Raw genomic sequence first — 112292 nt, 5'->3', positions numbered from 1 at the left:
CGAACATGACCGCCCTGCCCGCGACGACCGCGGCGCCCCGGACCTCCACGGACGCGTCCGGCACGCCGGTGTCGGACCGCAGCACGACGTCGGGGTCGAGGACCGTGACGAGCGCGTCGAGGTCACCGCGCCGCGCCGCCCCGAAGAACGCGTCGACCACCTCGCGCTGGCGGTCGAGGTCCGGGTCCGGGGTCGGCACGTCGGCGCCGCGCACCCGGCGCCGCGCCCGGCTCGCGAGCTGCCGGGCGGTGGCGGGTGCGCGGCCCACAAGTGGGCCGATCTCGTCGAACGACAGGTCGAACATGTCGTGCATGACGAACGCCAGCCGTTCCGCGGGCTTCAGCGTGTCGAGCACGACCTGCAGCGCGAGGCCGACCGAGTCCGCCAGCAGCGCCTCGTCCTCGGGTGTCGGACCGTCCGGGGCGCTGACGATGGGGTCGGGCACGTGCACCCCGAGCGGTTGTTCACGCCGGGAGCTGCGCGAGCGCAGCACGTTCAGGCACACCCGCACGACGATCGTGTTCAGCCAGGCGTCGACGTTGCGCACCTGGCTGTTGTCCGCCTGGCTGAAGCGCAGCCACGCCTCCTGGACGGCGTCGTCTGCCTCGGCGAGGGAACCGAGCATCCGGTAAGCCACGGCCCGGAGGCGGGGCCGGTTCTCCTCGAAACGATCCACCAGCCCGTCGGGCTCGCTCATCGGTCACATTCCTCCGCCGCCGCGTGTCATACAGGTGACACTGATCCGCTCGACGTGACAAGGAGAGATCATGGCAGCCCCGATCGCCGCCGGCCGCTTCCCGCGGCAGCGGCACGCCGCGCCCGCTGAAGTTCCGCATGTCGTTCTCCTGGTCGAGACACAGAAACTCCCGCGATTTCCCCGGCGGTCCACCGCTAAACCTGGTTAGCGGTTTTCTTTTCCAACGCACACGGCATTCTGTCCAATTCGGACCAGTCGCGATACCGGCCGTCCCGGGCCGCTCGGCTTGACAGTCAAACCAGTGGGTGGTTAGTTCTTGAAATGCCCACCTGGGGGCAAAGGTGGCTGTTCTGGGGCTGTTTGTTCGTCGTTTTTGTTCGCCGGTTTGATCCGGCGCTGCCTTTTGGGTGGCGTCGTCGTCGAGACTCGTCCCGTCGTCGCTTCGGAAGAAACAACGATATGACCAACGCAGAACTCGTCGCGACCGCGCGTCGCACGCCGCCCGACGCCGCCGGGCGGCCCAACGCCGATCACGCCATGGTCGAGTTCCGGGCGCTGGGCCCGGTGGAGGCAGTGGTCGCGGGCAGGCTGGTGGATCCGGGCACCCCCAAGCAACGCGCGTTGCTCGCGTTGCTGCTGAGCCGGGTCGGCAGGCCGGTGTCGGTCGACGTCATGCTGGAGGAGCTGTGGGCGGGGAACCCACCGCCGTCGGCGACGACCTCGCTCCAGGCCTACGTCGCGAACCTGCGCCGGGTGCTGGAACCGGAACGGCAGCCGCGCACACCCGCCCGGGTGCTGCGCACCGTGGGCCGCGGCTACCTGCTGGAGAGCGACGTCGTCGAGGTCGACGTCACGCGGTTCGACGAGTGCGCGAAGGCCGGGTGGCAGGCGTGGGACCGCGGTGACGCCCAGCGCGCGCTGGCCGAGTTCGAGGCGGGGCTGGCGTTGTGGCGCGGGCAGGCCTATGCCGACGTCGCCGACGCGCCGTACGTGGAGCCGGAGGTGGCGCGGCTCGAGGAGTTGCGATTATCGGTCGCCGAACGGCGGTGCGCGGCGTTGCTCGCGGTGGGCGCCCACGAGGTCGCGGTGGCCGAATTGGAGGCTTTTGTCCAGGCACACCCGTTACGCGAATACTGCTGCGAGTTGCTGAGCCGGGCGCTGTACCGCGCGGGCAGGCAGGCGGACGCGCTGGCGGTGCTGCGCACGAACAAGAAGCGACTCGCCGAAGAATTGGGCATAGCGCCCAAACCGGCATTGCAATGTCTCGAACAGGAAATCCTGAACCAGGCGCCGGGCCTCGACCGGCAGCCCGCGCCGCCCACCGCGACCACCACGCCACCGGCGACCACGCCGCCCGCGGTCGCGCACCAGGCGCCCGCACCCGTGCCGGCGCCGCGGCGGCCCGCCGACGACGAGGTCCTCGTCGGCCGCGAGACACCGTTGCGGCAACTGGGTGAGGCGCTGGCGGCGGCGGCAGGCGGGCGCGGCCAGGTGGTGGCGGTGTCGGGGGAGCCGGGCATCGGCAAGACCAGCCTGCTGCGCCGGTTCGCGAGCACCGCACCGGTGCCGGTGGTGTGGGGCACGTGCCCGGAACACGTCGCGGCGCCGCCGTTGTGGCCGTGGGAACAGGTGCTGCGCGCGGTCGGCCACCACTGCCCGGACACCGCCGTGCCCGGCCCGGTCGCGCGATTATCGGCAGGCGACACCCGCCTCCTGGGGGACGACGACGCGACGCTGCGGGATTTCGAGGCGGTGGTCCAGTACCTGACCGACGCGTCGCGCGGCACGCCGCTCGTGGTGGTGCTGGACCACCTGCACCGCGCCGACCAGACGTCGCTGCGGCTGCTGGCCCACCTGGCCGGGTCGGTGTCGGCGGGACGGCTGCTGGTGGTCGCGTCCTACCGCTCCGGTGAGGCGGCGACGGTCGCCGAGACGTCGGCCGCGCTCGCGCGGGCAGGCATGACCCGGATCGAGCTGACCGGACTGAGCATCCCGGAGACGCGGGCGCTGGCGGCGGGCATCCTGGGCCGCGAGGTCAGCGACGCCACCGCGGCGGGGCTGCGCGCCCGCACCGAGGGCAACCCGTTCTTCCTGCGCGAGCTGGTCAAACACGTCGCGGGACGGCAGCACCTGGACCACCCGGAGACCACCCCCGTCCCGGCCCCGGTCCGCGACGTCGTGCTCGAGCTCGTCGCCCAGCTGCCCGAGGCCGCGACCGAGGTGCTCGCGGTGGCCGCCGTCGCGGGCCGCTACTTCGCGATCGACGTGGTCGCCGAAGCCGCCTCGGTCGAGATCGAGAAGGCGCTGGACGTGCTGGACACCGCGGTGGAGGCCGGCCTGGTGAAGGAGGACCAGCGCAGGCTCGGCTGGTTCCGCTTCACCCACGCGCTGACCGCGGAGGCGCTCCGCGAGACCACCGGCCGCCTGCGCCGGGTCCGGCTGCACCGCAAGATCGGCGCGGCGGCGATGCGGGCGTGGCGCAGGAACGCCGAGCGGATGACCCACATCGCGACCACCAGCCCGGCGGTGCCCCGGCCCCCGGCGGGCACGGCACCGCCCGCGGCCCCCACCACCCCGTAGCCGCACCGGGTGCCGCCGACCGCGCGGCGGCACCCGGTCGAGGTGCGCTCATGCCGGCTGGATGCCGGCCACCAGGTTGAACGAACCGGTGAGCAGGTTGAGCGAGACCAGGCCGACGACGTCGGCGACGGCCCGGTCGGTCCACCCGTGGCCGCGGAGCTCCGCCACGTCGTCGGCGGTGATCGTGGCCGGTTCGGCCAGGACACGCACCGCGAACGTGAGCAGCGCCGCCTCCCGGGGATCGGTCGCGGTCGCCTCGCGGGCCAGCGCGATGTCGGTGTCGGAGAGCCCCGCGGCCCGCGCGGCGGCGGTGTGCGCCGCCATGCAGGTGCCGCAGCCGATCCAGCCCTGGGCCGCGAGGGAGACCTTCTCGCTGAGCTGCCGGGGCAGCTTCACCCGCTGCACCGCGCGGGACAGGTCGAGGTAGCCCTGCAGGAGCGCGGGGGAGTGGGCCATGGTGGCGACCATGTCCCCGGCCGAGCCGTGCCTGCCGATGATCCCCTCGAGCAGCTCCCGCGACTTCTCCGGCGCCTGGTCCGGGGTGAGCGGTGCGATGGCGCGCATCGTCCGTCCTCCTCACGCGGCCGTCGCGGCAGCGGCGGCCCGGTCGCGGGCCCGTCGTCCGCGCAGCGTCACGCCCGCCAGCAGCGCGCCCGCGACGGCGATGGCGGCGGCGCCTGCGAACGCCGCGGACAGGCCGTCGGTCAGCGGCGCGGTGTCGCCGGTCCGGCCCGCGCCGAACGCGCCGGCCACGGCGGTCATCGCCGCGAGGCCGAGTGCGGAGCCGACCTGGTAGCTGGTGTTGACGATGCCGGACGCCAGCCCGCCCTCCTCGGGCCGCGCGCTCGAGATCGCGGTGCCCAGCGACGGGATGAACGCGAGCGCCATCCCGGCGGCGGTGACGAGCGACGCGGGGAGCACGTCGATCCAGAACGTGCCCGCCGGGCGGACGAACGACAGCCACCCCAGGCCGGTCGCCAGCACCACGAGCCCGGCGACGACCATCGCCTTGGCGCCGAACCGGGCGGCGAGCCGCGGCGCGACCACGATCATGATCAGCATGATGACCGTGGTCATCGGCAGCAGCGCGGAGCCGCTCGCGAACGCCCCGAGGCCGAGCACCTGCTGCAGGTAGAGGTTCAGGAAGAACCACATGGGGATCCAGGCCGCGCCCAGCAGCAGCTGCGCGAGGTTCGCGGCGGCCAGGTCCGGGGTGCGGAAGATGCCGAGCCGCACCAGCGGGTCGCGGCGCCTGGCCTGCAGTGCCACGAACGCGCCCAGCAGCACGACCGCGACGACCAGGCCGGTGACGGTGGTCGCCGAGCCCCAGCCGGCCTCGGGCGCCCGCACGATCGCGAACACGGCCGCGGCGAGGCCCGCGGTCACCGTCAGCGCGCCGAGCAGGTCGACCGAACCGCGGCGCACCGCGCCCGCGGGCATCAGCGCCGGCACGGCGGCGAGCACGACCAGCGCGATCGGGACGTTGACGTAGAAGACCCAGGGCCAGCTGACGTACTCGGTGATGACGCCGCCGAGGAACACGCCCGCCGTGCCGCCCGCCGGTGCCGCCGCGCCGTAGAGGGCCAGCGCCTTCGCCAGTTCCCTCGGCGTGCCACCGAACAGCACCATCAACAGGGTCAGTGCCGACGGCGCGATCAGCGCGGCGCCGGCGCCCTGCACGGCCCGTCCGGTCAGCTCGACCCAGGCCGTGCCCGCGGCACCCGCGACGACGGAACCCGCCAGCAGCACCGCCCAGCCCGCCGCGAAGACGCGCTTGGCGCCCAGGAGGTCCGACAGCCTGCCGCCGAGCAGCAGCAGCCCGCCGAACGCGATGACGTAGGCGTTGAAGACCCAGGACAGGTTCTCCTGGGAGAAGCCGAGCTCGGCCTGGATGCGCGGCAGCGCGACGCCGATGATCGACGTGTCCATGATGACCACGAACTGGGCGGTCGCGATCAGTGCGAGCGCCCACCACCTGCGTGAATCGGGGGTTCCCATGACTACTCCATACCGGTAGGGGGTATCCGTGGGACGGGACAGTACGTGGCTGTCCGTGATTCGCCAAGGGATCCGGTGGTGACGTGCGTCTCCCGCTCACGGGTTGACGGATATACCCCCCATGGGTATATGTTCTGGGTGTCGACGGGATACCCGCCAGGGGTATCCCGGGGGTGAGGAGAAGGACATGCGGGGATACACCAGCGGCAAGGACGGCTACCTGACGCGGCTGCGCCGGGTCGAGGGGCAGATCCGCGGTCTGCAGCGGATGGTCGAGAACGACGAGTACTGCATCGACGTCCTCACGCAGATCTCCGCCGCCACCAAGGCGCTGCAGGCGGTGTCCCTCGGCCTGCTCGACGAGCACCTCAAGCACTGCGTGGCGGAGGCGGTCGCCGAGGGCGGCGAGACCGCGGACGCCAAGGTCCGTGAGGCGAGCGACGCGATCGCCCGCCTGGTCCGTTCCTGAACCACCGAAAGGAAATCCGTGATGATCGAGAACACCTACACCGTGACCGGCATGACCTGCGACCACTGCGTGCGGTCGGTGACCGAGGAGGTCAGCGCGCTCGACGGGGTGACCGGCGTTTCGGTGGACCTGTCCACCGGGCGCGTGACGGTCGCCAGTGACGAGGAAGTCGGCGTGGCCGAGGTGCGCGCCGCCGTCGAAGAGGCCGGATACCAGCTCACCGCGTAGCGCGGGAGCCCAGTACACACGGAACGGACAAGGATCTGTCATGAACACTGCGGGAAAGCTCTCCGCCTACGGTGTGGCGCTCGCCCTGGTCGCCGGTGGCGCCTGGGCGATCGGCTCCGCTGTCGGTCCCCTGGACGAGAAGAACGCGGCGCCCGCCAAGGACGCCGGCCACGGGGACGCTCACAGCGGCACTGTCGCGGAGACCGGGCAGGCCGCGTCGTCGGCACTGCCCGCCGGGCTGGCGTCGTCGCGGGGCGGGTACACGTTCACGCCCGCCGCCACCACCCTGGCGAAGGGCCCGAACACCTTCTCCTTCCGGGTCACGGGCCCGGACGGCAAGCCGGTCACCCGGTTCGACGTCGAGCACGAGAAGCGGATGCACCTGATCGTGGTGCGCCGGGACACGGCCGGCTTCCAGCACGTGCACCCGACGATGGCGGCGGACGGCACGTGGTCGGTGCCGCTGACGCTCGACGACCCGGGCAGCTACCGCGCCTTCGCCGACTTCGCGCCGACCGGCGGCGAGGCGACCACGCTCGGCGTCGACCTGGCCGTGCCCGGCGACTTCCGGCCTGCGGAGCACGCCGCGTCCCGGGTGTCCACGGTGGACGGTTATCAGGTGACGCTCGACGGTGACCTCACGCCCGGCAGGACCGCCGAGCTGACGCTGACCGTCAGCAAGGACGGCAAGCCCGTCACCGACCTGCAGCCCTACCTCGGCGCCTACGGCCACCTGGTGGCGTTGCGCGTCGGCGACCTCGCCTACCTGCACGTCCACCCGGACGGCGAACCCGGCGACGGCAGGACCGAACCCGGTCCGACCGTCACGTTCTACGCGGAGGTCCCCTCGGCCGGCGCGTACCGGCTGTTCCTGGACTTCCAGCACGGCGACACGGTCCGCACGGCCGAGTTCACGCTCGCCACCGACGGGCACGCGCTGCCGCGGCCCGCCCCGGCGCCCGCCGGGAGCGGCGGGCACGCCGACGAGCACGCCGGCGATGACGCCGACGGCCACGGCCACAACTGATCTCGCGAAGGAGGGCACACCCATGACCGCGGAAGCACCACAGCGGACCCGCGAGATCGAACTGGCCATCGGCGGCATGACCTGCGCGTCGTGCGCGAACCGGATCGAGCGCAAGCTCAACAAGCTCGACGGCGTCACCGCGACGGTCAACTACGCCACCGAGAAGGCGAAGGTCGTCTTCCCCGACGACGTCGACACCACCGCGCTCGTCGCGCAGGTCGAGGCGGCCGGCTACACGGCCGAGCTGCCCCGGCCGCCGCGCGGGGAGACCGCCGAGGAGTCCGAAGAGGACCCCACGCGTCCCCTGCGGCAGCGGCTGATCGGCTCCGCGCTGCTGTCGGTGCCGGTGATCGCGCTGGCGATGATCCCGGCGATCCAGTTCGAGTACTGGCAGTGGATCTCGCTGACGCTGGCCGCGCCGGTGATCGTGTGGGCGGCGTGGCCGTTCCACCGGGCGGCGTGGCAGAACCTGCGGCACGGCGCCGCGACCATGGACACGCTCATCTCGATGGGCACCCTGGCCGCGTTCGCGTGGACGGTCTACGCGCTGCTGTGGGGCACCGCCGGGATCCCGGGAATGAAGCACCCGTTCGAGTTCACCATCGAGCGGATGGCCGGCGACGGCAACATCTACCTCGAGGTCGCGGCCGGCGTCACCACGTTCATCCTCGCGGGCCGGTACTTCGAGGCGCGCGCCAAGCGCCGCGCGGGTTCCGCGTTGCGGGCGCTGCTCGAACTGGGCGCCAAGGACGTGACGGTCCTGCGTGACGGCAGGGAGGAGCGCGTCGCGATCGAGACCCTGGTCGTCGGCGACCGGTTCGTCGTCCGGCCCGGCGAGAAGATCGCCACGGACGGTGTGGTCGAGGACGGCAGCTCCGCGGTCGACGCGAGCATGCTCACCGGCGAGTCCGTCCCCGTCGAGGTCGGGCCCGGCGACACCGTCGTCGGCGCCACGGTCAACGCGGGCGGCAGGCTCGTGGTGCGGGCCACCCGCGTCGGGTCGGACACCCAGCTCGCGCAGATGGCGCGGCTGGTGGCGGACGCGCAGACCGGCAAGGCGCAGGTCCAGCGGCTCGCCGACCGCATCTCCGGGGTGTTCGTCCCGATCGTCATCGCCCTGGCGCTCGGCACCCTGGCGTTCTGGCTCGGCGCGGGCGGCACCCCGGCGGCCGCGTTCACCGCGGCGGTGGCGGTGCTGATCATCGCCTGCCCGTGCGCCCTGGGCCTGGCCACGCCGACCGCGCTGCTCGTCGGCACCGGCCGGGGCGCCCAGCTCGGCATCCTGATCAAGGGGCCGGAGGTGCTGGAGTCCACGCGTCGCGTCGACACGGTGGTGCTGGACAAGACCGGCACCGTCACCGAGGGCCGGATGTCCCTGGTCGACGTGCACGTGACCGACGATGTCGACGACGCCGAGGTGCTGCGGCTGGCGGGTGCGCTGGAGAAGGCGTCGGAGCACCCCATCGCCGCCGCCATCGCCCGTGCCGCCGAGGACAAGGTCGGCGAGCTGCCGGCGGTCGAGGGCTTCACCAACGTGGCAGGCCTCGGCGTGCAGGGGGTGGTCGACGGGCACGCGGTCGTCGTGGGACGCACGGCGCTGCTCGAGGACTGGGCGCTGCACCTGTCCCCGGCGCTGGCCGCCGCGAAGGCCGAGGCGGAACGGCAGGGCAGGACGGCCGTGGTCGTCGGCTGGGACGGGCAGGCACGTGGCGTGCTGGTCGTCGCGGACACCGTCAAGCCGACCTCGGCCGAGGCGATCGCGGGCCTGCGGCAGCTCGGGCTGACGCCGGTGCTGCTGACCGGCGACAACGAGGCCGCGGCACGCGCGGTCGCGGCGGAGGTCGGTATCGACGAGGTGATCGCCGAGGTCCTGCCCACGGACAAGGCCGACGTGGTCACGCGGCTGCGGTCGGAGGGCAAGGTCGTCGCCATGGTCGGCGACGGGGTCAACGACGCCGCCGCCCTCGCCACGGCCGACCTCGGCCTGGCCATGGGCACCGGCACGGACGTCGCGATCGAGGCGAGCGACCTGACCCTGGTCCGCGGCGACCTGCGCGCAGCGGTCGACGCGATCCGGTTGTCCCGCCGCACCCTCGCCACGATCAAGGGCAACCTGTTCTGGGCGTTCGGCTACAACGTGGCGGCACTGCCGCTGGCCGCGGCGGGCCTGCTCAACCCGATGATCGCCGGCGCCGCGATGGCGTTCAGCTCGGTGTTCGTCGTGGGCAACAGCCTGCGCCTGCGCGGCTTCCGCAGTTCGGTCAGCTGACCCCGCATCCCTTCGCGGCCCCAGCCGGATCCACCGGCTGGGGCCGCGGTGGTCGCGCCGCCGCACCCGCGCAGGTGGACCGCGCTCGTCCTGCTGTGCCTGGCGCAGCTGATGCTGATCGTGGACATCACGGTCGTGCAGGTGGCGCTGCCCAGCATCGGCGAGGAACTCGGGCGGGGACGGGAGGCGCTGACGTGGGTGTCACCGCCTACACGCTGGTGTTCGGCGGGCTGATGGTGTTCGGCGGCAGGCTCGCCGACGCGTTCGGCGCCCGCCGGGTGCTGCTGGCGGGGCTGGCGCTGTTCACCGTCGCGTCGCTGGTGTGCGGGCTCGCCGCGAGCGGTGGGCTGCTGATCGCGGCCCGGGCGGCGCAGGGCGCCGGTGCGGCGCTGATGTCCCCGGCCGCGCTGTCGATCATCACGACCACGTTCCACGGCGCCGAGCGCAACCGGGCGCTGGGGGTGTGGGCGGCGATCGGGGGTACCGGCGCCGCGGTCGGTGTGCTCGTCTCCGGCCTGCTGACCGCGGGGCCGGGCTGGGAGTGGGTGTTCTTCGTGAACGTGCCCGTCGGTGTCCTGGTCGCGGCCGCCGTGCCGGGTCGCGTCCCCGCTGACCGGGTGGGGGAGCGGCAGCGGGTCGACGTCCCGGGCGCGCTGCTGGTCACGCTCGCCACCGGGCTGCTCATCCACGGCCTGGTCAACGCCGGTGACGGCGGCTGGGGCGGGGTGGGCACGCTGGTGCCGGCCGCCGCCGCGGTGGCCGGGTACGTGGTGTTCGTCGTGGTCGAGTCACGTGTCCGCGTGCCACTGATGCGACCGAGCACGCTGGCGCGGCGGCCGGTGGTGTCCGGCGCGTTCCTGATGGTGGTCGCGACCGGGCTGCTGCTCGGGCTGTTCTTCCTGACCTCGCTGTACTTCCAGCACGTGCGCGGGTTCAGCCCGCTGAAGACCGGGCTGATCTTCCTGCCCGTCGCGATCGCCATCACCGTCGGCGCGCAGGTGGCCGCGCACCTGATCAGCAGGGTCGGCGGCCGTCCCATCGCGACCGCGAGCCTCCTGCTCACCGCCGTCGGCGCGCTCCTGCTCAGCGGGATCTCCCCGGACGGCAACGTCTACACCGAGGTGCTGCCGGGCTTCCTGCTCGCCGCGCTCGGCATCGGGCCCGCGTTCGTCACCGCGACCACCACGACGCTGGCGAACGTCCCGCACGGCGAGGCGGGCGTGGCGTCCGGTGTGGTCAACACCTGCCACGAGCTCGGCGGCAGCATCGGCGTCGCCGTGGTGTCCACGGTGGCCGCCGCCGGCCTGGCGTCCACATCGGACGTCGACGGGTTCGCGGGCGCGTACCTGGTGTGCGGGATCGCCGCCGCGGTGGCCGCGCTCGTCGCCGTCGTCCTCGTGCCGGCGGGCAGGCCCCGCGCGGTGACGGGCCACGGACACTGACCGCCGCCCGGCCGCGACAATGTGCGGTGGACAGCAGTGCCGAGGGAAGGGACCACCGTGTCCGACGTGCAGCACCGCCGCCGCGCGGACGCCGAGCGCAACATCGCGACCATCATCGACGTGGCGAGCGGCCTGTTCGGCCGGGGCCAGTCACCGTCGATGGCCGAGGTCGCGGCCGCCGCGGGCGTGCGCAGGGCCACCCTGTACGGGCACTTCCCGTCCCGCGAGGAACTGGTCGACGCCGTCATCGCGCACGCGATCACCCACACCGACGAGACCCTGACCGCCCTGGACCTCGACCGCGACCCGGCCGACGTGGCGCTGGAGCGGCTCGTGCGCACGTCGTGGCCGATCCTGGACCGGTTCCGGCGCCTGCGCACGGCCGCGCTGGCGGAGCTGGGCGCCGAACGCCTGCGCCGCCACCACGACCGCACGCTGCACCACGTCAACCAGCTGATCCGCCGCGGCCAGGACGACGGCCTGTTCCGCACGGACCTGCCCCTCCACTGGCTGGTGACCACCTTCTACGCGGTCCTGCACGCCGCCGCCGACGAGGCCGACGCAGGCCGGGTCGCCCCGTCGGACGCCCCGGACCTGCTCGCCACGACCGTGCTGGCGCTGATGACCCGGCAGCCCGGTCACCCACCGGAGGAGCCGTGAGGCCCCGCGGTGCGTCAGGCCGGTGCCGGCTTGCCGCGGTTGACGGGGAACCGCGCGCCGCTCAGCCCCGGCGGTGACGGTTCGGGGGTGATCGTCGCCGGTGGGAAGGGGGCGGTCACGGTCGTGCTGAACGTGTCGGTGGCCGGGTTCGACATCGAGAAGTACGGCGTGAACGTCTGGCCGGCCGCCGCGGTGCCGATGTAGTCGCCGACGAAGAAGCCGCGTGCGTTCGGCGCCTGGCGCATGTCGAAGGACGTCGGCGTCACGCGTTCCTCGCTCCACGTCGCGCCGCCGTCGGCGGAGCGCAGCACCCACACGTCGGTGTCGAGCGACGTGCTCGCCGTCGTGTCGTTGCGGAAGTCGTAGTGGGTGACGGCGATGTTGCCCGCGTCGTCCACCTCGATGGCGGGGGTGAACGCCTGGGTCGCGGCGACCGCGTTGATCCGGACCGCCTGCGACCAGGTGCGGCCGCCGTCCGCCGACTTCGAGAACGCGATCTGGTCCCGTTGGAAGCCGTTCCACCGCGCGTCCTGCCAGACCGCGTACACCTCGTCGTGGCCGGGCCGCTCGTCGGTCGCGATCGACGGGATGATGTCGCCGGTGCGCACGTCGGCGCCGTCGCGCGGGTCGCGCACCCCGACGGTGCCGAGCCGGTCCACCACGATCTCCCCGCTCCACGTCGCGCCGTCGTCGGCCGAGCGCAGCACCGAGATCGTGCCGCCCTGCCTGCCCGTGGCGTTGTCGTTGCGGAACACGGTCATGATGTTGACGAGGTCACCCTGGCCGGTGACCGAGATCTGGTTGCCGATCGTCTGGTCGTTCTGCCCGGGGTCGAAGATGTTCCGCGCCGGCTCCCACGTCGCGCCACCGTCGGTGGTGCGCGTGAAGTAGGTCGGCCCGCGGAACGCAGCGGCGGTCAGGAACGACACCCCGCCCGCCCGCTCGTTGGGGAAGACGAGCCGGTCCCACACCGCGTAGACGTTGTCCGCGTCGTGCGGGTCGGCGGTCATCGAGTTCTTGTCGTTGAACACGTGCGGGTTGGTGTCCTTGATGAGCTCCTTCGGCGGGCCCCACGTGGCGCCGCCGTCGGTGGACTCGCTGACGAGCATCGCGTTGTCCAGGTTGCGGGTGTCGTTGAACGACAGGCTCATCTGGTAGGCGTGCCCGTCCGCGCCGAAGGTGACCCACGGGTCGGTCGCGCGCTCGTAGTCGCCGGCACTGCCCGCGGCGGCACCCGCGCAGCGCGAGAACAGCGGCAGCGCACCGACCCCCAGCTGGGTCCACGAGGCGCCACCGTCACGCGAGACGCTCGTCCCGAGCCCGTTCGCACCGCCGGTCGAGATGCGGTCCTGCTGGTAGACACCGATCAGCCGCCGCGCGTCGAGCGGGTCCACGTCGATCCACGGCTCCACCTCGGTGTTCCGGAACGTCGTGCCGCTCTGCGGAGCCCCGTTGCAGCCGACGGGGAAGGCACTGGCACCGCTGGCCTGACTCAACGGCCCGACGACGGCCACAGCGGGCTGAACGCTCACCGCCACCACGAGCACACCGACAGCGGTCACGGTCAATGCTGGATGTCGGGACATGCGAAACCACCTTCCTGTGCCCCGTTGAGACTGTCGGCCCCCGGAAGCCCGACGTTGCGCCCGCGGCGGGTGGTAACCACTCGACCACGCGCGTGGCGACAGCGGTCTCGGCGCGGTCCGTGCGTTCCAGACTTTCCAGACTTCCCCGATCGCCTGGCTCTGACGCTGCGTCCATGGTGCGCTACCCAGCGAAACCGACGACGAGGAGGAGCTTGATGAGGAGAAAGGTAGCCGCGCTGGTGACCGGCGTGCTGATGGCTGCCGGGTTGTCGATGGTCACCGCGGCCCCCGCGCAGGCGGCCCCGTGCGGTGGCACCTACACGATCGTCGTGGGCGGGTTCAACGACCCGACGTCGAGCATCTTCACCGGCAACGTCAGCCAGCGGGTCGGCTACTCCGCCGCGCTCAGCGGCCAGAGCGCGCGGGAGGGCGTCAACGAACTCAACCGGCTGATCCGCGACCAGCGGCGGCTGTGCCCCTGGCAGCACGCCAAGGCCATCGGGTTCTCCGAGGGCGCCGCGGTCGTGCACATCTGGGTCACCGAGAACTGGCAGACGTTCGGCAACGTGAACGCCGTCCTGATCGCCGACCCCAAACGGGCCGCGGGCCCGGGTGCCGCCGGTCTCGCCGGGCAGTTCTACGCCGGCATCGTCGGCCCACCGCTCGCGGGCGCCGACGCCTTCTTCGGCAACGTGCCGACGGTGACCATCTGCACCGACGACGTGATCTGCGACAGCACGGCGGCTTCCGGCTGGCTCGGGTACCCGCGCAACCACATGAACTACAGCTTCAACGTCGACGACTACTCCGACAACGGCAACGGGCAGTGGTTCAACGGCATCTTCATCCCGCGGTGACGGTGCGCGGCGAGGGGCGCGATCCCGGTGGAACGCGCCCCTCGCCGGTCACGACGACGCCGGAGCGCGGCGGTCCGCGGCGTTCTGGGTCACCCGCTCCACGGCATCGGACAGCGGACCGGCGACGACTCCCGCCGCCGCACCCCACAGAAACGTCGTGACCAGGTCGACGCCGGTGCCCCAGGACTTGTCGATGTACCAGGCGGCCAGCCCGCTCCACACCGCGAGCACAGCGGCCACGAAAAGCAACCAGCGGTCGGTGTTGCGGGTTCGCCGCACTATCTCGTCCGGTGTGGATCCCAGCATCGCCCGGACCCGGTCGAAGACGGCGACGCCGGCGGCGGGGACGGTCGGGACGAGAGTGACGCCGATCGTCCGCACGCGGGAGCCCGTCGACGTGGTCCCGGAGGGTGCGGGGAGCCGCAGGGCGATCCGCCGCGCCTGCTCGAGCGTGCGGTCGAGATCGGCTGCCACCAGGTCCCTGCCCGACGCGGCCTTGCCCAGGGCCTCGATCACCTCGTCCGCGAGAGCGCGGGATTCGGCGAACCAGATCTGCTGCCACGTCCGGTACTCCGGCAGGTCGGCGCGGCGCGCGTCGAGCGCGGCAGCCAACTGCAGGACGGTCGGCAGAAGTGCCAGCGCCGCCTGGGTGGCCTCGGCATCGGCCAGGAACCCCGGCACGGATCGGAGCTCGAGTTCGTTCGTGCCACCGGGGGACAGGAGCTCGTCCGCGTGTTCGAGCAACACGGGCGCGTGGGAAGACGCGTTCGCCCGCTGTTCGTCCACAGTGGTCGACAGACGCTTGAGGACACCCGGCGCACGTGTTCGCCAGGCGGCGATCGCGTCCTCGGCGGCGGTGACGTCCTTGGTGATCGACTCGACGGTGAGCACGTCGTCGTCCGCGGGGTGGGCGAAGAACCCGAGCAGACCCGGATGACGTTTCTGGACGTCGGCCGCTCGCTCGGCCAGCGCGTCGGCTTCCCGCTCGGCGCTCGGCCCGAGCACGTGGCCCACCGGGGGGAAGTCGCGTTTGACGGTGGCGTCGGCCCTGCGGCCTGCCATCGTCACGGCTTTCGCCTTGGTGATGAGCCGGCTGATCGGCCGGCGGTTGATGAGGTAACCGCGCTGGACCAGACCGGCGACGAGACCGAGCAGGGTGATCACCACGGCCCACACCCAGCCCGCGGCGGTGGTCACGGTGATCGTGACGTCCGAGCCGCCCAGCTCGATCGCGCCCGTGTAGGTGCCGTACGCGGGAGGCGGCGCGTCGCTGGTGATCTCCAGTTCCGTCGCGTCGCGGCCGTCGCACCGCGCGGTCGCCGTGGTGCTGTCCGATCCGGACTGGAGCACGACCGGCGCGCTCCAGTCACCGGGGCAGGTGCTTGCCGCGATCGGCACGGACAGCCGCACCGGTCGTTGCGGCACGACCGGCACGTCGACGGGCCCGCTGAGACCCAGCGACCTGGTCGTGACCTCCCCGGTCGGGGAGCCGGCAGCGAAACTGACGGCGGCGTGCCGCGCGGACCCGGCCGGGTCGGTCACGAGCGTGACCACACCGGACGCCTCATCGGGTACGTCGCGCTCGACCGTCAGGGCGACCGGGACGGAACCGTACCCGTCGACCTTGGCGGTGAACGGGCCGTTGCCGCTCTTGCCGCCGACCTCGAACGTCACGGGCCGCCTGGTGCCCGCCCACGCGACCGTGCCGTCCAACGTCACCTCGGCCGCCGTCGCCGAGTGGTTGACCAGCAGGAACTCGCCCGTGCCGTTGACCACCGCGATCTCGCCCGGCTCGATCACCACCTCGGCGCCCTCCGCACCGGCGACCGGCGCCGAGCCGAACAACACGACCGCGGCGGCGACGACACCACCGGCCCGGGACCACCAGGTGCGCATACGCTGCTCCCCGCACTCGTTCATGCACGGGGAGTCGCGGAAACCGGCCCATCCGTAACATCGCGTCACCTCGACGGGCCGGCGTGGGCGGCCGCCAGCGCCGTGGCGCGGTCACGGGTCACCGGCACGGATGGTTGACTGGGGATCATGCTGGTCGGTGCGTACGAGGTCGCGGTGTTCGAGGCGGCCAGGGGGCGGTTGGAGGCGATCGCGTACCGGCTGCTCGGGTCGGCGAGCGACGCCGAGGACGCCGTGCAGGACACGTTCCTGCGCTGGCAGGCCGCCGACCGGTCGGTCATCGAGACGCCCGAGGCGTGGTTGACGAAGGTGCTCACCAACATCTGCCTCAACCGGCTCACCTCGGCGCGGGCCCGGCGTGAGACGTACGTCGGCCAGTGGCTGCCCGAACCGGTGTTCGCCGGGGACCGGATGCTCGGGCCGTCCGACACGGTGGAGCAGCGGGAGTCGGTGTCGATCGCGATGCTCACGGTGATGGAGCGGCTGTCGGCGAAGGAACGGGTCGTGTACGTGCTGCGCGAGGCGTTCGGCTACGCGCACGGCGAGATCGCCGAGGTGTTGGACCTCACCGAGGCGAACTGCCAGCAGATCTACCGGCGTGCCAAGCAGCACCTGGCCGCCGACCGGCGCCGGGTGGCGGTCGACGCCGCCGCGGCCCGCAAGATCGTCGAGGAGTTCCTCGCCGCCGCGCTCAGCGGGAAGACCGACTCACTGGTGCGGATGCTGACCGACGACGCCGTCAGCATCGGCGACGGTGGCGGCGTGGTGTTCTCGGTGCCGCGCCCGATCACCGGCGCGCTGCGGGTGGCGAGGTTCCTGCGCACGCTGTTCACGCCCACCGAGGCCAAGTGGGACATGATCGGCGGGCGCCCCGACCTGTACGCCGAGGTCGTCAACGGTGCGCCCGCGCTGGTGATGGCGGTCGGCGACCGGGTCGCCGGGGTGTTCACGCTCGACGTGACCGTCGACGGCATCGCGGCCGTCCACGCCCAGGCGAACCCCGGCAAGCTCGACCGCGCCACGCGCCGGTGGGCCCTGTCCGGCCACGGCGCACCGCTCACCGGGGACTGGTGACGCGGGTCACAGCTCGCCGCTGTCAGGTTTCGCTCCGCTGCCCGGTTCAGGAGGCACCACACGCCAACCGGACAGGAGCGAGACCATGAAGCACCGCATCGTCGTCCTCGGGGCCGGATACGCCGGGGCCAACGCCGCCGGGCGCCTGGCCAAGCGGCTGCACCCCGCAGGCACCGAGATCACCCTCGTCAACGCCGACGCCGAGTTCGTCGAGCGCGTCCGCATGCACCAGCTCGCGACCGGCCAGGACCTCAAGCCCCGCCCGCTGGCCGACGTCTTCGCGGGCACGGGCGTGCTGGTGCGGCAGGCGCGGGTCACCGGCGTCGACGCAGAACGCAAGACCGTCGACGTCGTCGGCGAGGACGGCCCCGCCGAGATCGCCTACGACACGCTCGTCTACGCCCTCGGCAGCACCGCGGCCGACCACGGCGTTCCCGGCGTCGCCGAGCACGCTCACCACCTCGCGGTCAAGCAGTCCGCGCTGCGGCTGCGCGCACGGCTGGCCGACCTCGCCGCGGGCGCGACCGTGCTCGTCGTCGGCGGTGGCCTCACCGGCATCGAAGCCGTCACCGAGATCGCCGAAGCCCGGCCGGACCTCGACGTCGCGCTGGCGGCCCGCGCCGGGCTCGGCGACTGGCTGAGCGAGAAGGCCCGGCGCCACCTGCGCAAGGCCGTCGACCGGCTCGGCATCACCGTGCACGAGCACACCGCCATCGCGCGCGTCGAACCGGCCGGCGCGGTCACCACCGACGGCCGCGTGCTCCCGGCGCAGGTGACCGTCTGGACGGCGGGCTTCGCCGTCCACCCCATCGCCGCGGCCACGACGCTCGCGGTGTCCGCGACGGGCCAGATCGTCGTCGACGACACCATGCGGTCGGTGTCGCACCCGGACGTGTACGCCGTCGGTGACGCCGCGTGCGCACGGGGCGTGCACGGCACCCCGCTGCGCATGTCCTGCGCCTCGGGCGTCCCCACGGCCCACTTCGCGGCCGACGCCATCGCCGCCCGCCTGACCGGGCGCCCGGTCCCGCCGAACAAGATCGGCTACTCGGGCCAGTGCATCAGCCTGGGCCGCGGCGACGCCATCGTGCAGTGGGTGACCCCCGACGACCAGCCAAAACCGTCCGCGGTCACCGGCAGGACGGCCGCGCGGATCAAGGAGATGATCTGCAAGACCGCGGCCTGGAGCGTCTCCCACCCGACCGCGATGCTCCCGGTCCGCCGCCGCCACGCGATCCCCGCCGAAGACACCGCCGCGGTGTGACACCCGATCGCGGCCGGCCCCAGCAGTTCACCATGACCCGCGGCGACCGGACCCGCCCCCGGCATCCGAAGTGGACGGCCGGGGGCGGGTCCGCGAGCAGCGGTCAGAGGTTGCGCAGCTGGGTGGCGAGCTCGTCCTTGCTCATGGCGGAGGCACCGGAGATCCCGGCGTTGCGTGCCTGCTGCTGGAGCTCCCGGCTGGTCGCCTCGCCGGGCTGGTCGCCGAGGTGCTTGGCGCGGCTCGTCGCGAACGCCGCGCCCAGTTCGGTGCGGCGCCGCTCGTCGAGCCGGTCACGCATCTTCGGCAGCACGGTCGACTCCTCCTCCTGCACGTGGTGGCGGACCGCCTCGCTCAGCTCGCCGAGCAGCCGGTCGTACTCCGGCGACTCCGGGTCCGCCCCGGTGAGCCGGACGAGCATCTCCTCCGCCTGGGCGTGCTCCTGCTGGCTGTGGGCGACCTCCTCGTCCTCGCCGGCCTCCTTCTTGGCGACCGGGTACACCTCGGACTCCTCGGCCCTGCTGTGCGCGGTCAGCATCGCGGCGAGGACCGGGGTCAGGAGCGGGCGCTTGTCCCGGTGCTGCTTGAGCTCGTCGAACAACCGTTCCACCTCGCGGTGGTCCTGCATGATCAGATCCACGACGTCGCCGGTCACGGCAACCTCCCTCGTCGGCTCAACGGGCCCGCTGAATACCCGCGACGTCCGCGTTCATGCCGGGGTGCGAAACCGGGGTGAACCCGGGTTTCGACCGCCGCGACCCGGGTAGCCGGGGGTGCACGAAGATCGCGCGCGGAGGAGCCGGGCATGGGTGTCGGGGAGTGGATCCGGTCGTGGCCGGTCTACCGGCAGCTGACCGGCGCCGACCGGCTCGGGCGGGGCGCCGCCGCGAAGTCCCCGAAGACCACCGCGCGCACCGCGCGGACGGCCACCGCCGATCGCGTCACCGGGTCGGTATGTCCGTTCTGCGCCGTGGGTTGCGCGCAGCACGTGTACGTCCGGGACGAACAGGTCGTGCAGATCGAGGGGAACCCCGACTCGCCGGTGTCGCGGGGGCGGCTGTGCCCGAAGGGCTCGGCGAGCAAGCAGCTCGTCACCGGCCCGCAGCGGGTGGAACACGTCCTCTACCGCGCCCCCTACGCGACCGACTGGCAGCGGATCGACCTGGACACGGCCATGGCGATGGTGGCCGACCGGGTGCTCGAGGCGCGCCGCAAGGGCTGGCAGGACCACGACGAGCACGGCAACCCGCTGCGCCGCACCATGGGCATCGCCGGGCTCGGCGGCGCCACCCTGGACAACGAAGAGAACTACCTCATCAAGAAGCTCTTCACGGCGATGGGCGCGGTGCAGATCGAGAACCAGGCCCGCATTTGACACTCCGCCACGGTTCCCGGTCTGGGAGCCTCCTTCGGTCGCGGTGGCGCGACGGACTACCAGCAGGACCTCGTGAACGCGGACTGCGTCGTGATCATGGGGTCGAACATGGCCGAGGCGCACCCGGTCGGCTTCCAGTGGGTCATGGAGGCCAAGGCACGCGGCGCCGAGGTGATCCACGTCGACCCGCGGTTCACGCGCACGAGCGCGCTCGCCGACCTGCACGTGCCGCTGCGCGCGGGCTCGGACATCGCGTTCCTCGGCGGGGTGATCCGCCACATCCTGGAGAACGACCTGGACTTCCGGGAGTACGTCACCGCCTACACCAACGCGTCGTTCCTGGTCGACGAGCGGTTCGCCGACACGGAGGACCTCGACGGCCTGTTCAGCGGGTACGACCCGGCGAGCGGCTCCTACGACATGGCGACCTGGTACTACGAGAGCCACGCGCCGGACGGCGCGGACGGGTCGCGGCACAAGGAGCAGTCCTCCGCCTACCAGCACGGCTCCGGTGGCCCGGTGCTGGAGACCGGCGCCGCCGAGATCGCCAACGACCCGACGCTGACCCACCCCCGCTGCGTCTTCCAGATCCTGAAGCGGCACTTCGCGAGGTACACGCCGCAGGTCGTCGCCGAGATCTGCGGTGTGCCGGAGGAACGGTTCCTGCGGGTGTGCGAGGCGTGGACGTCGAACTCGGGCCGGGAGCGGACGGCGGCGCTCATCTACAGCGTCGGCTGGACCCAGCACACCACCGGCCCGCAGAACATCCGCGCGGGTGCGATCATCCAGCTGCTGCTCGGCAACATCGGCCGGCCCGGCGGCGGGCTGTACGCGCTGCGCGGGCACGCGAACATCCAGGGCTCGACCGACATCCCGACGCTGTTCAACCTGCTGCCGGGCTACCTGCCGATGCCCGACACGTCGCACGAGTCGCTGGCCACCTACCTCGAGAGCATCCAGGGCACCTGCCAGAAGGGGTTCTGGTACAACGCCGACGCCTACTTCGTGTCCCTGCTGAAGGAGTTCTTCGGCGACAAGGCGACGCCGGAGAACGACTTCTGCTTCGGCCACCTGCCCCGCATCGACGGCGACCACGGCACCTACCGGACCGCCATGGACATGGTCGACGGCAAGGTCTCCGGGTACTTCCTGCTCGGGCAGAACCCGGCGGTCGGCTCGGCGCACGGCAAGCTGCAGCGCCGCGGCATGGCCAACCTGGACTGGCTCGTGGTGCGCGACCTCGCCATGATCGAGAGCGCCACGTTCTGGAAGGACGCACCCGAGGTGGAGACCGGCGAGATCACGCCGGAGACCTGCCGCACCGAGGTGTTCTTCTTCCCGGCGGCCGCGCACGTGGAGAAGGCGGGCACGTTCACCCAGACCCAGCGGATGCTGCAGTGGCGGGACAAGGCCGTCGAACCACGCGGTGACCAGCGCTCCGAGCTGTGGTTCTTCTACCACCTCGGCCGGATGCTCAAGGAGCGGCTGGCCGGGTCGGCCGACGAGCGGGACCGGCCGCTGCAGGACCTCGCGTGGGACTACGCCATGGACGGCGACGAGCCGTCGCCGGCGGACGTGCTGCGGCGCGTCAACGGCATCGACCTGACGACCGGCCGCGCGCTGAACGCCTACACCGAGCTGAAGGCCGACGGCACCACGTCCGCGGGTTGCTGGATCTACACCGGGGTCTACGCGGACGAGGTGAACCAGGCCGCCCGCCGCAAGCCGCACGACGAACAGGGCCCGTACGAACCGGAATGGGGCTGGACGTGGCCCGCGAACCGGCGCGTCCTCTACAACCGCGCGTCCGCCGACCCGGACGGGAAACCGTGGAGCGAGCGGAAGAAGCTCGTCTGGTGGGACGCCGAGCGCGGCGAGTGGACCGGCCACGACGTGCCGGACTTCGAGAAGACCAAGCCACCGGACTACCGCCCGCCCGAGGGCGCGGTCGGGCCGGACGCGATCCACGGCGACGACCCGTTCATCATGCAGGCCGACGGCAAGGCGTGGCTGTTCGCGCCGAGCGGCCTCGCGGACGGCCCCCTGCCGACGCACTACGAGCCGCACGAGTCGCCGGTGCGCAACCGCCTGTACGGCCAGCAGGGCAACCCGGTGCGGAAGGTGTACGGCAGGCCCGACAACCCGGCGAACCCGTCGCCCCCGGAGGCGCACACCGACGTGTTCCCGTACGTGTTCACGGCGGCCCGGCTGACCGAGCACCACACGGCGGGCGGCATGAGCAGGCAGCTGCCGTACCTGGCGGAGTTGCAGCCGGCGCTGTTCGTCGAGGTCTCCCCGGAGCTGGCGGCCGAACGCGGGCTCGCGCACCTGGGCTGGGCGCACGTGGTCACCAGCAGGTCCGCCGTGGACGCGCGCGTGATCGTCACCGACCGGATGGCGCCGCTGCGGCTGGCCGACCGGGTCGTGCACCAGGTGTGGATGCCCTACCACTGGGGGCAGACCGGGCTCGTCCGCGGCGACGTCGTCAACGACCTGATCGGCGTGTTCACCGACCCGAACGTGTTCATCCAGGAGAGCAAGGTGCTGACCTGCGACGTCCGGCCCGGGCGCAGGCCGACCGGGCCCGCGCTGCTCGCCTACCTCGACGACTACCGGCGGCGCGCGGGCGGTGACCAGGAGACCGGGACGCGCATCGCGACGGCGAAGAGCGCCGAGCACACCGAGGAGCCGACATGACGCGCAAGCACAGCTGGTCCGGCCCGCTCGCCGACCCGGCGGCCGACGCGGGCCACACCGACCACCCCGAGCGGGTCGGCTTCTTCACCGACACGTCCGTCTGCATCGGCTGCAAGGCCTGCGAGGTGGCGTGCAAGGAGTGGAACGGCGTCCCGGACGACGGGTTCGACCTGCTCGGCATGTCCTTCGACAACACCGGGATGCTCGGCGCGAACTCGTGGCGGCACGTCGCGTTCGTCGAGCAGCCGAGGCGGCTCGGCGGCCAGGACGCGGGCGTCGGCGGGCTGCCGACCGGGCCGTCGCGGGTCGCGGAGACCACCGACGTGGTCGGCTCGGCGCTGCGGGACGCGCCGCGTGGCGGCGGTGGGCTGGGCACGGAGTCCGTCGACCTCGGGTTCCCGTCGTTCGACCTGCCTGGCGCGGGGACGGGCGAGGAGGGCCGCACCGACTTCCGCTGGCTGATGAGCTCGGACGTGTGCAAGCACTGCACCCACGCAGGCTGCCTGGACGTGTGCCCGACCGGCGCGCTGTTCCGCACCGAGTTCGGGTCGGTCGTGGTGCAGCAGGACATCTGCAACGGCTGCGGCTACTGCGTCTCCGCCTGCCCGTACGGCGTGATCGACCGGCGCGAGGACGACGGCAGGGCCTGGAAGTGCACGCTCTGCTACGACCGCCTCGGCGAGGGCCTGGAACCCGCGTGCGCCAAGGCGTGTCCCACCGACTCCATCCAGTTCGGCCCGCTCGACGAGCTGCGGGAGCGGGCACGGGCGCGGGTCGAGCAGCTCACCGCGGACGGCGTGCCCGAGGCCCGCCTGTACGGTGCGGACCCGGACGACGGGGTCGGCGGCGACGGCGCGTTCTTCCTGCTGCTCGACGACCCCGAGGTGTACGGGCTGCCGCCGGACCCGGTGGTGCCGACCCGCGACGCCGGGTCCATGTGGCGGCACGCGGCCGTGGCGGCCGCCGCGTTCCTCGCCGCGGGTGTCTCGGCGTTCCTCGGAAGGGGCAGGGGATGAAGCGCGGGACCGGGCACCGCGCGGCGCGGAGCGACACCGGCGCGGCGGGCAGGCGGGCGCGCGTGTTCTCCCGCCGCGGCGCGGACGGCGCCCGGGAGCAGGCGGTGGTGCCCAAGGCCGAGTTCCGCACCTACTACGACCGGCCGGTGCTCAAACCGCCGGTGTGGGAGTGGAAGATCCCGGCCTACCTGTTCACCGGCGGGCTCTCCGCGGGCGCTGCCGTGCTCGGCGCGGGCGCCGACCTGACCGGGCGGCCGTCGCTGCGCCGCGCGAGCCGCGCCGGCGCGCTGGGTGCCCTGGGCGTCAGCATGTACCTCCTCGTCGCCGACCTGGGCCGCCCGGAGCGGTTCCTGCACATGCTGCGCGTCGCGAAGCCGACGTCGCCGATGAGTGTGGGCACGTGGCTCCTCGTCGCCTACGGCCCCGGCGCCGGGCTCGCGGGGGTGGCCGAGCTGCTGCCCGCGCGGCTGCGCGGGACGTGGCCCGGGCGGGTGCTGCGGTGGGCGGCGCGGCCGGCCGGGTTGTCGGCCGCGGCCATCGCGCCCGGGGTCGCGTCCTACACGGCGGTGCTGCTGTCCCACACCGCGGTGCCCGCGTGGCACGAGGCGCACCGGCAGCTGCCGTACGTGTTCACCGGGTCGGCGGCCGCGAGCGGCGGCGGGCTGGGCATGCTGTGCGCGCCGGTCGCGGAGGCGGGACCCGCCCGCGTGCTCGCCGCGCTCGGTGCGGCCGCGGAGGTGGTGGCGGCCAAGAAGGTCGACCGGGAGCTGGGGTTCGTCGGCGAGGCGTACACGACGGGACGCGCGCACCGGCTGCGTTCGTGGGCGGAACGGCTGACCGTGGCCGGGGCCGTCGGCGCGCTGACCGTGGCGCGGCGCGGCAGGCTCGGCGCGGTCGCGTCGGGGCTCGCGCTGCTCGCCGGTAGCGCGCTGCAGCGGTTCGGGGTGTTCGAGGCCGGGGTGGCGTCGACGAAGGACCCCCGGTACGTGGTGGTGCCGCAGCGGCAGCGGCTGAACGGGGACTGAGCAGGCGCCGGGCGTCAGCGCAGCGTGCGGGTGCCGTCCCCGTGGCGCCGCGTGACGCCCGCCGAGTCGAGTTTTTCCAGCAGTGGCACGGCGACCCGCCGGGTGGTGCCGAGCGCGCGGCGTGCGTCGCTCACCGTGAACGGCGGCGACAGCGTCGCGAGCACCTCGGCCGCGCGGGCCGGTGCGTCGTGCGCGAGGACGACGGACCCGGTGAGCCGCACGAGCCTGCCCGCCCGTTCCGCGGCGGCCAGCTCCCGGGGACCGAGACCGAGCGCGGCGAGGTCGTCGGAGTCCGGTGCCACGAACGGGGTGTCGGCGAACCGGCGCTCCAGTTCGGACACCGCCCGGGAAACGTGGTCCGGCAACGCGTGCCGCGCACCGGTGCCGATCAGTCCGTTGTGGACGGAGAGGTCGGTGGCGCCGATCGCCGCCAGCAGCACCGGCTCCGGCACGCCGAGGGCCTGGCGGAGCGCGTCGACCGGCATGCCCGCGGCGACCGGGTGGGCGGCCGCCCACGCGGTGACGTGTCCGGCGATCCGGCGCGGCAGCTCCTCGTGCAGCTCCGGGTCGACCAGCCACTCACCACAGTGGACACCGGTCGGCGCCCAGCCGAGCACGCGGAGTCCCGCGGCGCGGACCGTGCCGTGCGCGCGGAGGTGCGCGGCGGCCGGATCGGTGAGGTCGGCCGCCCGCCGCCGGGCGGCGCCGCGCCCGGCGAGCCGAGGCGGGAGCGGGTCCAGCACCTCGGCGCCCGCCGGGATCCGGTGCTCGCCGGGGTCGCGCAGCAGGCCGGTGTCCCCGGCACGCAACGGGAGCGCGGTGCGCAGCGTGAGCCGTGCGGTGTCCGTCCCGAGTGGACGCACGCGGCACGGCACGGCCGCGGCGCCGACGTGCAGCACCAGCTCGCGGTGGAGATCGCCTGCCTCGTCGCCACGCAGCCGCACGTCGACCTCGGTGGTCGTGCGCCACGCCGCCGGGGTCAGCAGGGCGTCGCCGCGCCGGACCTCGTCCCGGTCCACGCCACGCAGGTTCACCGCCACCCGCGCCACCGCGGCCACCGTGTCGTGCGGCTGCCCCAGTGCCTGCAGGCCGCGTACGGTCACCCGCCGCCCGCCCAGCTCCAGCTCGTCGCCCACTCGCAGCGTGCCGGCGGCGAGCGTGCCGGTCACGACCGTCCCGGCGCCCCGGATCGTGAACGCCCGGTCCACCCACAACCGCACGTCCGCGCCGGTGTCCGGGCGGGGCAGCCCGGCGGCCGTGGCCAGCAGCGCCCGGCGCAGCTCCGGGAGGCCCGCGCCGGTGCGTGCGCTGACCGCGACCGCCCGGATGCCGGCGAGGCTGGTGCCCGCGAGCCGGTCGCGGGCCAGTGCGGTGGCGGCCGCCGGGTCGGCGCGGTCGGCCTTGGTGACCACGAGCAGGCCGTGCCGCACGCCGAACGCGTCGAGCGCCGCGAGGTGCTCGCCCGACTGCGCCTGCCAGCCCTCGTCCGCGGCCACGACGAACATGACCGCCGGGACGGGCCCGGTGCCCGCGAGCATGGTGGGCACGAACCGTTCGTGCCCCGGCACGTCGACGAACGCGAGCACCTCGCCCGCGACCGCCGTCCACACGAACCCGAGGTCGACGGTCAGCCCCCGGCGCCGCTCCTCGGCCAGCCGGTCCGGTTCCATCCCGGTCAGCGCGCGCACGAGCGTGGACTTGCCGTGGTCGACGTGCCCCGCGGTGGCGATCACGTGCACCGCGCCACCACCGCCGCCAGCAGGTCGTCGTCCTCGGGCGGCACGGTCCGCAGGTCCAGCAGGCAGCGCCCGCGCTCGACCCGGCCCACGACCGGCGGGTCGGCGGCACGCAGCCGCGCCGCGAAGCTCGCGGGCAGGCTCAGCGCCGCGCTCGGCAGCTCGACGCCGGGCGCGCCACCACCCCCGACGACGGCGGCCGACGCCACGACCGCCACCTCCACCCCCCGGCCGACGAGGTCCGCCGCGAGCCGTTCGGCCCTGGCCCGCACCACCGCGGGGTCGGCGTCGAGTGCCTGCCGCACCGGCGGCGCCGGCCCGCGCAGGGTCGCCTCCAGCGCGGCGAGCGTCAGCTTGTCCACCCGCAGCGCCCGTGCCGCCGGGTGCCTGCGCAGCCGTTCGACCAGCTCCGCGCTGCCCAGCAGCAGCCCGGCCTGCGGGCCGCCGAGCAGCTTGTCGCCGCTGGCCGTCACCAGGGCCGCGCCGTCCCGCAGCGCGCTCGCCGCGTCGGGTTCGTCCGGCAGCAGCGGGTGCGGCCGCAGCAACCCGGAGCCGATGTCGGCGACCACCGGCACGCCCAGCTCCGCCAGCTCGGCGACCGGCGCGCCCGCGGTGAACCCGGTGACGAGGAAGTTCGACGGGTGGACCTTCAGCACGAACCCGGTCTCGGGGCCGATCGCGGCGGCGTAATCGGCGACCGTGGTGCGGTTGGTCGTGCCGACCTCCCGCAGCCGCGCACCGGTCGCGGTGAGCAGGTCGGGGATGCGGAACCCGTCGCCGATCTCCACCAGCTCGCCCCGGCTGAGCACGATCTCCCGCCCCTGCGCCAACGCGAGCGCGCACAGCAGCAGCGCGGCCGCGTTGTTGTTGACCACGTGCACGGCCTCGGCGGCCGGCACGGCGTCGGCCAGCGCGGCCAGCGCGCCCCGGCCCCGGCGGGCCCGCTGCCCGGTGGCGAGGTCGAACTCCACGTCGGTGCCGGCGCCCGCGGCACGCACCGCGTCGAGCGCGGCCCGTGACAGCGGCGCGCGGCCGAGGTTGGTGTGCACGACGACACCGGTCGCGTTGACCACCGGCCGCAGCGACGACGCCGTGGCAGGCAGGTCCGCCAGCACCTCGTCGACCACCGCGGCCGGGTCGAGGTCACCGCTCCTGACCCGCTGCTGCGCGGCGGTCACCGCGTCCTTCACGAGCGCGGGGCCGAGCGTGCGTGCCGCCCGCGCGATGCGCGGTTCGGCGAGCAGCACGTCGGTGCGGGGGACGAGCCTGCGGGGATCAGGCATCGCCCGTCCCGCGGCGGAGGCGAACGGGAATCGAACCCGCCAGCGACAGCGCGTGCCGCTCAACGGTTTTGAAGACCGCGCCGGTCACCAGGCCGGAAGCGCCTCCCCGGGACATGTGGTCATCCTCGCAGAGCGGCTCCCGGCACGCACCGCCAGGATGGTGCCCATGGCCTACCGACTCACCCAGTACGCGCACGGCGGCGGCTGCGCGTGCAAGATCCCGCCCGGCGAGCTGGAGGCGGTGGTGCGCGGCCTGCGTCCCGCGCGGCCGGCCGACGACCTGCTGGTGGGCCTCGACGACGGCGACGACGCGGCCGCCGTGCGCATCGACGGCGACCGCGCGCTCATCGCCACCACCGACTTCTTCACCCCGGTCGTGGACGACGCCTACGACTGGGGCCGGATCGCCGCCGTGAACGCGCTGTCCGACGTCTACGCCATGGGCGGCACCCCGGTGGTCGCGCTGAACCTGCTGGCGTGGCCGAGGGAGACGCTGCCGTTCGAGCTGGCGGCCGAGGTGCTGCGCGGCGGCATGGACGTGTGCGCCGCGGCGGGCTGCCACCTCGCGGGCGGGCACAGCGTGGACGACCCGGAACCGAAGTACGGCCTCGCCGTCACCGGCATGGCCCACCCGGACCGCCTGCTGCGCAACGACGCGGGCCGTGCCGGCATGCCGCTGTCGATCACCAAACCGCTCGGGCTCGGCGTGCTCAACGCCCGCCACAAGGCCACGGGGGAGCGGTTCGAGGAGGCGATCGACGTGATGACCACGCTCAACGCGACCGCGTCCGCCGCCGCGGTCGCCGCGGGCATCACGTGCGCCACCGACGTCACCGGCTTCGGCCTGCTCGGCCACCTGCACAAGCTGGCGCGCGCGAGCGGGGTCACCGCGGTGCTCGACGCGGCGGCCGTGCCGTTCCTCGACGGCGCGCACGAGGCCCTGCGCGACGGCTTCGTCCCCGGCGGCTCCCGCCGCAACCTCGACTGGGTCCGCCCGCACCTCGACGCGGGCGGCGTGGACGAGGACACCGCGCTGCTCCTCGCCGACGCGCAGACCTCCGGCGGGCTGCTGCTGGCGGGGGAGATCTCGGGCGCCCCGGTGATCGGCGAGCTCGTGCCCCGCACCGGCACCACCACGATCGTCGTGCGCTGACGAAGGGGTCCCGCAGCACCCCAGGCCCGCCCACACGAGCGGACCGTTTCCGCGCGCGCCGGGATTGTCGGTGTCCCGTGGGACGATGGAAACCGGGGGCCGGAGGCCGGGCCCCTCATCGGGTCGCGCCCGGGGCCGGTGGCAGGGACAGGTCCGCCGACGTCGCCCGCCCGGGCGTCCCCGCGGGCGACCGCACGGTCGCGTGTGCGATGACCCCGCGGCGCACGAGCACCTCCTTGTGGATGGCCCACGCGACCCCCTGCTGCAACCCGCACAGGATCAGCGGCAGCAGCCTGGTGAACGCCGCCCGCGTACTCCGCCAGGCAGAACTGCGCGTTCTGCCCGCCCAGCACCGCGAACTCCGGATCCGCCACCGCGTCCACCACGGCCGCGACCTTCGGGGCGGTCGGCGGCGCCTCCACATCACCGACGTCATGCCCGGGTCAGCCCTCGTCCTCCACGGTGAGCAGGTTGTTCTCCCGGACGGCCGCGATCGACAGGGTCTTGTAGCCGTTCTCGTCGAACAGCACGGTCATCCGGTCCGGTTCGGTGGAGATCACCACGCCGTGCCCCCACTCCGCGTGGTGCACCGAGCTGTCGCGGGGGAACTCGCCGGACGCGGGCCGCAGGGGCTTCGCGGTCCCGGCCTCGCAGGTGTCGCAGTTGCCGCACGGCTCGTCGAGCTCCTCCCCGAAGTAGCCGAGGAGGTACTGGCGGCGGCAGCCGGTCGTCTCGGCGTAGCCCCGCAGCATGTCCAGGCGGGACCGCACGAGCCGGTGGTGGTGCTCCGCCGACTCCAGGGCCGCCTCGGTCGCCTGCTCCGGCGTCCGCCGCGGATCGGCGTAGGTGAGCCGTCCTTCGGTGTCGGCGGTGAGCACGTCCGCCTGTTCCAGGAGGTTGATCGCGCGGGTGCGCCGTGCCGGGACGGCGTCCACCCGGTCGGCGAGGTCGGCGGGCCGCACCGGTTCGCCCGCCTCCCGCACGGCCCGCGCGACGGCTTCGACGGTGTCCCGCGGTGGCTTGCCGCCGGTGAGGAAGTTCTGCAGCGCCAGGTCCTCCGGCCGGTAGAACAGCGTCGCGGTCGCGGGTGCGCCGTCCCGGCCCGCCCGGCCGATCTGCTGGTAGTAAGAGTCGAGCGAGTCCTGCACCGACGCGTGCACGACGAACCGCACGTCCGGCTTGTCGATGCCCATGCCGAACGCCGAGGTCGCCACCACCACGTCGAGTTCGTCGGCGAGGAAGCTCTGGTGCACGCGGTCGCGTTCGCCCGCGGCGAGGCCCGCGTGGTAGACGGCCACGCGCACCCCCGGCCCGGCCAGCTCCTCGGCGTACCGCTCCGCGTCCCGGCGGCTCGCCGTGTAGACGAGGCCGCGCCGGGTCTCCGGGTCGGCGGTCAGCGCGACGATCCGGGCGACGACGGCCGAACGCTTGCCCGCGTCGTCGGTGCACCGCTCGACGGCGAGGTGGAGGTTGGGCCGGTCGAAGCTCGTGACCACCTCCCGGTGGTCGCGCAGCCCGAGGCGGTCGGCGATGTCGCGGCGCACCGGCAGCGAGGCGGTGGCGGTGAGCGCGACGACGGGCGGGTGCCCGAGCTGTTCGACCACCGGGGCGAGGCGCAGGTAGTCGGGCCGGAAGTCGTGGCCCCACGCCGACACGCAGTGCGCCTCGTCGACGACGAACAGGGAGACGCCGAGGCCGGCCAGGTCGGCGACGAGGTCGTCGCCGGCGAGCTGCTCGGGGGACAGGAAGACGTACTCCGCGCGGCCGTCGCGGAGGGTCTCCCACGCCGCGCGGCGTTCCGCAGCGCTCTGCGTCGAGTTCAGCGCGACCGCGTCCGGCGCGCGGCTCTCCTCGATGCCGTCGATCTGGTCGTGCTGCAGGGCGATCAGCGGGGAGACCACGACCGTCGGGCCGGGGAGGAGCACCGCGGGCACCTGGTAGATCGCGGACTTGCCCGCCCCGGTCGGCAGCACGGCCAGCACGTCGTGGCCCGCCAGGACGTGCTCCATCGCCTCGACCTGTTCGTCCCGCAGGCGCGCCCAGCCGAACCGTTCCTCGGCGACACGCCGGATGTCGTCGTTGCGCGGCACCCCCGTCACCGCGCCGCCGCCAGGGACAGGCTCTCGCCGCGCTGCAGCAGCCGGACCTCGGTCGCGGGTTCGCGGTCCCGCACCTCGGCGAGGAAGTTCGACACCGGCGAGGCGAACACGCCGTAGTCGTCGTGGTGGATGGGCACGACGCGGTCCGGGCGGAGCAACTCCACCGCGTCCGCGCCCTGCTTGTGGTCCATGGACAGCAGCACACCCAGCACCCGGGTCCCGCCGAGGTGCAGCAGCGCCACGTCGAGCCGGGGGAAGCGGTCGCGGATCAGCGCCAGGTCCCGGTGGTACACGGTGTCGCCGGAGACGTAGACCCGCAGCGGCGTGGCGCCGGGCCCGGCCTGGTACTCGAGCACGTTGCCGTTCACCGCCGGGAGGACCACGTTCAGCGGGCCCGCTGTGTGCCGGGCGGGCACCGCGGTCACCCGCAGGGTCGCGTCCCCGTCGGTGAACGTCTCCGTGCCCCACGTCCGCAACGCCGCGCAGGAGCGGAACCCGCCGCGCGTCAGGCTTTTCGCCGCGTGCGCGGTGGTGACGATCGGCAGGTCCCGGTCCAGCTCACGCCGCGCGACCCGGTCGAAGTGGTCGCCGTGCAGGTGGGACAACACGACCGCGGTCAACGGCGGCAGGTCGGCAGGCTGCGCGGCGGGCTCCGTGCGCCGCCGCGAGAACAACCCCTGGCCGAAGTACGACCACTGCCCCTGGTGCAGGAAGTTCGGGTCGGTCAGCACGGTGAACCCGCCCAGCCTGACCAGCGTGGTGGCGGTCCCGATGAAGGACACCGAGTCACCGGTGGTGTTCAGTCGCATGCCCCGGTGTACCCACCGGCGTGGGCGGTACACGACCGGCCGCACACGGGCCGCGTTCAGCCAAGCGCTGTGGACACCGTCGGGAGGACATCGGCGATGTTGCGGTGGTGGACGTGCGCGGCGTGCTCGGTGACGAAATCGCGGAGCGGGATGGCACGGGTGCCGTAGCGGTTGTGAAAGCGGGCGCGGAGGTGGTGGGAGGCCCGGGACAGCAGATCGCTGACGGAGCTGGTGCTTGTCCGGAGGAACCGGGTCGGCTCAGTGCCGGCTACCCAGAGTTCAGGGCGGCGGCCGGACTGGTCGAGGGCGAGGTGGACGAGGTCGGCGGTCAGAGTGCGTTTGCGCATCATGTCGCCGCCGGACCAGAGCGCGACCTTGAACTCGGCGACTCGGCGGTTCGTTTCCAGGTCGAAGGGGCGGGTCTTGTCGTTGCCGGGGCCGAGCGAGGGCCGGTTCGAGATGACTTCGCCTGGTTCGAGGATCTTGGGGAGCACGAGGGCGATGACGGTCGCGTGGATGACGTCGCTGACCCGGCCGACGTCACGGCGCACGATCAGTGCGGCGGTGAGTAGTTCCTCGGTGAGCCCGGCGGCGCGGGTCACGGCAGGCGCGGTGGAGCTGTCGGTCTCGACCAGGTCGCGTTCGAGGCGGTCGACGCCCGTGGTGAACGGGGCGTGGCGCAGGAACGCGACCAGCGCCGCGAACGCTTCCCCGGCTTGCTCGATGCTGACCGCCGAACTCGGTGCAGGCGGGTTCGACGGCCGCGGCTCCAGGCGGCCGTGTGCCCGGTCCGGAACGTTGCTGGTCGGGAAGCCGAGCTTGGCGAACTGGGCGCGTGCCATGTGCGAGGTGAAAGTCGCGCGACTCACTCCAAGCACAGCCTCGAGGGCCTGCTTCACCGGGAAACGCACGCCGCCGACCTCGACCCAGTGAACCTGTACAGGTTCCGGTTCTCGACCCAGCAATCGGCCGGTCACCGTATCGGCGTCGACCTCGAAATGATCGCCATTCAACGTCAATCGCACTGACCCCAACACCTCTCCGTGGATCCTCGGCCCACGAGGGGAATCGGCATCGACTCGATCTCGTTTCACGGGCTCGGTGTCGGACCGTTCGGCGTGGCGCGCTGGTCAGCGGGCCGACCAGCGTTGCGCGGCGGTGCCGTTGCACTGGTAGAGCTGCACGAGCGTGCCGTTCGCGGTGCCGCCCGCCGCCACGTCGACGCACTTGCCGGAGCCGGCGCCGACGATCGTGCCGTCGGCGTTGACCGTGAAGCGCTGGGCGGGTGTGCCGTTGCACGTCCAGATCTGGATCTTGGTGCCGTTCGCGGTGCCGTTGCCGTTGACGTCGAGGCAGCGGTCGCCGTAGACGCGCAGTTCACCGGCCGCGGTGCGGGTCCACCGCTGGTTCACCCCGCCGTGGCAGTCCCACAGGTGGACCTGCGCGCCGGGGGCGGTGCTCGCGCCCGAGACGTCCAGGCAGCGGTTCGACTGGGGGTTCACCCACGACGCGGCCGTCCCGACGGGCGGCACGGCCGGGGCGAGGCTGCCCGGCACCGACTGCAGCGCCGAGTACCAGCGGGCGCCCATCTTGTCGTACCCGGTGGCGTTGGGGTGCACGCCATCGGCCAGGTCGGCGGTCGTGATCGCCGAGTGCATGTCGACCAGGTGCGTCATCGGGCCCTTCTGCGCCACGATCCCCGGGATCGCCGCGTTGTACGCCGCCACCCGCGCCTCCAGCGTCGGGTTGGTCTCCGGGGTGATCTGCGCGACGAACAGCTCCACCATCGGCGCGTTCGCCCGGATCTTGTCGATCAACGCGGACAGGCGGGCGGGCGCGTTCGCCACGTCGTGGTTCTGGTTCATGTCGTTCGTGCCGATGTGCAACAGGATCGTGCGCGGCGACGTCGCGGCCAGCCACGCCACGACGTTCGCGTCCAGCTGGTCGATCCGCCAGCCCGAATGCCCCTCGTGGTCGTGGTCGCCGAGCTGCGCGGGCCCGTTGAACCCCGAACCCACGAAGTCGACCGTGTACCCGCCCGCCGCCATCCGCTGCCACAGGTTGATCCGGTACCCGCCCGGCACGTTGAACCCGTCGGTGATCGAGTCGCCGAGCGGCATCACCCGCACGCCGCCGTTCGACTCGGCCACCGCGGGGGCGGCCGCCGTGACACCGAGACCGAGACCGAGCACCAGCGTGAGCGCGGCTGCCCCCAGCCGCCGAAGGGTCGAGCGCATGCCTGATCTCCTCGCCGTCGAGTGCCCAGGGATTTCCGCACTGTGACAAGGAAACTGACCGCGCGCCGCCACTGTCAAGGACTAGCCCGGCTTGCGGCCCCAGGCAGTGATCATCGGCGCGAGCATGAGGTCCAGGTCGCCGCGGGTGAGGTTGGCGAGATGGGTCTCGATCTCCTCGGGTGTCGCCAGTTCCGCGGCCAGCAGCCGGTCGCGGACGTGCCGGACCGTGGCCGCCTCGAGAACCGAGCACGCCGGTGACGCGATCGGGAAGTAGGCCTCCGCGCGCACGTCCGCCAGCTGCGACGCCCGCAGCAACCGGGGCAGCGTCCGGCCGTAGGCGAGGTCCGCGCCGCGCTCGGCCATCAGCGTGCGCATGCGGGTGCGCAGCCGGTTCGCCAGCTCCTCGGCGGGGCCGCGTTCGTCCGGGCACGCGAGCGGCTGCAGCGCGGGGTCGGCGTCCTCGAGCACCAGCCACCCGCCCGGCCGCAGCGCGCCGATCATGACGCGCAACGCGGCCGCCCGGTCTGCCAGGTGGACCAGCACCAGCCGGGCGTGGACGAGGTCGAACGTCTCGGCCGGCGGCGGATCGCGGGTCACGTCGTGCTCGCGTACCTCGAGCGCGCCGCCCGCGGCGGGTTCGGTCCACGACACGTCGATGTCGGTGGCCAGCACCCGGCCGGTCGGCCCCACCCGCTCCGCGAGGCCACGCGGCACCGAGACGCCGCCCGCGCCGACCTCCCAGCAGCGCCACCCGGCGCCGAGTCCCAGGTCGTCGAGATGACGGAACGTCCACGGGTCGAACAGTTCGGCGAGCGCCTCGAACCGTGCGCCCGCTTCCGGGCGGCTGTTGTCCAGGAGGTAGCGGTTCACGGCACCAGCATGGTCCTCCGAGCCGGGAGGACCTACGGGTCCGCGGCGATCTAGCCCGTGATGTTTCGCACCATCCGGTCGGCGACCGCCACCGCGAGCGCGCAGGCGTGCTCTCCGCCGTCGCTGGCCAGCACCTCGATGCCCTGCCGCGCGGCGAGCCCGACGGTCACCTGGCAGGCGGGCTGCGGATCGCTCCCGTTGACCACGGCGGGCTGCCCCGCGACGTCCACGAGGAACCCGTCGTCGCCGCCCTGCCGCCGCCGGTCGCCGAACTGCGCGGCGAACACGTCGGAGCCGGGCCACAGGTTGTACTCGACGTCCCGCTCCGTGCCGAAGTCGTTGCGGCTGCACGTCAGCAGGCTGCCGTCGCTCGCCCGGTACGGGTTCCCGGCGCCTTGCAGCCCGAACTCGGCGGCCTGGTCGTCGGTCAGCAGGCCGCACACCGTGTCCTTGGTGGCGTACCGGCTCGCGTCCAGCGACCGGGAGATCGGCGGGGGCGCGGGCGGCAGCGCCGTCACCACCGGCGTGGCGAGCGGCGACGTGGTGGTGGGCACCGTGGTCGTCGGTGTGGTGTTCTCCTCCGGTGGGGCCGCCGTGCACCCCGCGAGCACACCGGCCACGACAACGCAGAGCACCATCTTCGCGGACAAGCCGATACCCCCGGTTCGCCGACGTTGCCACCCGACCGTACCGGACTTTTCGGCGGTCCCACAGGGGCTGGATCGCGGCCCCGGACCACCCCGGCACGGGCTCGGTCAACCCCGTCCGGTGTGCTTTCCCTTGGCTTTTCCCGGAACGCGGGTGTTGTTGCCCTGCCCGCGGTGGTCCGGGGCGCGGCGCGTGACCGGCGCGTTGTCCGCGGACGTCGCGGGTTCCGCGACCGGGGTCGCCTGCGGCCGGGGTGCCGGTCGTGGGGCTCGTGCCGGCGGTTCGGTGCTCGGGACTGCCGTCGTCCCGGTCGGTGGTGGCTGCTCCGGGGATTCGCTCGTCGGGCTGCCGGAGACGCCGGCGGTGGTGGTGCCCGCGACGGCGAACGCGGCGGCCAGTGCGAGCACGGTCAGGCCGGCGTGGACGGGGCGGAGCCGTGCCGGGCGGGCGTCGTCCGCGTGCCGTGGCGCGGGTATCGGCAACGTCAGCTTCGGCGTGCGCCCCTCCGCGATGGCGCTCAGCACCGTCGCGCAACGGGCGGCGCTGGGCCGGGCCTTCGGGTCCCGCGCGGTCATGGCGGTCAGCAGGGTTCGCCACGCGTGCGGGAGCGCGCCGGGAATCCGGGGTGGTCGGTTCAGGCGGGCGAGTGCGGCCTCGACGGTGGTGCCCGTGTACTCGGTGCGGCCGGTGAGGCATTCGAGCAGCAGCAGCCCGAGCGCGTAGACGTCGGCGGCGGGACCGACCTCGGCGTCGGTGATCTGCTCGGGCGCGAGGTAGGCGGCCGTGCCGACGAACTCGCCGGACACGGTCAGGTGGACGGCCCGGAGTGCCCTGGCCAGACCGAAGTCCGTGAGGTGGCAGTCGCCTGCCGCGTCGATCAGGACGTTGGCGGGCTTGAGGTCGCGGTGCACGATGTCGCGTGCGTGGACGTGGGCGAGGACGTCGGCCAGCCGCGCGCCTGTCCTGGCGACCGCGGCCGGGGCGAGGGGACCGCGGTCGAGCAGGTCCCGCAGGGTGGGGCCGTCGACGAGTCGCATGACCATGAACGGCGCGTCGCCGTCGAGGCACACGTCGTGGACGGTGACGAGCCCCGGGTGGCACAGGTCGGCGAGCAGCCGCGCCTCCGCGGCGAACCGGTAGCGGGCGCCCGCGTCGCTGCCCGGCTGGAACACCTTCACCGCGACCACGCGGCCCAGGACGACGTCGACCGCCTCGTACACCCGCCCAGAACCGCCGCGGCCGAGCAGCGGACCCAGCCGGTACCGCCCGCCCAGCAGGCGCGTGCCCGCGGTGGCCGTGCGGCTGTCGTCCAGGTCCACCCGATCGCCCTTCCCGGTCGAGCCCGAAGCCCTAGACGTTGACCCAGAACGAGCGCTCTGTCAACACCGCATCGCGCTTGGTCACCGTCCCGGCACGGCGGCCGGGCACCACCGCGTGACGTTTGTGACGCGCCGTGCGCCGAAGAGGGTGAGGCGGAGTGCACACTTCGGGAGGTTGTGGTTTCGGCATGGCTTCCGGTCAGGCGGCGGCTGACCTGAGAGCGACGGTGCGGGCGGCGCAGCGCGGGGACGAGCGGGCGTTCCGCACGTTGTACCGCGAGGTGCAGCCGGAGTTGCTGCGTTACCTGCGGGGCCTGGTGTCCGCACAGGACGCGGAGGACATCGCGTCGGAGACGTGGCTGCAGATCGCGCGGGACCTCCGCGACTTCCGGGACCAGGGTGCCGGGTTCCGCGGCTGGGCGGCGCGCATCGCCCGGCACCGGGCGCTGGACCACCTGCGGTACACGCAGCGAAGACCGGTCGCGGCGTTCTCGGCGGACGTGCTGGTCGAGGTGCCCGCCGACGCCGACACCGCCGACCAGGCCATCACGGCGGCGGCCACGGACTCGGCCATCGCGTTCATCGCCACGCTGCCGAGGGACCAGGCCGAAGCCGTGTTGCTGCGGGTCGTGATGGGACTCGACACCAACGCGGCCGCGCGGGTCATGGGCAAACGACCGGGGGCGGTCCGCACCGCGACGTGGCGTGGGTTGCGCAAGCTCGGTGAACGGCTCGAGCGGGGCCGGGGAGGGCGCGTCGACGCCACGACGGGCGTGACGTGGCCATGGCGTTCGACGCCAAGGAAGACAGGATGAGTACGCGATCATCACGGCACGACTGGCGGCCCGACGGGATGTTCCCCACCGGGGAGGCCGGTGAGCGGCTCGCCACCGTGCTCCGCGCTGCCACCGCGCCCGCGCATCCCGGGGAACTGGCAGGCGAGGCGGCGGCGGTGGCGGCGTTCCGCGCGGCGGCCGCCGAGAAGGCACCGGGCCGCCCCTCGAAACTGCGGTCCGTGCTGGCCAAGGTGCTCACCGTCAAAGCCGTGATCGTCATCGCGGTGGCCGGATCCGCGGGCATCGTGGCGGCGGCCACCGGCGTGCTGCCCGCCCCGTGGTCACCGGTGCCGCCCGCGGAGCAGAGCAACACCTCGGCACGGCCGACCGCAGAACGTTCCGTCGCCACACCCACCACATCGGACGCGCCCCGTACGGCACGGTCCTCTCCGGACACCGACAGCACCCCGGAGCCCACCGGCAGACCGGCGGCCAGGGGCAAGACGGAACCCGCCGGCACACCCGAGGACACCGCGGTCACACCGACGAAACCCGGCAAGCCCGAGGAAACGGGCAAGCCCGCGCGCCCGCCCGTCGCGACGCCGGAGAAGCCCGGTGGCGACAGTCACGCGCCGGCGATGGGCAAACCCGAGAACACGGACAACACCGGCCAGGCAGACAATTCCCGGCGACCGGTCCCCGCGCCCGCTCGTCCCTCGACTCCGGACCGTGCTGCCCACGGCACCGCAGGTCCCCCTGGCGGGCCCACCCACCTCGGGTCCTCATCGGAGCGGAAGGGCCACGCGGGCCGGGTGTGACACTTCGGACGCCTCGTACGCCTAACAGATGAAGTGGACGACTACAAGCAACTCCGGCCAGTCCGCCGGTGGCGCCGATCCGTTCCCCCGGCGGCGCCGGACCGCGGTCTCGAGGCGGCTGACCGGAGAGGGGTGGGCCGGGCGGTAGTCCCCCTGGCTCCGGCGCCCGGTCCCGCCCCGCTCGTGACGCGAGAAGGAGGTGCCGACTGGTCGACGACGGGCAGGAGAGTCGATCTCGTGGTCGGGGAGGACTTCGCGTGGGATTCACCAGTGGCGGTCATCGGCAGACGCGTTGCCGTCGGGCACGGTCGTGGCGGGTTCGGGCGGCGTCACCGCCCGCACCGCCCGAACCCCTGCCCTCAGCGACGGGCGCGCGTCGCCGAGGTGGCCTTCACAGCTTGCTCTTGGTGCCGAACACGCCGCGACGGCGTCTGCCGAGCAGCGCGGCGGCGATGCTCACCGCGATCGCGGCCATGACGACCTGGATGATGACCTCGATCCAGTCGATGCCTTCGGTGTTCTCGACGCCGATCGCGCGGGCGATGGCGGTGCCGACGAAGGCAGCGGCGATACCGGCGAGGATCGTGAGCCAGATCGGGATCCGCTGCGCACCGGGTGCCACCATCCGCCCGAGAATCCCGAGCACCAATCCGATCACTATCGCGCTCAGCACTCCTGCTATGTCCATGATCTCTCTCCTTTGACTGGCGAGTGACGGTTCGCGCCAGGACGATCAACCGAATATCAAATATGTCACGGTTGTCGAGTCTGTGGCATCGGCACCGTCGTGAGAGTGCTCGTCACTCCTTTCATCAGGTAGGCTGTTGAATTGCCCACAGGTGCGTTCAACAAAACCTGATCAATTTGCCTTTTTGGCACCCCCGTGGCTCTGACCTGCGCAAATTAGCGCAAAGTAGGCGTGACTGTACGGAGTGGACAGTAGAACGTTTCACGCCGAAAAAGAAGACCGTACGTGTCCTCCCAATCACTACTCGACGGTTAACCAGCTGGTCCATTCGGCCCAATTTCCGCGATGTGGTTTTCGCGCTTGATAAGCACGGGTACCAGATGTGCACGGCGCTATCGATCGCCGACCCCGGTGCGCACGGGAGATCACTCAGGCATGGAGGACAGGCATGAACTCTCGAACACGCCTCGCTTGTGGCGTGGCGATCGGGTACCTGCTCGGCCGCACGCGCAAGATGCGGCTGGCGCTGATGGTCGCGGGCGCGACCGGTGCGGCGGGCTCGCCGCGCCAGCTGGTGGAACGCGGGCTGAAGCAGCTCGCGTCGGTACCCGAGGTCGGAAAGCTCGCCACGGTGGCCAGAGGCCAGCTCGTCGACGCCGCCAAGACCGCGGCGATGACCGCGGCGAGCAGCCGGATCGACGCCCTCAACGAACGGCTGCAGGGCAAGGCCGGCGGTGACGACGAGGAGAAGAAGCCCCGGCGCGCGTCCGGCAAGGAGCGCGCGGAAACCGACGACACCGGCGAGTCCGCTCCCCGGCCGGACGACGAGGACCGGTCCGACGAGGAGTCCGCGGAGGACAGTGCGGACGACACCACGGAAGACGGTGCGGAAGACAGCACGGAAGACCGCACGGAAGACAGCGAGGACAGCACGGCGGACAGTGCCGAGGAGACCGAGGAAGACAGCGACGAATCGCCGCGGTCGCGGAGGCGGACGAGCACGTCCCGGCGCCGCGCGAGCACGGACGACTCGGACGACAAGCCACGCAGGGGCAGCACGCGCCGCGGTTCGCGGGCGCCGGTGCGCCGGGCCGGGAGGTGACGACAGTGGTGACTGACACCGTCGCGAAGACCGCCAAGGGCACGGCGAAGAAAGCGAAGGACACAGCAGGCGCGGTGTCCGGTGGTTCCTCACCGCTGGCCGACTCGGTGCGCAGGCTCGCGCAGACGGTCACGACCCGTGCGGCCACCTCGCTGACCGACAAGGTCAGCTCGACGGCCGGGCGGCTCGGTGAGTACGGGTCCGGCAGCGGTGGCTCCGGCCTGCTGGGCGCCGTCACCGGCAAGGCGCCCGGCGCGGGCAGGAAGGCCGCGGCCGGTGCGGTGAAGGGCGCGCTGTCCGGTGCCGTGGAAGGGATCAAGGACAAGATCAGCGGTGCGCTCGGCGGCGGCGGCAAGGACAAGATCAAGGTCACGAACATCGTCGAGCACATCGACGTCGGCGTGCCGGTCGACCTCGCCTACGACCAGTGGACCCGCTTCACCGACTTCCCCGGGTTCATGAAGAAGGTCGAACACGTCGAGCAGGTCAGCGACGAGAAGCTGCGCTGGAAGGCGCAGATCTTCTGGTCCCACCGCTCGTGGGAGTCCACGATCATCGAGCAGGTGCCCGACGAACGGATCGTGTGGCGGTCCGAAGGGGCCAAGGGGCACGTCGACGGCGCGGTCACGTTCCACGAACTGGCGCCCGACCTGACCCGCATCCTGATGGTGCTCGAGTACCACCCCCAGGGACTGTTCGAGCGGACCGGCAACCTGTGGCGCGCGCAGGGCCGCAGGGCCCGCCTCGAGCTCAAGCACTTCCAGCGCCACGTGATGACGCAGACGTTGCTGCACCCCGACGACGTCGAGGGCTGGCGTGGCGAGATCCACGACGGCCACGTGGTCGACCAGGAGGACGAGCACGAGGACGAGCGCGACGAACGCGACGAACGCGACGAACGCGATGCCGAGCAGGCGGACGACACCGATGCCCGCGACGAGGAACCCAGCGAGGAAGACGAGCGCGAGGGTGCCGGCGCGGGCAGGAAGTGAGGAGCGAACCGCATGACGACAGCCGTGCAGCCGGCCGGTGGCGGTGGTGGGGTCGAGCGCCCCACCTCCTCCAGCCTGGCCGACGTGATCGACACCATCCTGGACAAGGGCCTGGTCATCGACGCCTACGTGCGCGTCTCGCTCGTCGGCATCGAGTTGCTGACGATCGACGCCCGCGTCGTGGTGGCCAGTGTGGACACCTACCTGCGGTTCGCGGAGGCCGTGAACCGGCTCGACATCTCCGACGACGACACCAAGGGGCTGCCCGACCTCGTCGGGGACATGCAACAGGGCGGGGCCAAGCACAAGACCAAGGGCGCGCTCGAGGCGGCGGGGGAGAAGCTGCGCGGCTTCCTCGGTGACGAGGAGGGCGAGCGGGCCGGGAACCGGGAGAGGAAGTGACGGGGATGGCCGAATCGCAGCAGGGGTTCTACGTCTACGGGATCGTCCCGTCCGATGTGGAGACCGAACCGGACGCGCGCGGCGTCGGCGACCCGCCGGGCGAGGTGACCACGATCAAGCACGGTGACGTGGCCGCGCTCGTCAGCACGGTGGCCACGGACTCCTCACTCGGCACGCCCGAGGACCTCGCCGCGCACGCCGCGCTGCTCGACGGCGCGTCGGCCGCCGCGCCCGTGCTGCCGATCAAGTTCGGTGCCGTGCTCACCAGCGAGAAGGACGTGGCCGAGGAACTCCTCGCCGCCCACCACGACGAGTTCGCCGCCGCGCTGCGTGAGCTGGAGGGCAAGGCGGAGTACATCGTGCGCGGCCGCTACCGGTCCGAGGCGGTGCTCAAGGAGATCCTCGCGGAGAACGCCGACCTCGACGACCTGCGCGAGGCGGTCCGGGACAAGCCGGAGGACGCCACCCGCAACGAGCGCATGGCGCTCGGTGAGGCGATCACGAACGCGATCTCGGCGAAGCGCGACGCCGACAACCAGACCGTGCAGCGGGCCCTGGACGGGCTCGGGTTCATGACGCTCGTCCGGGAACCGACGCACGACGAGGACGCCGTGCACGTCGCGTGCCTCGCCGAGACGGAACAGGAGTCCGAGCTCGAGGAGGTGGTCGAGCGGCTGGCCGCCGACTGGGACGGCCGGGTGGAGCTCCGGCTGCTCGGCCCGCTGGCGGCCTACGACTTCGTGGTCAGCAAGGCGGCGGAGTAACGCCATGGGCCTCGTGTCCGGCCTCCTCGGCCTGCCGCTCGCGCCGGTGCGCGGTGTCATCAAGCTCGGCGAGCTGGTGCAGCGGCAGGTCGAGGAGGAGCTCTACCACCCGGCGTCGGCCCGGCGCGAGCTCGAGGAGGTCGAGCGCAAGCGCGCCGAGGGCGAGCTGTCCGAGGAAGAGGAAGCCCAGGCACAGCGACGGGTGCTGCGCCGCATGACCGCACAACCGGGAACGAAGGGGCGGTGAATGCCGAGTGGCCACAGACGCCAAGAACGCCAAGGACGACGCCGAGAAGAGAACCGACGAGGCCGGCGACCGTGACACCGGGCAGAAGCCGTCCGCGTCGCGGATCGCGGCACAGGCGAGCGACCACATCAGCGCGCTCACCGCGAAGAGCGTCGTGGGCGTGACCTCGGTCGAACCGGCCGACCAGGGCTGGCTGGTCGAGGTCGAGGTGATCGAGGACGCGCGGGTCCCGTCGTCGTCGGACGTGCTCGCGCTGTACGAGGCCGAGCTGAACGAGCACGGCGATCTGTTGTCCTACCGCCGGACCAGGCGGTACCCGCGGGGCAGCGGCGACATGGGGAGGAGCTGAGATGACGACGCCCGCACAGCCCGGCGCGTTGACGCAGCAGAGCGCGAACGGCGGCCACCAGACCGCCAACCTCGGCGACATCCTCGAGCGCGTACTGGACAAGGGCCTGGTCATCGCCGGTGACATCCGGGTCAACCTGCTCGACATCGAGCTGCTGACGATCAAGCTCCGGTTGGTCATCGCGTCGCTGGAGACCGCCAAGCAGGTCGGGATCGACTGGTGGGAACACGATCCCTGGCTGTCCGGCCGGGCCGACCGGGACGACCGGAGCCTCGAGCGGGAGAACGAGGAGCTCCGCGCACGCGTCGCCGAACTCGAAGGCCGTGCGCCCGAGAAGATCGAGGGAGGTGGTCATGCCTGAGCACGGAACCTGGGTCTACGCCGTCGCCGAAGGTGTGGACCCGAACCTGCTCACCGGCATGACAGGCGTGGCGGGGGAACCGTTGCGCACCACCGGCGCGAACGGGCTCACCGCGGTCGTCGGCACGGTCCCGCTGGCGACGTTCGGCGAGGACGCGTTGCGCCGCAACCTCGAGGACCTCGACTGGCTGGCCCGGGTCGCGCAGGCACACGACGCCGTGGTGGCGGCCGTGGCCCGCGCGGTGCCCGCGGTGCCGTTCCGGATGGCCACCGTCTACTTCGACGACGACGGGGTCGGGTCGCTCCTGGACGGCCTGGGTGAGGGCTTCCGCGCCGCACTCGCGCGCGTCGCGGGACGTGCGGAGTGGGGGGTGAAGGCCGTCCTCGACGTCAGCGGGCTCGGTGGCGCCGAGCCGGTCGGTGCGGGCGACCGGCCGGGGAGCGGCGCCGAGTACCTGCGGCGCAAGCGCGAGCACCACCTGGCGCGCGAACGGGTGGACCAGCTCGCGGTCGAGCACGCCAACGAGATCCACGCGGCGCTGACGGCGCTCGCCGTGGACGCGTGCCTCCACCGGCCGCAAAGCCCTGCCCTGAGCCGGCAGCGGTCGCCGATGATCCTCAACGCCGCCTACCTCGTCGACAACGACGCGGTCGCGGAGTTCGCACACGAGGTCGGCCGCCAGGACGAACGACGTCCCGGCGTCGAGCTCGAGCTCACCGGTCCGTGGCCCGCGTACTCGTTCGCCTCGATCGGAGCCGAGTCATGAGCGAACCCGTGCCGATGCCCGGCACCGAGCGGCGCATCGCCCTGGTCGACCTGCTCGACCGGGTGCTGGCGGGCGGCGTGGTGATCCACGGTGAGGTGACGCTGTCCATCGCGGACGTCGACCTCGTGCACATCTCCCTGCGCGCCCTGTTGACCTCGATCAGCGCACTGGAGCAGAACCCATGACCGAACGGCTCAGCCACCACATCAACGCCGACCCCGACACCGCGCAGCAGAGCCTCGCGGGCCTCGTGCTCACCGTCGTGGAACTCCTCCGCCAGCTCGTGGAACGCCAGGCCATCCGCCGCGTCGACGACGACACCCTCGACGACGAGCAGATCGAGAAGATCGGCCTGACCCTCATGCGGCTCGACGAGGGCATGGACGAGCTGTGCGCCCACTTCGACCTCCGCCGCGAGGACCTCAACCTCGACCTCGGTCCACTCGGGACACTGCTGCCACCCGAGTAGGCGGCTACTTCGGCGGAGTGCGGCCCGGGGTCACGTCGATCACCGGGCTGTCCCGCCACGTGACCTTCGGCGGCGCGCTCTCGAGTTGGTACACCCGCGCCCTGCCGTGCTCCCGCACCACCACGTACCACCAGCCGTTGTGCTGGACCAGCGACATCATGTGAGCCTCCCGAGCGACTGACCCAGGGAGTACCCACAGGACGGCACCGGAATGCGTGTGAGGTGGGTCTCGATGGGCCCCGATCCCACCGCCGCCGGCCCAGCCCTCATAACCGGTGGGTTATCGCTCCGTGTGCGAAGTCAGCGTTGTTCCACGTCGGAAGCCGCATGAAGGTGAGTGCACGCGGCTCGACGGGAAGAAGGGTGACCACGCACCATGGACCGACTCGACGTCATCGACACGTGCACGCGCATGGCGTGGTACGCCGACCGCCGCGACTGGGACCGGCTGGCGGACGTGTTCGCCGAGACGGTGACGCTGGACTACACCAGCCTCGACGGCGGCGACCCGGCCACGCGCACACCGGCGCAGATCGTCGCCGGGTGGCGGGAGGCGCTCGGCGGCTACGAGGCCACGCAGCACCTGATCGCCAACCACCTCGTCACGATCGACGGCGACACGGCGGTGTGCACGGCCGCGTTCCAGGCGACGCACTACAAGAACGCCGAGTTCGGCTCTCCACTGTGGCGGCTGGGCGGCACCTACGAGTTCAGCCTCGTGCGCGGTGACGACGGCTGGCGGATCGCGGGCGTCGTGATGACCGCGACCTGGGGCGAGGGCAACAGATGAGGAAGGCCGTCGTCGTCGGGCTGGTGGCCGGGGTCGTGTTGGTCGGTGGGGTGGTGGCGGTGGTGAGCAGTGACTACTTGCGTGCTGTGGTGTCCGATGCTGTGGAGCCGTTGCCGTCGTCGACCGCCTCGGTCGGTGCCTTGGATCCGGCTGCTGGGCGTTACCTGGATGCGGTGGCGGCGGGTGATGCGGACGCGGTGGCGGCCGTGTTCGCTCCTGACGCGGTGGTGGTGGATGTGGGGCGGGAGATCCGTGGCCGGGACGCGATCCGTGCGTGGGCGCAGGCGGAGGTGATCGGTGGTAGGTACACGTTGATCGACCACACGCCGCGGGATGGTGGCACCACGATGCTCGTGCGCTTCGAACCCGGTGGCATGGCGGGGTTCCGTGCCAGTTACCGCTTCGACATCAGCGACGGGCTGATCACCACGGCAATCCTGGAATACGCATGACCAAGGTCCCCGTAGGTGGCAGGCGCGCGCCGGCCGGCCGCGGCGAGCAGACCGTCCTGCACACGCTGGACCGTGCGCAGCCAACAGGCGGGTGCGCGACTTGTCCCGGTGGTAGAACGACCCCGTCGGTGCGCCGCTGAGGGTGCTGATCGCGCCCGCGGTCGTCGCCAGGCCCGCAATGAACGCTCTACATGGAGGCCACATGGGACAGCTCCCGACGGGACAGGCCGACGCCGCGTTGCGCCGGTTCGGCCTGCCGCGGTTCGCGCGAGTCCGGCCCCGGCCGTCGGCGCGCCCGGTCGTGACGGTCACCGGTGCGGTCGCCCGCCCGGCCCAGCTCCAGCTCGGCGAGCTGCTCGACCGGCACGACCGGCGCACGCAACGCTCCGACCTGCACTGCGTGACCACGTGGAGCGCACGCGACCTGTCGTGGAGCGGGGTGCCGTTCCGCGACGTGCACGCGACCCTGACCGCCGAGACCGGGGTGTCGGGCGCGGCAGGCTGGGTCACCTTCACCGGCGTGGACGGCTACCGCGCCTGCCTGCGCCTGGACGACGCCCTGGCCGACGACGTGCTGCTGGCCGACCACCTGGACGGCGTCCCGCTCACCGTGGACCACGGCGCCCCGGTCCGCCTGGTCGCCCCCGCCCACTACGGCTACAAGAGCGTCAAGCACGTGTGCGCCATCGAGTACCGCCGCGACTACGACCCGGGCTCGGCCCGGTGGGCGGCACACCCTCGCGGCCGGGTCGCACACGAGGAACGCAGCAGATACCTGCCCGGAGCCCTCTGGCGCCCGATCTGGCGCAGCCTGCTGCCCAGGGTCCGCGCCCGCTACGAGGCGGACGGGCACCTCACATCGCACGGCAGGCAGAGCACACCCACCGCCGGCGACGCGTGAGGTGGGGTCTCAGGGGGTGTCGAGCCGGTCGGGGTGTTCCGCGAGCGTGCGAGCGATGTCGACGAGCTTGACGTTGAGGTCCTGCGAGGTGCGGCGCAGCACGTCGAACGCTTCGTCCGCGGTCATGCCCTGCCTGGCCATGAGGATGCCTTTGGCCTGGCCGATGATGTCCCGGTGCTCGATCGCCGCGTGCAGGTGCTGCTGGTGCAGGGTGGCCACTTCGGTCGCCGTGGTGTACGCGAGGGCGAGCGACGCGTGGCCGGCCAGCAGCAGCGCGGCGTGCCGGTCGTGGTCGCCCAGGCCGCCGATCTGCGTGGAGTAGATGTTGAGCGCGCCGCCCACCGCTGTCGGCCGGTGGGCTTTCAGGTCGGTCGACAGCACCGCCGCCAGCCCGTACCCGGTGGCTGCGCGGGCGAAGCGCGGCCACCGGGTTTCGGCGGCCAGGTTGTCGCTCGCGGCGTACGCGGGACCGTCCGGACGGGCGGCGTCGACGCACGGGCCATCCCCGCTGTCGTACTGGACCTGATCCAGCGCACTGGCCGCCGGACCGGTCTCCACGGGGGTGAAGAACGTGCCGGAGTCGTCTCGCAGGGTGATGCTCACCAGGTCGGCACCTGACACTATGGACTGAGCCGCGTCGACGATCCGGTGCAATGTCCTACTGACCGTGGTCGTGTCCATCAGCAGCCGCGTCAACGACGCGAGCTGGGCCGTGAGGGTGTCCAGCGCGGTGTCGGCGGCGTCCGCCTGCGCGGTGCGCAAGGGGAGAACCGACGCGGGCGCCACGTCCCGCAGCGTCCTGGCGGTGGCACCGGCGGGGTCGGCCACGACTCGGCACCGCACCCCGCGCGTGCCGAGCGCTTCGGCGACCGCCAGCAACGTACGCGCGCCCTCGGCGGTGAGCAGCCGCAGCTCTCGGAGGTCGAACACCGCCGACGTCGGCGGCGCGAGCGCGGACAGCGCGTTCCGCAACGACTCGGCGTCGGCTTCGGTACCGGCGAGCACGCCGGAGACGCGCACGACCATCTCCTCGCTCCCCGCGTGCGAGGCGACGGTCAGTTCCGCGGTCATGGCATCACTCGACCGGTACGGCCAGGCATGCCGAGGGCATCGACCGTCGTGTCCGGCACCGCATGGCCCCCTCGAGGTAGATCGGTACCGCGAGCTCCAGACCTCGGCGTAGCCGGGTGTTCGTGGTCGCCGGTGACGGCGACGCGGGAGCTGCCGCCGAGGTGGACCATAGGCGACTTGATCGGAACAGATCGTTCTCGACGTTGGGGTTCACCCGTTCGGGGGTATTACTCCGGTGCGTCAAGCAGTCGGCGCTGTCATGCACCCGGCGTGAGGACGGCGATGACGCGATGGACCTGTACTTCGACGACGACTCCGTGTCGCGCGCCCTGCGGCGGTACGTCCGGCTGGTGAACGAGGCACTCGGGTTGACGGGGGAGTGCTGGTACGTGCAGGCCGACGACGCGGTCTCCGCCTACATCGCCCTCGACAGACGGTTGCGCCGCTGTCCCGACCGGGATGTGGCGCTGCTGTGGGACGACAGCCACGGCTGGTCGGCCGCGATCGAGACCCACAGCGGTGAGGACCTGCTGGTGGTGGCCTACCTCGGCCAGGAGGTGCTGCCCGCGCCCGCGAGGGTGGCCGCGTGGGTCCGCGACCTGTTCGACCGGCACCGGAGCCTCGACGAGCCCCTGATCGACGTGCCGCCGGTCTTCGGTCCGGACGACGGTCTGGCGGCCCGGCTCGCGAGGTATGCCCGTCCCGGGTGGACGGACGCGTCGCGCCCCTCACTGACCGAGGCCGGCGCCTGACGGAGTGGCGGGCCGGAGCCCTTCTGCCGGGCGGCTGGTCAGGTGCCGGGCAGCGTCGCGAGGACGGCCGTGGCGACCTCGTCCGGGGTGCGGTCGGTGGTGGGGACGGTGGCGGTCGCCACCGCGGTGTAGGTGGGGCGGCGGGCGGTCAGCAGTTCCGCCAGCCGCGTCCGGGGATCGGGCAGCAGCCACGGACGCAGGGGCACCAGGCCGTCCCGGCGCAGCAGGCGCTCGAGGTCCACGTCGAGGAACACCACGTGGTACCCCGCGAGCAGTTCCGGCACGCCCGGCGCGGTGGGGGTGCCGCCGCCCAGTGCGAGCACACCGTCGAACCCGGGCAGCAGCTTCGCCAGCAGCTCCCGCTCGGACTGCTGGAACCGCTCGCGGCCCAGGGTGACGACGAGTTCGCCCGCGGGCAGGCCGTGCGCGCGTTGGAGGTCGTCGTCGAAGTCGCGGAACGGCAGGGCCAGACGGTGGGCGGCGCGGCGGCCGACCGTGCTCTTCCCGGAACCGGGCGGGCCGACGAGGATCAGCGCGGGACCGGTCACCAGCGCTCCCGCAGCGCCTTCAGGTACGACTCCGCGTTGCGGCGGGTCTCGTCGAGGGAGTCCCCGCCGAACTTCTCCAGCGCCGCCTCGGCGAGCACGAGTCCCATCACGGACTCGAGCACCACGCCGGCGCGGGGGACCGCGCACACGTCGGAGCGCTGGTGGATGGCCGCCGCGGGTCCGCCGGTCCTGGTGTCCACAGTGGACAGCGCGCGCGGGACCGTGGAGATGGGTTTCATCGCCACCCGTGCCCGCAGCGGCGCGCCGTTGGTGATGCCGCCCTCCAGGCCGCCTGCCCGGTTGGTGCGCCGGGACAGGCCGGGGCCGATCTCGTCGTGGGCCTGGCTGCCCCACCGCCGGGCGGTGGTGAACCCGTCCCCGATCGCCACGCCCTTCATCGCCTGGACCCCCATCAGCGCGCCGGCGAGCCGCGCGTCGAGGCGGCGATCCCAGTGCACGTGCGATCCCAGCCCGGGCGGCAGCCCGTAGGCGATCACCTCGATGACACCGCCGACCGTGTCGCCGGCCGCCTTGACGGCCTCGATCTCGGCCACCATCGCCTCGGTGCCCGCCGCACTGAACGCCCGGACCGGGCTGGCGTCGACGGTGGCCACGTCCTCCGGGCCGGGTGGCGGGCCGTCGGGGGCCACCGCGCCGCCGATCGACACGACGTGGCTGACGATCTCCACGCCGAGCAGCCGGCGCAGGAAGACGCGGGCGATGGTGCCGACGGCGGTGCGGGCCGCGGTCTCGCGGGCGCTGGCCCGTTCCAGGACCGGGCGGGCGTCGTCGAACCCGAACTTCTGCATCCCCGCCAGGTCCGCGTGACCGGGGCGGGGGCGGGTGAGGGGTGCTCCTCGGGCCAGGCCAGCGAGGTCGCCGGGGTCCACCGGGTCGGCGGACATGACCTTCTCCCACTTGGGCCACTCGGCGTTGTCGATCCGCACCGCGATCGGGCCGCCCTGGGTCAGGCCGTGCCGTACCCCGGACAGGATCTCCACGCGGTCGGTCTCGAACCCCATGCGCGGGCTGCGGCCGAACCCGAGACGGCGGCGGGCGAGCTGCTCGGCCAGGTCGGCCGTCGTGACCTCGACCCCGGCCACCATGCCTTCCAGCACCGCGACGAGTGCGGGCCCGTGCGACTCACCGGCTGTCATCCATCGCAACACCCTTCGATCGTGACATGGCTCCCCGAGGGCAGGGAGCGTGACATGAACCACACCGTTCAGTTCGATGCTTTTAACTGAACGGTGTAGTCTGATTGCCGTGATGGTGGTTCTCAGCCTGCTGACGCTCCCCGCGTCACTCGGCATCTCCGCGACGAGCCTGCTGTTGCCCACCATCGCCGCGGACCTCGGCACGTCGATCGGCGCCGCGACGTGGCTGCTGACGATCTACGGCTGGGGGATGGCGGTGAGCATGCCGCTCGTCGCGGCGCTGGTGCGCAGGCTGGGCCGGGGCGCGGCGCTGGTGGCCGGCGTCGCGGCGCAGGCGCTGGGAGCCGTCCTCGTGCTGGCCGACACGCCCCTGCCCGTCATCACTGCCGGCCGGCTGGCCCTGTCCGCGGGCGCGGGCACGATGCTCGTGCTGTCCGTCGGCATCGCGCGGGAGATCGCCGAGCCGCGGCTGCGGCAGTACACCCTGGGAGTGATCACGGCGAGCCTCGGCGTGTCCGGCGCCGCCGGTCCGCTGGCCGGGTCCGCGCTGGCCGACGTGGCGTCGTGGCGGGTCGCGCTCGCCCTGCCCGCGTTGAGCCTCGTCGCGGCGCCCGCGGCGCGCCGCTACGCCACCGGCGGGGCCGACACCTCGACGGGCCGGTTCGACGCGACCGGCGCTGGTGTGTTCATGCTCGTGGTGACCGCGCTCTTCGTCATCCTGCAGGGACCGGCCGGTGGGGTGCCCACGTCGCTGGTCGTGTTCGGCGCCGCCGCGGGGCTCGCCGCGCTGGCCGTGCTCGTGCCGTTGGTGCGGGCGCGGCCGGACGGGTTCCTGCCGATGTCGGTGCGCGGTGACCGGCGGTTCGTGATCTCCTCGGTGTTCGTGCTGAGCACCGCGACCATCAACTTCGCGCTCATCTACGCGGTGCCGCAGCTGCTCGCCACACACCCCCACTGGGAACGGAGCGAGATCGGGGCCGTGCTGGTCGTGCCCACCCTGCTCGGCGCGGCCTTGTCGTGGGCCATGGCGGCGGTCACCGTGCGGCTCGGCGCGCGCCGGTCCGTGCTGATCCTCGCGGGCGCGGCGGCCGCGGCGGCGGCTGTCGCGAGCATCGCCACGACGGTGCCCGCGCTGCTGGTGGGCGCCGCCGTCGGGGCGTTCGCCTCTGCCGCCGCCCAGGGCGTGCTCGCCGCCGCGGCCACGGCCACCGTGCCGGGTGCGTCCCGGACGCAGGCGATCGGCCTGTTCAACCTCGCCTTCCAGTTCGGCAGTGTGGTGGGGCCCGCCACCCTGGCCTCGCTCGCGCCGATCATCGGGCTGGGCCGGGCGCTGGGCGCCCTGGGGCTGCTGCCGCTTGTGATCATCGTGGTCAGCAGGGCCGGTGCCGTGCTGCGCAGGCAAAACGAAACGGTTTAGTACAGTGGCGGCCGTGACAGACGTCGACGAGTACGGGATTCCCATCATCGCCGACCCCGTGAACACCTCCGAACGCAAGCGGCACGCGATCGTCGAGGCGGCGTCCGCGGAATTCCTGCGTGCGGGCTATTCGGCGTCGTCCATGGACGAGATCGCGCGGCGCGCCGGCGTTTCGAAGCCGACGATCTACAACCATTTCGGGAACAAGGAGCGCCTTTTCCTCGCCGTGATCGGCGGTGCCCTCACGAAGGTGTACGCGGGGGTCGGCGTGCCGCAGGCGAAACTCACGCAGGCGACCGACCTGCGTGCCGCCCTGATCGAGTTCATGTCGTCGTGGACCCGGCGGGTGCTGCGCGCGGATTTCGCGTCGCTGCGCAGGCTCGTGATCTCGGAGGTCGGCCGGTTCCCGCAGCTGGGCCGTTTCTGGTACCGCATCACGCGCGACATGATGGACAACACCCTCGTCGCGGCGTTCGCGGAATTGCACGAGCAGGGCGTGCTCGACGTCCCGGACCCGACGCGGGCCATGCGGCAGCTGATCGGTCTCACCCTTTCCGGCCCGCAGTTGCTCCAGACGTTCATGCCGGATTTCGAGATCGTCGAGGCCGAGATCGAGGCGACGATCGCCGACGGTGTCGACGTGTTCCTGAGCCATTACGCCCGCACCCGGTAAATCGGTACACCGCGATAGTTTCGGTGTTCCCGGTACGCGCACGAATTCGTTCTTCCCGGCATACCCGATTGTCCGGGACCGGGTGGCGGCGCGGCGGTTTGCGGCCTTCTTCCGGTAGATCATCCGTGTGGTGGGTCGCTCACCATCTCGGAATGCAGTTCGGTGCCCCGCACACCTAGCCAGACGCCGACGCGTCGAGCAAGGTGGAAGTTGAAATCCACCAGGTCGACCTAGATGGGAATGGTATGCCTTACTTGGGGGAAATGCGTAGACCGAAACCAGCCGTGGTGCCGGCGAAGGTGGACAACGTCGTTCTGAGTGAGGTGGCTTCGGCGTTGTTCTGGTCGTTGCCGCGCAGCGACCAGCGGCTCAAGGGGGTGCAGTACCTGCGCGGTCTGCTCGGGGCGCCCGGCCGCAAGACGGTCCGCAACATCGCGACGCTGCTCGGCGGTCAGGCCACGGAACAGAGCCTCCAGCACTTCATCGGCGAATCGACGTGGGACTGGGTCCCGGTGCGCCAGGCGCTGGCGCGCTACGTGGTGAACACGGCGCCGCCGCAGGCGTGGGTCGTCCGCCCGATGGTCATCCCCAAGGCGGGGGAGCATTCCGTCGGCGTCTACAAGGACTTCTTCCCCGCCTACGGCCGGGTGCTGAACGCACAGCAGGCGGTGGGGGTGTGGGCCGCGTCGGAAGAGGTGAGCAACCCGGTCAACTGGCGGCTGCGGCTGCCGGAGTCGTGGCTGGCCGACGAGTTCCGCAGGCGCCGCGCGCAGATCCCCGACGACGTCCGCGCGGAGTCGTCCGGGGACTGCGCGTTCGCGGCGTTCCTGGACACCGCGGTGCGGAACGTGCTGCCCCACCTGCCCGTGGTGCTCGACGCCCGCGACATCGACGCGGCGGAGGCCATCGAGCGCTTCCGCGGCGCCGGCGTGCCGCTGCTGGCCCGGTGCTGCCACTCCGCCCGCCTCACCGTCGCGGACCGCGCCTTACCCGGGCACATCGGCGGGCTGTTACCCACCCACCAGATCATGGCCGCGGCGAAGGACACCAGGCGTCCGGTGCTGTCGGGCGGCTACGGCTCCCCCTCCCGCGCCACTCTCGCCGCGACCGTCCGCGTGCGCACCCCCTTCCAGCCCGCGGAATCGGCGGACCTGACCCTCCTCGGCGTCGGCGAGGTGGGGCAGAACTGGCCGGGCCAGATCTGGCTGACCAGCCTGACGGCCGCCGAGCCGTCGACCCTCGTGCGGCTCGCCCAGCTCACCGACCGGGTCGACCGCGACTTCCTCGAGGTGTCCACTCAGGTCGGCATCCGGGACTACACCGGCCGCACCTTCTCCGGGTGGCACCGGCACGTCACCATCGCCTCCGCCGCCCACGTCGTGATCACCCAGCAGGACATGGAGATCCAGCGCCGTGGCAGCTACGTGTCCTGACCCGGGGGCGCGGGCGCGCGCCGGTCGCGCAGCACGTGCCTGATCCGCGAGACGCGCAACGCCACCTGGATGTCCAGCGCCCGCTCGGGTTTCTGCCAGTCGGGGCCGAGCAGCTCACTGATCCGGTCGAGCCGCCGGGTCACCGTGTTCGGGTGCACGTGGAGCTTCTCGGCCGCGTAGGTGGGGCTGCTGCCGGTGTCGAAGTAGGCCTCCAGGGTGCGGACGAGGTCGGTGTTGCGCTCGCGGTCGTAGTCGAGGACGGGGCCGATCGCGCCGCGGACGAAGCCGTCGACGTCGTGGTTGTCGGAGAGGAGAACGCCGAGGAAACCCAGCTCTCGTGCCGAGGCCGCGCTCCCGGTGATGCCGAGCGCGGCCATCGCGTCGAGGTAGCGCGCCGCCTCCTGGTACGCGTGGGCGACGGCGCCCGCGTCCGACACGGGTTGCGAGATCGCCACCGTCACCGGGTGGCCGAGCAGGCGCGACAGCTCCGCGGTCACCTCGCCGGTGACCGCGGCCGGGTCCGTGCCCGGCACCAGGAGCGCGACGCGGCCGCCGCGGATGTTGCACAACCCGTTCTTGCGGTAGGTGTAGGAGGACGACCAGTACGCCGCGCGGCCCCGGCCGATCTCGTCCGCGCGGACCATGACGACGACGTGCGGGGTGTCCAGGTGGATGCCGAGCCGCCTGGCACGTCGTTCCAGCAGGCGGGGGGAGCGCGCCGGGTCGCTCAGGAACTCGTCGAACAACGCTTCCCTGGCCCGGTTGTCGGTACCCGTGACCCGGTTGGTGCGCAACAGGATGGCCGCGGTCTGGGCGACGGCGCGCAGCCGTGCCTCGTCGTCGCCGGTGAACCCGTGGCGGGGCCGCAGCGTCAGCGTGCCGAGGTCCTCGTCACCGGCGAGGATGGGCGCGGCCCACAGGCCGTCGCCGAGCGGCACCGGCGCGCCGGTGGCGTGGGCGTCCACTGTGGTCGGTGGCAACGGGCCGGCCGCGATCGTCTTCCCGGCGGCCGCGAGCACGGTGTTGTCGACGGCGGCGATCCGCACGGCCCCGTCGAGGAGGTGGCTCGCCTCCTCGGCCAGCGTGTGCAGGTCGCCGCCGGTGAGCACCAGCTCGACGAGGCGGCTGCGGGTGTCGGCGAGCTCGCGCAGCGCGTTCAGCCCGGCCTCCGCGTCGGCGAGGCGGGCGCGCAGCGCGGCGGCCTCGGCGCACGCCCTGGTCAGCAGCCGGGTCTTCGCGACGGCCGTGCCCGCGAGGTCGCCGAGGGTGCTCGTCAGCGAGATCTCGTCCGGCGTGAAGCGGCGGACCTCCCGGTCGGCGAGGTACAGCGTGCCGACGGCCTGCGCGCCGTCGGTCAGCGGGGCCGCCAGCACGGCACGCAGGTCCTCGTGCCGGACCACCTCGTCGATGATGGTGCTGTGCGCGAACCACTCCTCGGCGGGGTGGTCGGCCGTCCAGGCCGGGCCGAGGTTGCTCCCGCCGAGCGCGGGGTCGTGCGGCAGCCGGAGCCCGGTGCTCTGCTTGGCGATGTTGCCGTCGGCGGCGCGGACGTGCGGGTCGCCGTGCTCGTCGAACAGCGCGACGAACGACATGTCCGCGCCGAGCAGCAGCCTGGCCCGCCGGGTGAGGGTCTTCAGCAGGGTGTCGAGGTCCGAGGACGCCGACAGCTCCCGGGCGATGTCGAGCAGGGCGGACAACCCCGCCTCGCGCTGCCGGTGCCGGTCCAACCGCGTCTCGAGGTCACTCACACGTCTCCCATCCCCAGGTGTGCACGACGTTCTCGTGAGTCCACAGTGGATGACCAGTCCGGCGGTGTCTGGCGGTTGCAGGCATTCAATTGCGGACCGTATCGTATTATAATTGCTGCGGCGCGCCGGTGCAAACGGGTTGCCCGGCCGCTCTCGGTGACCGTCGACAGAGGACGCGTGCGTATGCTGTCTCCCATGGCTACGAAGGGTTCGGCACGTTCGGCCGGCCGGCCCAGGGACCCGGCGATCGACCGTGCCATCCTGGCGGCCACGCTCGCGGTGCTGCGCGAGCACGGCTACCGGGGGTTCAGCCTGGAAGCCGTGGCCACCAGGGCGGGCACGACCAAGCCCTCCATCGCGCGCCGCTGGCCGCGGCGGCAGGAGCTGATCATCGCGGCCCTGGTCACCGTCCTGGTCACGCCGCCGGTGCCGGACACCGGGTGCACGCGCTGCGATCTCATCGCCGGGGTCGAACTGCTGGCCGACGCGCTGCTCCACCGCGTCCCGGCGGGCGTGCTGGCGCCGCTGCTCGCCGAGTGCGCGACCGACCAGGCGTTGCACGGCCACCTGATCGGCACCCTGGTCCAGCCGGTCCGCGACGCGGTCGCCGTCACCGTGACCCGCGCGGTCGGCCGCGGGCATCTGCGGCCGGGCCTCGACGTCGAGCACGTCGTGGATCTCCTGGCGTCACTGGTCTTCCAGGCCAGCCTGCTGGGCGAGGCCCGCTTCACCGCGAGCCAGGCCGCGGAGTTCGTCGACCTGCTGCTGGCGGGGATCGCGGTCGACTTCGCGGAGCTCGTCGCGATCAGCAAGGCCACGCCCCGCAAGCACCGGCACCGCTAGAACCCGTCAACTTCGTTGTGGTACAAGGGAATCATGGTAGACCTCCACTTCGGTTTCTCGCTGACCCCCTCGACCGACTTCGCGGTGCACGAGGACCTGGTGCACGCGGCCGAGGAAGGTGGCCTCGATCTGGTCGGCGTCCAGGACCACCCGTACGTACCGACCTTTGTGGACACCTTCAGCCTGATCGCCACCCTGCTGGCGCGGACGACCCGGCTGCGCTTCTTCCCCGACGTGCTCACGCTGCCGCTGCGGCCGCCCGCGATGCTCGCCAAGACCGCGACGAGCCTGGACCTGCTGTCCGGTGGCCGGCTGGAGCTCGGCATCGGGGCGGGCGGGGTCTGGGACGCCATCACCTCCATGGGCGTCGAGCGCCTCACCACCGGTGCGGCGCTCGACGCGCTGGAGGAGGCGATCCAGGTCCTGCGCGCCCTGTGGCAACCCGACCGGTCGGTTCGCCTGCGGGGCAAGCACTACACGCTCGACGGCGCCCCATCCGGGCCGGCGCCCGCGCACCCGATCAACATCTGGGTGGGTGCGCAGGGGCCGCGGTCGCTGCGCCTGACCGGCCGGATCGCGGACGGCTGGGCCGCGCCCATCCCCTCCTACCTGCACTACGAGAAGTGGGCGGAGGCGAACGCGATCATCGACGAGGCGGCGCGGGCCAACGGACGGCGGCCCGAGGACGTGCTGCGCATGTCCCAGCTCGTCGGCACGATCACCGACACCGAGGGGGACGCGGAGGCCCGCCACGGCGCGGCGCCGGTCCGCGGCACGCCGGACCAGTGGGCGCGGCTGATCGCACGCCTGGCCACCGAACAGCCGTACCGCTGCTTCGTCTTCTGGCCGGAACGCCAGGACGTCAAGCAGATCGAGCGCTTCGCGCGTGAGGTCGCGCCCGCCGCGCGGGCACTCGTGAACCCGTAGCACAATTCCCCGAATCCGCCCTGCTCCGGCGCCGTGAACGGCGCCGGAGCATTCTTTTGTGGACAGTTTCGGGAGCGTGGTGTTTACTGTGCCGGAAGCGAGTTCGTCAGGTGTGTGCGAATTCACATTCTCATTTCTTCGACTTGACGAAGTTTTCCCCACCTGACTGAGTGTCGCGCCGGTGTTCGAAATCACCCGCCGCGGCTCACCAGAATGTGTTCCGAGAGAAGGGGACCATTCTGATGCAGAGACGCACATTTCTCGCGGGCACCGCCGCCGCGATTTCCGCCGCCGCCCTCCAGGGTGTGGCGACGGCGAGCTCCGGTGAGTCCCGGCGAGTGGTGGTGCGCACCGCCGCGGGCCTCGTCGCCGGTGAGCGTGCCGGCCGGCTGGCGGTGTTCCGCGGCGTGCCCTACGCCCAGCCGCCGGTCGGCGAGCTGCGGTTCGCCTCGCCCCGGCCGGTGCGGCCCTGGCACGGTGTCCGCGAGGCCACCGCGTTCGCGCCGCCGTCGTACCAGACCGTGCTCCCCGGCAGCAGCGAGGACGGGTTGTACGCCAACGTGTGGACGCCCGACACCCGGGGCGCCCGCCCGGTCCTGGTGTACATCCACGGCGGCGGCTGGCGGCTCGGCGCGGGCAGCGACCCGAACTACGACGGCGCCCGCCTCGCCGACCGCGGCGACCTCGTGGTGGTGAACTTCAACTACCGCCTCGGGCCGTTCGGCTGGGGGCAGCACGAGGACCTGACCGACGACCGGACCGGGTCGTGCGGCAACTGGGGCCTGCAGGACCAGGTGGCGCTCCTGCACTGGGTCAGGGAGAACGCGGCGGCCTTCGGCGGCGACCCCGGCAACATCACGCTCGCGGGCACCTCGGCGGGTGGTGCGAGCACCTGGCAGCTCGGCCTGCTGCCCGAACTGCGCGGGATCATCCGGCGGATCGTGCCGATCAGCGCGTGTCACGTGTGGAGCCCGGCCACCTCGCTGACCCCCGCGGACGCCCGTGCCGCGTACGCGACCATCGCGGCACGCCTCGGCACGACCGTGCGCGGTCTGCGCGAGGTCCCCGCCGTCACGCTGCAGAACGCCTGGGACACGCTCTTCGCGGGCAGCCCGGTGCAGCGCGTGGTGGACAGCGGCCGGGAGTACCGGGGCCCGGTCCTCGACGGCCGGTGGCTGCCCGCGTTCGACTACCAGAACCACACCCAGCACGTGCCGGTGCTGTCCATCCACACCAGCACCGAGGGCGCGTTCTACACCGCTCCGGACTCCCCGCAGCCGGACCCGAGGCCGGTGCCGGGCACCGACGCCGAGCTGAAGGTGCGGATCCGGGAGTTCCTGGAGAAGGGCGCGGTGCGGGTCACCGACGACCAGGTGGACGCCTGCGTCACGGCCTACCGCGCCGCCGCCGAGGCCGACGGCCTGCCCGCCGACCCGCTGTCCCTCTGGACCGAGGTGTGGGGCGACGGGTTGTTCCGCTACCAGATCGTGCGACTCGCCGAGCGCCACGCGCGGCTCGGGCACTCCCCGCTGTACCTCATGGAGTTCGCGCACCCGACGCGCCCGCCGTTCTCCGGCACCCCGCACGAGGCCACCTCGAAGTTCCTGTTCGCGACCTACGGGCTGCCGAAGAACGCGGCGAAGTTCGGCGACGGCCCGCTCGAGCGCGAGGTGTCCGACACGTTCATCGACTTCGTCGCGGCGTTCGCCCGCACCGGCGTCCCGCACGCCGATGGGGCCCCCGCCTGGCCGGTCTTCGACCCCGGCCTGCCCAGCACGATGATCCTCGGCGGTGCGGCGGTGACACGTGTCGCCCGCACGCCGAAGGTTCGTCAGCTCGAGTTCTGGGACAGCGCGGGATGGGTCCCGAAGCCCTGACACACGCTCTGCTGACTTCTTTGGAGACCTCAGTGGACAACGCCCTGCTCGACATCCAGCAATTGCCTGCCCGGCAGCAACCGTCGTGGGAGGACCACGCGGCCGTCCGGCGCGTACGGGAGAAACTGGCCGCCAGCCCCGCCCTCGTGTCCGCCGACGACGTGCACACCCTGCGTGCCCTGCTGGCCAGGGTCGCCGCGGGCGAGGCCACCGTGGTGCAGGCGGGGGACTGCGCGGAGGACCCCGCAGAGTGCACGCCGAGCTACGTCGCGCGCAAGGCGGGTCTCGTGGACATGCTCGCCGGGGCCATGACGATGATCACGCACCGCCCGGTGGTGCGCGTCGGCAGGCTGGCGGGCCAGTTCGCCAAGCCCCGGTCCAGGCCGGTGGAACGGGTCGGCGGCGTGGAGCTGCCGGTCTACCGCGGCCACATGGTCAACAGCCCGGAGCCCGATCCGGAGCTGCGCAGGCCCGACCCCGAGCGGATGCTGACGGGGTACGAGGCGTCCAGCGACGTCCTCGGCCACCTCGGCTGGCGCTCCGGCGCCACCCGCGCCGGCCTGGTCACGCCGGTCTGGACCAGCCACGAGGCACTGCTGCTCGACTACGAGATCCCGATGGTGCGCCGCGACGAGCGGGGCAGGCCGCTGCTCACCTCCACCCACTGGCCGTGGATCGGCGACCGCACGAGGCAGGTGGACGGCGCCCACGCGGCACTGCTCGCCGCGGTCGCCAACCCGGTGGCCTGCAAGGTCGGGCCCGGCACCGGCCGCGACGAACTGCTGGCCCTGTGCGAGAAGCTCGACCCGGACCGCGAGCCGGGCAGGCTGACCCTCATCGCGCGGATGGGCGCGGAGCGGGTCGCCGAGCTCCTGCCGCCGCTCGTCGCGGCCGTCCGCGCCGCGGGGCACCCGGTCATCTGGCTCAGCGATCCCATGCACGGCAACACGGTCACGACCGCGGACGGGCTCAAGACCCGCTGCCTGCACACGATCTCGAGCGAGGTGCGCCAGTTCCAGCACGCGGTGCGGTCCGCGGGCGCCGTGGCGGGCGGCCTGCACCTGGAGACCACGCCCGACGACGTCACCGAGTGCGTCCGGAACGCGGCGCACATGGACCAGGCGGGCGACAAGTACACCAGCCTCTGCGATCCGCGGCTCAACCCGCACCAGGCGCTGACCGTGGTCTCCGCCTGGCTGGGCTGAGGGGAGGTGTGACGAGATGGAGAACAAGGTCGCCATCGTCACCGGCGCGGCCGGTGGCATCGGCGCCGCGGTGGTGCGCGCGCTGCGGGAGCGCGGTGCGGTCGTCGCCGCGGTGGACCGGAACGCGGACGCCCTGCGGGAGACCGAGACACAGCCGGGGGTCGAGCCGTTCCCGGCCGACGTCACCGACGCCGCGTCCGTCGAGTCCACAGTGGACGCCGTGGAGCAGCTGCTCGGCCCGGTGGACTACCTGGTCAACGCCGCGGGCGTGCTGCGGCTCGGGGAGGCGCGCAAGCTCACCGACGCCGACTGGCACGAGACCTTCGCGGTCAACACGACCGGCGTGTTCCACTTCTCCCGCGCCGTGGTGAACCGGATGACGCAGCGCCGGTCCGGGGCGATCGTCACCGTGGCGTCCAACGCCGCGAGCACCCCGCGCACCGACATGTCCGCCTACGCGGCGTCCAAGGCCGCGGCGGCGATGTTCACCCGGTGCCTCGGGCTCGAGGTCGCCCGCCACGGCATCCGCTGCAACATCGTGGCGCCCGGGTCGACCGACACGCCGATGCTCAGCTCGATGTGGCACGACGAGACCGGGCCGAGGAACACCATCGAGGGCAACCTCGGCGCCTACCGGCTCGGCATCCCGCTCGGCCGGATCGCCCGGCCGGCCGACATCGCCGACGCGGTGGTCTTCCTGCTCTCCGACCAGGCCGCGCACATCACCATGCACGCGCTCACGGTCGACGGCGGCGCGTCGCTGGGCAGCTGACCCCTCACTACCCACAAAGGACGATCGAGCATGACGGGCATTCCCGAAATCGAGCCGTACCCGATGCCGACGGCGGGCGACCTGCCGGAGAACATCGCGGGCTGGACCGTGGCGCCGGACCGCGCGGTGCTCCTGATCCACGACATGCAGCGCTTCTTCGTCCGGCCGTTCCCCGACGGGATGCGGGAGGAGCTGGTCGCCACCATCGCGTCGTTGCGGGAGCGGTGCGTCGCGCAGGGCGTCCAGGTCGCCTACACCGCGCAACCCGGCGGCATGACCCCCGAGCAGCGCGGCCTGCTCAAGGACTTCTGGGGGCCGGGCATGAAGGTCGCGCCCGCCGACCGCGAGGTGGTCGACGAGCTCGCGCCCGGCCGGGACGACTGGGTGTTCACCAAGTGGCGCTACAGCGCGTTCTTCCGCTCCGACCTGCTCGAGCGCATGCGTGCGCTGGGGCGCGACCAGCTCGTCGTCTGCGGTGTGTACGCCCACGTCGGCGTGCTCGCGACCGCGATCGACGCGTTCACCAACGACATCCAGACCTTCCTGGTGGCCGACGCCGTCGCGGACTTCTCGGCGCGGTACCACCGGCTCGCCGTCGACTACGCCGCGGCGCGGTGCGCGGTCGTCACCACCGCGAAGGAGGTGCCGGCATGACCACACCGGACCTGCTCGACCGGGTACTGGCGGCGGCCCCGCCTGCCTTCGCGCTGCTGCACCGCCCGGAGGCGACCGGCGGTGCCGTGCTGGAGGTGCTCGTCGGCGACGTGGCCACAGTGGACAGCACGGCGGACGTCCCGTTGCCGGAGCACGGTTCCGGCGCGCGGCACGACGTGCTGGCGGTCCTGCCGTACCGGCAGATCGGCGAGCGCGGCTACGCGTGCGCCGACGACGGCGAGCCGCTGATCACGCTGACCGTGCGCGACCAGGACACGGTCCCGCTCGGTGAGGCGCTGCGGCGGCTCCCGAACGAGCCCATCACGCTGGCGGGCGGCGACTTCGACGTCGACGACGACACCTACGCGGGCATCGTGCGCCGGATCATCGAGGACGAGATCGGCACCGGTGAGGGCGCCAACTTCGTCATCAAGCGCTCCTACACCGCCGAGATCACCGGGTACACCCCGCGCAGCGCGCTGTCGTTCTTCCGCAGGCTGGTGACGGGGGAGTCGAACGCCTACTGGACGTTCGTCGTGCACACCGGCACCCGCACGTTCGTCGGCGCCACGCCGGAGCGCCACCTCAGCCTGCACGGCGGGACGGCCGTGATGAACCCGATCAGCGGCACCTACCGCTACCCGCCGTCCGGGCCAGCGCTGCCGGAGGTGCTGGCGTTCCTCGCCGACCGCAAGGAGTCCGACGAGCTGTACATGGTCGTGGACGAGGAGCTGAAGATGATGGCCCGGATCTGCGACCGGGGCGGCGGCCGGGTCGTCGGCCCGCACCTGAAGGAGATGGCCCGCCTCGCGCACACCGAGTACTTCATCGAGGGGCACAGCGACCGCGACCCGCGCGAGATCCTGCACGAGACGATGTTCGCGCCCACGGTCACCGGCAGCCCGCTGGAGAGCGCCTGCCGCGTGATCGCCCGGTACGAGCCGAAGGGCCGCGGTTACTACAGCGGTGTCATCGCGGTCATCGGCCACGACGAGCGCGGCGACGTGACCATGGACTCCTCGATCCTCATCCGCACGGCGGACATCGACGCCAACGGGCACATGAGCATCGGTGTCGGCGCGACGCTCGTGCGCCACTCCGACCCGGTCTCCGAGGTGGCCGAGACGCGGGCGAAGGCCGCAGGCCTGCTCGCGGCCCTGCGCAGCGGCGAACCCGCGCGCGTCGCGGAGCCGGCGGCGCGACCGGCCGGCGCGCTCGCAAACCACCCGAGGGTCCTGGCCGCGCTGGCGGAGCGCAACGCGACCATCGCGCGGTTCTGGCAGGCCGGGGACGGGTGGCGGAACGAGCCGGTGCCGGAGCTGGCCGGCCGCGAGGTCCTGGTCGTCGACGCCGAGGACACCTTCACGTCGATGCTCGACCACCAGCTGCGGTCGATGGGCTTGTCGGTCACGGTCCGGCGGTTCGACGAGCCCCACTCGTTCGACGGCTACGACCTGGTCGTGATGGGGCCGGGACCGGGTGACCCGAGGGACGGCTCGCACCCGAAGATCGTCCGCCTGCGCACGGACGTCGGCACGCTGCTCGCGCGGCGCGTGCCGTTCCTCGCGGTCTGCCTGAGCCACCAGGTGCTCAGCATGCGGCTGGGCTTCGGGGTGGCGCGCAGGGACGTGCCGAACCAGGGTCTGCAGAAGGAGATCGAGCTGTTCGGCAGGCGCGAGCGCGTCGGGTTCTACAACACCTTCGCCGCGCGCAGCGGCGAGGACAAGGTCGAGTGCGCCGGGATCGGCGTGGTCGAGGTGAGCCGGGACGTGGAGTCCGGCGAGGTGCACGCGCTGCGCGGACCCTTCTTCGCCTCGCTGCAGTTCCACGCGGAGTCGGTGCTCACGCAGGACGGTGTGCGCATCGTGCGCGACCGGCTCGTGGAGGTGCTGAACCGGTGACCTCCGCCGGGACCGCGACCCACTGCCCGTACTGCGCGCTGCAGTGCCGCATGACACTCCACCACACCGGTGGCGGTGTCACCGTGCGGCCGGGTGGCGCGGGCGGCCTGTGCGTGAAGGGCTGGACGTCGGCCGCGCTGCTGGACTCGCCGCACCGGCTGACCACCCCGCTGCTGCGCGTCGGCGGCGAGCTGTGCCCGGTGGACTGGGACACCGCGCTCGACGTCGTCGCGCGGCGGCTGCGGGAGATCCGCGCCGAGCACGGCCCGGACGGGAACGCGGTCTTCGGCGGCGGCGGGCTCACCAACGAGAAGGCCTACCTGCTCGGCAAGTTCGCCAGGGTCGCGCTCGGCACGTCCCAGGTGGACTACAACGGGCGGTTCTGCATGTCGTCGGCGTCGGCGGCGGCGCGGCAGGCGTTCGGCGTCGACCGCGGGCTGCCGTTCCCGCTGGCCGACCTGGGCGGTGCGGACGTGGTGCTGCTGGCAGGCGCCAACCCCGCCGAGACCATGCCGCCGTTCCTGGCGCACCTGAAGGGCGCCATCGACCGCGGTGGTCTCGTCGTGGTCGACCCGAGGCGCACGCCGACGGCCGAGCTGGCGGCACTGCACCTCGCGCCCGCCCCCGGTACCGACCTCGCGCTGGCGCTGGGCATCCTGCACGCCGTCGTCGCGGACGGACAGCTCGACGAGGACTACGTCGCCGCGCGCACCGCCGGGTTCGCCGCGGCGTGGCGGGTCGCGGCGGCCTGGTGGCCGGAGCGGGTCGAACGGGTGACCGGTGTGCCCGCGGCCGACCAGCGCCGCGCCGCCCGCATGCTCGCCGGGGCCCGCAACGCCTACGTCCTGACCGCACGGGGCACCGAACAGCACGCCAACGGCGTGGCGACGGCGACCGCCTGGATCAACCTCGCGCTCGCGCTGGGCCTGCCCGGCACCGCCGGCTCCGGCTGGGGGTGCCTCACCGGCCAGGGCAACGGGCAGGGCGGCCGCGAGCACGGCCAGAAGGCGGACCAGCTGCCCGGCTACCGCTCGATCGAGGACCCCGGGGCGCGCAGGCACATCGCCGGGGTGTGGGGCGTCCCGGCGGGCTCGCTGCCCGGCGCGGGCCCGTCCGCCTACGAGCTGCTGGCCGCGCTGGGCACCCCCGGCGGACCACGCGGCCTGCTGGTGTTCGGCAGCAACCCGGCCGTGTCGGCGCCGCACGCCGGGCTGGTGGCCGACCGGCTCGCCGCGCTGGACCTGCTGGTCGTCGCCGACGTCGTGCTGTCCGAGACGGCGCGCCTCGCCGACGTCGTGCTGCCGGTCGCGCAGTGGGCCGAGGAGGACGGCACGCTCACCAACCTCGAAGGGCGGATCCTGTTGCGTGCCAAGGCGGTCGAGCCGCCGCCGGGCGTGCGCACCGACCTGGAGGTGCTGCACGGGCTCGCGGTGCGGCTCGGCCAGCCCGCGGACCGGTTCCCGGCGGCCGCCGAGACCGTGTTCGACGAGCTGCGTGCCGCGTCCCGGGGCGGGCCCGCGGACTACTTCGGTGTCACCTACGCGCGGCTGCGTGCCGGGGAGGCACTGCACTGGCCGGTGCCGTCACCGGCGCACCCCGGCACGCCGCGGCTGTTCCTCGACGCGTTCGCGCACCCCGACGGCAGGGCCCGGTTCGTCGCCGTCGACCACAGCGGACCCGCCGAGCCGCCGGACGCGGAGTTCCCCCTGTACGCCACCACCGGCCGGATCCTCGCGCACTACCAGTCCGGTGCGCAGACCCGGCACATCGCGGAGCTGACCGGCGCGGCGGGCGGGATGTTCGTCGAGGTGCACCCGGACACCGCGCGCCGCGCCGGGCTGGCCGACGGCGCGGTCGCGGTCGTGGCGTCCCGGCGCGGCCGGACCAGGGCGACCGTGCGGTACGTCCCGTCGCTGCGGCCGGACGTGGTCTTCCTGCCGTTCCACTTCGCCGGCGACGAGCGGGCCAACCTGCTCACCAACCCCGCGCTGGACCCGACCAGCCGGATGCCCGAGTTCAAGGTGTGCGCCGTGCGGCTGGTGGGGCAGCAGGCGTGAGAAGGGTCGTGATCGCCGGGTACGGGATGGCCGGTGCCCGCCTGGCCGAGGACATCCGCCGCCGGGACCCGGCAGGCGAGCGGGTGGCCGTGACCGCCGTCGGCGAGGAGAAGCGGTACCCGTACAACCGGGTGCTGCTGTCGTCGGTGGTCGACGGCTCGCTGCCGCCGGCGGCCATCGCGCTGCAGGACGGCGACTGGGCGGTCGAGCACGGTGTGGACCTGCGGCTCGGGCTCGGCGTCGCGGCGCTGGACCGCGCCGCGCGGACCGTGCTCCTGACCGACGGTTCCACAGTGGACTACGACGTGCTCGTCCTGGCGACCGGCGCCCGTCCCTGGCTGCCCCCGGTCGACGGCCTGACCGGCGCCGACGGCGAACCCGCTCCCGGCGTGCTCGCCTTCCGCACGCTCGACGACGCAGAGCGGGTCCGGCACGCCGCGGCCGGTGCCGCGGCCGTCGCGGTGCTCGGCGGCGGGCTGCTCGGCGTCGAGGCGGCCCGCGCGCTGGCCGTGCGCGGCAACCGGGTGACCGTGGTGCACCCCGTCGGCCACCTGATGGAGCGCCAGCTCGACCCGACCGCGGGCGCGGTGCTGGCCAGGACCCTCGCCCACCTCGGCGTCGACGTGCGGACCGGGGCGACCGCCGAGCGGTACGTGCCGGGCCGCGGGCTGGTGCTGGCGGGCGGCGACCTCGTGCCCGCCGACCGCGTCCTGGTGTCGGCCGGGGTGCGGGCCGACACCGCGCTGGCGGCACGGGCGGGGCTCGTGACCGACCGGGGTGTCGTGGTCGACGACGCGCTGCGCACGAGCGACCCGCGCATCCACGCGATCGGCGACTGCGCACAGCACCCCGGCACGGTGTCCGGGCTGGTCCAGCCCGCGTGGGAGCAGGCGGGCGTGGTGGCCGACCTCGTCACCGGGACCGACGTGACCGCCCGCTACCGCGGCACGCCGGTGGTGACCAGGCTCAAGGCCCGCGACGTCGACCTCGTCGCGCTCGGCGACACGCAGGCCGCCCTCGACGAACCGGACGCCGAGGTCGTGTGCCTGACCCACGTCACCCGGGGCCACTACGCGAAGCTCGTCGTGCGGGACGAGAAGGTGTCGGGCGCGATCGTCCTCGGCGCGCCGGAGACCGCCGCGACGATCACCCAGTTCTACGACCAGCGCCTGCCCGTGCCCGCCGACCGCCTGGCGCTGCTGCTCGGCAGGCCCTCCGACGTGCCCAGCCCGGAGGAGTGGCCCGACACCGGCGTGGTGTGCCGGTGCAACGCGGTGACCAAGGCCGCGTTGGTGTCCGCGTGGCGCGGCGGCGCCCGCGGTGTCGCCGAGATCGCGGACACGACCAGGGCCACCACCGGCTGCGGCGGCTGCGCGGGCCGGGTGCGCAGCCTCGCGGACTGGCTGTCCGAACGGGAACGCGCGCATGCGTAGCCGGATCGACGACTGGCGGCCCGAGGACGACGAGTTCTGGGCCACGACCGGACGCCGGATCGCCCGCCGCAACCTCGCCGTCTCGATCCTGACCGAGCACGTGGGGTTCACGGTGTGGGCGCTGTGGTCGGTGCTCGTGCTCGACCTCGACGCCGCCGGGCTGCCGGTGACCGTGACCGAGTCGTTCTGGCTCGTGTCACTGCCGAGCCTGGTCGGCGCCGCGTTGCGCATCCCGTACACGTTCGCCGTGCCGAGGTTCGGCGGTCGCGTGTGGACGACGATCTCCGCGGCGCTGCTGCTCCTGCCCGCGAGCCTGCTGGCGTTCCTCGTGCCGAGCGACTGGCTGCGCGCGCAGAGCCACGACACGCGGTTCGCCGTGCTGCTGTGCTGCGCGGCCCTCGCCGGGGTCGGCGGCGCGAACTTCGCGTCGTCGATGGCGAACATCTCGTTCTTCTACCCCGAGCGGCGCAAGGGCGTCGCGCTGGGCCTGAACGCGGCGGGCGGCAACCTCGGGGTCGCGGTCGTGCAGGTCGTGGCGCCGCTCGTGGTGCTCACCCCGGCAGGCGGGGCAGACCTGGGCAGAACGGGCCTGGTCTGGCTGCCGCTCATCGTGCTCGCGACGTTGTGCGCCTGGCTGTGCATGGACAGCCTGACCGAGGTGCGTGCCGACCGCACGCCCTACACCGCGGCCCTGCGGGAGCGGCAGACCTGGGTGATCGCCCTGCTCTACGTCGGCACCTTCGGCTCGTTCATCGGGTTCTCGTTCGCGTTCCCGCTCGTCATCCGCAGCACCTTCCCGGACTTCCTCGCCACGCACCCGTTCGTGCGCGACTACCTCGCCGGGCTCGGCTTCCTCGGTGCGCTGGCGGGATCCGTCGCGCGGCCGCTCGGCGGGTGGCTGGCCGACCGGCTGGGCGGCGCGCGGATCACCCTGTCGGCGTTCGCGGGCATGGTGGTCGCGACCGGCGTCGCCGCGCTCGCCGTGTGGCACCGGGGTTTCGTGGTGTTCCTGGCCGCGTTCCTGGTGGTGTTCCTGCTGACCGGGGTGGGCAACGGCGCGACGTACCGGATGATCCCGGTGGTCTTCGCGGCACTGGGCCGCGCTGAGGCGGCGAGCCGGGGCGTCGACCCGGCCGAGGCGCTGACCGACGCCAAACGCCGGGCCGCGGCGGTGATCGGCATCGTCGGCGCGGCGGGCGCGTTCGGCGGGTTCGCCGTGCAGCAGGTGTTCCGGGTCGCCAGCAGGCACGCGGCCGACCCGGACTGGGTGGTGCCCGCGCTGGGCGTGTTCATGGGGGCGTACGTCGTGTTCGCGGTCGTCACGTGGTGGGTGTACCTGCGCAGGACGCTGTTCGTCACGCGGCTGCCGAGCCTCGCGCACGCGAACGCCTGAGTCAGCCGCGTGCCTCCAGGACCACCCGCTTGCCGTGCAGCAGGCCCCGCTCCACCGCCCGGTGGGCGTCGGCGGCCGCGCGCAACGGCATCGTCGTGGTGGCCCGGGGACGCAGCACGCCGGCGGCGAGGAGCTCGTTGATGGTCTCCGCCGCCTCGGCCAGCTCCGCGACGGTGGCGTGGGAGATGACGAACCCGATGACCGAGCCGTTCTTCATGTACAGCGGGCCCGCCGGGAGCACGGGCCGGGTCCGGACACCGGCGAGCAGCACGATCCGCCCGCGCAGCGCGAGCAGGTCGACGGCGTTCGCCATGTCGTTCTCGCCCGCCGTGTCCAGGTAGACGTCGATCCCCTGTGGACAGGCGGCGCGGATGCGTTGCCAGCGCTGCGGATCGCGGTAGTCGATCACCTCGGCCGCACCGATTTCCCTGCAGTACTCCGCGTCCCGAGCGCCGGCGGTCGCGACCACCCTCGCGCCGGCGTGCACGGCGAGCGTCACGAGCACGCTCCCGACGTTGCCCGCCGCGCCGGCCACGACGACGGTCTCCCCGGCGCGGACCCGGCCGTGGGTGAACAACCCGAGGTAGGCGGTGGCCGCCGGGTGCGCGACGGTGACCGCGTCGGCGGGGCTGACGCCCGGCGGGAGGTGGTAGAGCCGGTCGGCGGGCACCACGACCCGTTCGGCCGCCGCGCCCTGCCGCCCGCCGTGCCCGAGACTGTTGCACCACACCGGATCCCCCGGCGCGAACCCGCTGACCCGTTCGCCGGTCGCGACGACGGTGCCGACCATGTCGCGCCCGATCACGAAGGGGAACTCGACGGCGGTCCGGAACACCCCGGACCGCACGAACGTGTCCACCCAGTTGACCGTGGTGGCCGTCACGTCGACGAGCACGTCGGACGGACCTGGTTCGGGATCGGGCAGTTCGCCGTAGCGGATGTTCTCGGCGGGACCCAGTTCTTCGACGTAGGCAGCACGCACGCCCATCGATTGTGGCCGCGGATTCCCGGCACGGCAACGGGATCCGCGCATGATTCGTCAGGTCGGCCCGGTCCGGGTTCTTGATTTTGACGTATTCCCGACGACTTGACTTACCCACGCGGCGGCTCGTGCCTGGTGCCGCGCACCTCGACGAGAATTTCGAGTATGGGTGAAACGAACACGAAGAGCGAGCCGCTGTTCCAGGTGAGCACCGACGTCTGGGTGTCCGCGTCACCGCAGGAGGTGTACGCGGTCGTCAGCGACATGGGCCGCGCCGCGGAGTGGAGCGTCGAGTGCGTCGGCGGTGAGTGGGTGTCCGGCGAACCGGCCACGGTGGGCGCGGTGTTCCGCGGGAAGAACCGGCGGGGACGGGAGGTCGTGTCGTGGGCGCCGGTGGTGCGGGGCGAGTGGACCACCGACTCGGAGGTCGTCGCCGCCGAACCGGGACGCGTATTCAGCTGGGCCATCCGCACCAAGGCGGGGCAGGCCCAGGACAGCGTGTGGACGTTCGAGATGGCGCCCGCGGAGGGCGGGTGCGTGCTGACGCACCACTTCCGCATGGGCGAGCCGACCGAGGGCATCCGCGGCATCACCGCCGGGATGGACGACGAGGAGAAGCGGCGGTTCTTCACCGAATGGGGTGCCAAGCTCGAGAAGGACATCGCCGCGACCCTGGGGCGCATCAAGGACGTCATCGAGAAGAAGTGACCGCTCTGCTGCACGGATACTGGCGAAGGCGAGGCAAATGCTTCTGCAGCGAATAGGGAACCGCGGCATCAAGCTGGGCACGCTCTTCGAGCGGGCGGCCGCGGCGCACCCGTCGAACGTGCTGATCCTGGACCACGACCTCGACGTCGCGCCCGAGCTCGGGCGCCGCGCGACGATGGCCGAGGTCGCCGACCTGGTCGCCGACATCGCGTCCCGGCTCTGGGCGGTGCGCGTGCGGCCCGGTGACCGCGTCGTCGTCTACAAGACCAACGGCTTCGACATCACCCTCCTCGCCTGTGCCATCGCACGCATCGGCGCCGTGCCGGTGCTGCTCTCGCCGCAGCTCGACGGCGAGACGGTCGGCGAGCTGCTGCGCCGCACCGACCGGCCGACGCTGGTGACCGACCAGGCCAAGCTGGAGGGCGAGCTGGGGCCGGAGGTCTTCGACCTCGTGGCCCGCGTCGTCCTCACGGCGGGCAGTTGGCCGGACGCCGTCGAGCTGCGCGGGCTGGCCGGCGCCGAACGGGTGCCCGCGGTCGTCATGCCCGCCGACCACCCGACGCTGATCACCCACACCTCCGGCACCACCGGCACGCCGAAGCTGGCCGTCCACACCGGACGGAGCCTCCAGGCGCGCTACCGGCCGCAGGCGGCGGTGACCTGGCCGATCCTGCGCAAGCGCGAGACCATCGCGATCCACGTGTCCTTCGTGCACTCGCGGCTCGTGACCGCGCTCGCCATCTCGCTGTTCCGCGGGTACCCGATCCTGGTGCTCGCCGACGCGACGCCGTCCCACGTCGCCGACGTGTTCGCCCGGCTGCGGCCCGGCATCATCGAGGCGCACCCGAACGTGTACATGGCGTGGGAGGAGCTGGCCGACGACCCGCGCAGGCCGCTGTCGAACGTGAAGATGTTCAGCAGCACCTTCGACGCCATCCACCCCAGGACCGTGCAGCGGCTGCTGGCCGCGACGGACCGCAAGGCGCCGCTGTTCGGCCAGATCTACGGGCAGAGCGAGGTGGGGCCCGCCGTCATGCGTGGTTTCACCAGTCGCCGCAAGCCGGAGGACGACGGGCGCTGCGTCGGCTGGCCCGTGCCCGGCATGACGGACGTCCGCGTCGTCAGCCGCAACGGCAGGCCGCCGTCGGCCACGAACCCCGGTTTCATCGAGGTCCGCAGCGACGGCCGGGTCGTGACATACCTGGGCGAGCAGTCGCGCTACGACAAGCAGGTCTCTCGCGACGGCTGGTGGCGCATGGGCGACGTGGGGTACCGGACGCGCTGGGGTTGCGTGCACCTGCTGGACCGCGAGGTCGACCTGATCGAGGGGTTCGGCAGCACGCTCGCCGCCGAGGACAAGCTGTTCGCACGGCTGGACAACCTCGCCGAGGTGATCATCGTCCCGGGCGAGAACGGCACGCCGGTGCCCGTGGTGTGCACCAAGGACGACCAGCCGCTCGACGAGGTCGCGTGGCGTGCCGCGGTGTCCGACCTGCCCGCGATGGCGGCCCCCGTGCAGTGGCGGCTGGCGGACCTCCCGCAGACCGCGACCATGAAGATCAAACGGCTCGAGCTGGCCCGGCTGCTGTCTGCGGAACGGGTGGACTGAGCGCGGCTTGCGAAGCGAACGCCCGCACTGAGCGGAGCTTGCGAAGCGAACACCTCCACTGAGGAGAACCATGGCGAAGATCGTCATCGTCGGCGGCGGGATCGGCGGTCTCGCCGCCGCGCTGGCCGTTGCCCGGCACGGGCATCGCGTCACCGTCCTGGAACGCGCCGACCGCTTCGGCGAGATCGGCGCCGGCATCCAGCTGGCCCCCAACGGGATCCACGCGCTGGAACGTCTCGGGCTGGGGGAGGAGGTCCGGGCCCGCGCCGTGAACGTGGACGAACTGCGGTTCATGGACGGTGTCACCGGCGAGCACGTGGTGAGCATGCCGCTCACCGAGTCCTACCGCGAACGGTTCGGCAACCCGTACGTGGTCGTGCACCGCGCCGAGCTGCACACGCTGCTGTTGAATGCGTGCCAGGCGTCGCCGGGGATCGCCCTGCGCGGCGGCGCCACGGCGACGGGGTACGAGCAGGACGGTGTGCGCGCGAGCGTCGTCCTCACGACCGGCGAACGCGTGACCGGCGACGCGGTGATCGGCGCCGACGGCATCAACTCGGCCCTGCGCCGCGGGCTGGTCGGCGACGGTGAGCCGAGGGTCTCGGGCATCACCGTGTACCGCGCGATCATCCCGATGGAACGCGTGCCGCAGGAGCTGCGGTGGAACGCCGTGACGTGGTGGGCCGGCCCGAAGTGCCACTTCGTCCACTACCCGATCGCGGGCGGCCGGTACCTGAACCTGGCCGCCAGCAGCGACGACGGTGTCGAGGAGGCCTTCGCGGGCGTCCCGGCGACGAAGGAGCACGTCCGCCGCGAGTTCGCGGTGCTGGGTGCGGTCCCGCGGCGCCTGCTGGAACTGGGCGCCGACTGGAAGTCCTGGGTCCTGGTCGACCGCGAACCGGTGGACGTGTGGACGGACGGCCGGGTGACCCTCCTCGGCGACGCCGCGCACCCGATGCTGCACTACGCGGCGCAGGGCGCGTGCATGGGCCTGGAGGACGCCGTCGTCCTGGGCGACCTGCTCGACTGCGACAGCGACGAACTGGCCGGCCGGTTCGTCGAGTACAACGCCGCCCGGCGCGCCAGGACGGCCCGGATCCAGCGCCTGGCACGGGAAAGCATCCAGCTGTGGCACCCCGCAGGCGAGCGGGCGCTGGCCAGGAACCGGATGCTGTCGTCCATGTCCGCCACGGACCTGCACGACTACGTCGCCTGGATGCACGGGGCCCGGCAGTTCGACAGCCCCGCCGTCCCGGCCTGACCGGAACCGCGGTACTGGTTCGAGCCACGAGGCGCGTGCCCCGCACGGGGCACGCGCCTCGTGGCTTTCTCCGTGCTTGGCGTCGCGGGCTCGGGCACGGCCGTCGGTGCCCTCACGCCGTCCGGGACACGAGGAAATGGGGCGGGTGTGAGCCCGCCCCATTTCCCCACCTCGTGCCTACCGGGCCGGTGCCGCCGACGGGGCTCGCCGGACGGTCAGCAGGACCAGCAGCACGAGTGCGGCCGCGATCCACAGGACGCTCCGCACGCCCATGGCGTCGACGATCACGCTGCTCGCCAGTGCCCCCAGGGCGATGGCCAGGTTGAACACGAAGCAGTAGATCGCCGTCGCGGCCTCCGCGCTCTGCGGGGCCGCGCTCAGGACCCACGTCTGCAGCGTCACGGGTGCCGCGCCGTAGGCCAGGCCCCACACCAGCAGCAACACGGCACCGGTCCACGGGGTCGCGCCGAGCAGCGGGAAGACGATCAGCGCGGCGCCCAGCACGATCACGATCGCCGCCATGGTCCGGCCCGCCGACCGGGCCGCCCAGGAGCCCGCGACCGCGTTGCCGACCATGCCCAGGACGCCGTACCCCAGCAGCAGCGGGCCGATGATCGCGCTGCTGACCCCGGAGATGTCCAGCAGGGCCGGGCTCACGAAGGTGTAGGCGCCGTAGTGGCCCGCGATCAGCAGTGCGGTCGCGGCGACACCCGCCACGAGGACCGGGTTGCGCAGCTGCGCGCGCAGGGCCGCCAGGTGCACGGGCTCCGCCGCGGGCAGCGGCGGCAGCAGCACGAGCGCCGCGATCAGCACGGCGACGCTCAGCCCGCCGAGCGCCCAGAACGCGCCGCGCCAGCCGACCATCTCACCGATCATGGTGCCGACGGGCACGCCGAGCACCGCGGCCGCGCCGACGCCGCCGAAGATCAGCACCAGGGCCTTGGGCACCGAGGGGCCGGGCACGAGCCGCACCGCGAGGCTGCCCGCGATCGCCCAGAACCCGCCGATGGTGATCCCGACGAGCAGCCGGGACGCGAGCAGGACGGTGAAGTTCGGGGCCAGCGCCGAGATCGCGCTCGCCGCGGCCATCACCGCGAGCAGGCCGGCCAGCAGCGCCCGCCGGTCGAGCCTGCCCACCGCCAGCGGCAGCCCGATCGACGCGAACGCCGCGATGACTCCCGGCACGGTGACCGTCAGGCCCGCGGTACCGACCGAGACGTGCAGCTGGTCGGAGATGGCGGGGATCAGCCCGACGGGCAGTTGCTCGGCGGTGATCATCGAGAAGATGCCCAGCGAGACGGTGAGCACGCTGAACCACATCCGCAGCGTCGTTCGCTGCGCCTCCTGTGGTGATGCGTCGGGCAGGGACACGATGAACCTCCATCTTCTGGGTGAGTGTTCGATGCCCGAGTGGGCGGGTCCGGGCAGCACGGGACCGCGTCGCGATCGGGCCGTGCGCCCGGCGAACAAAAGGGAAAGCTCGTCCAGCGGCGGGCCGTGCACAGCCCGTCGGAGAACGTCGATATGTGGTTGTGGCCCCGGCGCCGCTCAGGTCACGTGGTGGCTTCGAGCGGGATCCAGCGGTCGGCCCAGCGGCTCAACGCGTACACCGCGTCGTGCAGCTCACGCCCCTTCTCGGTGAGCCGGTACTCGATCCGCACCGGGGTCTCGGCGTGGACGATCCGCTCCACGATGCCCTCGTCCTGGAGTTCCTTGAGGCGCTCGGTGAGCATGCGGTCGCTCAACCCCGGCACCACCGACCGCAGGTCGGCGAACCGGGTGACGTCGAGGAGCATCGCCCGCACGATCGCACCGGTCCACCGTTTCCCGATGACTTCGACCGCGCGGTGGTAACGCGGGCAGAACGCGGTGTCAGTGATGTCCACGGGGACATACTAAGGAATCGTAAGTAGATACACAACCGTAAGTACACGTCCGGTGACACGCTTGCCTGCGCGCCCAGGTGTCGGCAGGCCGTGGGCGGGTAGCCCTGCGGGGACGAAGGAGGTCGGCGCACATGGGCGTTTTCGACAAGGCGAAGGACAAGGCCGAGCAGGCTGTCGGCGCGGGCAAGGAACGGGTCGGCGAGGCGACGGACAACGAGGACCTGGAGAACGCGGGCAAGCGGGACCAGCTCAGCGGTGAGGCCAAGGAGGCCGGGCACGACCTCCGGGACAAGGCCGCGGGCGCGGTCGACGACATCAGGGACAAGTTCCGCGGCGACGAGTAACTCAGTGCCTGAGCCCGTCGCATACCCTTCTCCCAAGGGGCGATCGGGAGGTATCGGGCATGCCACGTCGGGTGATGGTCGGGGCTCTGTGCGCGGGTGGCGGGATCGCGGTGTTCGCGGTGTCGCCACTCGCGCAGGCCCCGCGGCCGTCGGAGCCGCCGTCGGTCGCGGGGCTCCTGGCCGGCTGGTGGCCGGACGTGGTGTTCGGTCTGGCAGCGGTGGTGCTCGCCGCGCTCTACCTCCTGGGGGTCCGGCGGGTGCCGGGCTGGCCGCGTGCTCGCACCGCGATGTGGTTGCTGGGGTGCGCGGTCGTGCTGGTCGCCACGTCGTCCGGGATCGGCCGGTACGCACCGGCGATGGTCAGCATGCTGGTCGCGAGCCAGGTGCTGCTGGCCGTCGTGGCGCCGGTGCTGCTGGTGCTCGGCGGTCCGGTGAGCCTCGCGCTGCGTGCGCTGCCGAGGGCCGGCCGGGACGGCACGCCAGGACCGCGGGAGTGGCTGGTCGCGCTACTGCGGTCACGTGTGTGGCGGGTGCTGACCCATCCGCTGGTGGCGTTCGGGCTTCTGCTCGGGCCGTTCTACGCGCTCTACGTGTTCGGCGCGCTCGACGTCGTGCTGGGCGGTCACTGGTCGCGCCTCGGCGTGAACGCGGTCGCGGTGCTCGCCGGTGCCGCGTTCTTCTGGTCGATCATCGGGGTGGACCCGGGCGTGCGGCGGCTGCCACACGCGGGGCGGATCGGGTTGATGGCCGCGCTGCTGCTGGGGATCGGTTACCTCGCCGTGGTCGTGGGTTCCGCGAACACGGTCCTGGGGCAGGACTTCTTCGCCGCGTTCGGGCTCGTGGACGTGACCGCCGATCAACGGAACGCGGGCACCCTCGTGTGGGCCCTCGGTGAGATGCCGGTGCTGGTGACCCTCATGGCGACCGTGGCCCAGTGGGCCCGCGCCGACGAGCGTGCGTCCGCCAGGGCGGACGCCGAGCCAGACCTGGCCGCCTACAACGACATGCTCGCCGGCCTCGCCGACCCGGCCCGCCGCTGAGGACGACGGGGTGTCAGTCCCGGTGGGACACCAGGCCGACCCGGTGTGCGAGAACGACGGCCTGCACGCGGTCCCGCAGGTCGAGCTTGGTCAGGATGCGCGAGACGTACGTCTTCACCGTCTCCGGCGAGAGGACCAGCGCGGCGGCGATCTCGGCGTTGGACTGACCGGCGGCGAGCTGTTCGAAGACCTCCAGCTCGCGGCGGGTCAGGGCCCGCACGACCGCGTCCCTCGCCGCGGGGGACGGGTCGGCGGGGCGCAGCCGTTCCGCGAAGTGGCCGATCAGGCCCCGGGTGACGGCCGGGGCGAGCAGGGACTCGCCGTGGGCGATGGTGCGGATGCCCTCGACCAGCCGGGCGGGCGGGGTGTCCTTGAGGAGGAAGCCGCTGGCACCGGCGCGGAACGCCTCGTAGACGTACGCGTCGACGTTGAAGGTGGTGACCACGAGCACCTTCGGCGGTGCCTCGACACCGGGACCCGCGATCGCCCTGGTCGCCTCGATGCCGTCGAGAACGGGCATGCGGATGTCCATCACGACCACGTCGGGGCGCAGCAGGCGCGCCATCTCCACCGCCTCGCGGCCGTCCGCCGCCTCGCCGACGACGGCCATGTCGGGCGGTGACGACAGGATGGTGACGTAGCCGGTGCGCACCAGCGCCTGGTCCTCGCAGACCAGTACGCGGATCGGCGCGGTCATGCCGGGCTGCCCGACGGGATCAGCGCGTGGACGCGGAAACCACCGTCCGGGCGTGGTCCGGCGACCAGATCGCCGTCGAGCATCCGCAGCCGTTCCCGCAGCCCGCGGAGCCCTCGCCCGCCGGACGGCGGCAGCGGTGCGGTGACGGCGGGCCCGGTGGTGGTCACCTCGATCTCGAGGTGCGCATCGCCGTGCCGGAGCAGGACCGTGGTCGGTTGCCCGGTCGCGTGCTTGAGCGCGTTGGTGAGCGACTCCTGCACGACGCGGTAGGCGGCCAGTTCCACGTCGACGGACCGCGGTCGTGCGACGCCCTGTTCGGTCCACTCGACGGGTTGACCCGACAGCCGGGCCTGCTCGACCAGGTCGCTCACCCGGCCGATGGCCGGCGTCCGGTCCGGGGCCGGGTCCTCGCCGGTCACCTCGAGCACGTCGAGCAGCGCACGCAGCTCGGTGAGTGCCTGACGTCCGGTGTCGCTGATGGCGCTCAGCCCGTCCCCGGCGCGTGCCGGCTCCGCGTCGATCAGGAACTGCGCCGCGTCGGCCTGGACCACCATCGCGGTCACGTGGTGGGTGACCACGTCGTGCAGGTCGCGGGCGATCCGCGCCCGCTCGGCGGCCGCGGCGACCTCGGCGGCCAGCCGCTCGCGCGTCGCCTGTTCCGCGCGCCACCGGCGCATCCCGGCCCCTGCCAACCAGATCACCACCATCATCAGGTAGAACGCGAGGTAGTCGGGGAACCGCTGGGGGGAGCCCAGGGTGTGCAGGACGACCGCCAGCACGGCGTAGGCCGCCGTGACCGCCGCCCCCAGCCCGCGGCGGAACCGGTCGAGGTGCGCACCGGCGGCGTACAACGCCAGGAGAAGCCCCACCTTGCCGAACGTGTCCGGGTAGCCGAGCACCTGGTCGACGGCGAACGCGCTGCCCACGACCCCGAGGCACACGGCGGGCCACCGGCTCCGCACCACCAGCGGCAGGCACAGTGCCAGGGTCAGCACCAGCCCGGCCACCGCGCCGACGTCGCGCCGGGGGAGGTCGCCGATCTCCGGTCCGATGTGGGCGACCGCGGGCACGAAGGCCAGCACCGCGACGCCCACCGCCAACGCGGTGTCCTTGACGAGAACCGGGTGGTGGGGCCACTGGCGGGCCACCGCGCGGATTGCGGCCGTGTCGGCGAGCACCCGTCGGAGTCTAGCGACCGCGCAGCGGCACCAGGTTGCCGCGCCTGCGCGCGGCGACGAGCATGGGCACGGCGAGGACCAGGCTCACGATGACGGGCACGATCGACGCCTCGAGGCCGAAACCGCCACCGGTCAGCAGGTCGGGGCCGGTCGGACGGGCGACCAGCACACCGGTCGCCGGGTGTCCCGAGACCGGGATGCCGAGCAGCCCCACGCTGGTGTTCCAGGCGAAGTGCAGGCCGATGGCCAGCCAGAGGTCGCGCAGCCACAGGAACGCCGCGCCGAGCAGCACACCGGCCTCGACAGCGATCGCGAACGAGCTCCACAGCGTGGCGCCCGGGTTGGCCAGGTGCACGAGACCGAAGAACACCGCGGTGCCGGCCAGCGCGACCCAGCTGCCGAACAACCGTTCCAGTGCCTGCAGCGCGAGACCGCGGAAGATCAGCTCCTCGGTCACCGCCGCGCCCAGCTGGACCGCCACCACCGTCGCCACGATCGCGGCCGGGTCGCCCGACGACCCGGTGAACGAGAACTCGGTCAGCACCACGACCACCGAGGTGGCGATGAAAGCGACGCCGAGCGCGACGCCGGTCAACGCGTGGGGCACGGCCCGCGGAGACAGGAGTTCCGGCGTGCTCCGCCGCGCGACGTGGCGCATGACCAGCCAGTAGACGGCGACGGCCGCGACGGCCCCGACGGCGGCGAGCGCAGGCGGCCCGCCGGAGGACAGCGCCGACACCCCGCCGACACCGACGATCCCCACCAGCGACCACATCAGCGGGAACCGCAGGACGCGGCCGAACTTCCCTGCTCCCTGATCAGTGCGTGCGACTGCTCCCGCGTCCACTTGCGACCTCCGGTTGCTCGTGAGCCACCCGATGCGGTGACCGCCACGAACGGTAGGAGCCGACGGCCCGCGTGGAATCCCCACAGAGACGACGATTCGGGTAGCTCTCCCGGGGGATGCCGGCCGCGCCAGGCACAGTCAACGCGTTGCCCGGGCACTGGCGGGGTAAGCCAGTGTCATGGCCCTTCCGCTCCTCACCGTCGGACACGGCACCACGACGCGGGCAGAGCTCACCGAGTTGCTGCACGCGGCGGAGGTGGCGGAGCTGGTCGATGTGCGTCGCTACCCCGGTAGCCGGGCACATCCTCACGTCAGCCGCGAGGCACTGGCCGGGTGGCTGCCCGCGGCTGGTATCGGTTATCGGTGGGAGGAAAGGCTCGGCGGCCGGCGACGACTGCCGGCCGAGTCGCCGGACCGGTGGTGGCGGGTCGACGCGTTTCGTGCTTATGCCCACCACATGCGCAGCACCGAGTTCCTCGACGCGGTCGACGAACTCCTCGAGGGCGCGGCGGAGACCCGCACAGCGGTGATGTGCAGCGAGAGCGTGTGGTGGCGCTGCCACCGCAGGCTGATCGCCGATTTCGTCACCCTCGTCCGCACGACCCCGGTACACCACCTGAACCATGACGGCCGGCTCACCGAACACCCGGTCGCGGCCGGAGCTCGCCGCGCATCCGGTGCGGTACTCGTCTACGACCTGAGCTGACGAGCGCCCTGCGTTCATCGTCCGAGGCGAGGCCGCGCAACGGCGTTCCGCGCGGTCAGATGATGGCGACCGGGCAGGTCGCGTTGTGCAGGACAGCGCACCTGGTGACCCCGCGGGTCAACGGATCCGTGTCGTGGTGCTTGTGCGTGCCGAGCACCAGCAGTTCCGCGCCATCCGCCGCCGCGGCGAGCGCCACTCCTGGCACACCGGACCGCACCTCGGCGCAGACCCGTACGGAAGGCCATCGGGCGGCGTACTCGACGAGCAGCTCGCGCATCGTGTCGGCCGCGGTGATCCGGCGACGACGCGGTTGCCGGTGCGGGACATGGCCGGCCGGCGACGTCGACGGGTCGACCACGTGGATCACCCGCACGGCGGTGCGGCGGCGGACGGCTTCCTCGAACGCGAACCGGAGCGCCGCGGCGGAGTCGCCGGATCCGTCGACCCCGACCACGACCGTCCGATGGCGAGCGACGCCCGCGCGGCTGCCGGCGTCGGGGACGACGAGGACCGCACGGTGGCGGTGCCGCGTGATGTGATCGCTGACCGGTCCCAGGCGCAGTTCATGAGAGGTGCTCGTACCGCGAGCGCCCACGACGAGCAGTCGTGCGCCGTCGGCGACGCGGAGCAGCTGCCGAGCCGGACTGCCGGTCAGCAACCTGCGCGTCACGTCGATACCCGGCACGCGACGGTGGGCCCGTTCGGCACCGCGAGCGAGCAACTGCCGCGCGGCGCCGGCCCGGGCATGGTCGCCGCCACGGCTGGATCGCTCGCGCACGTGGCAGAGGACCAGCCGCGCATCGCGCACACCGGCTTCGACCAGCGCGCAATCCAGTGCCGCGACGCTGTTCGGTGAGCCGTCCCAGCCCACCACGATGAACGCGCGCCCGGACATGGCTCTACGCCCCGCTTCGTGCGGTGACGTGCTGGTTCACCAGGGCTGGTGTTCGGCTACCCGGCAGGGTGCCATCCGGGGTGTCCAGAGTGGACGACCGGTCCGCCGGGGCTGGGAGGTCGCTGCCTGACGGAGCCTGCTGGGGGACAGGGGGAGTCGCGTGCTCGAGGAACCGGAGCAGTTCGACGGGGAACGGCAACACGAGCGTCGAGTTCCGTTCGGCGGCCACCTCGACAACTGTCTGCAGCAAACGCAACTGCAGCGCCGCCGGTTGCTCGGCCATGGTCCCCGCGGCCTCGGCCAGCATGCTCGACGCCTGCAGTTCGCCATCCGCGGTGATGACGCGAGCCCGCCGTTCGCGCTCGGCCTCCGCCTGTCGCGACATCGACCTCTTCATCGACTCGGGCAGGACGACGTCCTTGATCTCGACCCGGTCGATGTGCACGCCCCAGTCGAGTGCCGGGTTGTCGATCATCAGTTCCAGGCCCTGGTTGAGCTTCTCCCGGTTGGACAGCAGATCGTCCAGTTCGCTCTTGCCGATGATCGAGCGCAATGACGCTTGCGCCACCTGTCCGATCGCGGCGTTGTAGTTCTCCACGTCCACGACGGCCCGTACCGGATCGGAGACCTTGTAGAAGACCACGGCGTCCACCCGTACGGTCACGTTGTCGCGGGTGATGCCGTCCTGTGCCGGTACGGGCATGGTGATGACCTGCATGTTGACCTTGCGGAGCCGGTCGACGACGGGCACGAGCACGGTCAGCCCCGGCCCTCGGACGGTGTGACGCACACGCCCGAACCGGAAGATGACACCGCGTTCGTACTGTGTGATCACGCGGATGCTCGCCGCGAGCCCTGCCACACCGGCACCTGCCAGGGCGAGCAACGCGTACAAGGTGGTCACAGCGTCCTCCTCCTCGGCGCGGGCAGGGCGTGCAGGGCCGCGATCTGGCTGTCGGTCAGCGGTTGGGGATCCATGATCGTGAACGCCGCCAGCACCTCCGCCATGATCCAGCGCGCTCGTCGCCGGCGGGCCCGCCGCTTGAGTGGTTTCGGGAAGTCGAAGGACCGCACGAAGTCGGGATCCTCGATGGACAGGCGTCGCTGCATCTCGTGCAGCGCTTGGCGTTCGACGTCACTGAGCACGACACACCTCCGGTGTCTCCACGAGAACTATATCGTAACACGATATAGTCTGTTCCGGTGTGGCGATGCCGGGCAGCTCGAGCGGCCGCGTCCTGTCAAGGCTCTTGGCACACGGAAAGACATCGTTTGCTTCCACACAGCGCGAAACCGGTGGTCGCGTGGCGCTCGTCGGATCGGAGTCATGTCCGTGGGGCGACGGGAGAACGTCATGGGACGTCGATCATTACTGGCCAAGTTGTTCCTGGTGTCGGCGATGGTGGCGGGCACGGTGGTCGGTACGGCCGGAGTGGCGTCGGCCGCCACGGCGACCGTGGGGAACACCGACGGGGACGGGTTGAACATCCGCACCGCGCCGACGTCCGCCGGCGGGAGCCTCGGGCTCGTGTGGGACGGACGGGTGGTGGACGTCTCCTGTCAGGCGCAGGGGCAGTCGGTGACCAACACCCGTGGATTCACCAGTGACCTGTGGGACTACGTGCCCGCGCTGGGCGGGTACCTGGCGGACGCGTACATGGCCACCGGCTACGACTACCGCATCCCGGGGGTGCCGGACTGCGGGCAGACCTCCGGTGACTACGTGCCGGTGTCGCAGTTTCAGGGCCAGCCGAACCAGGGGGAGGACTGCGGGCCGACCAGTGTCGTCACCGCGTTGCTCGCGGCTGGTGTGACGCCCCGGTCGTGGAACGCGTCCAGTCCGGTCCAGGCGATCAACCGCGCTCGGGCGGACATGGGTTATGACCCGTCGTGGAACGACCCGAACCAGTTCGGTACCGACGAGTCCGACGTCCGCCGCGCAGTCGCCGCGAACGGCGTGCCGGCCACGGTGGTGTTCGGCGACTTCGACCGCCTGCTTGCGCACGTGCGCGCAGGCGGGCCGGTCGTGATGGCCGGGAACATGAAGGACCTGCCGTGGTCGGGCAACGACGTGCCGCACTTCCTGACCGTCGCCGGGTACGAGGGCGGCCGGTACCTGGTGCTGGACCCGGCGTCGGAGCCGGTCGTGTACCGCACCTCCGCGACCGTTCTGGCCGCGTACTGGGACAACTACCTCGGCCGGGCAGGTGTCATGTTGTGATCCGTGCGGGGCCGGACGATCCTGGTCCGGCCCCGCCGGGGTGGTTGCCGTCGTGGGCGCTTGCTCGAGCGATGTCGTGGGAGTGGCGGATTTGGGTGAGGTGGGCAGGCATGGTGCGATGTAGCCATGAGCACGAACGAGGACGCTGAACCGGAGCCGTTGACCAAACAGGACTTCGAGGCGCTGGCCCGTTTCCGCTTCGGTATCCGGCGGTACCTGCGTTTCAGCGAGGAAACCGTGCGCCGTCACGGTCTCACGCCGCAGCAGTACCAGCTCCTGCTCGCGCTCAAGGGTTTCCCCGGACGCGAATGGGCGGTCGTGGCGGAACTCGCCGAGCGCCTCCAGTTGCGGCACCACAGCGTCGTCGAACTCGTCAACCGCGCGCAGAAACAGGACCTCGTTCGACGGGTGCCGCATCCGGCCGACGCGCGAGCGGTGCGCGTCGAGCTCACCGGCCACGGGCAGGAGATCCTCGCGCGCTTGAGCGCGCTGCACCGGGACGAGTTGCGGCGCATGGGATCGACGCTGGCACTGCCGGCCTGGGACGACGCATGACAAGCGCGACGAATCGGCCGGTCAGTCGTCGAGTTCGCGCCGTGTGGCGGCTTTCTCGAGGTGGCGGGCACACCACACCGCGCCCGCGATCACGCTGAAGGCCAGCGTGCCGCCGACCGAACCGGCGAGCAGCGACACGGTCGCGAGAACCGCCGCGATGACGATGACCGCTGTGTACGTCCACCAGCGCAGGGTGGGGCCGGGGGCCGGTGCCGCGAGGGTGCGGAAGGTGCGTTCGAAATCCGGGTCGTCGACGACCAGTTGACGCTGGATCTCCCGCAGGGTTTTCCGTTCGTGGTCACTGAGCACAGCGCACCTCGTCGATTCGAAATGTGGCCGTCGTTCGCCGTTATATCGTAGCACGATATAACGGCGATCCTCAGGGCGCGGCAGGCGCTCAGGCCGCGCGTTGCACGCCGAAGGCCCGCAGGGCGGCTGGTCGGTCACGGGTGACGATCTGCTCCGCCAGCAGGCGCCCGGCTGCCGGTCCGTGGGCGAACTCCCACGGACCGAGGCCGCGGGCGGCGTACACGCCTGGGACGGCGGTCGCGCCGATCAGTGGCCGGCCGTCGGAGAACGCGAAGCTCGTCTCGGGCGTGACTTCGCTGCTTTCGCGCCAGTAAACACCGTCCAGCAGCGGGCGAAGCGCGGCGACGGTGGACCTGGCGCGGGTATCGAGGTCCGACCGCGCGTAACCGGGAGACCCCGCTGTCGTGGCGACGCGCAGGCCCGCCGGGGTGGGCGTGCACATCACGCCCACTTCGGGGAGGTAGAGCGGAGCGGGTACACGTCGCGCTACCGGAACGGTGAACGCGAACCCGTGGCTGGGCAGCGGGTTCGGCAGCCGGTACGGCAGCTGCTGCTCGCCGGAGGTGACCACCACGGCGTCGGCACGGTGGTCGCCGCCGTGGAGGGTGACGACGCCGGCGCCCCGTTGGTGTTCGTGGATGTCGAGGACCTCGTCGACCTGGACCACTCCGCCACGGTCGACGACCGAGCGACGGAGCGCTTGCACGAACCCGGCCGCGTCGACGTGCCGTTGCCCTTCCACGCACACGCCGACCGAGAGCGCGGGTGACGCGATCGGCATGTGGTCGCGCAGGGTTTCGCCGAACAGACCGGTGTGGGTGACGGGAGCACCCAGCTCGTCCAGCCGGTCCAGCACACCCAGCAGTCCGTCCGCGTGCCGCAGGGTGCGGAACGCGGTGACGATCGAGGTCTCGGTCGTCACCGCTGCCACACCGTTGGCGGTCAGCACGTCGAACGCGTCGATGCTCTGCTCGGTGAGCGGTCGAAGTGCCAGCACTGCGCGCGTCCACGAGGACCAGCGACGGTTCGCGGCGACTCGGGCCGGGAACCCCCACCGCGCGGGATCGCCGTCCCCTGCCCCACCTCGCGCACCGGAGGGACGCAGGAGCGAGCTGAGTCCGCGCCGGAGAGCCGCCGGTTCGTGCAAGGGGACCAGGAACGGAGCGACCAACTCCGCGTTGCTGTGGACCACGTCGTTCGGGCCGGCTACCACGGTCACCTCGACGCCCTGTTCTTGCAGGAACCATGCCGTCGACAAGCCGACGACGCCGCCGCCCACGATGACCGCGGTCCGCGGACCACGTCGATGTCGAACAGCGCGCGCCGCGCCCGCATCCTCGCCTGCGCCCACCACGGCCACCTCCCGCTGACTGCACCTGACGACATCCACCATTCCCGGAAACGGGCACAGGGTCTTGTGAGGGCCGGACAACCCGGGGGTCGCTGCTTGTAGGCACGAGACAACAGGACGCAGCGGGGCGGGCAGAAAATCTATCGCGGCCAGAGTAGACATTCGACGTCCTAGGCGTGTAATGTTCTGGGCGTAGCGAGAGAGGCAACGTCAAGCAGGCGCGGGAGATGATGGAACTACCCGCGTAGTTGACAGTGATGAAGGCGGTCTGGTGTGCCGGAGCCGGGATGTGACGTGGCCCCGGCACACCAGATCAGCGACGTCACGCGTGCCGGGGCCGATCAAGGCAAGGGGTTCCGGCAGGTGGCGTTCGTGGCAGTACCCCGTGAGGAAACACAAGAAGGAAGGGAGAGGGCGCATCATTGGATCGCCCGCCGTGGCTGTCGTTCGCCGGGTGGGTACCGCAGGTCCATCGGATTGGCAGGTGGTTCTCGGTTACAGATGAGCGATCCCCGCGTGTCGCGGTTCTCGACCGGACGACGCGGGTACAGGACGCCGACCTCACGGTCGGTTGGCAATGATGAATCCCAAACCCTGGGCCCTGGGTGCCGTGCACGGCACCCAGGGCCCTTGTGATGTGGAGGTGGAATGACCCCTGACCAAGCCGACGCGCCCGCGCTGACCGCGGGCGACAAGCTCGATGATGAGCACTACCCCGGTTACACCATGGGCCGGGCCGCGGACATGCTGGGCACCACCCAGGGATTCCTGCGCAGCCTCGACGAGCACGGGCTGATCCAGCCGCAGCGTTCCGCAGGCGGTCACCGCCGCTATTCCCGTCACCAGCTGCGTGTGGCGGCGCGCGTGCGCGCACTGGTCGACCAGGGCACCCCGATCGACGCGGCCTGCCGCATCGTCTCTCTCGAAGACCAGCTCCACGAAGCCCGGCAACGCAACGCCGAAACCCACGTCTCCGACTGAACGTCCGCGCGCGTGTGCCGCCACCCCGCGGCACACAGCACCGGCCGGTTCCGCCCGGACTGCCTTCGCGACCCGGTCATCTGGTCGGCATCTCGATCCGCCACATGCTCGGCGACCGAATCCTCCCTTCCCCTGCCCCTCGCGCTGGCGGTCGTCCACGGACCTGGCAGGGCCGGGCTCGTTGCAGGGCGGGGGAGGATGTGGCCGGCCTCCGGGAAGAGACCGGCCACAGCAGTGCCCTCAGCTCGGATCGGGGATGGTGGCTCCGAAGATGTCCGAGTTGCCGAAGGTCGGCGGGCAGTCGGTGCCGGGTGCCGGGGCGACCGCCGGCTGGCCGGTGGCCACGGCCTGGCGGTAGGCGTTGATCGCCGGGCAGACGGCTGCGTTGCGCACGTCGTTCCACACCGCGACAGCCACGGCCTCGGTCGCGACCACGTAGTTGTAGTCGCCGAGGAACTCGCTGGTCAGCCCGTTCGACGAGGATCCTCGGGCGTCCCCGACGGCTGCCCGGTGCAGGTCGGTCACCGTCCGGGTGGCCATCTCGACGTGCCGCACGACTCCTCGCATCAGCCGCGCGGTGGCGGTGGTCGACTGCCACGGCTGGAGGAAGGCGTCGTACACCACGTAGGCGTCGGTGCCGTCGGGTGCGATCGCGATCGCCGGGAAGTCCGGCCGGTCGCCCAGCGCGGCCGCGTTGGCGACCAGCGTCGTGAAACTCGCGCCGCGGTCGGTCGAGACGCGCACCGGAGCCCGCTCGTTCGGGCCGGGCGCGGTATCCGACGGGGTCGGACCCCGCGGGTAGGTCAGCACGACCGTGTCCGGCGGCCGCGGGCCGCCCCGCGCGGTCCCGAACGGCGCGCCGTTGGCGATGTCGGCGCTCGGGAACGTCGAGGTCCGGGCGCCTGCGACGCCGTCGAAGGTCAGCCGGCCCTGCACCGGGTCGAGCAGGCCGACGTCGACGGTCCGCGCCACCACCCGGGCACGTTCGAAGCGGGCGCCACCGTTGAACGACCGAGCCAGGAACACCACCGACTCGCGGCTCGGCAGTTCGGTGCCCGACCAGAACACGTAGACCACGCCGGCGCTGTCGGTGCGGACCGTGCACCCCTGGCGCCCGCCGGTCTGGGCGTTGTTCGTGGCCGCGCTGATCTGCCGCTGGCGCCACGTGTCGCCGCCGTCGGTGGAGGTCGCGACCATGACCGGTTCCGGCGCGCCCGCACCGTTCGAGCGGAACGCCACGTTGCACACGTAGACGTTGCCGAAGAACGGGCTCGACTCGACGTTGTCGGCCCAGATCTCCTCCTTGTCGGAGAACGTGGTCTCGCTCTGCCTGCTGATGAGCACCGGCGCCTGCCAGGCGTTGTTGTCACCGGCGAGCGCGGCCGCGAACCGGTCGGAGTCCAGCCGGGACACGCCGATCGCGACGGGACCGGGGAAGGTGTCGGTGCCGGGCACGTGGCTCACCAGGTTGGCGTAGTACGCGCGCTGCCGGGCCCACGTGAACCCGCCCGTGCCGTCCGGTGCGGGACCCCAGACCACGGCCGGGTCGCCGTTGGAGGCCAGTCCCGCCTCGACGTAGCGGGGGAGCGTGCCGATCGGTCCGATCCGCGGCACGCATTCGGCCGGGCCCACGCAGTGCCGGGCGGTGAGACCGGTGTAGGTCGGCTGTGTGTAGCTCAGCCCGCCGTTGGTCGACAGGCTCACGCCGGAGACGCCGACACCCGGGGTGAACGGGCAGGTGTTCGGTGCGCCCGCATTGCACAGTTCGAGATCGATGTTGTCGTTGGCGCCTGCGATGACGAGGCTGGGATTCACCCAGTTGACCGCGACCTGGGGTTCGTTCTGCTTGTTCTGCGAGAACCCGGTCGGCGGGCTGCCCACGGTCACGCGGGTGTCCGCGACCTGGGCCGACGCGGGACCCGCGCCGAGGAAGGTGGTGACGAGACAACAGGACGTTGTGAGCGCAGCTACCAGGCGTAATGTACGCATAATCATCATCTCTCTCCATGAGAGTTCGATGCTGCGTCCCACTAGGTCGCGGAGAACGAGGCGTCCGTTACAGATCCTGCACACCGCGCCGTAAATGTTTTGGAACTCCGCGGCGATTCCCCCGTGAATGCGTTGTCCGCGGAAATTTGTGATGGACCTGCCGGGTGTTTCCACGCGACGGTTCCGGCTCGCGTGAGGACGGCCGTTACCGTCGCGAGGTCGTTGCGGCTCGTCACCAGCACGGCGCAACCAGGGGCGGCGAGCTCCGCGCCGCGTCGTCCGCGAGCACGCGCCGGAGCCGAAACCGGACGCCGGTGTGCGTGCGCGGCGCACCGCTACCAGTTGGCGGGTGGGTCGCTGGCCGGGAAGGATCCGTGTCCCCAGATGTCGACCACGTCGAGCACCGCCGGTTCCACGCGCGCGTCCTCGGCGGGCTGGTCCGCTCCGACGATCGCGACGGGACAGTGGGCGCCGTGGATCACCGCGTGGCTGACCGAGCCGAGCAGCATCCCCTGAAAGGCGCCGCGGCCGCGGGTGCCGACCACGACCAGTTCGGCCGCCGCCGACGCGTCGACGAGAGCCCGTTCCGGCGGCCCCTGCTCGACCGCGGTGGTGATGCTCAACCGCGGGTGCGTCCGGTGAACCAGCCGGCGGGCGGCGTCCGCGATCTGTTGTGCGAAGCCGTGCAGCCGGTCCGCGCTGACCTGTGCGGGTGCCTGCTCGCCGGTGGCGGTGATGATCCTCAGTGGACTCGCGGTGCCGGCGGCGTGATCGGCGGCGAACCGCACGGCGCCCGCGGCGTCCGGGGAGCCGTCGGTGCCGACCACGACGTCGCGGACGGGGCCGCCTGACCGCGGACCGGTCTTGACCACGATCACGGGACAGGGAGCGCGCGCGGCGACCGTGAAGGCAACCGACCCGAGCAGGGCGCCCAGGACGCGGCCGAAACCGCGGGTACCGATCACCAGCAGCCCAGCCCCGGCAGCGGCCTCGAGGAGCGCGTGCGCCGGGCTGGTCACCTCGGTCACGCCGGCCACGCGGAGCCCGGGCTGGCGGGTCAGGGCCTCGGTGACGCCCTGGGCGGTCACCTCCTTGACCGCGTCCAGTGCGCCGGGCGACGGATCGAGGAGACCCGGTCCGGGCCCGAGGGTCATCCCGGGGAAGTTCGCGGCGTACACCACCAGCAGCGGCACGTCCCGCCGGCCGGCCTCGGCGGCCGCCCACGCCAACGCCTCCCGCGCGTGCGGTCGGCCGTTGTAGCCGACGACGACCGGCCGCCGCCCGGGAACTGACCACAGGCTTCGCCCCATGTCATGGCTCCCTGATGACGTCGGAGCTGCTGTCGGTGCCGCCCGGGTGCCGGCCGCGGCGGTGGGCGGCGCGGGCGATCGCGTGGCTGGAGACCGGTGAGGTGAGCGCGATGAACACGATCGCCAGTGCGGCGAAGGTGATGATCGCGGGGTGCTCGGTCGCGATCGAGGACGCCAGGATCGCGATCACCCCGGGTCCGGTGGCCAGGCCTTGGGCGTGCAGTTGGCCGTAGGTGCCGGGGACGCGCAGGACGCCGATGACGCTGATGGTGAGCAGCACCAGGCCGACCACGAGCAGTACGCCACCGACGACGTCGAGCAGGATCGAGATCATCCGAACGGGCCTCCCTGGTCGAGGTAGCGGGCCGCGGCGACGGTGGCCACGAAGGAGAGCAGGGCGAGCGCGACCGCGGCGTCGAAGTAGTACGGCTGTCCCCGCAGGTAGGACAGCAGGGCGAGCAGCGCGATGACGATGACCGCGAGGAGGTCGAGCGCGACGATGCGCTGGAACACGTCACGCGCGCGGACCAGCACCAGCCCACCGGCGACCAGCAGGAGAGTCACCCAGACCAGGGCGGGGACGACGATGAACGCGGGCATGGCGGTCAGGGGAAGACCCGGCGCTGGCGCCGCTCGTAGGAGTCGAGCTGCGCGGCGATCACGGCCTCGGGGTCGCGGGCGTCGAGCACGTGCAGCAGCATCCAGCCCTCTTTCTCGTCGATGTCGACGACGACGGTGTCGGGCACGAAGCCGACCCGGACTCCCCAGGCCGCGGCCGAGGCGGGATCGCCGCGGGGTATGGGGACCTCGACGAGCCCGCCGTTGGCCAGGCCTCGACCTGCCAGGCCGGCAGCGGTGTCCCAGGTGCCTTTCGCCAGGTCCACCAGAGTCCCGCCGACCAGTGCCGGGACACCCGCGAGCCGGCGGCGCAGCGGGGCGTGCGGTGCCGGCCGGGTGGAGCTGACCGTCCTCCGCACGGCGACGATCAGGGTCGCCAGCACGAGCCCGGTGAGGATGTCCCCCGGATGCAGGCTCGTCAACGCCAGCAGGTAGATCGCGGTGAGCACGAGGACGCGGAGCAGCAGTGCGATCATTCCAGCCTCCATTCTCATCCGGGTGCCCCGGCCAGCAGGATGTCGGCCGCGTGGCTGCTGAGCGCGAGCAGCGGCTCCGGCCACAGTCCGGTGACGAGGACCAGCACCGCCAGCACGGCCGTGAGCAGCCGCTGCGGCAGGGAACTCACGACGTCGGCCGACGGCGGTTCGGTGCGCCAGAAGCGGCGTTGGTAGACCTGGAACATGTAGACGAGGGAAAGCGCGCTGCCGGCCACGAGCAGCACCACGAGGGCCGCGCTGCCGGCCACGACGCCGGTGCGGAACAGCTCGAGCTTGCCGACGAATCCCGCCGCGGGCGGCACTCCCGCCACGCTGAGCGCGCCGACCGCGAACGCGGCCGCGACCAGCGCGCCACGTAACCCGGACGCGAGGAACAGCAGCGCCTTGTTCAGGGAGTTGATCACGCTGTAGAGCACCGCGGCCGTCAGGCCGACCTGTCCGCCCACGCCGAGTGCCACCAGCACGTACCCGACCTGTCCGATCGCGGAGTAGGCCAGCATCTCGGCGGTGTCACCGCGGGCGATGGCGAGAATCCCGCCGTAGATGATCGACGCGGCGCCCAGGACGGCGAACGCCACCCAGGCGAGCCGCAACTGCTCGGGGAACAGGCCGGCGCCGAAGCGGAGCAGACCGTAGGCGCCGATGTTCGCCACCGCGCCGCTGAGGATCGCCGCGACCGCCGGGCGAGCACCGGCGTAGACGGTGGGCAGCCAGAAGTGGAAGGGGAACAGGCCGAGCTTGACGCTGAACGCGATGAAGAACCCGGCCGCGATCAGGATCGCCGCGTTGGGGTTGACGTCGAGCATGCGCTCGGCCACCTGCTCCATCGCGAGGGTGCCGGTCACGTGGTAGACGCCGGCCACCGACAGCACGAAGATGAACGAGCCCAGCAGGTTGACCGCGGTGAACACCAGCGCGGCCCGCAGCTGGCGTTGCTCGCCCCCGTAGGCGGCCAGCGCGTACGAGGCGGTCATGGCCAGTTCGAAGAAGACGTAGAACGAGAACACGTCGGCGGTGACGAACAGGCCGATCAGCCCGGCTGCGAGCAGCACGACCAGGCCGGGGAAGGTCCGTGACCGCACCCCGCCGATCGCCTCGTGGGCGGTCGCGGCCAGCAGCACGAGGATCGAGAGCGCCGCGAAGGTCACGGCCAGGGGGTCGGCCCGCAGCACGATGCCCACGCCCGCGGGCCAGCCGCCGGTGGCGACTTCTCTGCTGCCCCCGGTGAACACGTCGGCGGCGAGCACGCCCACCACGGCACAGCTCACCGCGAGCGACGCGACGGCCAGCCACGCGACCACCCGCCGGCGTCCGTCCAGCGCGACGAGCAGGGCACCCGACACCCAGGGCACGAGCAAGGCCGTCGAGACCAGCATCAGCGGACCTGCCTGTTCTCTTCGGCCGGCGACCCGGGTTCCCGCTCGCTGTCCTCCTCGTCGTCCGGGTCGCTCTCGACCTCCTCGCGGTCGGCCTGCCGCTCCGGTTCCAGCCCGGCCTGGTGCTCGGTCTCGGTCTCGGCCAGCTCGTCCTGCTCGGCGGTGCGGAAGACGACGATGGCCCGGTGCACCAGGGCGAGCAGCAGCGCGACCGTGGCCAGTCCGATGACCAGCGCGGTCAACGCCAACGCCTGCGGCAACGGGTCGCTGACCGTGTCGCCGGACGTCACCGCGATCGCCGCCTGCCCGCGGTTCAGACTCGAGGCGATGATCGTGACGACGGCGCACTGCGAGATCAGCATGATGCCCGCGACCATCCGGATCAGGTCCCGTTTGAGCAGCAGGTAGGCCCCGGCGCCGAACAGGACGGCCGCGGCGAGGGCGAACGCGAGGATCACCGCCTGACCTCCCCTCGTGGCCGGGCGAGGTGGTGCAGCAGCATCGTCAGCACGCCGACGACCAGCAGGAACACCCCGAGGTCGAACAGCAGCGGCGTGAACAGCTCCAGCGCACCGATCTTGGTGACGTGCTCACCCGGCCCGGGGCGATGGGTCACCGGCGGCTGGCCGAGGGCGAGTGGGAAGAACCCGCTCGCGAGCGCGAGGAGCAGGCCGCCGACCGCCAGTTTCGGGGCCTGGCGCAGCATCGGCAGCGCCGCCTCCGCCCCCTCTCCGCCGAGCGCGATGTAGGTCAGCGCGATCGCCAGGGCGACGATCACGCCGGCGGCGAACCCGTCGCCCACCTCGGCGTACCCCTTGACGATCAAGCTGGCCGCGACCATCAGGCTCGGACCGGGCAACTGCCGGGCGACGACCCGGACCACCGAGTCCGGGGTGCCACCTCCATGGCGGCTCACCACAGCTTCCCCCGCCGGATCAGGGTGGCCACCCCGATCACCGCGGCCAACAGCACGGTGATCTCGACCAGGGTGTCCAGACCCCGGAAGTCGGCGACGATCACGGTGACGACGTCGCCGCCGTGCGCAGCCGGGGTGAGCCGGATGTGCTCGGCGGACACGCTGTCCGCCGCGGGCTGGGACAGGAAACCCCACACCGACACGAACACGGCGAGTCCGGCGACGACACCGGCGAGTACGTCACGCCTGCGCCGCCGCAGGCGGCTGGGGGCCGCCACGTCCCGGTCCGGGTCCTCGCGTGGCATCCGGGCCAGCGACGCGACGAAGACCAGGGTGAGCATGGTCTCGACCATGACCGCGACCAGTGCGACGTCAGGGGCGCCGACCAGCGCGTACTGCGCGGCCAGGGCGAAGCCGACCACCGACAGGGCCAGCGCCACCACGAGCCGGGCACGAGCCCTGGCGATCACCGCCGTCGCCACGATGACCAGCGCCAACAGCGGCAGTATCACCCAGTCGGCCCCTGTCACCGCGCCCACGACATACGCGCCGGCCGTGGGGGTGGCGGCGAACGCGAGGCCGATCACCACGCCGGCCGGGACCAGCACCGCGGCGATGCTGGTACGCAGGTCCCGCACCTCCCGGTCGTGCACCGCGGCCGAAACCCGGTCCAGCCCACGCAGTGCCGCCTCGTAGGCTCGCCGTGGTCCCCACCGCTCGCCCGCCACCGCCACGGTCCGCGACAACCGGTCGGCCAGCCGGGGCAGCGCCAGCAGCACCCCGCCCAGCACCCACGCGGCGACCGCCATCAGGTTCTCCGGCCGGGCGTCGAGGTGGTAGGCGGGAGCGAGCGTGACCGGGACACCCGCCGACACGCCGGCCGCGTCCGACGCCAATCGCGCGAACGGCTCCACGACCACACCTCCGAACAGCGCGACCGCGGACAGGACCACGACCGGAGCGACGAGCAGAGCGGATGTCGCACGCACGTGCCCGCGCGCGGGCCCGAGGAACAGCCCCAGCCAGAAGCGTCCGATGTAGGCGAAGGTGAGGACCGCCGCCACGACGGCCAGCGCCGCCGTCAGCGGGCCGTGCGCCAGCGCCGCGGTGAACAGCAGTTCGTCCTTGAAGAACCCGATCGTCAACGGCAGCGCGGCCAGTGCCGCCGCCGCCACCGCGGCCGCCGCCGCGAGCACCGGCATGCGGCGCCCCAGCCCACCCAACCGGGACAAGCGGTCCTCGCCGGTGGCCATCGTCACCGCGCCCGCGGTCATGAACAGTGCGCTCTTGGCCACGCCGTGCGCCAGCACGTAGAAGGCCGCCGCACCGTTCGCCGCGGCTCCGCCCATCCCGTACAGCATCACCATGTAGCCGTACTGCGAGATCGTGGAGTAGGCGAGTACCTGCTTGAGCACGTCCCGCCGCAGCGCGAGTACCCCGCCCACCACGATCGACAGCGCCCCGACGACCAGCAGTCCGTCCAGCACGATCGCACTGCGTGTCAGCAACGGGTGCACCCGGCCGAGCAGCAGCACACCGGCCGCGACCATTGCCGCCGAATGCAGGTAGGCCGATACCGGGGTCGGTGCCGCCATCGCCCGTGGCAGCCAGAAGTGCAGGGGGACCTGCGCGCTCTTGGCCAAGGCGGCCACCGCCACCAACGCCGCCGCCACCGTGGTGCTCGCCGACGGGCCGGTCCGCGCCAGCAGATCGGGGATCGAGAACGTCCCGTGCGCCGTGTACAGCAGCACCGCGGCGACCAGCAACGCCACCGCGGCGACCACCGTGATCAACAATGCCATCAACGCGGCGGTCCGTGCTTCACGCTCGGCCCGGTCGAAACCGATGAGGAAGTACGAGCACACCGCTGTCAGGTCGAAGAACACGAACACCAGAACGAGGTCCTGCGCGGTGGCCAACCCCACCATCGCCACCGCGAACAGTGCCATCCAGGGCCAGAACCGCCACCGTTCCACCGCCTGCCGGCGCTGGTGCTCCAGGTGCAGGCTCAGGTAGCGGGTGCCGTAGGCGAAGACCAGGGCGCCCACGCCGGTGGCCAGCAACCCGTACAGCGCACCGAGACCGTCGAGCGCGAAACTCAGTCGCAGGTCCAAAGTGGGCGCCCACGGCAACGAGAACCCGCCACCGCCTGCCAGCCAGCCGAGCAGGCACAGCACGAACCCCACGAGCACGGCCGCACACGCGGCCCACCCTGGCCAGTCCGTCGCGGGCGTGGAGCGGCGTGCGTCCTCCCCAGGAGCTGCCGCGCCAACGCGAGCGACTGCCATGGGCTACTCCTCGGGCAGGCAGCGGACGATCCTCAACGTACGTGATCCGGACGGAGCTCGCAGAGGCCGCGACCGGCCGGCCGCTCACGGGCGGTCTGTGACGACGTCGCGGGACGGAGCGCGTTCGTCAGCCGTCGGTTCGACGGCGATCACCGGTGGCCCACCTGCGGCCCCGGTTGTCGATCACGACCACACCCTCGGGAACGCCGTAGGCGACGAGCGAACCGAGAATCATGGGCCGTACACCTGACAGTGTGATGGTCGTGCCGTGGCCGACGACGCCGCGTAGCAAGTCCACGAGGAGGACCAGTTGCGACAGCGGCACCTGGGCGGCGTCGGACAGGTCGATGACGAGTTCGTGCGGAACCCCGGCGTTCCCCTCGGCTTCCCACGTTGCCGCCGTCTTGGCCGTGATGGCCGATACGTACCGGCCCAGCTCGGCGGCCACGTCCCGCGTGAGGTGGATCCGGTGGGGCGGCAGCGGAGCTTGGACGGTGTGTTCGGGTGGGGTCGGCGCCGGGCTGCCCCGGCTCTCGAGCGTGGTGGACGTCATTGTTGTTTCTCCTGATCTACGACCGGTGTTCCCGTCATGAGGACGGCTCACCAGTTCTGCGGGGGATCGCTGGCCGGAAACGACTGTCTGCCCCATTCGTCCGGAGCATCGGCGCGTTCGCGATTGTCGGTTTCGAGCGGTGGGCTGTCTTCTGGCGGTCGCACCGCGACGGTGTTGGTCATGTCAGCTCCCTTGGGGTCTCGATGGGGTTGCCGCGGTCTACGGGGTCACCCGGCGCGGACCGGACTGGTCTCGGCACCGGGTCGGGTCGACGTTCCGGCAGCCGCCGGGACCTCCGGCTGGCGAGCGGCGTCGGGGCGTGCGGCCCGGTCGAGGAACCGGAGCAGTTCGACAGGGAAGGGGAGGATGAGTGTCGAGTTCTTCTCCGCGGCGACGGCGACCACGGTTTCGAGCAGCCGCAGTTGGAGAGCGGCGGGTGACTCGGCCATGACGGCGGCGGCCTGTGCGAGCGCTTCCGACGCCTGCAGCTCGCCGTCCGCCGTGATGACACGCGCTCGGCGCTGTCGCTCCGCCTCCGCCTGGCGCGACATCGACCGTTTCATCGATTCCGGCAGCATGACGTCCTTGATCTCGACCCGGTCGATCTGAACTCCCCAGCCCAGCGCGGGACTGTCGATCATCAATTCCAGCCCCTGGTTGAGCTGTTCCCGGTTCGACAGGAGATCGTCCAGGTTGCTCTTGCCGATGATCGAGCGCAGCGACGTTTGCGCCACCTGGCCGACAGCCAGTTTGTAGTCCTCGACGTCCACGATCGCGCGTACCGGATCGATCACCCGGAAATAGACCACGGCGTCCACCTGCACCGAGACGTTGTCCCGGGTGATGCCGTCCTGGGTGGGCACCGGCATCGTCACGATCTGCATGTTGACCTTGCGCAGGCGGTCCACGACGGGTGCGACGATCGCGAGGCCCGGACCGCGCACCTCGGGGCGCACCCGCCCGAACCGGAAAACCACACCGCGTTCGTACTGGGTGATCACGTGCACGCACGATCCGACCACGAGGAACGCGAGAATCGCGATCCCTGCGATCGCATATGCCGTACCCATTTCTCTCCTCCGTTTCCGCGAAACCACCGGGCACCGGTTGTGCGCCGCTTGCTCAGGTACGGCCCCTGGACCATCCCGGCCGGAGCGTCAACCGGGACCGGCGACGAAGCCGGCGCTGCTCTTCGACTGTGCTCCGCACCGGGCGCACACGGCCGGCCGAGCCGTGGCCACCTCCGTTGACGCCCGGTGCGACCGCCACGGGAACGGAGGAAGCGGCCTTCGCGTCGACCGTGCCGGCGGCGGCACCCACGATGTCCTCGTCCGCGGCCGAGCCGCCGCGACCGGTGACCGTCGAATGGGCCGGCAGCGGCGCGACGAGCACCGGGATGTCGGTCAGGCCGACCAGGCCGACAGCGGACCGCGCCCGCAGAAACGCACGGGAGCGGCCACGACGGCGTGCACCCACCACGATCATGAGCGCCTCCTCGGCCTCTGCGATGGCGGCCAGGCGCTCGGCGACGTCGCCGGTTGCTCCGCGCACTTCGACGCCGGTACCCGGGGCCTCGTCCGCGACGATCGCCGCGGCGAGCCGTGCGGCCATCTCGTCTCCGTCGGCTGCCCGGTCACGCACGTGCACGGCAACCAGCCGCGCCGACATGCGCGCGGCCATCACCGCCGCGACACGCAACGCCGACCGTGCACCCGGCGAACCGTCAATTCCGCAGACGACTGTCTTCATGGTTCCGTCCTCCATTTCTTGTGGTCCCCGTCCCGTTCCTGTCGCGGGCCGGCGGTTCGGTGCCCGCCGGGGCCGGCTTGTGTGCGCGGTCTTCCACGGCGAAGGCGATCGCGGCGCCGAGGAACAGCACGGCGGTGCCGAACGACTCGACGATGACCAGGAACATGCCGGCCAGCAGAGCCGCGACAGCGATGCCGTTCCGAATCCGACGGCGGCGAGCCGGTGATGGCACAGCCGTGCCGACCCAGGGTGACCGCTCGAATTCGGGATCGTGGACCAGAGATTTCTTGATCTCGCGGAATGCCGCTCGATCGTGCACGGTGGGCACGGTTCCTCCTTCCTGTGAGCTCACTTGCCTGGAAGGTGGGCGTGCTGTCGTGATCTGGACCTTCCGGCGATTCGAGTGATCGCTGCGTCAGCGTGATTCCCGGGGTGTGCGCGGAATCGCGCCGTCACCATTCACAGTGCCGGAGCACCACCATCGCGACTTGTCGGGACCAGACAGTCAGGGGTGCGTTGCTTGTCGGTTCACAACAACTTCGTCGGCGCATGGCGACGGTGAAGTGCCGTCAGGGCGGCGGGAGGATGCCGATGGTGACCGCCCTGACGGCACGAGACCGCGAGCCCGGGTGCGTGCGGGCCCGCGCGCACGGCGGCCGTGCACGGGCGGCAGCCGACATCGACGTCGACTGCGCGCCGGTGTTCACCGGCTGCCACACGGTCCCCGCTCCCGAGGGCCTCATCCGCGGAGCGAGGACACGTTCAGCGTGACGTAGCGGCGGCCGACCCGCTTGTCCGAACTGAACAAGGGCGCATGCGAGGTTTGTCCAATGTCAACAGTCGACGCGCTTCCTCTGCTCCTCACCGGTTGTCCTGAGAGGCCGCACGCGGTTGGCGTGGTTCTCGTGACCGGGAGCAGGCGTCACCGTCGCTCACCCGCGCTGGTCTGGCGGTCGCACGGGTTCGGTCGCCGTGCTCGGGGCTCGGCTCTCGATGTAGCTCGCCAGCCCGAGCGCGACCGCGCTCACGACGACGAGCGCCGCCGCGCCGTGGACGCCGACGATCACCAGGACGACCGCCAGCAGTACGGCCCCCGCGGCGAGCTCCGCGTACGTCCGCGATCGGCGAGTGGGGGCCGACATCGCTCCCCGGAAGGATCGAGCGAACTCCGGATCACCGCCCAGGGATTTCTCGATCTCGCGAAGTTGGGCCCGTTCGCTCTCGCTGAGCATGGCGTGTCTCCGTAGCCTCGGCACTCGTGAATGACGACGTCGCGCAATTCGGAACGCACGTCGAATTGCGTTGTCACCATCAATGGTGGTGCCACCGAGGACGGGTTTCTTGTCAAGGGCCGACAACGACGACGGCGTGGTTTGTCGCGGCTGCACAGGGACCCAGGGCACACCGAGCGATGTGGTGATCGCCGTCAACTCGGGCCCGTGAGCCACGGACCGGGCTGCGCCGCGGCTCACACAGCGCAGCCAGGTCCTCAGTGGACTACCGGATGGTGACCTGGTACTCCACTCCGCCCACGTCGACCAGGCGGGTGTTCTCCCCGAGCGGAGCGAACTGGTTCACGCGGATCACGTGGGAGCCCTTGCGGTAGTCGGCGCCCAGGCTGAACCTCAGTTTCAGTTCGGGTCTGGTGCGGGGTGCCAGGATCACACCGCTGAACCTGGCCTGGCGGAAGTCGCTGATCTCGAAGGCGTACTCGCCGACCTGCTTGACGCCGGTGGCGCGGCCGCCGCCTTCGCGCCAGCGCGCGTACAGCTCCGGTCCGAGGTCGACGGTCAGCCTGCCGCCCGCGGTGAGGAAGCCGCCGCGGACGTCGGTGAACGCCAGGTCGGTGGCGATCTGCCGCGAGCCGGGGTTGCCGAGCGCGTAGGGGCGCTCCTCGACGTTGCCCGCGAACAGGTCGACCGAGTCCACGTTCCGCCACGCGATGTTGTTGTTCCGCTGGGTGTTGAGCACGGTGTCGGGGCCCTCGGCGTACGACATGGGGTCGTCCGCGGACTCCCAGCGGGCCAGCAGGCAGAAGTGGCCGGGGCCGGGGACGTCCGGCCACGGGATCACGGCGGTGGTGACGCCGGACGCGGCGACCGACAAACCGAGGACGCCACCGATGCTGGTCCAGTCCAGGCTCGGGCTCCAGCCGGTGCCGCCACCGGGCGAGGACCGGTAGACGTCGAGGTTGCCGATGTCGGCGCCGGAACCGTAGGGGCCGGGGTTGTTCAGCTTGACGAAGATGTAGTTCATCGAGCCGACTTCGGGGTTCTGGCTCGTGGCACATTCGACCGGGGTCGGGCAGACCTTGATGTCGGGGCTGGTCCACACGGCGTTCGAGTGCGGTTCCACGCCGATGTCGCCGACGTAGTCACGGATGTAGACGTCGGTGGCGGCGGTGGGGCCGAAGTCCGGTGCCGCGGCACCGGCCGACGATGTCGTCGAGAGCAACGACCCGACGAGGCCCGCCACGACGACGGCCTTCATACCGGCGGATCTGAGTTTGGAGCGTTTCACGACAGTTCCTTCCGAGCGTGCGCCTGTGTCCGGGCGCGCGTCATCCACGCACCCGTTGTGCGGCGAGGGAAAAAGGGGGATGGATCAGAGGGGAAGACCGGTCACGCCCTGGATCCAGGGACGCAGCGCGGGCACGTCGACGTAGATCGACGGGTTCACCGCACACGTGGAACCGCCGCCGGAACGGCTGGTGGCGCCGATCAGCTGCCACGCTCCGCCGACCGTCTTCACCTGCGGGCCACCGGAATCGCCGTAGCAGGCGCCCGCGGTGCCGCCCGGGTTGCTGGTGCAGATCTCGACGGCGGCGATGATCCCCGCGCAGGAACTGTCCGCGACGATCGTGGTGTTCAGCTGCTGCAACTGGATCGGCGCGCCGCAACCGCCGGGGGACGGGCAGGTCTGGCCCCACCCCATGATCCGCGTGAAGGTGCCGACCGGACCGGACGACGCCGCGATCGGCACCGGCTGGTAGGCGGTTGGAACGGTGGTCAGCCCGATCATCGCCAGGTCGTAGCTCGGGTGCGTGGCCACCGATGTGACGCCGACGACGACGCCGCCGGAGGTCCGGTTGTTGCTGCCCACGCGCAACTGCATGCTCGACGGCGAGGTACCCGCGACGCAGTGCCGCGCGGTGACGGCCCAGTTCGGGTGCACGACGGACGCGCCACAGAAGTGGCTACCGCTGAGGTTCTGCAGGGAGCCCATGAACGAGTAGGCGGGGGCCGGGCTGCCCCCGACCACATTGGGTTGCAGCTCGCCCCCGTCCGTCGGCGCGCCGGCGGCGGTCACCGGTACGGCCAACAAGGCGAGGGCGACTGAGGTGGCCGTGAACAGGGCAGCGGCCAGTGAACGCAACCTCATCGTTGCCGATTCCTTTCTGGAGGTCGGTCCCGAAGACAAGTGAGGGACCGACTACGGAACGTAGCTCGCCGCTCGCGAAGGGCACAAGAACGCCGCCGGAAATTGCATCATTCGGCAGATCGCACGACGGTCCCGCGACACTGATCGGCCTATCCGGTGCGCATTCGGCCGATGACGAACCCGCCCGAAAGAATGCCGTACGTGAACCCGAATGAATCATTCCTCCCGGATTCATGATCGTGGATCATGAATCCGGGAGGAATGATTGAGCGTTATTCGGAAGTGGGCTGCCAGTCGAGGCGGTGTACTCGAGGGCGGTGACGATGCGGGGGAGGTTGGGGAGTTCGGCGAGTCGTCCGCGGTAGCCGGTGGCGAGGATTTTCCAGTTCTTCCAGTGCGCGATGGCGCGTTCGACCGCGACGCGCAGGGTGGCGATGCTGCGGTTCCAGATCTGGGTGGCCGAGTCATGGTCAGTGTGTGGCCGGGGCGTTTGCGGCGTGGCCGGATCACGGTGGCGCCTTGGTAGCCGAGGTCGCCGAGGGTGGGTGTGTGGGCGAGGAGTTGGTCGAACCCGAACGCGCCGAACGCGGTCCGGCACGGGTTCGGCGACCGCGAGGAGTTGGCCGTCCAGGTCGGACAGGATTTGGACGTTCAACCCCGCGGTGTGGCGTTTGCCGGAGTAGTTGGCTTCGTGGGCGACCAGCTCCTGAATCTGAGCATGATCAAGGCCCGTCGTGACTCGTACCGCAACAGCCCCACCCTGGTTGATCGTCTTCTGTGGAAGGAGAACGATCCTAGCCAGGCGGAGCTGTTGCGCTGTCTACAAGCGTCGCGGTGTCGCGGGCCGCGCTGGTGGCCGGGAGGCAACCACTGATGGCGGCGCGTCCCCGACCCAGGTGTTCCGGGTGGCGCACGCGGTGACGGTCCAGAACTCACCGGATCCGATGGCGACACTGGAGTCGCCCGGTCCTTCATGGAGCGGGGAACGCCGGCAGATGATCACCGCGGGCCGGGGCTGGGCCTGTACGGCGTCGACCACCTCGCGCACGTCACGTGGAAGCCGGGCGAGACCGCCGACTTCTACCGCGAGGTGCTCGGTCTGCCGCTCACCCACGCCGTCACCGGGGTCGGCTGGCTCAGCGAGGACTTCCCGGACTTCGTGCACTTCTTCCTCGGGCTGGGCGGCGGGAACTACCTGGCGTTCTTCTACTTCTTCGACGACCCCAACGGCATCCAGCTCGAGATCGTCCGTCCACTGCGGACATTCGGCGAAGTCGACGCCCGCGACGCGGACCTCACCGTCCGCGCGCTGGCGGAGGTGTCCCGGGTGGAGAAGCCGTCCGTGTCCGCGATGTGGCAGCGGAAGGTGGCGATGGTGCGGCCGTCCATCTGGTTCGCGGCGCTCACCGGTGGCATGGTCGGCCACATCGAACGGTTCGACCACGACGTGCTCCGCCTGGCCGACGACGACGGAAGCGGTGGGCCGGCGTGACCGCGCTCGCCGGCCCACCTACGACCGGTCCGTTCTCGTGAGCGCGGTCAGCGTGTCGAGCAGGCCGGGGAAGCGCTGGTCGAACTCGGCGCGGCGGAGGCGGACGAAGGTGCCGTTGCCCGCGTCGCGCTGGATGATCAGGCCCGCTTCGCGCAGGGCGCGCCAGTGGTGGGTTTTGGTGGACTTCGACACCGGCATGGGGAAGGACGAGCAGGCGCGTTCGGTGTCGGTGGGGTCGGCGGCGAGTTCGCTGATCACCCCGCGGCGCAGGGGGTCGGCGAGCGCGCGGAACACCTGGCCGAGGTCGACCGCCGCGATCGGCGGCATCGGCATGGTCATGGGTGCCTCCTCGACAAGGTACGTCTTACATCGTACCTTGGTACGAAAGCTGTCGTACCTGTGGAGGTAGTCGTGCTGTGCGTGTTCGACGTCAACGAGACCCTGCTGGACCTGGCCGCGCTCGACGGGTTCTTCGCCGACGTCGCCGGTGATCCCGCCGCGCGGCGGGAGTGGTTCGAGTTGATGATCCACAACGCGCTCGTGGTCACCGCGGCGGGCGGGTACCGGCCGTTCGGACAGCTCGCGGCGGCGTGCCTGCCTGTGGTGGCCGCCCGCCACGGCCGCGACGCGACGCCTGAGCGGCAGCGTGAACTGGGGGACCGGCTCCGGCGACTGCCCGCGCACCCCGAGGCAGCCGGGGCGATCACCCGCCTGCGGGAGGCGGGCGCCACCGTCGTGGCCCTGACGAACTCGGTCCTCGACGTGGCCGAGGACCAGTTGCGCAACGCCGGGCTGAGGCGGCTGTTCGACGGGGTCTACTCCGCGGACCAGGCGGGCAGGCTCAAGCCCGCGCCGGAGCCGTACCGGTTCGTGGTCGAGGCGCACGAGGTCGCGCCGTCCGACGCCGTGCTGATCGCCGCCCACGACTGGGACGTCGCCGGTGCGGCGGCCGCCGGGTTGTCCACCGCTTTCGTCGCGCGCGAAGGCCGGGTGCCCTTGCCCGCCGCCGACGCACCCACGGTCGTGGGCGCGGACCTCGACGACGTGGCCGCACGCCTCGTCGAACGTCTGTGAAGCGACGCCAAGGAGTCGCTCGGCGAGCTCGTGGCCGCGGTGACGTCGCTGTGGCGCCGGCTCACCGCCCGTGGGTGCTGCGGCACGCCGACAGGTAGGCCACGCTCGCCACGATGTACGGCACGACGAAGTTGACGGCGATCCGCACCCAGGTCAACCCGGTCGCCTCCCCGGCGACGATCACCCCGGCCTGGTTGACGACCGAGATCACCGTCCCGACCACGGCGGCGACCGGCACCGCCACGCGCGCGGTGCGTCCCCGCAACACGAGGACCACCGCGTCGGCCGGCCGCGACCACACCGGACGTGCCACCGATTCCCCGGAACCAGCCACGACACCACCCCTTCCCCGACCAGTCGACCACGCGCTGATCCAGACCACCTTGCCGAGCTGTGGACCACCCGTGGAGCCGGGCTCTGCGGCGTACGCCGCCGTCCGGCAAGTAGTGCCTCTTCGGGCAGAGTTCACCGCACTATCACTTGTGTGCATCGGTGCTGCCGCTGAGTAACCGCCCGGCCGTAGCGTCACCGATATGACACACGGCGTTCCTTCGTTGAAACAGTTGGCCGCCAAGGCGACCGCGGCCCGGCCGCTCACCGGCGACCTGCCTCAAGACCTGGTCGACTACCTCATCAACGTCGTCGACCTCACCACGGTCACCACCGAGCCGGCCCAGCTCCAGAAGGCGCTCGGCGCGATCATGGACGAGATCACCACCGCGCCCGAGGAGGACTTCACCGAACAGCTGCGCCAGCGGCTCGGCGACCGGGCCGGTGTCGTCGCGAGCCGAGCCGGCGCGGTCCTGCTGCTGATGAACAGCGCACTCGACGCCGCGTTGGCGGAGCCGGACGAGCAGTGGCAGGAGTACTTCACCCGCAAGTGCACCGAGGCCATCGACGTGCTCACCCAGGTGAAGAGCGAAGCCGCGATGGTCGAGTCCAACATGCGTGACTACCCCGACGACTCCATCTACGACTAGGAGCCCTCCTGCCATGCCGCTCACCGTCAACTCGACCTGCGTCACCTGCGGCTTCGGGATCGTCGACGCCGCGGGTGCCCTGTACCAGCCGACCCGGTCCTGCCCCCGGTGCGCCAACACCTACTACCACAACGCGTGCTTGACCGGTCCGCCCGTGTGCGGCCACCAGCTCGTCGACGCGGCGCCGGAGGCCGCGACCCTCGCGGCCACGATCGCGCACCCGCCGGCCGCCGCCCAGCAGGCCGTCGTGCTCACGACCACCGACTCCCTCGACACCAGGAACGACCTCGGCGGGTTCGACCGCCGGTTCACCTGGAACTGCCCGGCGACCGCCAACGGCTACATCGTCCAGCAGATCGTCCGGGTCGAGCGGGTCCTGGACGCGGCCGACGCGGAGATCGCCGACCTGACCCACCGCGACACCTACTGGGAGGCCTGGCCGGTGGTAGGCGGGGTGGTCATGTTCCCCGACGGCGTGACCCCGATGAACGGGGCCTCGCACGACGCTTGGTGCCGGGACGTCAACCGCAACCAGCGCGCCGGCCGACACGGCGACTGGTCGATCACCGGCACCGTGCACTGGCTCGACGCCGGCACCCAGCAGCTCACCGGGTTCGTCGAGAACGGGGTGGACTCTGCCTCCGGCCTGCTCGCCACGCGCACCGATCCCGGTCTGACCGGCGCCGCGGTCCTCGTGCACTCCCGCCAGGGCACCTGGGACGGGCGCACCGCGCAAGCCGCGCTCGCTGTCCTGAACGCTGACTCGGCGGGGGGCGTGATGGCGTCGAACCGGGAGGACGCGATCGAGGAGCTCGAGGAGAACGGGTTCCCCACCAACATAGCCACCGAAGGCGTGGACCTCTACATCGCCGCCGGCGGCAAGTTCAACGAGGACTAGCGGGACGCCGTGCAGGGGCAACGCGCCCACACGGACCGGGCCGAGCCTTTCGTGAATTGCGCTCAGCTACGGCAGACGAACCGAAATCCAAGATAAGTTGATCGACCATGCTCGGCGTCAGGGCGAGCCGGACATGATGGAGAGCACGCCTTCGACCGAGCATGGCTCCGACGCGCACCCCGTGTCCGGGCTGGCGCCGTGCTCGGCGGGCAGGTCACGGCTGTAGGTGATGTTGTGACCGGTAGGGGAGGCGTGGGTCGTGGACCTCCGCACCACCGCCACGACCTGCCATCCTTCCTCGACGACACGGCCGCGGATCACTTCCGGGTGATGACGTACTTGTTGCCCGAGCCGATCTCGTAATAGGTCACCGTGCACGGTAGGGTGTTGCCCGTCGCTTTGGCGTAGGCCTCGGCTTGCTGGATGGCCCGGACCATGTCCTCACCGGTGACGATCTTCCATGGGTTTGCCGTCTTCATCTCGTCAACCGCGCCGAAGTGCATCCGGTCGATGCCGTGCGCGGGCGCACCCATAGCGTCGTGGAACGCCTTCCCGGCCTTGCCCCAGTCCCGGCTTTGCACGAACTCGTCGAGTGCTGCTCGCGCGGCTGACTTCTCGAGCTGGGTGCCGGCCTCGACCTTGACCTCCAATCCGACCCTGCTGCCTTCGGCTTTGGCGTGGTCGGCGGCCCACTTCAACGGCTTGTCGGCCACGCCCTCGAGTTTGCCGAACTCCTCTTTGCCCGGTGTGTGCTTGACCAGCGGGTTCTCGACGGCTTTCGGGTTACCGGTGGCAAGCATCGCCGGTGGGATCGGCCCCTTTGCCTCCGCGGCGACCGCCTTGCCCGCTTCGGCAGCGATTCGTACGCCGACGCCGTCCGCGGTGACGGCGACTCCCTGCCGTACGCCCGGTGTGCCTTCGCCTCCGGCGAGGCGTGTCCCCTCAAGCATCAGCACAACGGCGCTGAACTCCCTGGCGTAGGTCCTGGCATCGCCACGCTGAGCGGCCTCCAACGCCGCACGCGCGTGAACGAGTCCGTGATAGAAGGGGTTCGCGATGTTGAGGACGTTGATGGCGCCGTCAACGGGATTCGACGCTTTGTCGTACTCGGCCGCGATCGTGTCGTGCAAGGCCTTCGCCTCGGCCTGCAGCTCGGCCGGCGATTTGGTGCGCACGGCGTCGTAGACGTCCTTTGCCGTCGATTTCAGGGTGTCCAGGACGCCTCTGCCCATTTCCATGAAGGTTTCGGCGCTCCACTTTCCGTGCCGGCCCACGGGATTCGCGGCCGTCATGTCGGCGGGGACGGGGATGGCGAAGTCGAGCTGAGTGGTGGTTTGGGTGCCGAGGTAGTCGTCGACGAAGCGGTCCGTGGCGGCGATCGCGCCTGCGGTCTTGGGCGCGGGAGAAGCAGTGGGGGTGAGGGAAAGCGCGTTGGCGTGCGGTGAGCCGAGTGTCGGGTCGGAGGTGCGGGCGGTGTTGGGCGTTTCCTCGGCGTGATCGGGTGTGGGGTGTGCCGCGTCCGTGATGTCGGTGGGGGCGGGACCGTGGCGGGTCGACTCGTCGACGACGACATCGACGACATCGACGACATCGACGACCTCGGCGAGTTCGGCCGCGATCCGGCCGATGTCGTCGGTGGTGGCCGCGGGTTGGGGGGAGAGTTCGTCGGGGGTGAGGGGGAGCGCGTTGATGATGTCGGCGAGGTCGTTTCCGTCCAGCGGAGGGGACTCGGGCAGCGCCTCGGCGTCGGTGCTGGGCTCGAGGAATTCAGCGAGACCTGGGCCGGGTGCCAGTTGGTCCCGCTCGGCAACGCCGGTGAGACCGGGTTCTGGCGGGGCGGCGGCGAAGTCGGTGGCGAGGACCGCGCCGGTGGGTGGGGTGCGGGCATCGGTCGGGTCAAGAGTCCGGACCACGGTTTCGGTGGGGACCACTGGGGCTTCGGCTGCGGCGGGGGCGGGTGGTGTCGGGGCGTCGGGTTCGGTGTCGGCGATGGCTTGCGGGGTTGGGTTGGCGACGGTGCCGGGGTCGGTGGGCGGCTCCGCGGCATCGTTGGTTGATGCCTTGTCGCGGCTCGGGGAACTGCGGTCGGAGGCAGGAGAAGAGCCGGTGGGGCTCGTGGTGCCGGATCCGTCCGCCGCGGACGAACCGGTGTCGGCGGCGGACGGGGCCGCGGGTGGCGAGGTGCTCTGGTCGCCGGTGTCGGGAGGGCCGGAGGGGAAGTCGTTGTGGCCGTCGCCTGCGGTGTGACCGGAGTGGCCGCCTCCCCCGCCGCCACCCCCGCCACCTCCGCCGCGGTTGGCGTGGTGGTGGGAGTTGGGGGCGTGGCGTTTCCTGGGGCTGTCGCCGGAGTTGTCGGGGTGCGAGCCGGAGTCCGGAGTGTTGGCGAACAGGCTGGAGAAGTAGTCATCGGGAAAGTCGCCGGGACGGGTGTCGTCGCCACTGTCCGGCGTGGACTGCTGGTCGGGAGTGCCGTCGTTCGAGCTTGGGGCCCGCTGGTCGGTGCCGGACCCGGTGTTGCCGGGGGTCGGTGGGGTGTCGGGATGGCTGGGCATCTCCGGGGGATGGTCGTTGCCGATCTCGCTCATCGGTTGCTCACCTGCCTGGGACGGAAGTACTTCAGGGCCCAGGAGCAGTCGGTGAACTGCTCGACGGTGGCCTGTAGACGGCTGTGACGGTCGGAGGCGGTGGCCGGGCCGATCGCGGATTCGATCGCCGACGGGCGGCGGGTGCCGTAGTTGACGGCGTCCACGGCCGCCTGGTCAGTGAGGTCGCGGACCAGCCAGGCGTGCACGGCGGTGAGCTGGGCCTCCCGGGTGTTGCCGGGGATCTTGCGGTGAAATCTGGCTTCCCACAACGGTGTCCGGGGATCGCGGGCGACGTCGGCAGATGTCTTCAGCGCTCGCCGGACGAGCTCCCAGCGGAACGGGATGGCCAGGTAGGCGAGATCGTCGGAGGCGCAGCTGGGCGGGGTGCCGGCGAGCACCCGGGTAAGCGCGTCCCGGACGTGGCCGGCCAGCGCGGCCGGGTCGACACTGGGCTGCAGTGCCCCGGATCGGACGGCGACGGCCTCGTCGACCGCGTGTGAGATGGCACAGTCGATGGTCCGGGACGGCAGACCCTGCTCGAGGAACGCCGCGCGCACGGCCGCGGTCGGCGCCGGGGTGGGTTGGCCGGTCAGGTGGGCGACGACGGTGAGTTCGGCCCACGCCACCAGCCACGGTTCGTCGCCCAGCAGATGGGCGGCGGTGCGCAGCTGGCGCAATGTGCAGGCGTGGGCGCGGCACTCGGAGCCACAGGTCGCGCTGCGGCGGCCGATCAGCCGGTCGACGGTGGCGAGGGCGCCGGGTCGGGTGTCCTCCAGCGGGGTGCCGTCCGGTACTCGGACCAGCAGTGGCCGATCCATGCCGTCGGTGAACACGGCGCCTTCGCCGGGTACCAGTGTCACCACGTAGCGGGACTGCTCCTCGGTGACGTTCATGGTCGCGCCGACGGATTCCCGGTCGTCCTTGGCCGGCAGTCGGTGCACGATCTTGACCGCGGTGTTCTTGATGACGTCGGGGGTGAGTTTGCTGGGGATCTGCTCGGCGATTATCAGGCCCTCGCCGTAGGCGCGCACCTCGGCCAGCATGGCGGCGAACATCTCGACGGCGTGCGCGGCCGCGCCGGCGGTGCCCGGCTCAGATCGGCGCAGCAGCCGGTGCGCCTCCTCGATCACGGTGAGGTGGGACAGGACCGGCCGGGGGTTGGCGCGGGTGGTCTCGCGCAGGTGCTCGGACAGTCGCATGAGGATGGCGCCGATGAAGAACGCCTTGTCCGCGTCGTCGCCGACGTCCTCGATCTGCAGCACGACGTTGTTGCGGCACAGGGCTTCGAAGTCCAGGGGGTGGCCGCCTTCGAAGAACCGGCCTGCGGTGCCGAGGCGCAGGCTGCCGAGGCGCACCTTGATGAATCCCTGGACGTTGGCGGCGATCTCTTTGCCGTAGCCGATCTCGGTCACCACGTCGGCGGCGACCCGCTGCAGGTCGGCCAGCGTGGGGTAGCGCGGCTGCTGCCCGATGTGGACCGGTTCACCCAGTGACAGGTCCCAGCCGAGTTCCTCGTAGCAACGGGCCAGTGCGGCGGCGAGGAGCTGCGGGAACGGTTCCTGCGCCTCGAACGCGGCGAGGAACAGCGCGCGCAGCAGGTCCGCGTGGGACTGCAGCGGGAAGCCGGGCGCGGGTTCCAGCGGGTTGAACCCGGCCGGGGCGCTGTCGGGGTCGCCCGGCCGGATCACGATCACGTCCTGGTCGAGGTCGGCGAGCCGTCCTGCCATCCTGCTGTACTCGGCCTTTGCCGGCTCGACCACCAACCACGGCAGTCCGGCCCGGGACGCCTCGGCCAGCAGGTGGCGCACGGTCTGCGACTTCCCGGCTCCCGTGGCACCGCAGACGAAGGTGTGCCGGTTGAGCGATTCCCGGCCGAGCACCAGGTCGCCCACCTCGACCAGCCCCTCGTCGAGCACCGCGCCGAGTCGCACGGCACCGTCGTCCGCCTGCTCCGGGGTGACGTCGAACGTGTGCGGCTCCACCAGGCGAATGCCGGGCAGCTCCCGCTCCGGCGGTCTGCTCAGCGCCGCCAGCAGCTCGGTGCCCGAGGTGAACGCCACGTCCCAGCGGGGCTCGGGAGCAGGTGGGCCCGCCGTTTCGAGCACGTATGGCAGACCGTCCAGTTCGCTCGCCGCGCACAGCATCGCGGCTGCGGTGCCGGCCCCCCGCGGGTCGACGCTGCCGACCAGCACACGGATCCGCCAGCCGCCCCCGGCCACTGCCCGGCTCAGCTCCCGGTGCCGGGCCTGCTTGCGTTCCAGCTCGACCCGGTTGGCCTCACCGACCTCACCGCGCGACAGGGGCAGGATCTCGTTGACCAGGGTACGCAGCTCCGGCTCCAGGTCCCGCGGTGCCAACGGTTCCGCGAACACCAGCCACGCGAACGGACCACGCAGGTGTGCCACGTGCCGGTCGAACGAGCCGCGGCGCACGCGCCCGCGTTCGTTCTTGTCCCCGGCGGGTGCCCACAGGGCGTCCGGTCGCGCGCGGCACGGCACCCAGCTGCCGAACTCCCCGAACAGCTTGCCGACGTCCACGACGGACAGTTCGGCGGCCACCGCGCCCGGCGGGAACAGCAGGGCGTGGGTGCCGCGCCGCGCGGAGGTGCGCACCGCGGGCGGGAAGAACGGTCGCCCGGCGTACACGAACCGCAGCCGCTCGTCCGTGGGCGACCGCACCCAGGCCGTCAGCACCATGGCGCCCGGCGCCCCGGCGGCGCGCAGGTCGGCGTGCGTGCCGGTGAGCGACGCTGCCAGCGGGCCTGCGCGGTCCGCCCTGCGCTGCTCCTCATCGGCAGCGGCGGGGCGGGGCACCTGGATCAGTTGGTGGAACCGGAAGCCACGCCAGTCGAACATGGGCCTACCCCGCGGGGATCGCCGCGACGCGGTCCAGCGTGCACAGACCCGGATTGCAGTCGGCGAGAACCACCCGGCGACCCGGACCGCCGGTGTTGTCCACGAACAGGAACGAGGTCTCCGGCATGCCGAGCAACTGCTCCGGTTCGACCTTGAACTCGTACACCCGGCCGGAGCCGGTCGACGTGCTGACGTTGTCGGCGTTGGACCAGTTGCGGGTGCCGGTCCAGGTGTGCCCTCGGGAGTCGGACAACCCGGTCGGGCGTCCCTGCGTACCGGACCACCGCTGGTTGGAGTTGTTGGTGCCGCCGGTGTTCGCAGCGAAACTGTCCCCGCCGCCGTCGGTGAACGTGGTGCCGACCTGGCGGGTCAGGCTGTTGAGCACGAACTTGTGCTCCTTGCCGATGAACTCGGCGGCGATGGTGGCGTCGCGGTGGTTGTACTGCTTCATGAAGCACACCACACCGCCGGTGCCCGCCGACTTCTCCAGGTCGCCCTGCGGCGAGTCGATCATCAGCACGAGCCGCACCTTGGCCGCGCGTGCGTGCTCGGACAGCGTCCGCAGGTCGGCCGCTCCGAGGTGGTCCGCGCCCGCGACGACCAGGAAACCGGACACCCAGCGCCCACCGTCCATCGCGGCCAGCGCCAGCCGCACCAATGTCCGGTCGATGAGCTCCTTGCGGTCACCCCGGCCGCCCTCGGTCGCGACCAGCGTCACCGCCTCCGAGCTCCACAGCGCACTCCCGCGGGGTGCCGGGGTGAGCTCGTGCAGCAGGTCGAGCCTGCTGGCCAGGAACCGCAGCTGACGCGCGGTCCACTCGGTCTGGTCCACGTCGCCGATCTGTGCGGCCAGCCTGCCGACCTCCTCGCCGGTGAGCAGGCCGTCACCGGTGCCCTGGCGCAGCACCCGGAGCCCTGCGGCCAGCCTGGCGGGGGTCACCGGGGCGTCCAGGCTGCCGAGCACCCGGCGCAGCACGTCGATCGCCAGCGCCCGCTCCTCCCGGTGGTCACCGTCGGGTCCGCCGGTGACGGCGTGCCCAAGACACTCCGCGATGTCCCGGGGTCCGAGCCCGCCGAACAGGTGCACGTCCGCGGGGCGGGAGACGTCGAGCCGGACGGTCCTGGCCGGCATGCCCGCCGCCCTGGCGACCTCGACCAGGTTGTCACCGACCTCCTGACCGGTGAAGTCCAGCACCGTGATCCGCTGACCCGCGGCGAGCAGCGAGGAGCCGAACGTCGCCAGCAGGCTGGCCCAGCCGTGCCTGCGCGGGTCGCCACCGAACACGTCCACCCGGGTGGGCTCGGACGCGGGGCGTACCGGGTACCACTGCGGCCCGTCGGCTGCCGCGGCGGCCACCCGCGCGGCCGCCGCCGCGTCGGCGGCGTGCCGGTGCATCGTCTGTTCCCACTGCAGCACTGCCTCCCGGTGCCGCTGCTGCTCGGCGTCACGCATCTGGCGGTAGGGCTGTTCGAAGTTGCGGATGGCGCGGTTGGCGAACCGCACACCGCCGACCGCGCGGAGCACGCCGATCGTCAGCAGCGCGGCGACCACGATCAGGACCACCTGGTACACCTGCTGGGCCGAACCGCCGAGCTGGTCCACCTCCGCCTCGATCACCAGTTGGTAGGTGGTGAACGCGAACGCGGCGACCACCAGGAACGCCAGCCGCCAGATCACCCTGGTGACAGCCTTCGACCGGGCCGCGACCAGCGCGCTCGTGTCCGGCCGGGGCGGCTCCACCCATGCGGGCCGGGGCGGCGGCATCGGGGGTGCGACGGTCTGCACGGGTACCGGCGCCACGGCCTGCCAGCCCCATCGTGCCGGGGGCGCGAACAACCGCGGGGCGAGCTGAGCCGCCCAGCTGCCGGCTGTCGTCGTCACCGGCGCGATGCCCCCGCCCGGCCCCGCCGCCATGCCGCATTCGACGGCGTGGCGTTGTTTGTAGAGGTGTCTGTCGATGCGGGGTGGTCGTCCGCCGTGTGAGCCTTTGGCTTTGCGGTGGGCGGCTTGGTCGCGGGGTTGGTCGATGGTCGCTTTGATGCCGCGGCCGCGGAGGTAGGCGCGGTTGTTCTTCGAGCTGTAGGCCTTGTCGG

Annotated in this window: 113 protein-coding genes, 1 tRNA gene and 2 pseudogenes (1 of these 116 running past the window's edge); 57 read left to right on the top strand and 59 right to left on the bottom strand. The window is 72.1% G+C overall.

The window, feature by feature from the left end:
* A protein-coding gene (locus tag ACYQ77_RS41110) for a sigma-70 family RNA polymerase sigma factor (protein ID WP_459722332.1) crosses the window boundary here: on the bottom strand, window positions 1-697 show its 5' portion. It extends 182 nt beyond the left edge of the window; only the first 697 of its 879 coding nucleotides appear in the window; the start codon lies at window positions 695-697; the stop codon falls past the left edge of the window.
* 459 nt (window positions 698-1156) lie between these two features.
* On the opposite strand from ACYQ77_RS41110, the gene ACYQ77_RS41105 reads away from it, so the two are divergent.
* Window positions 1157-3277, top strand: a complete 2121-nt coding sequence (locus tag ACYQ77_RS41105) for a BTAD domain-containing putative transcriptional regulator (protein WP_459722330.1) — start codon at window positions 1157-1159, stop codon at window positions 3275-3277.
* Window positions 3278-3325: 48 nt separating this feature from the next.
* On the opposite strand, the gene ACYQ77_RS41100 is transcribed toward ACYQ77_RS41105, so the two are convergent.
* Complete coding sequence (locus ACYQ77_RS41100; protein ID WP_459722327.1) at window positions 3326-3841, bottom strand: carboxymuconolactone decarboxylase family protein; 516 nt, start codon at window positions 3839-3841, stop codon at window positions 3326-3328.
* A gap of 12 nt (window positions 3842-3853) precedes the next feature.
* Window positions 3854-5275, bottom strand: coding sequence for an MFS transporter (locus tag ACYQ77_RS41095; protein WP_459722324.1), 1422 nt, complete (start codon window positions 5273-5275; stop codon window positions 3854-3856).
* A 187-nt stretch (window positions 5276-5462) separates the two neighbouring features.
* Here ACYQ77_RS41095 and ACYQ77_RS41090 point away from each other — a divergent pair, with 187 nt between their 5' ends.
* From ACYQ77_RS41090 to ACYQ77_RS41060, 7 genes are read left to right on the top strand one after another with little or no spacing between them, the layout of a single operon-like run.
* A complete protein-coding gene (locus ACYQ77_RS41090; RefSeq protein WP_459722322.1) occupies window positions 5463-5744 on the top strand; it encodes a metal-sensitive transcriptional regulator in 282 nt (93 codons plus the stop codon).
* Window positions 5745-5765: 21 nt separating this feature from the next.
* A complete protein-coding gene (locus ACYQ77_RS41085; RefSeq protein WP_459722319.1) occupies window positions 5766-5972 on the top strand; it encodes a heavy-metal-associated domain-containing protein in 207 nt (68 codons plus the stop codon).
* 40 nt (window positions 5973-6012) lie between these two features.
* Complete coding sequence (locus tag ACYQ77_RS41080; RefSeq protein ID WP_459722316.1) at window positions 6013-6999, top strand: hypothetical protein; 987 nt, start codon at window positions 6013-6015, stop codon at window positions 6997-6999.
* A 22-nt stretch (window positions 7000-7021) separates the two neighbouring features.
* Window positions 7022-9268 (top strand): heavy metal translocating P-type ATPase, encoded by a 2247-nt coding sequence (locus ACYQ77_RS41075; protein WP_459722313.1) that lies wholly within the window; start codon window positions 7022-7024, stop codon window positions 9266-9268.
* Between the two features lie 48 nt (window positions 9269-9316).
* Window positions 9317-9502: a hypothetical protein gene (locus ACYQ77_RS41070; RefSeq protein ID WP_459722310.1), complete on the top strand. Its 186-nt coding sequence runs from the start codon at window positions 9317-9319 to the stop codon at window positions 9500-9502.
* Window positions 9463-10710 (top strand): MFS transporter, encoded by a 1248-nt coding sequence (locus ACYQ77_RS41065; RefSeq protein ID WP_459722309.1) that lies wholly within the window; start codon window positions 9463-9465, stop codon window positions 10708-10710. The genes ACYQ77_RS41070 and ACYQ77_RS41065 overlap by 40 nt, the downstream gene beginning before the upstream one ends.
* Before the next feature lie 57 nt (window positions 10711-10767).
* Complete coding sequence (locus ACYQ77_RS41060) at window positions 10768-11370, top strand: TetR/AcrR family transcriptional regulator (RefSeq protein ID WP_459722306.1); 603 nt, start codon at window positions 10768-10770, stop codon at window positions 11368-11370.
* Window positions 11371-11384: 14 nt separating this feature from the next.
* Here ACYQ77_RS41060 and ACYQ77_RS41055 read toward each other — a convergent pair whose 3' ends face one another.
* On the bottom strand, window positions 11385-12932 hold the full coding sequence (locus ACYQ77_RS41055; RefSeq protein WP_459722304.1) for a sialidase family protein: 1548 nt from the start codon (window positions 12930-12932) through the stop codon (window positions 11385-11387).
* Window positions 12933-13171: 239 nt separating this feature from the next.
* On the opposite strand from ACYQ77_RS41055, the gene ACYQ77_RS41050 reads away from it, so the two are divergent.
* Window positions 13172-13813: a cutinase family protein gene (locus ACYQ77_RS41050; RefSeq protein ID WP_459722301.1), complete on the top strand. Its 642-nt coding sequence runs from the start codon at window positions 13172-13174 to the stop codon at window positions 13811-13813.
* A 48-nt stretch (window positions 13814-13861) separates the two neighbouring features.
* On the opposite strand, the gene ACYQ77_RS41045 is transcribed toward ACYQ77_RS41050, so the two are convergent.
* Window positions 13862-15709 (bottom strand): hypothetical protein, encoded by a 1848-nt coding sequence (locus ACYQ77_RS41045; RefSeq protein ID WP_459722298.1) that lies wholly within the window; start codon window positions 15707-15709, stop codon window positions 13862-13864.
* Between the two features lie 147 nt (window positions 15710-15856).
* Between ACYQ77_RS41045 and ACYQ77_RS41040 the strand changes: the two genes are divergently transcribed.
* Window positions 15857-16801, top strand: a complete 945-nt coding sequence (locus ACYQ77_RS41040; RefSeq protein ID WP_459722296.1) for an RNA polymerase sigma-70 factor — start codon at window positions 15857-15859, stop codon at window positions 16799-16801.
* Between the two features lie 85 nt (window positions 16802-16886).
* On the top strand, window positions 16887-18065 hold the full coding sequence (locus ACYQ77_RS41035; RefSeq protein WP_459722293.1) for an NAD(P)/FAD-dependent oxidoreductase: 1179 nt from the start codon (window positions 16887-16889) through the stop codon (window positions 18063-18065).
* Window positions 18066-18168: 103 nt separating this feature from the next.
* Here ACYQ77_RS41035 and ACYQ77_RS41030 read toward each other — a convergent pair whose 3' ends face one another.
* Complete coding sequence (locus ACYQ77_RS41030; protein ID WP_459722291.1) at window positions 18169-18717, bottom strand: hemerythrin domain-containing protein; 549 nt, start codon at window positions 18715-18717, stop codon at window positions 18169-18171.
* 150 nt (window positions 18718-18867) lie between these two features.
* Here ACYQ77_RS41030 and fdh point away from each other — a divergent pair, with 150 nt between their 5' ends.
* From fdh to nrfD, 3 genes are read left to right on the top strand one after another with little or no spacing between them, the layout of a single operon-like run.
* Window positions 18868-22134 (top strand): formate dehydrogenase, encoded by a 3267-nt coding sequence (fdh, locus tag ACYQ77_RS41025; RefSeq protein WP_459722288.1) that lies wholly within the window; start codon window positions 18868-18870, stop codon window positions 22132-22134.
* Window positions 22131-23150, top strand: a complete 1020-nt coding sequence (locus tag ACYQ77_RS41020) for a 4Fe-4S dicluster domain-containing protein (RefSeq protein WP_459722285.1) — start codon at window positions 22131-22133, stop codon at window positions 23148-23150. Before fdh ends, ACYQ77_RS41020 begins: the two co-directional genes overlap by 4 nt.
* Window positions 23147-24175, top strand: coding sequence for an NrfD/PsrC family molybdoenzyme membrane anchor subunit (nrfD, locus tag ACYQ77_RS41015; RefSeq protein WP_459722283.1), 1029 nt, complete (start codon window positions 23147-23149; stop codon window positions 24173-24175). The genes ACYQ77_RS41020 and nrfD overlap by 4 nt, the downstream gene beginning before the upstream one ends.
* 14 nt (window positions 24176-24189) lie before the next feature.
* On the opposite strand, the gene selB is transcribed toward nrfD, so the two are convergent.
* The 3 genes from selB to ACYQ77_RS41000 form a co-directional block, all read right to left on the bottom strand.
* A complete protein-coding gene (selB, locus tag ACYQ77_RS41010; protein ID WP_459722280.1) occupies window positions 24190-25914 on the bottom strand; it encodes a selenocysteine-specific translation elongation factor in 1725 nt (574 codons plus the stop codon).
* Window positions 25905-27194 carry an L-seryl-tRNA(Sec) selenium transferase gene (gene selA / locus ACYQ77_RS41005; protein ID WP_459722277.1) on the bottom strand — a complete coding sequence of 430 codons (1290 nt, stop codon included), beginning with the start codon at window positions 27192-27194 and terminating at the stop codon, window positions 25905-25907. The genes selB and selA overlap by 10 nt, the downstream gene beginning before the upstream one ends.
* A 14-nt stretch (window positions 27195-27208) precedes the next feature.
* Window positions 27209-27300, bottom strand: a tRNA-Sec gene (locus ACYQ77_RS41000).
* A gap of 60 nt (window positions 27301-27360) precedes the next feature.
* Between ACYQ77_RS41000 and selD the strand changes: the two genes are divergently transcribed.
* Complete coding sequence (selD, locus tag ACYQ77_RS40995; RefSeq protein WP_459722275.1) at window positions 27361-28347, top strand: selenide, water dikinase SelD; 987 nt, start codon at window positions 27361-27363, stop codon at window positions 28345-28347.
* Between the two features lie 115 nt (window positions 28348-28462).
* Here selD and ACYQ77_RS40990 read toward each other — a convergent pair whose 3' ends face one another.
* From ACYQ77_RS40990 to ACYQ77_RS40955, 8 genes are all read right to left on the bottom strand, one after another.
* On the bottom strand, window positions 28463-28615 hold the full coding sequence (locus tag ACYQ77_RS40990) for a hypothetical protein (protein WP_459722272.1): 153 nt from the start codon (window positions 28613-28615) through the stop codon (window positions 28463-28465).
* A 175-nt stretch (window positions 28616-28790) separates the two neighbouring features.
* Window positions 28791-30437, bottom strand: a complete 1647-nt coding sequence (locus ACYQ77_RS40985) for a RecQ family ATP-dependent DNA helicase (RefSeq protein WP_459722270.1) — start codon at window positions 30435-30437, stop codon at window positions 28791-28793.
* Window positions 30438-30442: 5 nt separating this feature from the next.
* Window positions 30443-31255, bottom strand: a complete 813-nt coding sequence (locus ACYQ77_RS40980) for an MBL fold metallo-hydrolase (RefSeq protein WP_459722268.1) — start codon at window positions 31253-31255, stop codon at window positions 30443-30445.
* A gap of 56 nt (window positions 31256-31311) precedes the next feature.
* Entirely contained in the window at window positions 31312-32280 is a 969-nt protein-coding gene (locus tag ACYQ77_RS40975; protein ID WP_459722265.1) for a hypothetical protein, read from the bottom strand.
* Between the two features lie 105 nt (window positions 32281-32385).
* Window positions 32386-33492: a ricin-type beta-trefoil lectin domain protein gene (locus tag ACYQ77_RS40970; RefSeq protein WP_459722263.1), complete on the bottom strand. Its 1107-nt coding sequence runs from the start codon at window positions 33490-33492 to the stop codon at window positions 32386-32388.
* Window positions 33493-33573: 81 nt separating this feature from the next.
* Entirely contained in the window at window positions 33574-34362 is a 789-nt protein-coding gene (locus tag ACYQ77_RS40965) for a class I SAM-dependent methyltransferase (RefSeq protein WP_459722260.1), read from the bottom strand.
* Between the two features lie 50 nt (window positions 34363-34412).
* Window positions 34413-35012, bottom strand: coding sequence for a DUF3558 family protein (locus ACYQ77_RS40960; RefSeq protein ID WP_459722257.1), 600 nt, complete (start codon window positions 35010-35012; stop codon window positions 34413-34415).
* Window positions 35013-35117: 105 nt separating this feature from the next.
* Window positions 35118-36329 (bottom strand): serine/threonine-protein kinase, encoded by a 1212-nt coding sequence (locus ACYQ77_RS40955; RefSeq protein ID WP_459722254.1) that lies wholly within the window; start codon window positions 36327-36329, stop codon window positions 35118-35120.
* Window positions 36330-36517: 188 nt separating this feature from the next.
* Here ACYQ77_RS40955 and ACYQ77_RS40950 point away from each other — a divergent pair, with 188 nt between their 5' ends.
* Entirely contained in the window at window positions 36518-37144 is a 627-nt protein-coding gene (locus tag ACYQ77_RS40950; protein ID WP_459722252.1) for an RNA polymerase sigma factor, read from the top strand.
* Window positions 37141-37923 carry a hypothetical protein gene (locus ACYQ77_RS40945; RefSeq protein ID WP_459722249.1) on the top strand — a complete coding sequence of 261 codons (783 nt, stop codon included), beginning with the start codon at window positions 37141-37143 and terminating at the stop codon, window positions 37921-37923. The genes ACYQ77_RS40950 and ACYQ77_RS40945 overlap by 4 nt, the downstream gene beginning before the upstream one ends.
* 391 nt (window positions 37924-38314) lie before the next feature.
* Here the strand turns inward: ACYQ77_RS40945 and ACYQ77_RS40940 are convergent, their stop codons facing one another.
* Window positions 38315-38611: a GlsB/YeaQ/YmgE family stress response membrane protein gene (locus tag ACYQ77_RS40940; RefSeq protein WP_459722247.1), complete on the bottom strand. Its 297-nt coding sequence runs from the start codon at window positions 38609-38611 to the stop codon at window positions 38315-38317.
* 448 nt (window positions 38612-39059) lie between these two features.
* Here ACYQ77_RS40940 and ACYQ77_RS40935 point away from each other — a divergent pair, with 448 nt between their 5' ends.
* Genes ACYQ77_RS40935 through ACYQ77_RS40890 form a run of 10 tightly spaced genes read left to right on the top strand, consistent with a single transcriptional unit; the run spans window position 39060 to window position 44063 of the window.
* Complete coding sequence (locus ACYQ77_RS40935; protein WP_459722244.1) at window positions 39060-39713, top strand: hypothetical protein; 654 nt, start codon at window positions 39060-39062, stop codon at window positions 39711-39713.
* 8 nt (window positions 39714-39721) lie between these two features.
* Complete coding sequence (locus ACYQ77_RS40930; protein WP_459722242.1) at window positions 39722-40705, top strand: SRPBCC family protein; 984 nt, start codon at window positions 39722-39724, stop codon at window positions 40703-40705.
* A gap of 12 nt (window positions 40706-40717) precedes the next feature.
* Window positions 40718-41107 (top strand): gas vesicle protein GvpJ, encoded by a 390-nt coding sequence (gvpJ, locus tag ACYQ77_RS40925; RefSeq protein ID WP_459722240.1) that lies wholly within the window; start codon window positions 40718-40720, stop codon window positions 41105-41107.
* 5 nt (window positions 41108-41112) lie between these two features.
* Window positions 41113-41871, top strand: coding sequence for a GvpL/GvpF family gas vesicle protein (locus ACYQ77_RS40920; protein WP_459722237.1), 759 nt, complete (start codon window positions 41113-41115; stop codon window positions 41869-41871).
* 4 nt (window positions 41872-41875) lie between these two features.
* Window positions 41876-42118 carry a gas vesicle protein GvpG gene (locus tag ACYQ77_RS40915; RefSeq protein WP_459722234.1) on the top strand — a complete coding sequence of 81 codons (243 nt, stop codon included), beginning with the start codon at window positions 41876-41878 and terminating at the stop codon, window positions 42116-42118.
* A gap of 7 nt (window positions 42119-42125) precedes the next feature.
* Complete coding sequence (gvpO, locus tag ACYQ77_RS40910; RefSeq protein ID WP_459722232.1) at window positions 42126-42467, top strand: gas vesicle protein GvpO; 342 nt, start codon at window positions 42126-42128, stop codon at window positions 42465-42467.
* Window position 42468: 1 nt separating this feature from the next.
* Entirely contained in the window at window positions 42469-42828 is a 360-nt protein-coding gene (gene gvpJ / locus ACYQ77_RS40905) for a gas vesicle protein GvpJ (protein ID WP_459722231.1), read from the top strand.
* The gene (locus ACYQ77_RS40900) at window positions 42821-43594 is read left to right on the top strand and encodes a GvpL/GvpF family gas vesicle protein (protein WP_459722229.1); all 774 of its coding nucleotides are present in this window, start codon (window positions 42821-42823) and stop codon (window positions 43592-43594) included. The genes gvpJ (ACYQ77_RS40905) and ACYQ77_RS40900 overlap by 8 nt, the downstream gene beginning before the upstream one ends.
* Complete coding sequence (locus ACYQ77_RS40895) at window positions 43591-43779, top strand: gas vesicle protein (protein ID WP_459722227.1); 189 nt, start codon at window positions 43591-43593, stop codon at window positions 43777-43779. Before ACYQ77_RS40900 ends, ACYQ77_RS40895 begins: the two co-directional genes overlap by 4 nt.
* Window positions 43776-44063: a gas vesicle protein K gene (locus ACYQ77_RS40890; protein WP_459722225.1), complete on the top strand. Its 288-nt coding sequence runs from the start codon at window positions 43776-43778 to the stop codon at window positions 44061-44063. Before ACYQ77_RS40895 ends, ACYQ77_RS40890 begins: the two co-directional genes overlap by 4 nt.
* 4 nt (window positions 44064-44067) lie before the next feature.
* Here ACYQ77_RS40890 and ACYQ77_RS40885 read toward each other — a convergent pair whose 3' ends face one another.
* Window positions 44068-44223 (bottom strand): hypothetical protein, encoded by a 156-nt coding sequence (locus ACYQ77_RS40885; RefSeq protein WP_459722222.1) that lies wholly within the window; start codon window positions 44221-44223, stop codon window positions 44068-44070.
* A gap of 216 nt (window positions 44224-44439) precedes the next feature.
* Here ACYQ77_RS40885 and ACYQ77_RS40880 point away from each other — a divergent pair, with 216 nt between their 5' ends.
* The 3 genes from ACYQ77_RS40880 to ACYQ77_RS40870 all read left to right on the top strand — a co-directional run bounded on the left by ACYQ77_RS40880 (window position 44440) and on the right by ACYQ77_RS40870 (window position 46206).
* Window positions 44440-44853, top strand: coding sequence for a nuclear transport factor 2 family protein (locus ACYQ77_RS40880; RefSeq protein ID WP_459722220.1), 414 nt, complete (start codon window positions 44440-44442; stop codon window positions 44851-44853).
* Complete coding sequence (locus ACYQ77_RS40875) at window positions 44850-45305, top strand: nuclear transport factor 2 family protein (RefSeq protein WP_459722217.1); 456 nt, start codon at window positions 44850-44852, stop codon at window positions 45303-45305. The genes ACYQ77_RS40880 and ACYQ77_RS40875 overlap by 4 nt, the downstream gene beginning before the upstream one ends.
* A gap of 202 nt (window positions 45306-45507) precedes the next feature.
* Window positions 45508-46206, top strand: coding sequence for a molybdopterin-dependent oxidoreductase (locus ACYQ77_RS40870; protein ID WP_459722216.1), 699 nt, complete (start codon window positions 45508-45510; stop codon window positions 46204-46206).
* A gap of 9 nt (window positions 46207-46215) precedes the next feature.
* Here ACYQ77_RS40870 and ACYQ77_RS40865 read toward each other — a convergent pair whose 3' ends face one another.
* Window positions 46216-47277: an ANTAR domain-containing protein gene (locus ACYQ77_RS40865; RefSeq protein WP_459722213.1), complete on the bottom strand. Its 1062-nt coding sequence runs from the start codon at window positions 47275-47277 to the stop codon at window positions 46216-46218.
* A gap of 290 nt (window positions 47278-47567) precedes the next feature.
* Here ACYQ77_RS40865 and ACYQ77_RS40860 point away from each other — a divergent pair, with 290 nt between their 5' ends.
* Window positions 47568-48029, top strand: coding sequence for a DUF6292 family protein (locus tag ACYQ77_RS40860; protein ID WP_459722210.1), 462 nt, complete (start codon window positions 47568-47570; stop codon window positions 48027-48029).
* Window positions 48030-48067: 38 nt separating this feature from the next.
* Here ACYQ77_RS40860 and ACYQ77_RS40855 read toward each other — a convergent pair whose 3' ends face one another.
* Window positions 48068-48577: a shikimate kinase gene (locus ACYQ77_RS40855; RefSeq protein ID WP_459722208.1), complete on the bottom strand. Its 510-nt coding sequence runs from the start codon at window positions 48575-48577 to the stop codon at window positions 48068-48070.
* Entirely contained in the window at window positions 48574-49746 is a 1173-nt protein-coding gene (gene aroC, locus ACYQ77_RS40850; protein ID WP_459722205.1) for a chorismate synthase, read from the bottom strand. Before aroC ends, ACYQ77_RS40855 begins: the two co-directional genes overlap by 4 nt.
* A gap of 100 nt (window positions 49747-49846) precedes the next feature.
* On the opposite strand from aroC, the gene ACYQ77_RS40845 reads away from it, so the two are divergent.
* The 3 genes from ACYQ77_RS40845 (at window position 49847) to ACYQ77_RS40835 (ending at window position 53257) form a co-directional block, all read left to right on the top strand.
* Complete coding sequence (locus tag ACYQ77_RS40845; protein ID WP_459722398.1) at window positions 49847-51151, top strand: MFS transporter; 1305 nt, start codon at window positions 49847-49849, stop codon at window positions 51149-51151.
* Window positions 51152-51164: 13 nt separating this feature from the next.
* Window positions 51165-51824, top strand: a complete 660-nt coding sequence (locus tag ACYQ77_RS40840) for a TetR/AcrR family transcriptional regulator (protein WP_459722204.1) — start codon at window positions 51165-51167, stop codon at window positions 51822-51824.
* 263 nt (window positions 51825-52087) lie between these two features.
* Window positions 52088-53257, top strand: a complete 1170-nt coding sequence (locus tag ACYQ77_RS40835) for an IS701 family transposase (protein ID WP_459722202.1) — start codon at window positions 52088-52090, stop codon at window positions 53255-53257.
* Here ACYQ77_RS40835 and ACYQ77_RS40830 read toward each other — a convergent pair.
* Window positions 53245-55005 (bottom strand): helix-turn-helix domain-containing protein, encoded by a 1761-nt coding sequence (locus tag ACYQ77_RS40830; protein ID WP_459722200.1) that lies wholly within the window; start codon window positions 55003-55005, stop codon window positions 53245-53247. The genes ACYQ77_RS40835 and ACYQ77_RS40830 overlap by 13 nt on opposite strands.
* A gap of 195 nt (window positions 55006-55200) precedes the next feature.
* Between ACYQ77_RS40830 and ACYQ77_RS40825 the strand changes: the two genes are divergently transcribed.
* The 10 genes from ACYQ77_RS40825 to ACYQ77_RS40780 all read left to right on the top strand — a co-directional run bounded on the left by ACYQ77_RS40825 (window position 55201) and on the right by ACYQ77_RS40780 (window position 68067).
* Entirely contained in the window at window positions 55201-55848 is a 648-nt protein-coding gene (locus ACYQ77_RS40825; RefSeq protein ID WP_459722198.1) for a TetR/AcrR family transcriptional regulator, read from the top strand.
* 33 nt (window positions 55849-55881) lie between these two features.
* Window positions 55882-56775 (top strand): LLM class flavin-dependent oxidoreductase, encoded by an 894-nt coding sequence (locus tag ACYQ77_RS40820; protein WP_459722196.1) that lies wholly within the window; start codon window positions 55882-55884, stop codon window positions 56773-56775.
* A 242-nt stretch (window positions 56776-57017) separates the two neighbouring features.
* Window positions 57018-58652 carry a carboxylesterase/lipase family protein gene (locus ACYQ77_RS40815; RefSeq protein ID WP_459722194.1) on the top strand — a complete coding sequence of 545 codons (1635 nt, stop codon included), beginning with the start codon at window positions 57018-57020 and terminating at the stop codon, window positions 58650-58652.
* Between the two features lie 32 nt (window positions 58653-58684).
* Entirely contained in the window at window positions 58685-59857 is a 1173-nt protein-coding gene (locus ACYQ77_RS40810; protein ID WP_459722191.1) for a 3-deoxy-7-phosphoheptulonate synthase, read from the top strand.
* A gap of 16 nt (window positions 59858-59873) precedes the next feature.
* Complete coding sequence (locus tag ACYQ77_RS40805; RefSeq protein ID WP_459722190.1) at window positions 59874-60629, top strand: 2,3-dihydro-2,3-dihydroxybenzoate dehydrogenase; 756 nt, start codon at window positions 59874-59876, stop codon at window positions 60627-60629.
* Window positions 60630-60659: 30 nt separating this feature from the next.
* Complete coding sequence (locus ACYQ77_RS40800; protein WP_459722188.1) at window positions 60660-61283, top strand: isochorismatase family protein; 624 nt, start codon at window positions 60660-60662, stop codon at window positions 61281-61283.
* The gene (locus tag ACYQ77_RS40795) at window positions 61280-63184 is read left to right on the top strand and encodes an anthranilate synthase family protein (RefSeq protein ID WP_459722186.1); all 1905 of its coding nucleotides are present in this window, start codon (window positions 61280-61282) and stop codon (window positions 63182-63184) included. Before ACYQ77_RS40800 ends, ACYQ77_RS40795 begins: the two co-directional genes overlap by 4 nt.
* 50 nt (window positions 63185-63234) lie before the next feature.
* Window positions 63235-65241: a molybdopterin oxidoreductase family protein gene (locus ACYQ77_RS40790; RefSeq protein WP_459722395.1), complete on the top strand. Its 2007-nt coding sequence runs from the start codon at window positions 63235-63237 to the stop codon at window positions 65239-65241.
* Window positions 65238-66674 (top strand): FAD-dependent oxidoreductase, encoded by a 1437-nt coding sequence (locus ACYQ77_RS40785; protein ID WP_459722183.1) that lies wholly within the window; start codon window positions 65238-65240, stop codon window positions 66672-66674. Before ACYQ77_RS40790 ends, ACYQ77_RS40785 begins: the two co-directional genes overlap by 4 nt.
* On the top strand, window positions 66667-68067 hold the full coding sequence (locus ACYQ77_RS40780) for an MFS transporter (RefSeq protein ID WP_459722180.1): 1401 nt from the start codon (window positions 66667-66669) through the stop codon (window positions 68065-68067). Before ACYQ77_RS40785 ends, ACYQ77_RS40780 begins: the two co-directional genes overlap by 8 nt.
* Before the next feature lies 1 nt (window position 68068).
* On the opposite strand, the gene ACYQ77_RS40775 is transcribed toward ACYQ77_RS40780, so the two are convergent.
* Complete coding sequence (locus tag ACYQ77_RS40775; protein WP_459722178.1) at window positions 68069-69049, bottom strand: NADPH:quinone reductase; 981 nt, start codon at window positions 69047-69049, stop codon at window positions 68069-68071.
* Between the two features lie 165 nt (window positions 69050-69214).
* Between ACYQ77_RS40775 and ACYQ77_RS40770 the strand changes: the two genes are divergently transcribed.
* From ACYQ77_RS40770 to ACYQ77_RS40760, 3 genes are all read left to right on the top strand, one after another.
* Window positions 69215-69757, top strand: coding sequence for an SRPBCC family protein (locus ACYQ77_RS40770; RefSeq protein WP_459722177.1), 543 nt, complete (start codon window positions 69215-69217; stop codon window positions 69755-69757).
* Between the two features lie 37 nt (window positions 69758-69794).
* Window positions 69795-71366: a class I adenylate-forming enzyme family protein gene (locus ACYQ77_RS40765; RefSeq protein WP_459722174.1), complete on the top strand. Its 1572-nt coding sequence runs from the start codon at window positions 69795-69797 to the stop codon at window positions 71364-71366.
* 70 nt (window positions 71367-71436) lie between these two features.
* Window positions 71437-72627 carry a 3-hydroxybenzoate 6-monooxygenase gene (locus tag ACYQ77_RS40760; protein ID WP_459722173.1) on the top strand — a complete coding sequence of 397 codons (1191 nt, stop codon included), beginning with the start codon at window positions 71437-71439 and terminating at the stop codon, window positions 72625-72627.
* A 177-nt stretch (window positions 72628-72804) separates the two neighbouring features.
* Here ACYQ77_RS40760 and ACYQ77_RS40755 read toward each other — a convergent pair whose 3' ends face one another.
* Together ACYQ77_RS40755 and ACYQ77_RS40750 are read right to left on the bottom strand one after the other, a co-directional pair.
* Window positions 72805-73998: an MFS transporter gene (locus ACYQ77_RS40755; RefSeq protein WP_459722171.1), complete on the bottom strand. Its 1194-nt coding sequence runs from the start codon at window positions 73996-73998 to the stop codon at window positions 72805-72807.
* A 182-nt stretch (window positions 73999-74180) separates the two neighbouring features.
* Complete coding sequence (locus tag ACYQ77_RS40750) at window positions 74181-74513, bottom strand: winged helix-turn-helix transcriptional regulator (RefSeq protein ID WP_459722169.1); 333 nt, start codon at window positions 74511-74513, stop codon at window positions 74181-74183.
* 131 nt (window positions 74514-74644) lie between these two features.
* Here ACYQ77_RS40750 and ACYQ77_RS40745 point away from each other — a divergent pair, with 131 nt between their 5' ends.
* On the top strand, window positions 74645-74857 hold the full coding sequence (locus tag ACYQ77_RS40745) for a CsbD family protein (RefSeq protein ID WP_459722167.1): 213 nt from the start codon (window positions 74645-74647) through the stop codon (window positions 74855-74857).
* Window positions 74858-74916: 59 nt separating this feature from the next.
* A complete protein-coding gene (locus tag ACYQ77_RS40740; RefSeq protein ID WP_459722165.1) occupies window positions 74917-75897 on the top strand; it encodes a cytochrome c oxidase assembly protein in 981 nt (326 codons plus the stop codon).
* 13 nt (window positions 75898-75910) lie between these two features.
* Here the strand turns inward: ACYQ77_RS40740 and ACYQ77_RS40735 are convergent, their stop codons facing one another.
* From ACYQ77_RS40735 to ACYQ77_RS40725, 3 genes are read right to left on the bottom strand one after another with little or no spacing between them, the layout of a single operon-like run.
* Window positions 75911-76594, bottom strand: coding sequence for a response regulator (locus ACYQ77_RS40735; protein WP_459722163.1), 684 nt, complete (start codon window positions 76592-76594; stop codon window positions 75911-75913).
* Window positions 76591-77772 carry a sensor histidine kinase gene (locus tag ACYQ77_RS40730; protein ID WP_459722161.1) on the bottom strand — a complete coding sequence of 394 codons (1182 nt, stop codon included), beginning with the start codon at window positions 77770-77772 and terminating at the stop codon, window positions 76591-76593. The genes ACYQ77_RS40735 and ACYQ77_RS40730 overlap by 4 nt, the downstream gene beginning before the upstream one ends.
* 10 nt (window positions 77773-77782) lie before the next feature.
* Window positions 77783-78619, bottom strand: a complete 837-nt coding sequence (locus ACYQ77_RS40725; protein WP_459722158.1) for a CPBP family intramembrane glutamic endopeptidase — start codon at window positions 78617-78619, stop codon at window positions 77783-77785.
* Between the two features lie 178 nt (window positions 78620-78797).
* On the opposite strand from ACYQ77_RS40725, the gene ACYQ77_RS40720 reads away from it, so the two are divergent.
* Window positions 78798-79325 (top strand): DUF488 domain-containing protein, encoded by a 528-nt coding sequence (locus ACYQ77_RS40720; protein ID WP_459722157.1) that lies wholly within the window; start codon window positions 78798-78800, stop codon window positions 79323-79325.
* 55 nt (window positions 79326-79380) lie between these two features.
* Here the strand turns inward: ACYQ77_RS40720 and ACYQ77_RS40715 are convergent, their stop codons facing one another.
* The 4 genes and pseudogenes from ACYQ77_RS40715 to ACYQ77_RS40700 form a co-directional block, all read right to left on the bottom strand.
* A complete protein-coding gene (locus ACYQ77_RS40715; RefSeq protein ID WP_459722392.1) occupies window positions 79381-79779 on the bottom strand; it encodes a universal stress protein in 399 nt (132 codons plus the stop codon).
* Between the two features lie 102 nt (window positions 79780-79881).
* Window positions 79882-80220: pseudogene (locus ACYQ77_RS40710) on the bottom strand (universal stress protein); the annotation flags it as partial.
* Between the two features lie 4 nt (window positions 80221-80224).
* Window positions 80225-81082 carry a slipin family protein gene (locus tag ACYQ77_RS40705; RefSeq protein WP_459722155.1) on the bottom strand — a complete coding sequence of 286 codons (858 nt, stop codon included), beginning with the start codon at window positions 81080-81082 and terminating at the stop codon, window positions 80225-80227.
* A gap of 38 nt (window positions 81083-81120) precedes the next feature.
* The gene (locus ACYQ77_RS40700) at window positions 81121-81366 is read right to left on the bottom strand and encodes a DUF3040 domain-containing protein (RefSeq protein ID WP_459722152.1); all 246 of its coding nucleotides are present in this window, start codon (window positions 81364-81366) and stop codon (window positions 81121-81123) included.
* Window positions 81367-81547: 181 nt separating this feature from the next.
* Between ACYQ77_RS40700 and ACYQ77_RS40695 the strand changes: the two genes are divergently transcribed.
* Together ACYQ77_RS40695 and ACYQ77_RS40690 are read left to right on the top strand one after the other, a co-directional pair.
* Window positions 81548-82441, top strand: a complete 894-nt coding sequence (locus ACYQ77_RS40695) for a C39 family peptidase (protein ID WP_459722150.1) — start codon at window positions 81548-81550, stop codon at window positions 82439-82441.
* Between the two features lie 126 nt (window positions 82442-82567).
* Window positions 82568-82996: a MarR family winged helix-turn-helix transcriptional regulator gene (locus ACYQ77_RS40690; RefSeq protein ID WP_459722148.1), complete on the top strand. Its 429-nt coding sequence runs from the start codon at window positions 82568-82570 to the stop codon at window positions 82994-82996.
* 21 nt (window positions 82997-83017) lie between these two features.
* On the opposite strand, the gene ACYQ77_RS40685 is transcribed toward ACYQ77_RS40690, so the two are convergent.
* Together ACYQ77_RS40685 and ACYQ77_RS40680 are read right to left on the bottom strand one after the other, a co-directional pair.
* On the bottom strand, window positions 83018-83305 hold the full coding sequence (locus tag ACYQ77_RS40685) for a DUF3040 domain-containing protein (protein ID WP_459722145.1): 288 nt from the start codon (window positions 83303-83305) through the stop codon (window positions 83018-83020).
* An 88-nt stretch (window positions 83306-83393) separates the two neighbouring features.
* The gene (locus tag ACYQ77_RS40680) at window positions 83394-84818 is read right to left on the bottom strand and encodes an NAD(P)/FAD-dependent oxidoreductase (RefSeq protein ID WP_459722143.1); all 1425 of its coding nucleotides are present in this window, start codon (window positions 84816-84818) and stop codon (window positions 83394-83396) included.
* Between the two features lie 486 nt (window positions 84819-85304).
* Between ACYQ77_RS40680 and ACYQ77_RS40675 the strand changes: the two genes are divergently transcribed.
* Entirely contained in the window at window positions 85305-85637 is a 333-nt protein-coding gene (locus ACYQ77_RS40675) for a helix-turn-helix domain-containing protein (RefSeq protein WP_459722141.1), read from the top strand.
* A gap of 240 nt (window positions 85638-85877) precedes the next feature.
* On the opposite strand, the gene ACYQ77_RS40670 is transcribed toward ACYQ77_RS40675, so the two are convergent.
* The 18 genes from ACYQ77_RS40670 to ACYQ77_RS40585 all read right to left on the bottom strand — a co-directional run bounded on the left by ACYQ77_RS40670 (window position 85878) and on the right by ACYQ77_RS40585 (window position 100912).
* Window positions 85878-87626, bottom strand: a complete 1749-nt coding sequence (locus tag ACYQ77_RS40670; protein WP_459722139.1) for a hypothetical protein — start codon at window positions 87624-87626, stop codon at window positions 85878-85880.
* Window positions 87627-87961: 335 nt separating this feature from the next.
* Window positions 87962-88936 (bottom strand): universal stress protein, encoded by a 975-nt coding sequence (locus ACYQ77_RS40665; protein ID WP_459722137.1) that lies wholly within the window; start codon window positions 88934-88936, stop codon window positions 87962-87964.
* A gap of 1 nt (window position 88937) precedes the next feature.
* Window positions 88938-89270 carry a monovalent cation/H(+) antiporter subunit G gene (gene mnhG / locus ACYQ77_RS40660; protein WP_459722135.1) on the bottom strand — a complete coding sequence of 111 codons (333 nt, stop codon included), beginning with the start codon at window positions 89268-89270 and terminating at the stop codon, window positions 88938-88940.
* Entirely contained in the window at window positions 89267-89536 is a 270-nt protein-coding gene (locus ACYQ77_RS40655) for a monovalent cation/H+ antiporter complex subunit F (protein WP_459722133.1), read from the bottom strand. The genes mnhG and ACYQ77_RS40655 overlap by 4 nt, the downstream gene beginning before the upstream one ends.
* Window positions 89537-89541: 5 nt before the next feature.
* Entirely contained in the window at window positions 89542-90030 is a 489-nt protein-coding gene (locus tag ACYQ77_RS40650; RefSeq protein WP_459722130.1) for a Na+/H+ antiporter subunit E, read from the bottom strand.
* Between the two features lie 14 nt (window positions 90031-90044).
* Window positions 90045-91427: a complex I subunit 5 family protein gene (locus ACYQ77_RS40645; RefSeq protein WP_459722127.1), complete on the bottom strand. Its 1383-nt coding sequence runs from the start codon at window positions 91425-91427 to the stop codon at window positions 90045-90047.
* On the bottom strand, window positions 91427-91885 hold the full coding sequence (locus tag ACYQ77_RS40640; protein WP_459722125.1) for an NADH-quinone oxidoreductase subunit K: 459 nt from the start codon (window positions 91883-91885) through the stop codon (window positions 91427-91429). Before ACYQ77_RS40640 ends, ACYQ77_RS40645 begins: the two co-directional genes overlap by 1 nt.
* Window positions 91882-92343 carry an MnhB domain-containing protein gene (locus tag ACYQ77_RS40635; protein ID WP_459722122.1) on the bottom strand — a complete coding sequence of 154 codons (462 nt, stop codon included), beginning with the start codon at window positions 92341-92343 and terminating at the stop codon, window positions 91882-91884. The genes ACYQ77_RS40640 and ACYQ77_RS40635 overlap by 4 nt, the downstream gene beginning before the upstream one ends.
* The gene (gene mbhE, locus ACYQ77_RS40630) at window positions 92340-94631 is read right to left on the bottom strand and encodes a hydrogen gas-evolving membrane-bound hydrogenase subunit E (RefSeq protein WP_459722120.1); all 2292 of its coding nucleotides are present in this window, start codon (window positions 94629-94631) and stop codon (window positions 92340-92342) included. Before mbhE ends, ACYQ77_RS40635 begins: the two co-directional genes overlap by 4 nt.
* A gap of 127 nt (window positions 94632-94758) precedes the next feature.
* Complete coding sequence (locus tag ACYQ77_RS40625) at window positions 94759-95079, bottom strand: hypothetical protein (RefSeq protein WP_459722118.1); 321 nt, start codon at window positions 95077-95079, stop codon at window positions 94759-94761.
* Window positions 95080-95231: 152 nt separating this feature from the next.
* Entirely contained in the window at window positions 95232-95366 is a 135-nt protein-coding gene (locus ACYQ77_RS40620; RefSeq protein ID WP_459722116.1) for a hypothetical protein, read from the bottom strand.
* Window positions 95367-95411: 45 nt separating this feature from the next.
* The gene (locus ACYQ77_RS40615) at window positions 95412-96254 is read right to left on the bottom strand and encodes a slipin family protein (RefSeq protein ID WP_459722114.1); all 843 of its coding nucleotides are present in this window, start codon (window positions 96252-96254) and stop codon (window positions 95412-95414) included.
* Window positions 96255-96306: 52 nt separating this feature from the next.
* The gene (locus ACYQ77_RS40610) at window positions 96307-96933 is read right to left on the bottom strand and encodes a universal stress protein (protein ID WP_459722111.1); all 627 of its coding nucleotides are present in this window, start codon (window positions 96931-96933) and stop codon (window positions 96307-96309) included.
* Window positions 96908-97261 carry a DUF3040 domain-containing protein gene (locus tag ACYQ77_RS40605; protein WP_459722109.1) on the bottom strand — a complete coding sequence of 118 codons (354 nt, stop codon included), beginning with the start codon at window positions 97259-97261 and terminating at the stop codon, window positions 96908-96910. The genes ACYQ77_RS40610 and ACYQ77_RS40605 overlap by 26 nt, the downstream gene beginning before the upstream one ends.
* Window positions 97262-97865: 604 nt before the next feature.
* Window positions 97866-98165 (bottom strand): DUF3040 domain-containing protein, encoded by a 300-nt coding sequence (locus tag ACYQ77_RS40600; protein ID WP_459722107.1) that lies wholly within the window; start codon window positions 98163-98165, stop codon window positions 97866-97868.
* Between the two features lie 265 nt (window positions 98166-98430).
* Window positions 98431-99423 carry a hypothetical protein gene (locus tag ACYQ77_RS40595; RefSeq protein ID WP_459722105.1) on the bottom strand — a complete coding sequence of 331 codons (993 nt, stop codon included), beginning with the start codon at window positions 99421-99423 and terminating at the stop codon, window positions 98431-98433.
* A gap of 114 nt (window positions 99424-99537) precedes the next feature.
* Window positions 99538-100314: a S1 family peptidase gene (locus ACYQ77_RS40590; RefSeq protein WP_459722103.1), complete on the bottom strand. Its 777-nt coding sequence runs from the start codon at window positions 100312-100314 to the stop codon at window positions 99538-99540.
* A gap of 244 nt (window positions 100315-100558) precedes the next feature.
* Window positions 100559-100912, bottom strand: a complete 354-nt coding sequence (locus tag ACYQ77_RS40585) for a transposase family protein (protein WP_459722389.1) — start codon at window positions 100910-100912, stop codon at window positions 100559-100561.
* Window positions 100913-101287: 375 nt separating this feature from the next.
* Between ACYQ77_RS40585 and ACYQ77_RS40580 the strand changes: the two genes are divergently transcribed.
* The gene (locus ACYQ77_RS40580; protein WP_459722101.1) at window positions 101288-101806 is read left to right on the top strand and encodes a VOC family protein; all 519 of its coding nucleotides are present in this window, start codon (window positions 101288-101290) and stop codon (window positions 101804-101806) included.
* Between the two features lie 18 nt (window positions 101807-101824).
* On the opposite strand, the gene ACYQ77_RS40575 is transcribed toward ACYQ77_RS40580, so the two are convergent.
* Complete coding sequence (locus tag ACYQ77_RS40575; RefSeq protein ID WP_459722098.1) at window positions 101825-102145, bottom strand: ArsR/SmtB family transcription factor; 321 nt, start codon at window positions 102143-102145, stop codon at window positions 101825-101827.
* 72 nt (window positions 102146-102217) lie between these two features.
* On the opposite strand from ACYQ77_RS40575, the gene ACYQ77_RS40570 reads away from it, so the two are divergent.
* Window positions 102218-102880 carry a haloacid dehalogenase type II gene (locus ACYQ77_RS40570; RefSeq protein WP_459722387.1) on the top strand — a complete coding sequence of 221 codons (663 nt, stop codon included), beginning with the start codon at window positions 102218-102220 and terminating at the stop codon, window positions 102878-102880.
* A 61-nt stretch (window positions 102881-102941) separates the two neighbouring features.
* On the opposite strand, the gene nrtS is transcribed toward ACYQ77_RS40570, so the two are convergent.
* Window positions 102942-103193, bottom strand: coding sequence for a nitrate/nitrite transporter NrtS (gene nrtS, locus ACYQ77_RS40565; protein ID WP_459722095.1), 252 nt, complete (start codon window positions 103191-103193; stop codon window positions 102942-102944).
* 241 nt (window positions 103194-103434) lie between these two features.
* On the opposite strand from nrtS, the gene ACYQ77_RS40560 reads away from it, so the two are divergent.
* Together ACYQ77_RS40560 and ACYQ77_RS40555 are read left to right on the top strand one after the other, a co-directional pair.
* Window positions 103435-103860 carry a hypothetical protein gene (locus tag ACYQ77_RS40560; RefSeq protein ID WP_459722092.1) on the top strand — a complete coding sequence of 142 codons (426 nt, stop codon included), beginning with the start codon at window positions 103435-103437 and terminating at the stop codon, window positions 103858-103860.
* 13 nt (window positions 103861-103873) lie between these two features.
* Window positions 103874-104758 (top strand): hypothetical protein, encoded by an 885-nt coding sequence (locus ACYQ77_RS40555; RefSeq protein ID WP_459722089.1) that lies wholly within the window; start codon window positions 103874-103876, stop codon window positions 104756-104758.
* A gap of 117 nt (window positions 104759-104875) precedes the next feature.
* On the opposite strand, the gene ACYQ77_RS40550 is transcribed toward ACYQ77_RS40555, so the two are convergent.
* The 4 genes and pseudogenes from ACYQ77_RS40550 to ACYQ77_RS40535 all read right to left on the bottom strand — a co-directional run.
* On the bottom strand, window positions 104876-105079 hold the full coding sequence (locus ACYQ77_RS40550) for a hypothetical protein (protein WP_459722087.1): 204 nt from the start codon (window positions 105077-105079) through the stop codon (window positions 104876-104878).
* Complete coding sequence (locus ACYQ77_RS40545; RefSeq protein ID WP_459722085.1) at window positions 105076-107343, bottom strand: hypothetical protein; 2268 nt, start codon at window positions 107341-107343, stop codon at window positions 105076-105078. Before ACYQ77_RS40545 ends, ACYQ77_RS40550 begins: the two co-directional genes overlap by 4 nt.
* Window positions 107340-110198 carry an ATP-binding protein gene (locus ACYQ77_RS40540; RefSeq protein WP_459722083.1) on the bottom strand — a complete coding sequence of 953 codons (2859 nt, stop codon included), beginning with the start codon at window positions 110196-110198 and terminating at the stop codon, window positions 107340-107342. The genes ACYQ77_RS40545 and ACYQ77_RS40540 overlap by 4 nt, the downstream gene beginning before the upstream one ends.
* Window positions 110199-110202: 4 nt before the next feature.
* Window positions 110203-112292: pseudogene (locus ACYQ77_RS40535) on the bottom strand (hypothetical protein); the annotation flags it as partial.

This window comes from Actinophytocola sp. KF-1 (genome assembly GCF_054661535.1).
Note: the sequence above shows the minus strand (reverse complement) of the source record. Positions and strands in the feature narration are given on the sequence as shown.

Coding starts and splice junctions, on each gene's coding strand:
- ACYQ77_RS40825 (WP_459722198.1), top strand. CDS start 55,201: ATGGCTACGAAGGGTTCGGCACGTTCGGCCGGCCGGCCCAGGGACCCG.
- ACYQ77_RS40735 (WP_459722163.1), bottom strand. CDS start 76,594: ATGACCGCGCCGATCCGCGTACTGGTCTGCGAGGACCAGGCGCTGGTG.
- nrfD (WP_459722283.1), top strand. CDS start 23,147: ATGAAGCGCGGGACCGGGCACCGCGCGGCGCGGAGCGACACCGGCGCG.
- ACYQ77_RS40845 (WP_459722398.1), top strand. CDS start 49,847: ATGGTGGTTCTCAGCCTGCTGACGCTCCCCGCGTCACTCGGCATCTCC.
- ACYQ77_RS40675 (WP_459722141.1), top strand. CDS start 85,305: ATGACCCCTGACCAAGCCGACGCGCCCGCGCTGACCGCGGGCGACAAG.
- ACYQ77_RS40885 (WP_459722222.1), bottom strand. CDS start 44,223: ATGATGTCGCTGGTCCAGCACAACGGCTGGTGGTACGTGGTGGTGCGG.
- ACYQ77_RS40695 (WP_459722150.1), top strand. CDS start 81,548: ATGTCCGTGGGGCGACGGGAGAACGTCATGGGACGTCGATCATTACTG.
- ACYQ77_RS40860 (WP_459722210.1), top strand. CDS start 47,568: ATGGACCTGTACTTCGACGACGACTCCGTGTCGCGCGCCCTGCGGCGG.
- ACYQ77_RS40805 (WP_459722190.1), top strand. CDS start 59,874: ATGGAGAACAAGGTCGCCATCGTCACCGGCGCGGCCGGTGGCATCGGC.
- ACYQ77_RS40870 (WP_459722216.1), top strand. CDS start 45,508: ATGGGACAGCTCCCGACGGGACAGGCCGACGCCGCGTTGCGCCGGTTC.
- ACYQ77_RS41105 (WP_459722330.1), top strand. CDS start 1,157: ATGACCAACGCAGAACTCGTCGCGACCGCGCGTCGCACGCCGCCCGAC.
- ACYQ77_RS40945 (WP_459722249.1), top strand. CDS start 37,141: ATGAGTACGCGATCATCACGGCACGACTGGCGGCCCGACGGGATGTTC.
- ACYQ77_RS40915 (WP_459722234.1), top strand. CDS start 41,876: ATGGGCCTCGTGTCCGGCCTCCTCGGCCTGCCGCTCGCGCCGGTGCGC.
- ACYQ77_RS40835 (WP_459722202.1), top strand. CDS start 52,088: ATGCGTAGACCGAAACCAGCCGTGGTGCCGGCGAAGGTGGACAACGTC.
- ACYQ77_RS40610 (WP_459722111.1), bottom strand. CDS start 96,933: ATGAAGACAGTCGTCTGCGGAATTGACGGTTCGCCGGGTGCACGGTCG.
- ACYQ77_RS40760 (WP_459722173.1), top strand. CDS start 71,437: ATGGCGAAGATCGTCATCGTCGGCGGCGGGATCGGCGGTCTCGCCGCC.
- ACYQ77_RS40935 (WP_459722244.1), top strand. CDS start 39,060: ATGAACTCTCGAACACGCCTCGCTTGTGGCGTGGCGATCGGGTACCTG.
- mbhE (WP_459722120.1), bottom strand. CDS start 94,631: ATGGCAGTCGCTCGCGTTGGCGCGGCAGCTCCTGGGGAGGACGCACGC.
- ACYQ77_RS40940 (WP_459722247.1), bottom strand. CDS start 38,611: ATGGACATAGCAGGAGTGCTGAGCGCGATAGTGATCGGATTGGTGCTC.
- ACYQ77_RS40645 (WP_459722127.1), bottom strand. CDS start 91,427: ATGCTGGTCTCGACGGCCTTGCTCGTGCCCTGGGTGTCGGGTGCCCTG.
- ACYQ77_RS40880 (WP_459722220.1), top strand. CDS start 44,440: ATGGACCGACTCGACGTCATCGACACGTGCACGCGCATGGCGTGGTAC.
- ACYQ77_RS40800 (WP_459722188.1), top strand. CDS start 60,660: ATGACGGGCATTCCCGAAATCGAGCCGTACCCGATGCCGACGGCGGGC.
- ACYQ77_RS40890 (WP_459722225.1), top strand. CDS start 43,776: ATGACCGAACGGCTCAGCCACCACATCAACGCCGACCCCGACACCGCG.
- mnhG (WP_459722135.1), bottom strand. CDS start 89,270: ATGATCTCGATCCTGCTCGACGTCGTCGGTGGCGTACTGCTCGTGGTC.
- ACYQ77_RS40765 (WP_459722174.1), top strand. CDS start 69,795: ATGCTTCTGCAGCGAATAGGGAACCGCGGCATCAAGCTGGGCACGCTC.
- ACYQ77_RS41095 (WP_459722324.1), bottom strand. CDS start 5,275: ATGGGAACCCCCGATTCACGCAGGTGGTGGGCGCTCGCACTGATCGCG.
- ACYQ77_RS41075 (WP_459722313.1), top strand. CDS start 7,022: ATGACCGCGGAAGCACCACAGCGGACCCGCGAGATCGAACTGGCCATC.
- ACYQ77_RS40650 (WP_459722130.1), bottom strand. CDS start 90,030: ATGATCGCACTGCTGCTCCGCGTCCTCGTGCTCACCGCGATCTACCTG.
- ACYQ77_RS40665 (WP_459722137.1), bottom strand. CDS start 88,936: ATGGGGCGAAGCCTGTGGTCAGTTCCCGGGCGGCGGCCGGTCGTCGTC.
- ACYQ77_RS40795 (WP_459722186.1), top strand. CDS start 61,280: ATGACCACACCGGACCTGCTCGACCGGGTACTGGCGGCGGCCCCGCCT.
- ACYQ77_RS40745 (WP_459722167.1), top strand. CDS start 74,645: ATGGGCGTTTTCGACAAGGCGAAGGACAAGGCCGAGCAGGCTGTCGGC.
- ACYQ77_RS40895 (WP_459722227.1), top strand. CDS start 43,591: ATGAGCGAACCCGTGCCGATGCCCGGCACCGAGCGGCGCATCGCCCTG.
- ACYQ77_RS40920 (WP_459722237.1), top strand. CDS start 41,113: ATGGCCGAATCGCAGCAGGGGTTCTACGTCTACGGGATCGTCCCGTCC.
- ACYQ77_RS40900 (WP_459722229.1), top strand. CDS start 42,821: ATGCCTGAGCACGGAACCTGGGTCTACGCCGTCGCCGAAGGTGTGGAC.
- ACYQ77_RS40555 (WP_459722089.1), top strand. CDS start 103,874: ATGCCGCTCACCGTCAACTCGACCTGCGTCACCTGCGGCTTCGGGATC.
- ACYQ77_RS40545 (WP_459722085.1), bottom strand. CDS start 107,343: ATGAGCGAGATCGGCAACGACCATCCCCCGGAGATGCCCAGCCATCCC.
- selA (WP_459722277.1), bottom strand. CDS start 27,194: ATGCCTGATCCCCGCAGGCTCGTCCCCCGCACCGACGTGCTGCTCGCC.
- ACYQ77_RS40865 (WP_459722213.1), bottom strand. CDS start 47,277: ATGACCGCGGAACTGACCGTCGCCTCGCACGCGGGGAGCGAGGAGATG.
- ACYQ77_RS40720 (WP_459722157.1), top strand. CDS start 78,798: ATGGCCCTTCCGCTCCTCACCGTCGGACACGGCACCACGACGCGGGCA.
- ACYQ77_RS41085 (WP_459722319.1), top strand. CDS start 5,766: ATGATCGAGAACACCTACACCGTGACCGGCATGACCTGCGACCACTGC.
- ACYQ77_RS40575 (WP_459722098.1), bottom strand. CDS start 102,145: ATGACCATGCCGATGCCGCCGATCGCGGCGGTCGACCTCGGCCAGGTG.
- ACYQ77_RS40875 (WP_459722217.1), top strand. CDS start 44,850: ATGAGGAAGGCCGTCGTCGTCGGGCTGGTGGCCGGGGTCGTGTTGGTC.
- ACYQ77_RS40950 (WP_459722252.1), top strand. CDS start 36,518: ATGGCTTCCGGTCAGGCGGCGGCTGACCTGAGAGCGACGGTGCGGGCG.
- ACYQ77_RS40600 (WP_459722107.1), bottom strand. CDS start 98,165: ATGCTCAGCGAGAGCGAACGGGCCCAACTTCGCGAGATCGAGAAATCC.
- ACYQ77_RS40970 (WP_459722263.1), bottom strand. CDS start 33,492: ATGCGCTCGACCCTTCGGCGGCTGGGGGCAGCCGCGCTCACGCTGGTG.
- ACYQ77_RS41100 (WP_459722327.1), bottom strand. CDS start 3,841: ATGCGCGCCATCGCACCGCTCACCCCGGACCAGGCGCCGGAGAAGTCG.
- ACYQ77_RS40770 (WP_459722177.1), top strand. CDS start 69,215: ATGGGTGAAACGAACACGAAGAGCGAGCCGCTGTTCCAGGTGAGCACC.
- ACYQ77_RS41045 (WP_459722298.1), bottom strand. CDS start 15,709: ATGCGCACCTGGTGGTCCCGGGCCGGTGGTGTCGTCGCCGCCGCGGTC.
- ACYQ77_RS41080 (WP_459722316.1), top strand. CDS start 6,013: ATGAACACTGCGGGAAAGCTCTCCGCCTACGGTGTGGCGCTCGCCCTG.
- ACYQ77_RS40820 (WP_459722196.1), top strand. CDS start 55,882: ATGGTAGACCTCCACTTCGGTTTCTCGCTGACCCCCTCGACCGACTTC.
- ACYQ77_RS41035 (WP_459722293.1), top strand. CDS start 16,887: ATGAAGCACCGCATCGTCGTCCTCGGGGCCGGATACGCCGGGGCCAAC.
- ACYQ77_RS40815 (WP_459722194.1), top strand. CDS start 57,018: ATGCAGAGACGCACATTTCTCGCGGGCACCGCCGCCGCGATTTCCGCC.
- ACYQ77_RS41090 (WP_459722322.1), top strand. CDS start 5,463: ATGCGGGGATACACCAGCGGCAAGGACGGCTACCTGACGCGGCTGCGC.
- ACYQ77_RS40740 (WP_459722165.1), top strand. CDS start 74,917: ATGCCACGTCGGGTGATGGTCGGGGCTCTGTGCGCGGGTGGCGGGATC.
- ACYQ77_RS40540 (WP_459722083.1), bottom strand. CDS start 110,198: ATGTTCGACTGGCGTGGCTTCCGGTTCCACCAACTGATCCAGGTGCCC.
- gvpJ (WP_459722240.1), top strand. CDS start 40,718: ATGACGACAGCCGTGCAGCCGGCCGGTGGCGGTGGTGGGGTCGAGCGC.
- ACYQ77_RS41050 (WP_459722301.1), top strand. CDS start 13,172: ATGAGGAGAAAGGTAGCCGCGCTGGTGACCGGCGTGCTGATGGCTGCC.
- ACYQ77_RS40655 (WP_459722133.1), bottom strand. CDS start 89,536: ATGCCCGCGTTCATCGTCGTCCCCGCCCTGGTCTGGGTGACTCTCCTG.
- ACYQ77_RS41040 (WP_459722296.1), top strand. CDS start 15,857: ATGCTGGTCGGTGCGTACGAGGTCGCGGTGTTCGAGGCGGCCAGGGGG.
- ACYQ77_RS40595 (WP_459722105.1), bottom strand. CDS start 99,423: ATGAAGGCCGTCGTCGTGGCGGGCCTCGTCGGGTCGTTGCTCTCGACG.
- ACYQ77_RS40980 (WP_459722268.1), bottom strand. CDS start 31,255: ATGCGACTGAACACCACCGGTGACTCGGTGTCCTTCATCGGGACCGCC.
- ACYQ77_RS40580 (WP_459722101.1), top strand. CDS start 101,288: ATGGAGCGGGGAACGCCGGCAGATGATCACCGCGGGCCGGGGCTGGGC.
- ACYQ77_RS40790 (WP_459722395.1), top strand. CDS start 63,235: ATGACACTCCACCACACCGGTGGCGGTGTCACCGTGCGGCCGGGTGGC.
- gvpJ (WP_459722231.1), top strand. CDS start 42,469: ATGACGACGCCCGCACAGCCCGGCGCGTTGACGCAGCAGAGCGCGAAC.
- ACYQ77_RS40615 (WP_459722114.1), bottom strand. CDS start 96,254: ATGGGTACGGCATATGCGATCGCAGGGATCGCGATTCTCGCGTTCCTC.
- ACYQ77_RS40590 (WP_459722103.1), bottom strand. CDS start 100,314: ATGAGGTTGCGTTCACTGGCCGCTGCCCTGTTCACGGCCACCTCAGTC.
- ACYQ77_RS40620 (WP_459722116.1), bottom strand. CDS start 95,366: ATGACCAACACCGTCGCGGTGCGACCGCCAGAAGACAGCCCACCGCTC.
- ACYQ77_RS40670 (WP_459722139.1), bottom strand. CDS start 87,626: ATGCGTACATTACGCCTGGTAGCTGCGCTCACAACGTCCTGTTGTCTC.
- ACYQ77_RS40690 (WP_459722148.1), top strand. CDS start 82,568: ATGAGCACGAACGAGGACGCTGAACCGGAGCCGTTGACCAAACAGGAC.
- selD (WP_459722275.1), top strand. CDS start 27,361: ATGGCCTACCGACTCACCCAGTACGCGCACGGCGGCGGCTGCGCGTGC.
- ACYQ77_RS40780 (WP_459722180.1), top strand. CDS start 66,667: ATGCGTAGCCGGATCGACGACTGGCGGCCCGAGGACGACGAGTTCTGG.
- ACYQ77_RS40680 (WP_459722143.1), bottom strand. CDS start 84,818: ATGTCTACTCTGGCCGCGATAGATTTTCTGCCCGCCCCGCTGCGTCCT.
- ACYQ77_RS41020 (WP_459722285.1), top strand. CDS start 22,131: ATGACGCGCAAGCACAGCTGGTCCGGCCCGCTCGCCGACCCGGCGGCC.